The 113,603-nt window shown below is 62.6% G+C and carries 103 protein-coding genes (2 of these 103 only partly in view); 51 read left to right on the top strand and 52 right to left on the bottom strand.

What is annotated here, in order from left to right; all coding sequences use genetic code 11:
• A protein-coding gene (locus HS968_RS21185; RefSeq protein WP_182368565.1) for an aminotransferase-like domain-containing protein crosses the window boundary here: on the top strand, window positions 1-1,174 show its 3' portion. 167 nt of this gene lie to the left of the window's left edge; only the last 1,174 of its 1,341 coding nucleotides appear in the window; its start codon lies beyond the left edge, outside the window; it ends in the stop codon at window positions 1,172-1,174.
• Window positions 1,175-1,376: 202 nt separating this feature from the next.
• On the opposite strand, the gene HS968_RS21180 is transcribed toward HS968_RS21185, so the two are convergent.
• Complete coding sequence (locus tag HS968_RS21180; RefSeq protein ID WP_182368563.1) at window positions 1,377-1,823, bottom strand: acetyltransferase; 447 nt, start codon at window positions 1,821-1,823, stop codon at window positions 1,377-1,379.
• A gap of 59 nt (window positions 1,824-1,882) precedes the next feature.
• Window positions 1,883-2,914 carry an NADPH-dependent aldehyde reductase Ahr gene (gene ahr, locus HS968_RS21175; RefSeq protein WP_179622548.1) on the bottom strand — a complete coding sequence of 344 codons (1,032 nt, stop codon included), beginning with the start codon at window positions 2,912-2,914 and terminating at the stop codon, window positions 1,883-1,885.
• 174 nt (window positions 2,915-3,088) lie between these two features.
• Here ahr and HS968_RS21170 point away from each other — a divergent pair, with 174 nt between their 5' ends.
• Entirely contained in the window at window positions 3,089-3,658 is a 570-nt protein-coding gene (locus tag HS968_RS21170; protein WP_182371667.1) for a pseudouridine synthase, read from the top strand.
• A gap of 218 nt (window positions 3,659-3,876) precedes the next feature.
• Here the strand turns inward: HS968_RS21170 and HS968_RS21165 are convergent, their stop codons facing one another.
• The 5 genes from HS968_RS21165 to HS968_RS21145 form a co-directional block, all read right to left on the bottom strand.
• Window positions 3,877-4,269: a globin domain-containing protein gene (locus HS968_RS21165; RefSeq protein WP_182368562.1), complete on the bottom strand. Its 393-nt coding sequence runs from the start codon at window positions 4,267-4,269 to the stop codon at window positions 3,877-3,879.
• 79 nt (window positions 4,270-4,348) lie between these two features.
• Complete coding sequence (locus tag HS968_RS21160) at window positions 4,349-4,567, bottom strand: DUF2788 domain-containing protein (RefSeq protein ID WP_003240295.1); 219 nt, start codon at window positions 4,565-4,567, stop codon at window positions 4,349-4,351.
• Between the two features lie 90 nt (window positions 4,568-4,657).
• Window positions 4,658-5,137: an Lrp/AsnC family transcriptional regulator gene (locus HS968_RS21155; RefSeq protein WP_004424680.1), complete on the bottom strand. Its 480-nt coding sequence runs from the start codon at window positions 5,135-5,137 to the stop codon at window positions 4,658-4,660.
• A gap of 374 nt (window positions 5,138-5,511) precedes the next feature.
• Window positions 5,512-6,393, bottom strand: a complete 882-nt coding sequence (locus tag HS968_RS21150; RefSeq protein ID WP_182368561.1) for a cation diffusion facilitator family transporter — start codon at window positions 6,391-6,393, stop codon at window positions 5,512-5,514.
• A 4-nt stretch (window positions 6,394-6,397) separates the two neighbouring features.
• A complete protein-coding gene (locus HS968_RS21145; protein WP_182368560.1) occupies window positions 6,398-6,817 on the bottom strand; it encodes a polyribonucleotide nucleotidyltransferase in 420 nt (139 codons plus the stop codon).
• Between the two features lie 148 nt (window positions 6,818-6,965).
• Here HS968_RS21145 and hrpB point away from each other — a divergent pair, with 148 nt between their 5' ends.
• Both hrpB and HS968_RS21135 read left to right on the top strand, forming a co-directional pair.
• The gene (gene hrpB, locus HS968_RS21140) at window positions 6,966-9,500 is read left to right on the top strand and encodes an ATP-dependent helicase HrpB (RefSeq protein WP_182368558.1); all 2,535 of its coding nucleotides are present in this window, start codon (window positions 6,966-6,968) and stop codon (window positions 9,498-9,500) included.
• Window positions 9,501-9,507: 7 nt separating this feature from the next.
• On the top strand, window positions 9,508-10,314 hold the full coding sequence (locus HS968_RS21135) for a TlpA family protein disulfide reductase (protein WP_182368557.1): 807 nt from the start codon (window positions 9,508-9,510) through the stop codon (window positions 10,312-10,314).
• A 4-nt stretch (window positions 10,315-10,318) separates the two neighbouring features.
• Here the strand turns inward: HS968_RS21135 and HS968_RS21130 are convergent, their stop codons facing one another.
• Both HS968_RS21130 and HS968_RS21125 read right to left on the bottom strand, forming a co-directional pair.
• On the bottom strand, window positions 10,319-11,053 hold the full coding sequence (locus tag HS968_RS21130; RefSeq protein ID WP_182368556.1) for a substrate-binding periplasmic protein: 735 nt from the start codon (window positions 11,051-11,053) through the stop codon (window positions 10,319-10,321).
• A 93-nt stretch (window positions 11,054-11,146) separates the two neighbouring features.
• A complete protein-coding gene (locus HS968_RS21125; RefSeq protein WP_119694555.1) occupies window positions 11,147-12,238 on the bottom strand; it encodes an endonuclease/exonuclease/phosphatase family protein in 1,092 nt (363 codons plus the stop codon).
• Between the two features lie 203 nt (window positions 12,239-12,441).
• Between HS968_RS21125 and HS968_RS21120 the strand changes: the two genes are divergently transcribed.
• Window positions 12,442-13,185: a substrate-binding periplasmic protein gene (locus tag HS968_RS21120; protein ID WP_182368555.1), complete on the top strand. Its 744-nt coding sequence runs from the start codon at window positions 12,442-12,444 to the stop codon at window positions 13,183-13,185.
• 7 nt (window positions 13,186-13,192) lie between these two features.
• On the opposite strand, the gene HS968_RS21115 is transcribed toward HS968_RS21120, so the two are convergent.
• From HS968_RS21115 to HS968_RS21105, 3 genes are all read right to left on the bottom strand, one after another.
• Window positions 13,193-13,630 (bottom strand): VOC family protein, encoded by a 438-nt coding sequence (locus HS968_RS21115; RefSeq protein WP_182368554.1) that lies wholly within the window; start codon window positions 13,628-13,630, stop codon window positions 13,193-13,195.
• 58 nt (window positions 13,631-13,688) lie between these two features.
• Complete coding sequence (locus HS968_RS21110; protein WP_182368552.1) at window positions 13,689-14,354, bottom strand: YciC family protein; 666 nt, start codon at window positions 14,352-14,354, stop codon at window positions 13,689-13,691.
• A gap of 63 nt (window positions 14,355-14,417) precedes the next feature.
• Window positions 14,418-14,903 carry a YbaK/EbsC family protein gene (locus HS968_RS21105; RefSeq protein WP_182368551.1) on the bottom strand — a complete coding sequence of 162 codons (486 nt, stop codon included), beginning with the start codon at window positions 14,901-14,903 and terminating at the stop codon, window positions 14,418-14,420.
• A 103-nt stretch (window positions 14,904-15,006) separates the two neighbouring features.
• Here HS968_RS21105 and HS968_RS21100 point away from each other — a divergent pair, with 103 nt between their 5' ends.
• Together HS968_RS21100 and HS968_RS21095 are read left to right on the top strand one after the other, a co-directional pair.
• Window positions 15,007-15,486: a LabA-like NYN domain-containing protein gene (locus HS968_RS21100; protein ID WP_179622523.1), complete on the top strand. Its 480-nt coding sequence runs from the start codon at window positions 15,007-15,009 to the stop codon at window positions 15,484-15,486.
• A 7-nt stretch (window positions 15,487-15,493) separates the two neighbouring features.
• Window positions 15,494-16,090, top strand: coding sequence for a 3'-5' exonuclease (locus HS968_RS21095; RefSeq protein ID WP_182368550.1), 597 nt, complete (start codon window positions 15,494-15,496; stop codon window positions 16,088-16,090).
• Between the two features lie 301 nt (window positions 16,091-16,391).
• Here the strand turns inward: HS968_RS21095 and HS968_RS21090 are convergent, their stop codons facing one another.
• Both HS968_RS21090 and HS968_RS21085 read right to left on the bottom strand, forming a co-directional pair.
• Window positions 16,392-16,709: a hypothetical protein gene (locus HS968_RS21090; protein WP_182368549.1), complete on the bottom strand. Its 318-nt coding sequence runs from the start codon at window positions 16,707-16,709 to the stop codon at window positions 16,392-16,394.
• A 146-nt stretch (window positions 16,710-16,855) separates the two neighbouring features.
• Entirely contained in the window at window positions 16,856-18,439 is a 1,584-nt protein-coding gene (locus HS968_RS21085) for a peptide chain release factor 3 (RefSeq protein WP_106737077.1), read from the bottom strand.
• A 245-nt stretch (window positions 18,440-18,684) separates the two neighbouring features.
• Between HS968_RS21085 and HS968_RS21080 the strand changes: the two genes are divergently transcribed.
• The 5 genes from HS968_RS21080 to HS968_RS21060 all read left to right on the top strand — a co-directional run bounded on the left by HS968_RS21080 (window position 18,685) and on the right by HS968_RS21060 (window position 27,580).
• A complete protein-coding gene (locus tag HS968_RS21080) occupies window positions 18,685-21,216 on the top strand; it encodes a PepSY domain-containing protein (RefSeq protein WP_182368548.1) in 2,532 nt (843 codons plus the stop codon).
• Between the two features lie 418 nt (window positions 21,217-21,634).
• Entirely contained in the window at window positions 21,635-22,798 is a 1,164-nt protein-coding gene (locus tag HS968_RS21075; RefSeq protein ID WP_106737075.1) for a type III PLP-dependent enzyme, read from the top strand.
• A gap of 331 nt (window positions 22,799-23,129) precedes the next feature.
• Window positions 23,130-25,433 (top strand): TonB-dependent receptor, encoded by a 2,304-nt coding sequence (locus HS968_RS21070; RefSeq protein ID WP_182368547.1) that lies wholly within the window; start codon window positions 23,130-23,132, stop codon window positions 25,431-25,433.
• 286 nt (window positions 25,434-25,719) lie between these two features.
• Window positions 25,720-26,388, top strand: coding sequence for a Fe2+-dependent dioxygenase (locus tag HS968_RS21065; RefSeq protein WP_182368545.1), 669 nt, complete (start codon window positions 25,720-25,722; stop codon window positions 26,386-26,388).
• Window positions 26,389-26,467: 79 nt separating this feature from the next.
• Window positions 26,468-27,580, top strand: coding sequence for an alpha-hydroxy acid oxidase (locus HS968_RS21060; protein ID WP_182368544.1), 1,113 nt, complete (start codon window positions 26,468-26,470; stop codon window positions 27,578-27,580).
• A 175-nt stretch (window positions 27,581-27,755) separates the two neighbouring features.
• Here HS968_RS21060 and HS968_RS21055 read toward each other — a convergent pair whose 3' ends face one another.
• Window positions 27,756-29,987, bottom strand: coding sequence for a TonB-dependent receptor domain-containing protein (locus HS968_RS21055; protein WP_182368543.1), 2,232 nt, complete (start codon window positions 29,985-29,987; stop codon window positions 27,756-27,758).
• A gap of 228 nt (window positions 29,988-30,215) precedes the next feature.
• Between HS968_RS21055 and HS968_RS21050 the strand changes: the two genes are divergently transcribed.
• A complete protein-coding gene (locus HS968_RS21050; protein WP_182368542.1) occupies window positions 30,216-30,959 on the top strand; it encodes a 5-oxoprolinase subunit PxpA in 744 nt (247 codons plus the stop codon).
• Between the two features lie 4 nt (window positions 30,960-30,963).
• On the opposite strand, the gene HS968_RS21045 is transcribed toward HS968_RS21050, so the two are convergent.
• The gene (locus HS968_RS21045) at window positions 30,964-31,254 is read right to left on the bottom strand and encodes a DUF2218 domain-containing protein (RefSeq protein ID WP_182368541.1); all 291 of its coding nucleotides are present in this window, start codon (window positions 31,252-31,254) and stop codon (window positions 30,964-30,966) included.
• A gap of 59 nt (window positions 31,255-31,313) precedes the next feature.
• On the bottom strand, window positions 31,314-31,955 hold the full coding sequence (locus tag HS968_RS21040) for an NAD(P)-dependent oxidoreductase (RefSeq protein ID WP_182368540.1): 642 nt from the start codon (window positions 31,953-31,955) through the stop codon (window positions 31,314-31,316).
• A 99-nt stretch (window positions 31,956-32,054) separates the two neighbouring features.
• On the opposite strand from HS968_RS21040, the gene HS968_RS21035 reads away from it, so the two are divergent.
• Both HS968_RS21035 and HS968_RS21030 read left to right on the top strand, forming a co-directional pair.
• Window positions 32,055-32,942, top strand: coding sequence for a LysR family transcriptional regulator (locus HS968_RS21035; protein WP_182368539.1), 888 nt, complete (start codon window positions 32,055-32,057; stop codon window positions 32,940-32,942).
• Between the two features lie 86 nt (window positions 32,943-33,028).
• Window positions 33,029-33,916 (top strand): PA4780 family RIO1-like protein kinase, encoded by an 888-nt coding sequence (locus HS968_RS21030; protein ID WP_182368538.1) that lies wholly within the window; start codon window positions 33,029-33,031, stop codon window positions 33,914-33,916.
• A gap of 99 nt (window positions 33,917-34,015) precedes the next feature.
• Here HS968_RS21030 and cueR read toward each other — a convergent pair whose 3' ends face one another.
• Entirely contained in the window at window positions 34,016-34,453 is a 438-nt protein-coding gene (gene cueR / locus HS968_RS21025) for a Cu(I)-responsive transcriptional regulator (protein ID WP_182371666.1), read from the bottom strand.
• Between the two features lie 516 nt (window positions 34,454-34,969).
• Here cueR and HS968_RS21020 point away from each other — a divergent pair.
• From HS968_RS21020 to HS968_RS21000, 5 genes are read left to right on the top strand one after another with little or no spacing between them, the layout of a single operon-like run.
• A complete protein-coding gene (locus HS968_RS21020; RefSeq protein ID WP_182368537.1) occupies window positions 34,970-35,788 on the top strand; it encodes a DUF4123 domain-containing protein in 819 nt (272 codons plus the stop codon).
• A 52-nt stretch (window positions 35,789-35,840) separates the two neighbouring features.
• Complete coding sequence (locus HS968_RS21015; RefSeq protein ID WP_182368536.1) at window positions 35,841-36,143, top strand: YceK/YidQ family lipoprotein; 303 nt, start codon at window positions 35,841-35,843, stop codon at window positions 36,141-36,143.
• A 33-nt stretch (window positions 36,144-36,176) separates the two neighbouring features.
• Window positions 36,177-36,968, top strand: coding sequence for a hypothetical protein (locus HS968_RS21010; protein WP_182368535.1), 792 nt, complete (start codon window positions 36,177-36,179; stop codon window positions 36,966-36,968).
• 12 nt (window positions 36,969-36,980) lie between these two features.
• A complete protein-coding gene (locus HS968_RS21005; protein WP_238338869.1) occupies window positions 36,981-37,847 on the top strand; it encodes a hypothetical protein in 867 nt (288 codons plus the stop codon).
• A gap of 11 nt (window positions 37,848-37,858) precedes the next feature.
• Entirely contained in the window at window positions 37,859-40,063 is a 2,205-nt protein-coding gene (locus HS968_RS21000) for a lipase family protein (protein WP_238338868.1), read from the top strand.
• Between the two features lie 258 nt (window positions 40,064-40,321).
• Here HS968_RS21000 and HS968_RS20995 read toward each other — a convergent pair whose 3' ends face one another.
• The 3 genes from HS968_RS20995 to HS968_RS20985 all read right to left on the bottom strand — a co-directional run bounded on the left by HS968_RS20995 (window position 40,322) and on the right by HS968_RS20985 (window position 45,308).
• Entirely contained in the window at window positions 40,322-42,391 is a 2,070-nt protein-coding gene (locus tag HS968_RS20995) for a type VI secretion system Vgr family protein (protein WP_182368533.1), read from the bottom strand.
• Window positions 42,392-42,499: 108 nt separating this feature from the next.
• Entirely contained in the window at window positions 42,500-44,869 is a 2,370-nt protein-coding gene (locus HS968_RS20990; protein ID WP_182368532.1) for a heavy metal translocating P-type ATPase, read from the bottom strand.
• Window positions 44,870-44,933: 64 nt separating this feature from the next.
• Entirely contained in the window at window positions 44,934-45,308 is a 375-nt protein-coding gene (locus HS968_RS20985) for a hypothetical protein (RefSeq protein ID WP_106742759.1), read from the bottom strand.
• Window positions 45,309-45,440: 132 nt separating this feature from the next.
• On the opposite strand from HS968_RS20985, the gene HS968_RS20980 reads away from it, so the two are divergent.
• A complete protein-coding gene (locus HS968_RS20980) occupies window positions 45,441-45,638 on the top strand; it encodes a heavy-metal-associated domain-containing protein (protein WP_179622500.1) in 198 nt (65 codons plus the stop codon).
• A gap of 39 nt (window positions 45,639-45,677) precedes the next feature.
• Here HS968_RS20980 and HS968_RS20975 read toward each other — a convergent pair whose 3' ends face one another.
• Entirely contained in the window at window positions 45,678-46,298 is a 621-nt protein-coding gene (locus tag HS968_RS20975) for a TetR family transcriptional regulator (protein ID WP_106737054.1), read from the bottom strand.
• A 124-nt stretch (window positions 46,299-46,422) separates the two neighbouring features.
• Here HS968_RS20975 and HS968_RS20970 point away from each other — a divergent pair, with 124 nt between their 5' ends.
• The 3 genes from HS968_RS20970 (at window position 46,423) to HS968_RS20960 (ending at window position 52,044) form a co-directional block, all read left to right on the top strand.
• Complete coding sequence (locus HS968_RS20970; protein ID WP_182368531.1) at window positions 46,423-47,577, top strand: efflux RND transporter periplasmic adaptor subunit; 1,155 nt, start codon at window positions 46,423-46,425, stop codon at window positions 47,575-47,577.
• Between the two features lie 5 nt (window positions 47,578-47,582).
• The gene (locus tag HS968_RS20965; RefSeq protein WP_182368530.1) at window positions 47,583-50,729 is read left to right on the top strand and encodes an efflux RND transporter permease subunit; all 3,147 of its coding nucleotides are present in this window, start codon (window positions 47,583-47,585) and stop codon (window positions 50,727-50,729) included.
• 145 nt (window positions 50,730-50,874) lie between these two features.
• Entirely contained in the window at window positions 50,875-52,044 is a 1,170-nt protein-coding gene (locus HS968_RS20960) for a Bcr/CflA family multidrug efflux MFS transporter (RefSeq protein WP_182368529.1), read from the top strand.
• Between the two features lie 2 nt (window positions 52,045-52,046).
• Here HS968_RS20960 and HS968_RS20955 read toward each other — a convergent pair whose 3' ends face one another.
• Both HS968_RS20955 and HS968_RS20950 read right to left on the bottom strand, forming a co-directional pair.
• Entirely contained in the window at window positions 52,047-53,141 is a 1,095-nt protein-coding gene (locus HS968_RS20955; protein WP_182368527.1) for an alpha/beta hydrolase family protein, read from the bottom strand.
• A 55-nt stretch (window positions 53,142-53,196) separates the two neighbouring features.
• Entirely contained in the window at window positions 53,197-54,153 is a 957-nt protein-coding gene (locus HS968_RS20950; protein WP_182368526.1) for an SDR family oxidoreductase, read from the bottom strand.
• 106 nt (window positions 54,154-54,259) lie between these two features.
• On the opposite strand from HS968_RS20950, the gene HS968_RS20945 reads away from it, so the two are divergent.
• A complete protein-coding gene (locus tag HS968_RS20945; RefSeq protein ID WP_182368525.1) occupies window positions 54,260-54,871 on the top strand; it encodes a TetR/AcrR family transcriptional regulator in 612 nt (203 codons plus the stop codon).
• A 96-nt stretch (window positions 54,872-54,967) separates the two neighbouring features.
• On the opposite strand, the gene adeC is transcribed toward HS968_RS20945, so the two are convergent.
• Genes adeC through HS968_RS20930 form a run of 3 tightly spaced genes read right to left on the bottom strand, consistent with a single transcriptional unit; the run spans window position 54,968 to window position 60,704 of the window.
• Window positions 54,968-56,401: an AdeC/AdeK/OprM family multidrug efflux complex outer membrane factor gene (gene adeC / locus HS968_RS20940; RefSeq protein WP_182368524.1), complete on the bottom strand. Its 1,434-nt coding sequence runs from the start codon at window positions 56,399-56,401 to the stop codon at window positions 54,968-54,970.
• On the bottom strand, window positions 56,398-59,541 hold the full coding sequence (locus HS968_RS20935; protein ID WP_182368523.1) for an efflux RND transporter permease subunit: 3,144 nt from the start codon (window positions 59,539-59,541) through the stop codon (window positions 56,398-56,400). Before HS968_RS20935 ends, adeC begins: the two co-directional genes overlap by 4 nt.
• A 14-nt stretch (window positions 59,542-59,555) precedes the next feature.
• Window positions 59,556-60,704 (bottom strand): efflux RND transporter periplasmic adaptor subunit, encoded by a 1,149-nt coding sequence (locus HS968_RS20930; protein WP_119694586.1) that lies wholly within the window; start codon window positions 60,702-60,704, stop codon window positions 59,556-59,558.
• A 180-nt stretch (window positions 60,705-60,884) separates the two neighbouring features.
• On the opposite strand from HS968_RS20930, the gene HS968_RS20925 reads away from it, so the two are divergent.
• Window positions 60,885-61,523 (top strand): TetR family transcriptional regulator, encoded by a 639-nt coding sequence (locus tag HS968_RS20925; protein ID WP_119694587.1) that lies wholly within the window; start codon window positions 60,885-60,887, stop codon window positions 61,521-61,523.
• Window positions 61,524-61,594: 71 nt separating this feature from the next.
• Here HS968_RS20925 and HS968_RS20920 read toward each other — a convergent pair whose 3' ends face one another.
• The 3 genes from HS968_RS20920 to HS968_RS20910 all read right to left on the bottom strand — a co-directional run bounded on the left by HS968_RS20920 (window position 61,595) and on the right by HS968_RS20910 (window position 63,308).
• Window positions 61,595-61,777: a hypothetical protein gene (locus HS968_RS20920; RefSeq protein ID WP_182368522.1), complete on the bottom strand. Its 183-nt coding sequence runs from the start codon at window positions 61,775-61,777 to the stop codon at window positions 61,595-61,597.
• A gap of 198 nt (window positions 61,778-61,975) precedes the next feature.
• A complete protein-coding gene (locus HS968_RS20915) occupies window positions 61,976-62,992 on the bottom strand; it encodes a zinc-binding alcohol dehydrogenase family protein (RefSeq protein WP_182368521.1) in 1,017 nt (338 codons plus the stop codon).
• Window positions 62,993-63,014: 22 nt separating this feature from the next.
• Window positions 63,015-63,308 (bottom strand): putative quinol monooxygenase, encoded by a 294-nt coding sequence (locus HS968_RS20910; protein WP_182368520.1) that lies wholly within the window; start codon window positions 63,306-63,308, stop codon window positions 63,015-63,017.
• 105 nt (window positions 63,309-63,413) lie between these two features.
• Here HS968_RS20910 and HS968_RS20905 point away from each other — a divergent pair, with 105 nt between their 5' ends.
• The 9 genes from HS968_RS20905 to HS968_RS20865 all read left to right on the top strand — a co-directional run bounded on the left by HS968_RS20905 (window position 63,414) and on the right by HS968_RS20865 (window position 72,463).
• Complete coding sequence (locus tag HS968_RS20905; RefSeq protein WP_182368519.1) at window positions 63,414-64,328, top strand: LysR family transcriptional regulator; 915 nt, start codon at window positions 63,414-63,416, stop codon at window positions 64,326-64,328.
• 105 nt (window positions 64,329-64,433) lie between these two features.
• The gene (locus HS968_RS20900; protein WP_119694592.1) at window positions 64,434-64,820 is read left to right on the top strand and encodes a DUF2946 domain-containing protein; all 387 of its coding nucleotides are present in this window, start codon (window positions 64,434-64,436) and stop codon (window positions 64,818-64,820) included.
• A 79-nt stretch (window positions 64,821-64,899) separates the two neighbouring features.
• A complete protein-coding gene (locus HS968_RS20895; RefSeq protein WP_179622486.1) occupies window positions 64,900-66,309 on the top strand; it encodes a PepSY-associated TM helix domain-containing protein in 1,410 nt (469 codons plus the stop codon).
• 93 nt (window positions 66,310-66,402) lie between these two features.
• Window positions 66,403-68,436, top strand: coding sequence for a TonB-dependent receptor (locus tag HS968_RS20890; RefSeq protein ID WP_182368517.1), 2,034 nt, complete (start codon window positions 66,403-66,405; stop codon window positions 68,434-68,436).
• Window positions 68,437-68,468: 32 nt separating this feature from the next.
• Window positions 68,469-68,963 carry a copper chaperone PCu(A)C gene (locus HS968_RS20885; protein ID WP_182368516.1) on the top strand — a complete coding sequence of 165 codons (495 nt, stop codon included), beginning with the start codon at window positions 68,469-68,471 and terminating at the stop codon, window positions 68,961-68,963.
• Window positions 68,963-69,337, top strand: a complete 375-nt coding sequence (locus tag HS968_RS20880) for a DUF2946 domain-containing protein (RefSeq protein WP_182368515.1) — start codon at window positions 68,963-68,965, stop codon at window positions 69,335-69,337. The genes HS968_RS20885 and HS968_RS20880 overlap by 1 nt, the downstream gene beginning before the upstream one ends.
• A gap of 62 nt (window positions 69,338-69,399) precedes the next feature.
• Window positions 69,400-71,490 carry a TonB-dependent copper receptor gene (locus tag HS968_RS20875; RefSeq protein WP_182368514.1) on the top strand — a complete coding sequence of 697 codons (2,091 nt, stop codon included), beginning with the start codon at window positions 69,400-69,402 and terminating at the stop codon, window positions 71,488-71,490.
• Between the two features lie 170 nt (window positions 71,491-71,660).
• Window positions 71,661-71,927 (top strand): PepSY domain-containing protein, encoded by a 267-nt coding sequence (locus HS968_RS20870; RefSeq protein ID WP_119694598.1) that lies wholly within the window; start codon window positions 71,661-71,663, stop codon window positions 71,925-71,927.
• On the top strand, window positions 71,927-72,463 hold the full coding sequence (locus HS968_RS20865) for a cytochrome b/b6 domain-containing protein (protein WP_182368512.1): 537 nt from the start codon (window positions 71,927-71,929) through the stop codon (window positions 72,461-72,463). Before HS968_RS20870 ends, HS968_RS20865 begins: the two co-directional genes overlap by 1 nt.
• Window positions 72,464-72,536: 73 nt before the next feature.
• Here HS968_RS20865 and HS968_RS20860 read toward each other — a convergent pair whose 3' ends face one another.
• The 5 genes from HS968_RS20860 to HS968_RS20840 all read right to left on the bottom strand — a co-directional run bounded on the left by HS968_RS20860 (window position 72,537) and on the right by HS968_RS20840 (window position 79,143).
• Window positions 72,537-73,484, bottom strand: a complete 948-nt coding sequence (locus HS968_RS20860) for an adenosine deaminase (RefSeq protein ID WP_182368511.1) — start codon at window positions 73,482-73,484, stop codon at window positions 72,537-72,539.
• Between the two features lie 191 nt (window positions 73,485-73,675).
• Window positions 73,676-74,857, bottom strand: coding sequence for an acetyl-CoA C-acetyltransferase (locus HS968_RS20855; protein ID WP_182368510.1), 1,182 nt, complete (start codon window positions 74,855-74,857; stop codon window positions 73,676-73,678).
• Window positions 74,858-75,109: 252 nt separating this feature from the next.
• Window positions 75,110-75,973, bottom strand: coding sequence for an oxygenase MpaB family protein (locus HS968_RS20850; protein WP_119694601.1), 864 nt, complete (start codon window positions 75,971-75,973; stop codon window positions 75,110-75,112).
• A gap of 70 nt (window positions 75,974-76,043) precedes the next feature.
• Window positions 76,044-77,981, bottom strand: a complete 1,938-nt coding sequence (acs, locus tag HS968_RS20845; RefSeq protein ID WP_182368509.1) for an acetate--CoA ligase — start codon at window positions 77,979-77,981, stop codon at window positions 76,044-76,046.
• 64 nt (window positions 77,982-78,045) lie between these two features.
• Window positions 78,046-79,143: a DJ-1/PfpI family protein gene (locus HS968_RS20840; RefSeq protein ID WP_182368507.1), complete on the bottom strand. Its 1,098-nt coding sequence runs from the start codon at window positions 79,141-79,143 to the stop codon at window positions 78,046-78,048.
• A gap of 105 nt (window positions 79,144-79,248) precedes the next feature.
• On the opposite strand from HS968_RS20840, the gene HS968_RS20835 reads away from it, so the two are divergent.
• Entirely contained in the window at window positions 79,249-80,217 is a 969-nt protein-coding gene (locus HS968_RS20835; protein WP_182368506.1) for a GlxA family transcriptional regulator, read from the top strand.
• 33 nt (window positions 80,218-80,250) lie between these two features.
• On the opposite strand, the gene pgi is transcribed toward HS968_RS20835, so the two are convergent.
• The 10 genes from pgi to dksA form a co-directional block, all read right to left on the bottom strand.
• Complete coding sequence (gene pgi, locus HS968_RS20830; RefSeq protein WP_182368505.1) at window positions 80,251-81,915, bottom strand: glucose-6-phosphate isomerase; 1,665 nt, start codon at window positions 81,913-81,915, stop codon at window positions 80,251-80,253.
• A gap of 79 nt (window positions 81,916-81,994) precedes the next feature.
• Window positions 81,995-82,852 (bottom strand): pantoate--beta-alanine ligase, encoded by an 858-nt coding sequence (gene panC / locus HS968_RS20825; protein WP_119694606.1) that lies wholly within the window; start codon window positions 82,850-82,852, stop codon window positions 81,995-81,997.
• Window positions 82,849-83,649 (bottom strand): 3-methyl-2-oxobutanoate hydroxymethyltransferase, encoded by an 801-nt coding sequence (gene panB / locus HS968_RS20820; protein ID WP_182368504.1) that lies wholly within the window; start codon window positions 83,647-83,649, stop codon window positions 82,849-82,851. Before panB ends, panC begins: the two co-directional genes overlap by 4 nt.
• Before the next feature lie 282 nt (window positions 83,650-83,931).
• On the bottom strand, window positions 83,932-84,420 hold the full coding sequence (folK, locus tag HS968_RS20815; RefSeq protein WP_119694608.1) for a 2-amino-4-hydroxy-6-hydroxymethyldihydropteridine diphosphokinase: 489 nt from the start codon (window positions 84,418-84,420) through the stop codon (window positions 83,932-83,934).
• Window positions 84,417-85,814 carry a polynucleotide adenylyltransferase PcnB gene (locus HS968_RS20810; protein ID WP_182368502.1) on the bottom strand — a complete coding sequence of 466 codons (1,398 nt, stop codon included), beginning with the start codon at window positions 85,812-85,814 and terminating at the stop codon, window positions 84,417-84,419. Before HS968_RS20810 ends, folK begins: the two co-directional genes overlap by 4 nt.
• 770 nt (window positions 85,815-86,584) lie before the next feature.
• On the bottom strand, window positions 86,585-88,018 hold the full coding sequence (locus HS968_RS20805) for a sigma-54-dependent transcriptional regulator (RefSeq protein WP_182368501.1): 1,434 nt from the start codon (window positions 88,016-88,018) through the stop codon (window positions 86,585-86,587).
• 53 nt (window positions 88,019-88,071) lie between these two features.
• On the bottom strand, window positions 88,072-91,026 hold the full coding sequence (locus HS968_RS20800; RefSeq protein ID WP_119694611.1) for a sensor histidine kinase: 2,955 nt from the start codon (window positions 91,024-91,026) through the stop codon (window positions 88,072-88,074).
• Window positions 91,010-91,186: a hypothetical protein gene (locus HS968_RS20795; protein WP_106742752.1), complete on the bottom strand. Its 177-nt coding sequence runs from the start codon at window positions 91,184-91,186 to the stop codon at window positions 91,010-91,012. The genes HS968_RS20800 and HS968_RS20795 overlap by 17 nt, the downstream gene beginning before the upstream one ends.
• 142 nt (window positions 91,187-91,328) lie before the next feature.
• Window positions 91,329-92,213, bottom strand: coding sequence for a tRNA glutamyl-Q(34) synthetase GluQRS (gluQRS, locus tag HS968_RS20790; RefSeq protein ID WP_119694612.1), 885 nt, complete (start codon window positions 92,211-92,213; stop codon window positions 91,329-91,331).
• Window positions 92,214-92,263: 50 nt separating this feature from the next.
• Entirely contained in the window at window positions 92,264-92,710 is a 447-nt protein-coding gene (gene dksA / locus HS968_RS20785) for an RNA polymerase-binding protein DksA (RefSeq protein WP_013716970.1), read from the bottom strand.
• A gap of 258 nt (window positions 92,711-92,968) precedes the next feature.
• Here dksA and HS968_RS20780 point away from each other — a divergent pair, with 258 nt between their 5' ends.
• Together HS968_RS20780 and sfsA are read left to right on the top strand one after the other, a co-directional pair.
• Window positions 92,969-94,150 carry a pyridoxal phosphate-dependent aminotransferase gene (locus HS968_RS20780; RefSeq protein ID WP_182368500.1) on the top strand — a complete coding sequence of 394 codons (1,182 nt, stop codon included), beginning with the start codon at window positions 92,969-92,971 and terminating at the stop codon, window positions 94,148-94,150.
• Entirely contained in the window at window positions 94,140-94,847 is a 708-nt protein-coding gene (gene sfsA / locus HS968_RS20775) for a DNA/RNA nuclease SfsA (RefSeq protein WP_182368499.1), read from the top strand. The genes HS968_RS20780 and sfsA overlap by 11 nt, the downstream gene beginning before the upstream one ends.
• 54 nt (window positions 94,848-94,901) lie before the next feature.
• Here sfsA and HS968_RS20770 read toward each other — a convergent pair whose 3' ends face one another.
• On the bottom strand, window positions 94,902-95,219 hold the full coding sequence (locus tag HS968_RS20770) for a Rieske (2Fe-2S) protein (protein WP_119694615.1): 318 nt from the start codon (window positions 95,217-95,219) through the stop codon (window positions 94,902-94,904).
• Between the two features lie 374 nt (window positions 95,220-95,593).
• Here HS968_RS20770 and HS968_RS20765 point away from each other — a divergent pair, with 374 nt between their 5' ends.
• Genes HS968_RS20765 through HS968_RS20750 form a run of 4 tightly spaced genes read left to right on the top strand, consistent with a single transcriptional unit; the run spans window position 95,594 to window position 99,197 of the window.
• Window positions 95,594-96,493: a heme/hemin ABC transporter substrate-binding protein gene (locus HS968_RS20765; RefSeq protein WP_182368497.1), complete on the top strand. Its 900-nt coding sequence runs from the start codon at window positions 95,594-95,596 to the stop codon at window positions 96,491-96,493.
• A 50-nt stretch (window positions 96,494-96,543) separates the two neighbouring features.
• Entirely contained in the window at window positions 96,544-97,530 is a 987-nt protein-coding gene (locus HS968_RS20760; protein WP_182371663.1) for a FecCD family ABC transporter permease, read from the top strand.
• A complete protein-coding gene (locus tag HS968_RS20755; RefSeq protein WP_182368496.1) occupies window positions 97,530-98,297 on the top strand; it encodes a heme ABC transporter ATP-binding protein in 768 nt (255 codons plus the stop codon). Before HS968_RS20760 ends, HS968_RS20755 begins: the two co-directional genes overlap by 1 nt.
• 15 nt (window positions 98,298-98,312) lie before the next feature.
• Window positions 98,313-99,197 carry a ChaN family lipoprotein gene (locus HS968_RS20750; RefSeq protein WP_182368495.1) on the top strand — a complete coding sequence of 295 codons (885 nt, stop codon included), beginning with the start codon at window positions 98,313-98,315 and terminating at the stop codon, window positions 99,195-99,197.
• A gap of 338 nt (window positions 99,198-99,535) precedes the next feature.
• On the opposite strand, the gene HS968_RS20745 is transcribed toward HS968_RS20750, so the two are convergent.
• The 4 genes from HS968_RS20745 to HS968_RS20730 form a co-directional block, all read right to left on the bottom strand.
• The gene (locus tag HS968_RS20745) at window positions 99,536-100,333 is read right to left on the bottom strand and encodes a cyclic nucleotide-binding domain-containing protein (RefSeq protein WP_119694620.1); all 798 of its coding nucleotides are present in this window, start codon (window positions 100,331-100,333) and stop codon (window positions 99,536-99,538) included.
• Window positions 100,334-100,438: 105 nt separating this feature from the next.
• On the bottom strand, window positions 100,439-100,711 hold the full coding sequence (locus tag HS968_RS20740; RefSeq protein WP_106737012.1) for a TfoX/Sxy family protein: 273 nt from the start codon (window positions 100,709-100,711) through the stop codon (window positions 100,439-100,441).
• A 99-nt stretch (window positions 100,712-100,810) separates the two neighbouring features.
• Window positions 100,811-101,155, bottom strand: a complete 345-nt coding sequence (locus HS968_RS20735) for a pentapeptide repeat-containing protein (RefSeq protein ID WP_182368493.1) — start codon at window positions 101,153-101,155, stop codon at window positions 100,811-100,813.
• An 84-nt stretch (window positions 101,156-101,239) separates the two neighbouring features.
• Entirely contained in the window at window positions 101,240-102,802 is a 1,563-nt protein-coding gene (locus HS968_RS20730; protein WP_182368492.1) for a bifunctional aminoglycoside phosphotransferase/ATP-binding protein, read from the bottom strand.
• Window positions 102,803-102,916: 114 nt separating this feature from the next.
• Between HS968_RS20730 and mrcB the strand changes: the two genes are divergently transcribed.
• The 3 genes from mrcB (at window position 102,917) to HS968_RS20715 (ending at window position 106,312) form a co-directional block, all read left to right on the top strand.
• Complete coding sequence (mrcB, locus tag HS968_RS20725) at window positions 102,917-105,235, top strand: penicillin-binding protein 1B (RefSeq protein ID WP_179622466.1); 2,319 nt, start codon at window positions 102,917-102,919, stop codon at window positions 105,233-105,235.
• A 67-nt stretch (window positions 105,236-105,302) separates the two neighbouring features.
• Window positions 105,303-105,983, top strand: a complete 681-nt coding sequence (locus tag HS968_RS20720; RefSeq protein ID WP_182371662.1) for a tetratricopeptide repeat protein — start codon at window positions 105,303-105,305, stop codon at window positions 105,981-105,983.
• Window positions 105,983-106,312 carry a YqcC family protein gene (locus tag HS968_RS20715; RefSeq protein ID WP_179622465.1) on the top strand — a complete coding sequence of 110 codons (330 nt, stop codon included), beginning with the start codon at window positions 105,983-105,985 and terminating at the stop codon, window positions 106,310-106,312. The genes HS968_RS20720 and HS968_RS20715 overlap by 1 nt, the downstream gene beginning before the upstream one ends.
• A gap of 18 nt (window positions 106,313-106,330) precedes the next feature.
• Here the strand turns inward: HS968_RS20715 and HS968_RS20710 are convergent, their stop codons facing one another.
• Window positions 106,331-106,765 (bottom strand): DUF4124 domain-containing protein, encoded by a 435-nt coding sequence (locus HS968_RS20710; protein WP_179622464.1) that lies wholly within the window; start codon window positions 106,763-106,765, stop codon window positions 106,331-106,333.
• A 402-nt stretch (window positions 106,766-107,167) separates the two neighbouring features.
• Between HS968_RS20710 and HS968_RS20705 the strand changes: the two genes are divergently transcribed.
• Together HS968_RS20705 and ilvN are read left to right on the top strand one after the other, a co-directional pair.
• Window positions 107,168-108,892, top strand: a complete 1,725-nt coding sequence (locus HS968_RS20705; protein ID WP_119694638.1) for an acetolactate synthase 3 large subunit — start codon at window positions 107,168-107,170, stop codon at window positions 108,890-108,892.
• A 2-nt stretch (window positions 108,893-108,894) separates the two neighbouring features.
• On the top strand, window positions 108,895-109,386 hold the full coding sequence (ilvN, locus tag HS968_RS20700) for an acetolactate synthase small subunit (RefSeq protein ID WP_037001488.1): 492 nt from the start codon (window positions 108,895-108,897) through the stop codon (window positions 109,384-109,386).
• A 53-nt stretch (window positions 109,387-109,439) separates the two neighbouring features.
• Here ilvN and ilvY read toward each other — a convergent pair whose 3' ends face one another.
• Complete coding sequence (ilvY, locus tag HS968_RS20695) at window positions 109,440-110,321, bottom strand: HTH-type transcriptional activator IlvY (RefSeq protein WP_119694626.1); 882 nt, start codon at window positions 110,319-110,321, stop codon at window positions 109,440-109,442.
• 125 nt (window positions 110,322-110,446) lie between these two features.
• Between ilvY and ilvC the strand changes: the two genes are divergently transcribed.
• From ilvC to msrQ, 4 genes are all read left to right on the top strand, one after another.
• Complete coding sequence (gene ilvC / locus HS968_RS20690) at window positions 110,447-111,463, top strand: ketol-acid reductoisomerase (RefSeq protein WP_106737003.1); 1,017 nt, start codon at window positions 110,447-110,449, stop codon at window positions 111,461-111,463.
• Between the two features lie 147 nt (window positions 111,464-111,610).
• A complete protein-coding gene (pssA, locus tag HS968_RS20685) occupies window positions 111,611-112,426 on the top strand; it encodes a CDP-diacylglycerol--serine O-phosphatidyltransferase (RefSeq protein WP_106742747.1) in 816 nt (271 codons plus the stop codon).
• 66 nt (window positions 112,427-112,492) lie between these two features.
• Complete coding sequence (gene msrP / locus HS968_RS20680) at window positions 112,493-113,503, top strand: protein-methionine-sulfoxide reductase catalytic subunit MsrP (RefSeq protein ID WP_182368491.1); 1,011 nt, start codon at window positions 112,493-112,495, stop codon at window positions 113,501-113,503.
• Window positions 113,503-113,603 carry the beginning of a protein-methionine-sulfoxide reductase heme-binding subunit MsrQ gene (gene msrQ / locus HS968_RS20675; protein ID WP_182368490.1) on the top strand. It continues 526 nt past the right edge of the window, so the window shows 101 of its 627 coding nt (coding positions 1-101); its start codon is at window positions 113,503-113,505; its stop codon lies off the right edge, out of view. The genes msrP and msrQ overlap by 1 nt, the downstream gene beginning before the upstream one ends.

Below are 113,603 nucleotides of genomic sequence, written 5' to 3'. Positions count from 1 at the left end.
CTACCGTGAGGCCGCGCGTCGGCACCTGGTCTCTGGCGAGGTTGGGCGCGGCACCTACGTGCTGGCCGGCAGCCGCGAAGCGAGCCTGTTCCGGCTCAAGCAACCGACCGCGCAGGGCGATTTGATCGACCTGTCGACCAACGTGCCAGTGCATGATCCGGACAACCGTGACCTGTCCGCCAGCCTCGCTGCGCTGGCTGCACGTGGCGAGCTGGACGCGTTGCAGGCCTACCCGTCAGCGGCACTGGTCGAGCGTGCGCACTTGGCCGGCGTGACCTGGCTGCGTCGACGCGGCCTGGAACTGGCGCCGGGCGGCCTGCTGCTCTGCGCCGGTGCCCAGCAGGGTGTGTCGGCCGCGCTGCTGGCGCTGTGCGAAGCGGGCGAGCCGATCCTGGTGGAGCGCTACACCGCGCCGGGTATCAAGGCGGCCGCGCGCCAGTTGCGCCTGCCGCTGCACGGCGTGGCGATGGACGAGCACGGCATCCTGCCCGATGACCTCGACCGCCTGGCCCGTGCCACCGGGGCGCGTGTGGCGGTGTTCACGCCCTGTCTGCAGAACCCCACCGGCGCCAGTCTGGACGCCGAACGGCGCGCGGCCATCGCCGAGGTGGCGCGGCGCCGTGGCTTGTGGATCATCGAGGATGATGTCTACGGCGTGCTCGGCAGCGAGGCGCCACTGGCGGTGCAGCTTCCCGAGCGTTGCCTGTTGATCAGCAGCCTGTCCAAGAGCGTCGCGCCCGGATTGCGCCTGGGCTTTATCGCAGGCGCGCCGGAGCTGCTCGAACGCATCGATCCCGAGGCCCAGGCCACGCGCTGGGCCGTGACGCCGCTGAGTCTGGCACTGGGCTGCGAATGGATCGAAAGCGGCATTGCCGAACAGCGCCTGGCCTGGCAGATCGACGAGTTGCAACAACGCTGGCGTCTAGCCGCGCGCGTGCTCGGGCCGCGCATGCCGCAGGGTAGGGCGGTGGCACCACACCTGTGGCTGGACGCTGACGCGCCGGCAGGCCTGGCTGAGGCTTGTCGGCAGAACGGTGTGGAGGTGGTGCCGGCCGAGGTGTTCGCGGTGGAGGCCAATCCAGGAAATGCCGTGCGCATCAGCCTCGCGGCGGCAGCCAGTCGGGTCGAACTCAAGCGGGCATTGGAAGGGATCGTGGCGGCTTGGCCTGTTTAGCGCTGTAGGGCGTACCGGGACGCCGGCCGCTCGGAAGCAGTACGCCGTCGTGTTGGTGGAGCTGGAGTTGGCAATGAGTCGCCGAGAGCGTTTTGGGCTCGTGTGCGGTGCCTGCGTTTGCATGGGGCGGCGGGCTGTTCGCTGGCGCTCCTGAGCCCGCCCTACATGTTGGCGCCATGAGCGGTTGGCGTCTCGTGCCGCCCTACGGGGTTGTGAGTTGCATATGCAGGATCGGGAAGGGGCGGCCGCCACCGTCCAGGCGTGAGCGGTCGGTCACGACGAAACCCAGATGCTGGTAGAAACCCACAGCCTGCGGGTTCTGCTCGTTGACATCGACCCGGGTGGCGCCCAGCGTGTCGATGGCATGGCGCATCAGCCGTTTGCCCACGCCTTGGCCGTGGCAGGCCGGGTCGACGAAGAGCATTTCCACCATGTCTTCGCTGGTACCGAGAAAACCCAGTATTCGCCCCGACCCATCGCGCGCACAGGTCAGATGCACGGCTGGGAAATACTGCTCGCGCAGCAAGGGCTTGATCACCTGCAGGTCGCTTTCCGGCAGGAAGTGATGGGTGGCGCGCACGGCGGCCTCCCAGATTTCCACCAGGGTGGGCAGTTCGGTGTCGGTGGGTGTGTCGAGAGTCAGCGGCATGTCAGTAAGCATCGAAGATCAAACAGGGCGCAGAGCATGCCAGCTCTGCGCCCGTACTGTCATTTGCTGGCGTCCAGCACCACGCGATAGCGCGCCTTGCCGCTGCGCAGGTGGTCGATGGCCGCGTTCACCTGGCTCATGGGGAAGTGTTCGACCTGCGGCAGGATCTGGTGTCGTGCGCAGAACTCGAGCATGGTCGCCATACTCGATGGCGAGCCTACCGGCGAGCCGGACAGGCTCTTCTGCTGTGGGATCAGGTTGAACACATGCACCGGGATGGCGCTGGGCACGATACCGACGAAGTGCAGGCGGCCCTTGCCGCGCAGGGTGCCGAGCAGGGCAATCCAGTCGAGGTCCGCGCTGGCGGTGACCAGGAGGAAATCCAGGCTGCCGGCAATCGCCTTCATCGCCGCGCTGTCGGTGGAGGCCACCACCTTGTGTGCACCCAGGCGTTTGGCTTCGTCCTGCTTGCTCAGCGACGAGGTGAAGGCCGTCACCTCGCAGCCCCAGGCGTTGAGAAAGCGCAGCGCCAGGTGGCCGAGGCCGCCGATGCCGACCACGCCGACGCGGTCGGTCGGTTTGATGTCGAATTCCAGCAGCGGGCTGAATACCGTGGAGCCGGCGCAGAACAGCGGGCCGACCAGTGCCGGGTCGAGGCCTTCGGGCAGCGGCATGGCCCAGGCCCAGTGCGAACGCAAGCGATCGGCGAAACCGCCGTGACTGCCAACGATGGTTGGCTTCACCGAGCGGCACAACTGGTGCGAACCCTCCATGCACGAGCCGCAATGCATGCAACTGCCCTTGTACCAGCCGATGCCGACGCGCTGGCCCAGCTTGAGGCCGCGTGCCTGCTCGCCGAGACGGACGATGGTGCCGACCACCTCATGTCCGGGGATGAAGGGGTAGCGCGCATTGCCCCATTCGTTATCGATCATCGACTGGTCGGAGTGGCAGATGCCGCAATATTCCACCGCCACTTCCACCTCTTCGGCGCCGAGCGGGCCGGGGTCGTAGCTCAGGCGCTCCAGTGGCGCCTTGGGCGCCGTGGCGGCCCAGCCAGTGAAGGTGGCGAGTTCGTCGTTGTTGCTCATTGGTGGCACCTGATCGCAGGGGGTGAACCAGCAGCTTAGCCGCTCTGGCAGGACGTGGAAGCACCATCAGTGCCGCTTATCGTGGGTTACACTGCGCAGCTCATTTTCATCGAAGCCCGTTGCATGTCACGCCCTCGTCTTCCCGCCAATCGCCGTCCTGCCGCCCCACGCCGCGTGGCCAAGGCGCCGCCCGCGCAGCCGCGCCTGCTGATCCTGAACAAGCCGTTCGACGTGCTTACTCAGTTCAACGATGAGCAGGGGCGCGCCACCCTCAAGGATTTCGTCGAGGTGCCTGGCGTCTACCCGGCCGGGCGTCTGGATCGTGACAGCGAAGGCTTGCTGCTGCTGACCAACGATGGTCGTCTGCAGGCGCGTATCGCCGACCCAAAACACAAGTTGCCGAAGACCTATTGGGTGCAGGTGGAAGGCGAACCGAGCGAGGCGCAATTGCAGCAGTTGCGTGAGGGGGTGACGCTCAATGACGGCCCAACCCTGCCGGCCGAGGCGCGGCGGCTGGACGAGCCCGAGCTGTGGGAACGCAACCCGCCGGTACGCTTTCGCAAGAGCGTGCCGACGGCCTGGCTGGAGTTGGTGATCCGTGAGGGGCGCAACCGTCAGGTACGGCGCATGACTGCCGCTGTCGGCTTGCCAACCTTGCGCCTGGTGCGCGTGGCCATCGGCCCCTGGCGGCTGGACGGCTTGCAGCCCGGGCAATGGCGTGAGGTTCCGGCGTTATTGCCATAGGGCGCGTCATTGCAGGCGCAGTTGGTGCGCACGGCGCACCCTACGGCCGGCGGTGTCCCTGTAGGGCGCGCCGCGCGCACCAGGGGCATGCCGATTGTTCCCGTGTCGTCGCTGGGCGGGTATAGGTGGAGAACGGCGGCGGCCGCAGTGATCAGTAAGGTGCACCGCGCAGCGGACGTTTTGTCGCAGCACCGAGGCGCTGGCGAACATGACCTGGATCAATAACCGGCCTTGATCACGGCGATACCTTTGTTCAGCACTTCACGCCAGGCCTGGCGCACATCGGCATCACATTCCTTGTCGTGTTCGCCGATGGTCAGCAGCAGCGCGTCGAGCCACAGGTCGTACAGCTCGGGACGAATGTCCAGGTGATGACGCGAGTGTGATTCGCCAAGGGCGCGCAGCTTGGTGTCGGGCATGCCGCGGGCGTGCATCACCAGGTTGAGGATGCCCTGACGCAGCAGCTGCTTCTGCGCGCTCATGTCGGTGTCGACGAACTTCTCGCGAATCAGCGGCGAGCTGGCGAGGAAGTGGCGGTAGAAACTGTCGAAGAAATCCGGGCTGGCGCAGCAGCGTCCATAGCTCTGCATCACCAGATTGGCGGCGCTCATGTGTCACTCCTTGAGTGGGCTGCAGGCCGCGTTTGCGGCGGCCTGGTATCGATCGGAGGTATCGCGTCGGCTGGTCGGATCAGCCGTGAATGCCGCGCGCGGTCTCGATGATGTAGGTGATGATCGGCTTGGCGAGGAAGGCGAACAGGCACAGGCCCAGGCCAAGGAACAGGATGGCGGTGCCAAGGCGGCCAGCCTTGGACTTCTTCGCAAGATCCCAGATGATGAAGAACATGAACAGCATCAGGCCGCCCACCAGGACGTACATCATCAGGGCTTCAAATTGTTCGGTTTCCATGCTGCCTCGTGATTCGGACGGAAAACGCAAGGCTGGAATTATACGCGCCCTGACTTAGAGCGCGGCATGATCCACTTCACCCTGCGACTTTCAGTCGCGCAGGTGCTGCAACGGTAACTGCGTACTGGAGAGAATCTGCTGCAGCACGAAGCTCGAACGTACGCTGGAAACGCCGTCGATACGGGTCAGCGTGCCCAGCAGCAGCTTCTGGTAATGATCCATGTCCGGCACCACCACCTTGAGCTGGTAGTCGGCGTCCATCCCGGTGACCAGGCAGCATTCCAGCACTTCCGGGCATTTGCGAATCTCGTCCTGAAAGTGCTCGAAGCGTTCCGGTGTGTGGCGATCCATACCGATCAGCACGTAGGCGGTCAGGCTCAGACCAAGCTTCTTGCGGTCGAGCAGCGCCACCTGGCCGGTGATGTAGCCGTCGTCTTCCAACTGCTTGACCCGGCGCGAGCAAGGTGAAGGCGACAGGCCGATGCGTTCGGCAAGCTCCTGGTTGGACAGGGCAGCGTTGCGCTGCAATTCGGCGAGAATGTTCAGGTCATAACGGTCGAGTTTGTCCATTTTTTAACTGGCTCATCATTTGATTGCGATAAATAGTGCTCCTTTGGCGGTAAATTGCGCAATTGGTAATTTTGTAAGCAATATTAGCAATCTTATTTCGGTGTGGCAGGCGTAAGCTTTCTCTCAGTTTCACGGCCCGGACGACAAGTCCTACCGGCTTCGCCCAACCAGGTGAGTCGGCGCCGACGATCCTACCGGATCGCACCGGCACCCGGGTCCGCACTGCCCAACCAGGCGGGCGACGAAAGCGGCGACAACACCGCCAGCACCGGACAGATTTCCCGAGGGGGCCGCAAGGCCCCTTTTTTCATGCCTGAAATTTGTGCGCGCAACGGGCGGGTGCGACTTTCGGAGAGGGAGGCCTAGCCTTGGCGTCAGTGCTGAACAATTTCCTGCGGGTCGGCGTGCACCAGCACTTCGGCTCGCGGGTAGTGTTCATGAATCGCTTTCTCCACCGCCACGCAGTGGTTGTGCGCCTCTGACAGGCTCATCTCGCCGGGTAGCTCCAGGTGCAGCTGGACGAACCAGCGTGTGCCGGAAATGCGCGTGCGCAGGTCGTGGGAGCCGAGCACGCCGGGTACGGCGTTGGCCAGGTCGTACATGTGCTGCGAGGTTTCGCTGGGCAGTTCCTCGTCCATCAGTACGGCGATTGAGCCGCGCACGATGCTGATGGCGCTCCAGAAGATGTAGAAGGCGATGCCGATGGCGAAGATCGCGTCCATCTGCTGCCAACCGAAGCGCGTCAGCAACAGGGCGAGAAGGATGCTGCTGTTGAGCAGGATGTCGGAGCGGTAATGCAGCGAGTCCGCGTGGATGGCGGTAGAGCCGGTTTCGCGCACCACCTTGCGTTGAAAGGCCAGCAGCACGATGGTCAGCGCCAGCGACAACAGCATGACCGCGATACCGACGCCTTCGGCCTCCAGCGGCTGCGGCGACTGCAGGCGTTCGATGCCCTGCAGGCCGATGAGAATGGCGCTGACGCCGATGAACAGCGCCTGGCCCAGCCCGGCCAGGGCTTCGGCCTTGCCGTGGCCGTAACGGTGATCTTCGTCCGCAGGCCGCAGGGCGAAATGCACGGCGATCAGGTTGATCAGCGAGGCTGCACTATCGAGCAACGAGTCGGTGAGGCCGGCCAGCAAACTGACCGAGCCGCTCAACCACCAGGCAATGGCCTTGGCCAGCACCAGGGTCAGAGCGACTGCCAACGCTGCCCGGGTAGCCAGGCGCATCAGCCTGGCGTGCTGCGGGTTGTGCATCGGCTCAGGCTGCCGGACGCAGGCCGTAGGCGGCCAGTTGCTCGGCGTTGCCGCTGTGCTGGATCAGGCGCGGATCGTTCAGCGGCAACTGGTGGCCGGTGCTGGTTTCGATCAGGGTCTTGAGCGCGTATTGGTCGACCTTGCCGTCTTCGCCGATCAGCTTCTGCAGCTGTTGTGGGTCGACCTGAGCGGTCTGGCCTTCGGGCAGATAGATGGCGCCAGTGGCGAAGTCCACGGCGAAGGCGATCAGGCCTGGAATCACGTAGAACAGGATACCGATGGCGTTGGCCCCGGCGATCACAGGGTCGATTCGGCCCTCGATCTGGCCACGGCGATCCGGGTAGAAGATCGAGCCACACGCGGTGAGTTGAGCAAGCAGGGCAGCGGCGACAACGCCGGCGATGACACGGGATTTCGTGCGCATGAGCACCTCCTGAAAGAGTGGCGCAACTATAGCAGTTCGCCATTGCAAAGCCGCTAGTGGACGGCGGTTGTCAATAAGACCGGCGGCGGCGCTGGCGGTTCGCCGCATTGCGGCTGCTCTATAATCGCCGGCTTGCTGTGGAGAAATGATGAACACCCTGCCGATCGATTCGCTTCTGCCTGATTTGCGCGATGCCCTGAGCGCCCGCCACGAAGTGGTGCTGGAGGCGCCGCCAGGCGCTGGCAAGACCACCCGCGTACCGCTGGCGCTGCTCGATGCGCCGTGGCTGGCGGGGCAAACCATCCTCATGCTCGAGCCGCGCCGCCTGGCGGCCCGTGCCGCGGCCGAACGCCTGGCTAGCGAGCTGGGCGAGCGGGTGGGAGAGACGGTCGGCTATCGCATTCGCCTGGACAGCAAGGTCGGGCCGAATACGCGCATCGAGGTGGTTACCGAAGGCATCCTGGCCCGCCGCCTGCAGGACGACCCGGCGCTGGATGGTGTTGGCCTGGTGATCTTCGACGAATTCCACGAGCGCAGCCTGGATGCCGACCTGGCCCTGGCGCTGACGCTCAATGGCCGCGCCATGTTCCGTGCGGCGGACAGTGGTGAAACGCCGCTCAAGGTGCTGCTGATGTCGGCCACCCTGGAGGGCGAGCGCCTATCAGCACTGCTTGGCGAGGCGCCGGTGCTGCGCAGCGAAGGGCGCATGTACCCCGTGGATATCCGCTGGGGCGCACCGTTTCAGCCGGGCGAATGGATCGAGCCGCGCGTGGTGCAGACGGTGCAACAGGCGTTGGCCGACGAGCCCGGCAGCCTGCTGGTGTTCCTGCCGGGCCAGGCCGAGATTCGCCGCGTGGCCGAGCAACTGGGCGAGGTGCTGGTCGGTCGCGACGACATCTTGCTCTGCCCGCTGCATGGTGAGCTGGAACTGTCCGCCCAGCGCGCCGCCATCGAGCCAGCCCCGGCAGGCAAGCGCAAGGTGGTGCTGGCCACCAATATCGCCGAGACCAGCCTGACCATCGACGGTGTGCGTGTGGTGGTCGATGCCGGCCTGGCGCGGGTGCCGCGCTTCGACCCGGCCAGCGGCATGACGCGACTCGACACGCAGCGCATTTCCCGCGCTTCGGCCACCCAGCGTGCTGGGCGTGCTGGTCGCCTGGAGCCGGGCGCCTGCTACCGCTTGTGGTCGCAAGCGCAGCACGAGCAGCTCAGTGCCTATTCCAGCGCGGAAATCCTTCAGGCCGACCTGTCTGGGCTGGCCCTGCAACTGCTGCGTTGGGGCGTGACGCCGCAGGAACTGAGCTGGCTCGATGTGCCACCACCGGCAGCCTATGCCCAGGCGCTGGATCTGCTCGGTCGCCTCGGTGCGCTGGACGAGCGCGGCGCGCTCAATGCCCATGGCCAGGCCATGGCCGAGCTGCCGAGCCACCCGCGCATCGCCCATCTGCTGCTGCGCGGTCAGGCGCTGGGCCTGGGGGCGCTGGCGTGCGACCTGGCGGCGCTGCTGTCGGAGCGCGACATAATGCGCGGTGGTGGCGCTGACCTGCACAGTCGCCTGGCGTTGCTTGGCGGCGAAAGCCGTGTCGGCCGCAACGCGATGGGCGGCGTACAGCGTGCGCGGCAACTGGCCAAGCAATTCCAGGGGTTACTTAGGGGGCGGGCGGTGAGTGAGATGGTGAATGACCCCGAACATCCACGTTGGCTTGGTTGCCTGCTGGCCTTCGCCTACCCGGATCGCATCGCCCAGCAGCGTCGCGCTGGTGGTGCCGACTACCGCCTGGCTAATGGTCGCGCCGCGCAGTTCGGCGAGGCCGATGCCCTGATGAAGCATGAATGGCTGGTGGTGGCCGACCTGGGCAGCCGCCAGGGCCAGCGTGAAGAGCGTATCTATCTGGCTGCCGATCTCGATCCGGCGCTATTCGCAGGCGAGCTGGCCGAGCAGGTGCAGACGCTGGAGGTGCTCGACTGGGACGAGCGTGAGGGCGTGCTGCGCGCCGAGCGCCAGCGCAAGGTCGGCGAACTGGTGCTGGAGCGTCAGGCATTGGCCACACTGGACGAGCAGGCACGTTGCCGCGCCCTGGTCGGGCTGGTGCGGCGCAAGGGACTGGAGCTGCTGCCCTGGACGCCCGAGTTGCGCCAATGGCAGGCGCGCGTGGCGCTGTTGCGTGGACTGGACATGCAGCAACAGGGGCAGAGCGACTGGCCGGACTTGTCGGATGCCGCGCTGCTGGCCAGCCTCGATCAGTGGTTGACGCCATATCTGGGTAAGGTCAATCGCCTCAGCCATTTCGCAGGCCTCGATCTGCCGTCGATCCTGCAGACGCTGCTGCCCTGGCCTTTGCCGCAACGTCTCGACGAGCTGGCGCCGCGCGCACTGAGCGTGCCGTCCGGCTCACGCATTGCCATCGACTACACGGAAAACCCGCCGGTGCTCGCCGTGCGCCTGCAGGAGCTGTTCGGCCTGGCCGCCACGCCGCGCATCGCCGGTGGCCGCCTCGGCCTCAAGCTGCACCTGCTGTCACCCGCGCGCAGGCCGGTGCAGGTTACGCAGGATCTGGCCAGCTTCTGGGCCAATACCTACCTGGAGGTGAAGAAGGATCTCAAGGGGCGCTACCCGAAGCACTATTGGCCGGATGACCCGTTGATCGCCGAGCCCACTGCGCGGGCCAAACCGAGGAAATGAACGGACGATGCTGACTCTGGATATTGGCCCCCTGGCCCTTGGCGTTTCCCATGTGCTGCTGTTCGGCAGCCTGCTGCTGGCCACACTGGTTGGCTGGTTGATCGGCCGCCGGCATGGCTGCAATCCGGAGCGGCAGCTGTTTCGCATGTTGCTGCTGGCGCTGGTGGTCGCGCGGCTGGCGTTCGTGCTGGTGTATGCCGAGTACTACCGTGACGAGCCGTGGCGGGTGGTGGATATACGCGATGGCGGCTTCATCGCCTGGCCAGGCGTTCTCGCCGGATTGATGCTGGGTGCCTGGTACATCTGGCGCCAGATACCGCTGCGTCGACCCCTGGGCATTGCGATGAGCGTCGGTCTGGCGCTGTGGTTGGGCGGTAGCTTGCTGCTGCAGGTGTTGGAGCAGGGCACGCGGCTTCCCGACCTGCAGGTTCAGGACGCCCAGGGGCGCACGGTGAACCTGCGCGATTACGCTGGCCAGCCACTGGTGGTGAACCTCTGGGCCACCTGGTGTCCGCCGTGCCGGCGCGAGATGCCGGTGCTGATGCAGGCTCAGCAGCGTGAGGCAGGTGTGACCTTCCTGTTCATCAATCAGGGCGAGAGTGCGGAGTGGGTAGCCGACTTCCTGGCCAAGCAGAACCTGGCGTTGGACAACCTGCTGCTCGATGGTTCGGTGCAACTGGGGCAGATGGTCGGCTCGCGGGCCTTGCCTACCACGCTGTTCTACGACGCCGAAGGGCGTCAGGTCGGCAGCCACCTGGGCGAGTTGTCACACGCCAGCCTGGAGCGTGCGCTGGCGGCGTTACGGCCGGAGTGAGGCGTCAATACAGCCACAGATCCTCGCCGGCGTCCTTGAGCTGTTGATAGACGCGATCCAGGTCGTCACGCAGGCGTTCGGCGTTGGGGGCGTGGCGGGAGAAGATCAGCCGCAGTGGCAGGCGCTGCACTTCGACGAACGGCAGATCGCCCATGGCCAAGGCTCGTTTGGCCTGTTCGACAGGCGCTTGATAGTCCAGCAGGTAGTCACCGCGTCGACGCTCCAGCATCTCCAGCGCCGAGGTATGGCTAGAGGTGCGATGACGGGTGATCTGGCGGGCCGGGTCTTCCAGCCACTGATTGACGTCCTGCCAATAGCTGTAACCGGTGATCAGGATCACTCCACGCCCGTGCAGATCGTCCGGCAGGCGCGGTGGTGGAGTGTCGGGGCGGAAGTACAGGTTGAGGGTGATTTCGCCCAGCAGGTGGCGGCCTTCCAGGGTGTGCTCGGCCAGCTCAGTCTTGCCGGGGGCGCCGGGCCATATCTGCACGCTGCCATCCTGCAGGCCGCTGTACAGGCGGGCACCGGGGTAGGAGCGAAACTCGACCTGGTAGCCGGCCTGTTCCAGCAGGCGCGCCGTCAGCTCCAGACCAGAACCGCTGGGTTGGCCCTGGGCGTCCGTATAGGAATAGGGGGGGAATTCGTAATAGCCGACATGAATGCGCTGCCTGGCCTCGGTCGTGTGAGCAACGGGCAGCCATAGCAGGGTGATGAGTATCAGGCAGAAGCGTTTTGGCATCCGGGTATCGCGGCTCTTCGCCGTCTTGTCGTTATTGGGTCGTGCCCTTCGAGCATGGACAAGTCCTGGCGGGCTTGTCCAGTTCGTCTGCGCTTATTCGTGGCTGGGCAGGAAGAAGCGGCCGATGACCGGCAGGTGGTCGGAAATGCCCTGCGTGTCGTGCTGGCGCACCTGGCTGGCGAGCGGGGTGAGGCGCGGGCTGTAGAAGAGGTAGTCGAGAGTGCGATCCGGGCCTTTGGCGGCGGGGTCGTTGGGGTAGTGGGTGTACCAGTCTGCCTGTCGCGCGCCGCTCGATTGCTGCAGGCTGGGAATCATCGGATAGCGCCGGGCCAGATCCTGCAGCTCGCTGTCGGAGGCATACCAGCCACGCTGATCCTCGGGCAGGTGCTGGAACTGACCGGGCGGCAGCAGGTTGAGGTCGCCGCCCAGTACCCACGGTGTTCCTGCGCTCTGCAATTGCTGCAGCAGGCCGTCGGTCATGGCCACCTGGCGCTGCATGGTGTCATCGCCCTGGGCGAAGGCATCGAAGTGGGTATTGATCATGACCAGTTCGCCGCTGCCACGGATCGGCAGGTAACTGATCAGCAAGGCGCGTTTGAGCTGAAACTGGCGGCTCAGCGGGTCGCTGCCGGGAGTCGGCAACTGCACCCGCTCGGCGCGGGCGATCTGGAAGCGGCTGAGGGTGCCCAGCTTCATGCCAACGCTGCCGAGAATGCGTGGGTGTGGCACGAAACCGGCTTTCCAGTAGAAGGCCTGGCTGGCGCAGGGGTAAAGGTCGGCCAGGCGTTCCTGCAGCAGCGCCAGTTGATCCTGGTAGTCGCTGGCCCTGGCGCCGTCATGCAGTTCCTGCAGCAGTACCACGTCGGGCTGCTCGTCACGCAGGACGCGCACCACTTCATCGAGCGTGGTCGCCAGGTCTTCGCGGCTGGGGCGTTCGTCCGGGCCATCGCCGCCAGGTAAGTCGTACCAGAACACGTAGCGCTTGCCTGCCAGGTACTGCACGTTCCAGGTCATCACTTTCAAGGCCTGGCCCGGTTGCAGCTTGGCGGTCTGGGCGTTGCAGCTCAGCGCTGCGTCCTCACGCGCGGCCGGGCGCCAGGTCAGCGTGTAGAGCAGGATGAGAAGAATGCCGAACAGCACCGCGAGGGTGAGCAGGAACAGGCGCAGCGGACGGGGCAGGGACATGGCGACGCGGGCGACTATGCTGGGAGGAGGCGAGGATACCCCAGTGCGTTGCATCGGCCCAGGCATGTTGAGCGCCAGTTCCCAGAGGTTCGCGGCGCCTGGGGACAGTCCCGAAGTGCTGAAGTACCATGCCGCAATACGCGAAAAGCAAGGTGTTCCTGTCGTGTGGTGGCTCGGTAAACCATGAGGTTCTGGAGAGTCTGATGCGTGTCTGGCTGTTGATCCTACTGGTGCTTGCGCCATTGTGCCGGGCCGGCGAAAGCGAGCCGCTGAAGGTGATGACGGATCTGTGGCCGCCGTTTCGCATGGCGGACGAGGGCGACCAGCTGCGCGGGCTGGATATCGATCTGTTGAATGAGTTGTCGCGTCGTACCGGCATCCATTTCGATGTGCAGCGTGCGCCCTGGGCGCGTGGTTTGGCGGCGTTGGATCAGGGCACGGCCGATTTGATGACCGGCCTGGCGAAAACGCCGGATCGCGAGCGTTACATCCATTACCTGGACATGCCGTATTACGCGTGCTCGCCACGTTTCTACGCCAGCCCTGCGGTGGCGGTGCGCTTGAATGACTACTCGACATTGCGCGGGCTGCGCATCGGCTATGTGCTGGAGTCGGTTTACTTCCAGCCGTTCGATGGCGATGAGCAACTGGACAAGGTCGGCGTGAGCAACGAAAGCCAGTTGCTGGAAATGTTGGCGCGCGGCCGTATCGATGCCCTGGTGGGAACCGATTGCCAGGTCGACTATGCCTTGCTCGATCCCGAACTGGCGGGGCACATCGTCAAGGCCGCCTATCAGCCGGATGCCCGCACCGAGCTCTATATCGGTTTCTCGCGCAAGCGCCTGGCGCGCATGCCGCAGCTGGCTGCTGCCATCGAGAATCTGCGGCGCGAGGGCTGGATTGCTCGCGCAGCCCTGCGCTACCAGGCGGTGGTGGCGGGTCAGTAGTGACGCGCTACGAGTGATTGTGTGGTTCGCTGTACAGCGCTTGTGCCAGCGCCATATCCCAGTAAGTGGCCTCGACCTTGTGGCCATCCAGATCACGCACGAAGCAGCCGTAATAGGGCTCGCCATAGTCCAGGCGTGGGCCGGGTTGGCCTTCGTCGCTCGCCCCAGCTTCGAGAGCAGCCTGATGGAAGGCGTGTACCGAGGCCTTGTCCGGTGCGACGAAGCCAAAGTGGCTGCCATTGCCCAGGGTCGCGGGCTGGCCGTTGATCGGGGTTTGTACCCAGAACTCCGGGTATTCGCGGCCGAACGCCACAGCGCCGGGGTAACGTATGATTTCCTTGCAGCCCAGCGTTGCCAAGACCTTGGCATAGAAGGCGCTGGCCTCCTCGAAACGATTGGTACCGATGGACACGTGAGACAGGATGCTCGGGTTGTAGTCGCTCATTGCACTCATTCCTCGTTTGCCGAAGAGGCAAGCCTAGCAGTTGCTTTCCAGTGGCCTGTCAGTCGTCACCACGATTGTGCGCTGCCTGTGGCGCAAGCAGCATGAACAGGCGAAACAGCACCACGATGGCAAACAGCTGGATGAAACCATTGCCGGCCTGATGCAGCACCCAGAGCAGGGTGTCGCTCTGTTTTGGCAGCGTCCACCAGTCCAGCAGCCAGAGTGGCAGCAGTACGTTGATCAGGCAGGTGAACACCGGCCAGAAACGCCCTTTGGTCAGTGCGAAGCTGCTCTGCAGTGCGCGCAGGGGTGGTTCCTGCTGCAGCACCAGGATCAGCTCCGAGAACGCCAGGCGAATCATGATCCAGATCCCCGGCACGATCAGCAGTGACAGCCCGAGCATGATCGCCAGCGTGCTCAGGCCGACCATCAGGGCGAAGGCAGGCCACAGTTGCAGGCCGGCTGCGAACAGCTGGCCGTTGCCAGGCGTCTGCCCATTGCTGCGCGCATGCAGGAAGAGAATCAGCGGCGCGGCGTACAGGGGATAGAACAGCACGCCGAGCAATATGGCGTAGGCCGGGTTGGCGCCCTCGCCGAGCTGCGCCGCCAGCAATGCCTGGCAGATGGCTTCGAGCAGCAATAGCGGCAGGCACAGGCGGGCGATTGCAGGCAGGTTGTGACTGAAGAAAAACCAGGCGTCGCGCAGGACGGACAAAGGACTCATCGGCAGGCTACCAGGTATCGAGGCGTGGGCTCTGATGGCCGCCCGCCAGGGTGATTGAAAGGTTCAAGGGTACTCCAGCTGCGGGTTGGGCAGGGCCGCGAGCAGGCGTGGCAAATGAGCGCCCGCGACCTCCAGCGTCAACTGCGGTGGGCCGGGCGAGTAGAGCAGGAAATCGCAGGCGAGCACGGCGCGGTCTATCAGCAGGCTGATTCGCGTGTCATGACCGAATGGGCAGGCGCACATCGGTACGCAGCCGGTGAGTTCGGTCAGCTCTTCGTCACTGGCGATGCGTGGGCGGCTGCCGAGCAGCTGTTTGAGGCGTGCCCAGTCGGCACGGGCACCTTCGACGCTGACCAGCATGGCGTAGCGTTGCTCGCCGATACGCAGGAACAGGCTCTTGCTCTCCACGCCACGCAGGGCGAAGCGCTGGCGCACGGCATGTGCGGTCGGGTAGTCCAGTACCGGCTCGTGCTCGACCAGGCGATGGGCGATGTCCAGGCTCTGGAGCAGATCGAGATTGCGCTGGCAGAGGCGCTCTAGAGGTGTCATGGCGGCAAGGATAGGGGCTGTGAATCAGCCGTGCCAGCCCCGGCGAGCACGCAGGCAGCTGGCTCTGGCATACTGGCGCGCTCAAAGCCCACGAGGACTCCCGGTGAAGAAGATCGCCGTATTCGCCGATGTGCAGAACCTCTATTACACGGTGCGCCAGGTCTATGGCTGCCACTTCGACTACAGCGTGCTGTGGGCCGAGGTCAGCCGCCGTGGCGTGATCGTCGAGGCCTACGCCTACGCGATCGATCGAGGGGATGCCAAGCAGCAGCAGTTCCAGCAGATCCTGCGCAAATTGGGTTTCACCGTGAAGCTCAAACCCTACATCCAGCGCAGCGACGGCTCGGCCAAGGGCGATTGGGACGTGGGCATCACCATCGATGTGCTCGATGCCGCGGCGCGGGTCGACGAGGTCGTGCTTGCGTCCGGCGATGGCGATTTCGATCTGCTGCTCGAGCGGGTGCGCAGCCAGGGTATCGAGGCGATTGCCTTCGGCGTGCCAGGGCTGACGGCGCAGTCGCTGATTCGCGCTGCCAGTTTGTACGTGCCCATCGAGGGCGATCTTCTGCTCCGTAATCATTGAGGCCCGCGTGGAATCCATCGCCGTCATCGACTTCGAAACCACAGGCGTCTCGCCGGATCAGGCCCGCGCGACCGAGATTGGCGTGGCGATCATCGAGGACGGTCGCATCGTCGACCGTTACCAGAGCCTGATGAACAGTGGCGCCTGGGTGCCGCCTTTCATCGAGCAACTCACCGGTATCAGCAATGCCATGCTGCGCAGTGCGCCGCCTTCGGATCAGGTAATGAACGAGGTGGCCGACTTCATCGGCGAGCGCCCAATGCTGGCGCACAACGCTGCGTTTGATCAGAAATTCTGGGATGCCGAACTGGCACGTATCCGCCGTCGTCGTTCACAGCCGTTCGCCTGTTCGCTGCTGCTGTCGCGCCGCCTGCTACCCGAGGCACCGAGCCACAAGCTGGGCGACCTCAACGCCTGGGCCGGCCTACCGGATACCGGTCGCGCTCACCGCGCCCTGGCCGATGCCGAGATGGCCGCCAACCTGACCCTGCACCTGCAGCGCCTGCTGCTCGAACGCCACGCCATCCGCGCCGGCCATGAATACCTGTGCGGCTTGCAGAAACTCTCGGCCGCCAAGGTGCGCGCGTTGCTGCGTGCCGTGTAGGGTGCGCTGCGCGCACCGCTTGGCCAAGATTAGGGCAACGTTGTAGCTGAGGGGTTATCCCTGGTGCGCACGGCGCACCCTACATATGGGGCGTGCGATTGAGTGCTCGTCCAGTCTGAGAGCGTGTTCAAAGTCTGCTGCGCGTCGGCCATGCAGCGTTGAAATCAAGCTGGAACGCCAGCCCGGTCAGAATGCTCATTTACAGCTCGTAAAGTCGAACGCGACTCCGAGCGTTCTTCGCTCGACTTCGCCTTGCCTTGCCTGGCTCTAGCTCGCGAGACTTTGAACAGGCTCTGAGGCGTCAGCAAGGACGAGCGTTTTTCTCGATGGTGCTGTTAGCGGCCGGCTGCACGCATACCGGCTCGTTGATCTGCTGAATCTGCGGATTCTTGTCACGAATGCTGCTGGTGAAGCTCTCGACGAAGCGTGAGGCCTGCTCCATGTCGTTGAAGCGTCGCGCGCCGCTCAGGCTGCCAGTGTAGGAGCCGTTGCTGGATGCATAGCACTGCGTGTAACCATCGCACTGCAGGGCGACCACCCAAACCGGTGAATTGACCAGTACACCTGCGTGAGCGATGCCGGCGGTGAGCAGCATGGACATAAGGAGGGTGATGCGCATATCGATAACTGCCTGCCGGGTAGGGTGCGCTGCGCGCACCGCGCATCGGAATGGGTTCGAGGCTCGTAGTGTAATTGCTGCTTTCTGGTGCGCACGGCGCACCCTACAACAGCTTGACCGCCCCGGTTGGCCGGGGCGTTACTGCATCAATGGTGCTCGCGGGTAGCGCGGAATTTGATATCCGGCCAGCGCTCTTCCATCAGGCTGAGGTTGACGCGGGTTGGGGCCAGGTAGGTGAGGTGGCCACCGCCGTCGACGGCGAGGTTCTCGTAGGCCTTGTCCTTGAACTCCTTGAGCTTCTTCTCGTCGCTGCATTCGATCCAGCGCGCCGACCAGACGTTGATCGCCTCGTAGGCGCATTCCACCTTGTATTCCTCCTTCAGGCGGCTGGCGACCACATCGAACTGCAGCACGCCGACTGCGCCGAGAATGATGTCGTTGTTGCGCTCGGGGAAGAACACCTGGGTCGCGCCTTCCTCGGCCAGCTCCTGTAGGCCCTGGCGCAGTTGCTTGGATTTCAACGGGTCTTTCAGGCGTACGCGGCGGAACAGCTCCGGCGCGAAGTGCGGGATACCGGTGAAGCCCAGCACTTCACCTTCGGTGAAGGTGTCGCCGATCTGGATGGTGCCGTGGTTGTGCAGGCCGATGATGTCGCCGGCGAAGGCTTCGTCCAGGTGCTCGCGCTCGCTGGAGAAGAAGGTCAGCGCGTCGGCGATCTTCAGATCCTTCTTGATGCGCACATGGCGCATCTTCATGCCTTTCTCGTAACGCCCGGAGCAGATGCGCATGAAGGCGATACGGTCGCGGTGCTTGGGATCCATGTTCGCCTGGATCTTGAACACGAAGCCGGAGAACTTCTCCTCGGTCGGTTCGACGTTACGCTCGTGCGCGGCGCGCGGCAGCGGACGCGGCGCCCAGTCGACCACGGCGTCGAGCACCTGATCGACGCCGAAGTTGCCCAGCGCGGTGCCGAAGAACACCGGAGTCATCTCGCCCTTGAGGAAGGCCTCGGCGTCGAATTCATGGCAGGCGCCTTGCACCAGTTCGAGCTGGTCGACGAAGTTGTCGTAGAGGTCGCCCAGGTGTGCGCGGGCTTCGTCCGAGTCGAGCTTGTCGATGATCTTAGCTTCGGTGCGCTCGTGGCCGTGACCCGGCGTGTAGACGATGATCTTGTCCTGCGACAGGTGGTACACACCCTTGAAGTCGCGGTAGCAGCCGATCGGCCAGGTGATGGGGGCGGCCTTGATGTTGAGTACTGCCTCGATCTCGTCGAGCAACTCGATGGGGTCGCGGATATCGCGGTCGAGCTTGTTGATGAAGCTGACGATGGGCGTATCACGCAGGCGGCAGACGTCCATCAGGGCGATGGTGCGTGGTTCGACACCCTTACCGCCGTCGAGCACCATCAGCGCACTGTCCACCGCGGTCAGGGTGCGGTAGGTGTCTTCGGAGAAGTCTTCGTGGCCGGGGGTGTCGAGCAGGTTGATCATGTGCTCGCGATAGGGGAACTGCATCACCGAGGTGGTGATGGAGATGCCGCGCTGTTTCTCCATTTCCATCCAGTCGGAAGTGGCATGGCGGTCGGATTTACGCGATTTCACCGTACCGGCGACCTCGATGGCCTTGCCCATCAGCAGCAGCTTTTCAGTGATGGTGGTCTTACCGGCGTCCGGGTGGGAAATGATGGCGAAGGTACGGCGCTTGGCGACTTCGGCGGCCTGGGTGGTCATGAATGCGTGCCTGGATTGAATCGTTGAGGGCACCTTGGTACCCGGAAAACTGCCGATTATACCGATAACTGCATACTCTGGCCGAGGGGCGCTGATCGGCTTTGGGGCTGTCGCGGGGCCTGCTCGAGGTTGGCGCGCAGACGATTTGCAGATGCGTAAAAAACGCGTAAATGAATGGTTATGAAAATTATTCCCATATAGAGTAGCCGCCCGTCGCAGAGGGTCAGGGTAAGGGTGGCTCCGTCGTGTTCAAGAAAATCATCTTCCAGTTGCACTGGTTCTTCGGCATCAGCGCCGGGCTGGTGTTGGCCATCATGGGTATCACCGGCGCCCTTTATAGCTTCGAGGGTGAGATAACCCGTGCGTTGAACGCCGAGCGCTGGCAGATCCAGCCCAGCGCACAGGGGCACCTTACGCCGGGTGAACTGGCCTCGCGAATCGAGACTGCAACGGCTGATCGCGTTACCGGGTTGTGGGTCGATGGCCGGCATGACGGCCCCGGCATGGCCGTTCTCGCCCCGCCACCTGGCGAACGACGTGGGCCGCGTGTCGTGTTCGATCCCTACACCGGTGAAGTGCTGGCCGAACCGATTGGTCAGGACTTCTTCCACCTGATGCTGATGCTGCACCGCTTCCTGTCCATGGGCGAGGTCGGCAAGCAGATCACGGCTGCCAGCACCGTGGCGCTGCTGTTCTTCTGCCTGTCCGGTATCTACCTGCGCTGGCCGCGCAAGGCATTGAGCTGGCGCACCTGGTTGACCCTGGACTGGAAGAAGAAGGGCCGCAGCTTCAATTGGGATCTGCATGCCGTCGCCGGCACCTGGGCGTTGCTGTTCTATCTCTGCGCTGGGCTCACCGGATTGTATTGGTCGTACGACTGGTACCGCGAAGGCCTGACGCGCCTGCTGTCCGACACACCACCCGAGCAACGCGGGGAAGGGCGTGGCCAGGGTGGCCGCCAGGCACCCAGCGGTTCAGCGCCGGAGGTCGACTACGACGCCGTATGGCAAGGCATCCAGCAGGCTGCCGGGCCCAAGCTGATTGCCTGGAACCTGCGCCTGCCGCCCGTGGCCGGGCAGCCGGCGACAGTCTTCTACATGCTCGACGACGCCGACCATGTACGCGCGTTCAACCAGTTCCAGATCGATCCGAAGAGCGGCGAAGTCAGCCGTCATGAGCGCTACGCCGAGAAGAGCTTCAAGGCGCAGTTGCTGACCAGCGTCTACGCGCTGCATGTCGGCGAGTACTTCGGTATGCCGGGGCGCATCCTGATGATGCTGGCCACCGGGGTCATGCCGCTGTTCTTCATCACCGGCTGGCTGCTGTATCTGGATCGCCGTCGCAAGAAACGCGCGGTTCTGGCGGCTCGCGGGGCGCTCAAGGGGGACGATTCGGGCGAGGGCTGGCTGGTCGGTTTCGCCAGTCAGAGCGGCTTCGCCGAGCAACTGGCCTGGCAGAGTGCCGGGCAGTTGCAGGCTGCCGGTATCCCGGTTCGAGTCGAGCCGCTGGCGCGCCTCGATGCCGACAGCCTGAGCCGCACGCAGAAGGCGCTGTTCGTGGTCAGCACCTTTGGTGATGGCGAGGCGCCTGACACCGCGCAAGGCTTCGAGCGCAAGGTGCTCGCTGGTTCCGTGCCGCTCTCGCAACTGAACTACGCCGTGCTGGCGCTGGGCGATCGGCAGTACGAGCATTTCTGTGGCTTCGCCCGTCGCATCAACGACTGGCTGGGGTTGCAGGGGGCGCATCGCCTGTTCGACAGCGTCGAGGTCGATGGTGACGACCAGGCCGCGCTGCAACGCTGGCAACAGAATCTCAGCGAACTGACCGGTGCCGCGCCGATTCGCTTCGAGGAAGCGCCGTGGCAGAACTGGACGCTGACCGAGCGGCGCCTGCTCAACCCTGGCAGTCAGGGCGCTGCGGTGTTCTTCATCGGCCTGACTCCGCCTGCGCAGAGCACCTGGCAGGCTGGCGATATCCTGGAGATTCGTCCGCGCCATGCACCGGCGCGAGTGCAGGCCTGGTTGCAGCACTCCGGGTTCACGGGCAACGAGGCGGTGACATTGGACGGGCAGGCGAGCAATTTGCTGGAGGCGTTGGCCGAACGGCAGTTGCCGGACAGTTTCGCTCACCTGGTTGGCCTGCACGCCCAGGCGCTGGTCGATGCACTGGTGCCGTCGGGTTCACGCGAATATTCCATCGCCTCGGTCGCGGCCGACGGTGTGCTGCAACTGATCGTGCGTCAGGCCGTGCAGGCCAATGGCAGCCTGGGCCTGGGTTCCGGCTGGCTGACCGAGCACCTGCCCGAAGGCGGCCAACTGCTGGCACGTGTGCGGCGCAACAGTGGTTTCCACCTGCCGGATGACGATCGTCCGTTGATCCTGATCGGCAATGGCACAGGCCTGGCTGGCCTGCGTTCACTGTTGCGGGCGCGCACGCTGGCGGGGCAGAGGCGCAACTGGCTGCTGTTCGGCGAGCGCAACCGCGCCCAGGACTTCTTCTGTGGTGATGAGTTGCAAGCGGCGCTGAGTGCGGGCGATCTGCAGCACCTGGATCTGGCTTTCTCCCGCGACCAGGCCGAGAAGCGCTACGTGCAGGATCTGCTGCGCGAACAGCGTGAACGGTTGCATGCCTGGCTGGCCGATGGCGCCGCCATCTACGTCTGCGGCAGCTTGCAGGGCATGGCTGGTGGCGTCGATGCGGTGCTGCGCGAACTGCTTGGCGATGAGGTGGTACAGGAGCTGGTCGAGGAAGGACGTTACCGCCGCGACGTGTATTGATCGAGCGTGGTATTCGATGCGCTGCAACGGCGCTGAAACATGCCCGCGGCAAACTGCCTGAAAGCCCCGGCTGTTCAGCATTTCAGGACGTTTTGTGTGATATCCGGAACGAGATGAAATTAGGACTAATTTCCGGTTGATCTGAGGGGCGCATGGTCTTAAAGTCCGCGCCCGAACGTCCATGCTGGAAACGATCCATCCGGCTCAAGTACTGACGACGAGAGGTTGCCGGCCGGCTGATGGTCGGTACCGGTGATGCTCGGCGACATGCCTTGGGAAGTAGGCGAACCAAAGTGGGGAAACTGTCAGACGTTCAGGTCAGCGCGTGGCGCTGCCAGCCCCGACACGTGGCGGAACCTGTAAGCGGTTCTGCTGCCCGAATCAATGTGTTCCCGGTTTTGCCATTGGAGTCCCCAGCATGTCGATCAAGGTCGAAGACTACTACGCACCCGCCACTTTCCAACGCATGAAGGCATTTGCCGACCAGCACGAAACCCCGTTCGTGGTGATCGATCGGCAGATCATTGCCGATGCCTATGACCAACTGGGCAACTGCTTCCCGTTTGCCAAGATCTATTACGCGGTCAAGGCCAACCCGGCCACTGAGATCATCGAGCTGCTGCGTGACAAGGGCTCGAGCTTCGACATTGCCTCGATCTACGAGCTGGACAAGGTGATGGCCACCGGTGTCGGCCCGGAGCGCATCAGCTACGGCAACACCATCAAGAAATCCCGTGATATTCGTTACTTCTTCGAGAAGGGCGTGCGCCTGTTCGCCACCGACTCCGAGGCTGACCTGCGCAACATCGCCAAGGCGGCGCCGGGCTCGAAGATCTATGTGCGTATCCTCACCGAGGGTTCCACCAGCGCCGACTGGCCGCTGTCGCGCAAGTTCGGCTGCCAGCCGGACATGGCTCTGGATCTGCTGATCCTGGCCAAGCAACTGGGCCTGGTGCCTTACGGCATTTCTTTCCATGTTGGTTCGCAGCAGCGCGACATCGACGTGTGGGACGCGGCCATCGCCAAGGTCAAGGTGATCTTCGAGCGCCTGAAGGAAGAAGACGGCATCACCCTGAAGATGATCAACATGGGTGGCGGCTTCCCGGCCAACTACATCCAGCGTACCAATGACCTGGAAACCTACGCCGAGGAAATCACCCGCTTCCTCAAGGAAGACTTCGGTGACGAGCTGCCGGAAATCATCCTCGAGCCGGGTCGTTCGCTGATCGCCAACGCCGGTGTGCTGGTATCGGAAGTGGTACTGGTGGCGCGCAAGTCGCGTACCGCCGTCGAGCGCTGGGTGTATGCCGATGTGGGCAAGTTCAGCGGCCTGATCGAAACCATGGACGAAGCCATCAAGTTCCCGATCTGGACCGAGAAGAAGGGCGAGATGGAAGAGGTGGTGATCGCTGGCCCGACCTGCGACAGCGCCGACATCATGTACGAGAACTACAAGTACGGCCTGCCACTGAACCTGGCCAGCGGTGACCGCCTGTACTGGCTGTCCACCGGTGCCTACACCACCAGTTACAGTGCTGTGGAGTTCAATGGCTTCCCGCCGCTGAAGTCCTACTACCTGTAAGGCAGCCACAACCTGGGAGCTGTCGTGTGTAGGGTGCGCCGTGCGCACCGCCCGATAGCTGCCCCGTGGCCCTCTTTGAGCGTTGCGGGCTCGTCCCCCGGATGTTGCATGAAGAACGCCCACCTTGTGTGGGCGTTTTCATTTCTGGCGCCCGATTTCTATACGCCCTCCATAGTGATGGCCGAGTTGCCGCTCTAGAGCGCTTCGCTGGTTGCCAGGAGAGAGCGCTGACATTTTTGTTACAAAGAAGTTCATGTAAATCATTCGTAAAGATTGATTAAGACTAAGTCTCATTTACTATCGCGCGCAGTCTCAATCAGGAGTGATTCTCGTGAGCAAAAACGATAACAAGCGTGCCGCCCTCCCACCGCGTCGTCTGTTGGCTTCGGCTGTCAGTCTGGCCCTGTTGTCCGGCTTCGCCGTGGCCCAGGAGTCGTCAGTCGAACTGGATGACATCACCGTCCAGGGGCAACAGGACAAAGGCTTCAAGGTCGACAAGGCGTCCTCGCCGAAGCAGACCGCCGCCCTGCTCGATACGCCGCAGACGGTCAACATCATTCCAGAGACCCTGTTCCGTCAGCAGAACGCCCGGACATTGACCGATGTGCTGAAGAACACCCCCGGTATCAGCTTCGAGGCCGGGGAAAACGGTTTTGCTACCGGCACCAACAACTTCAGCCTGCGCGGTTTCAACACCAGTGGCAGCCTGTTCATCGACGGCGCCCGTGACAACGGCAGCTATACCCGTGATGTGTTCAACGTCGAACAGGTCGAGGTATTCAAGGGCCCGGCAGCCGACAATGGCCGCGGCGGTGCGGGTGGTTACGTCAATCAGGTGACCAAGACCCCGACTCTGGAAAGCTTCATTGCTGGTGGTGCCAGCTTCGGTTTCGACCAGTACGATTCCGAGCCGCGTCGGCGCGCCACCGTCGATACCAATCAGTTGATCAACGATCACGCGGCCTTTCGCCTCAACCTGCTAGTCGAGGACAGCGGTGTCGCAGGCCGTGAACATGCCGAGAAGAACAGCTGGGGCATCGCGCCGTCGGTCGCCTTCGGCCTGGGTACCGATACGCGTACCATCTTCGCCTACGAACACGTCGAGATGAACGACCGCCCGGATCTGGGCGTAGCCGGTGTGACCCTGCGTGACAAGCTCAAGGGCGCCAATACGCCGTTCGATCCGTCGGTGTGGTCGGCAGATCGCGACAAGTACTTCGGCCTCAAGTCCGACTTCGATGACACCACCAGCGATGCGCTGATGTTCCGTATCGAGCATGACCTAGCTTCGGGGGCGACGATCAGCAACCAGACCCGCTGGGCGCGTGTCGACCGCCAGGCGCGTTACACCCATGTGCTGGATGACGACAACAACGCCAATGCCGCGTTGGTCAACGTGCAGCGTCAGCAGTACGACCGCGTCAACACCTCGCTGAGCAACCTCACCAATTTTTCCACCCAGTTCAGCACCGGAGGTCTGCGTCATAACCTCTCGGCGGGCCTGGAGCTGAGCCGCGAGAAGTCCGAGTCGCTGGGCTTCGCGTCGCAGACGTTGCCGGGTCTGGTCGACGTGTTCGACCCGGACTGGGAGCGCAGCGTGCCGGCAGCACTGGCACCGCGTGATCGCACCAAAGTGGATGTGGATACAGCCGCGCTCTACGTCTACGACACCATCGAGATCAACCCGCAGTGGCAGCTGACCGGTGGTCTGCGCCTGGAGCAGTACGAGGCGAGCATCAGCAACAAACGCCTGGCCGGCGGTGCCGCACCGGGTGACGACTTCGACGACACCGAGCTGAGCCTCGGCGGCAAGCTGGGCGTGGTGTACAAGCCGCTGCCCAACGGCAGCGTCTACGCGGCCTACGGTGTATCCACTCAACCGCCGGGCTCGTACCTGTCCAACTCGGATATCTCGCGTACCGACCAGGGCCTGCCGGCGCTGATCAAGGGCGCCGATCCGGTGCGTGCGCACAACTACGAGATCGGCACCAAGTGGGACTTCTTCGACAGCCGCCTGTCCACCACAGCTGCGCTGTTCTACACGGTGAAGAAGAAGGTGGCGATCACCGGGCTGGACGTCGGCCAAACCGGCCCGGCCACGCTCAAGGGCTACGGCGAGCAGGTGGTCAAAGGCCTGGAGCTGGGGGCCAGCGGCAAGATCACCGAGAACTGGGATGTCTTCGCCGGCATCGTCTTCATGGACAGCGAGCGCAAGCACAGCGCCTACCTGGATGACGTCCGTCGTCGTGCCAATGGCGGCGACTACGGTACCGAACTGCGCACCGATGGCGATGAGCTGGCCTTCACACCCAAGGTATCCGGCAACCTGTGGACGACCTACCGTCTGCCGGTCGGCCTGACCCTCGGGCTGGGCGCGCAACATGTTGGCTCGTCCTACCTGGGGCGTCCGGATGACGTCGAGCGTATCGTTGCCAATGGTCGCTACGGTCGTGTGCCGAGCTACACCACCTTCGCTGCCATGGCCAGCTACGAGGTCAATGCCAATGTGGATGTCAGCCTGAACGTCGACAACCTCACCAACGAGGAGTACGTCAGTTCGGCCAACTGGCAGGGCCGTCGTGCACTGCTGGGTGACCCGCGTACCTTCACGCTGAGCACCAACTTCCGCTTCTAAGTGGAATCGAGTGCACAAGCGCCCCGGCTGTAAGGCAGCCGGGGCGTTTTCATTCACCTGTTGCCTGGCTCGCCCGAAGCGTTCGAGGCATTGTCGGGTGGGCTTTAACCATCGACCGCCTGGGTTTAATCGAAACACGAAACTGCCGACCCGGCTTGGCTTTGTGTGTAACGTCCGTTATTCGGTGTTGCGTTGTTGGCAGTGAGTGCATCTCGGGCTTCTGTCCGAGCGCCACGGCCCTTTAGAATCATTCGCAACGGCGACTGGCCCTGGAGAACCCCTGAATATGATGCTGAGCATTCCCGACGTGCTGAGCGCCGAACAACTGCAGCAGTGCCGCACGGCGCTGGAGAGCGGCAACTGGCAGGATGGCCGGCTAACGGCCGGACATCAGGCAGTGAACGTCAAGGCTAATCAGCAACTGGCTCAGGATGATCCTCTGACCCAGCAACTGGGGGATTTCATTCTTGCGCGCTTGGCCCAGCACCCGCGTTTCATGGCCGCAGCGTTACCCCTGAAAGTAGTGCCGCCGCGCTTCAACCGTTACACCGGGGGCGGCACTTACGGTGACCATATCGACAACGCCGTATTCAGCGTGCCAGGCACGCCGCATCGGATTCGTGCTGATCTCTCGGCCACCTTGTTCTTCAGCGAGCCGGATGAGTACGAAGGTGGCGAACTGGTGGTGCAGGACACACGCATCAAATTGCCCGCCGGGCACCTGATCCTTTATTCCAGCGGCAGTCTGCATCGGGTCGAACCGGTGACCCGCGGTGCACGTCTGGCTTCGTTTTTCTGGGTGCAGAGCCTGGTGCGCCAGGATGACCAGCGTGGCGTGTTGCTGGAACTCGATGACAGCATCCAGGCGCTGCGTCAGCAGGTGCCGGATAGTCCTGAGCTGGTACGCCTGACCGGGATCTACCACAACCTGCTGCGGCAATGGTCGCAGACCTGAGTGCTTGCCTTGTGGCCCTGTACGAGCCGGGGCATGAATTCAACGATACCTCCCACGCACCAACGCGCCGAGAAATGCCATGCCCTTGCCCACGCTGCAGCAGATTCCGTCGACCATCGCTGCCGTCGCCGACTACGAGCCTTATGCCCGTGAGCGTATGAGCGAGCAGGCCTGGGCCTACCTCGCCGGTGGCGCTGCCGATGAGCTGACCCTGGCGGACAACCGGGCGGCATTCGAGCGTCTGCGTCTGCGCGGCCGGGTGCTGCAGGATCTCAGTGGTGGCAACACGCGCCTGCGCCTGTTCGGTCAGGACTTCGCTCATCCGATCTTTCTCGCCCCTGTGGCCTATCAGCAGCTCGCCCATCCCGAGGGCGAACTGGCCAGCGTCCTGGCCGCCTCTGCGCTGGGGGCCGGGATGGTGGTCAGCACCCAGGCCAGCGTCGAGTTGGAGGCCATCGCCGCGCAGGCCCAGTCGACGTTGTGGTTCCAGCTGTATATCCAGCCTGATCGTGATTTCACGGTCGAGCTGATCCGTCGCGCGGAGCGTGCGGGCTATCAGGCACTTGTGCTGACGGTGGACGCGCCGGTCAACGGCGTGCGCAACCGCGAGCAACGCGCGGGCTTTGCCCTGCCTGCGGGTATCGAGGCGGTCAACTTGCGGGGCATGCGGCCGTTGCAGGCCCAGGCTGACCCACAGAGCCGCAGCCTGCTGCTGGGTGGCCCGCTATTGGCCGCAGCGCCGACCTGGGCCGACCTGGCTTGGCTGCGTGCACAGACGCGCTTGCCGATCCTGCTCAAGGGCATCATGAGTGGCGTTGACGCCGAGCAAGCTCTGGCAGCGGGGATGGATGGCGTGATCGTTTCCAACCATGGCGGTCGCACCCTGGATGGCATGCCGGCAACCATCGATGTGCTGCCAGAAGTGGCCGCGGCAGTGCAGGGGAGGGTGCCGTTGTTACTCGATGGCGGCATTCGTCGGGGCAGCGACATTCTCAAGGCGCTGGCTTTGGGCGCGGATGCGGTGTTGGTCGGTAGGCCCTATGTGTTTGCTCTGGCTGCTGCGGGAGCCGTCGGTGTCGCGCATGTACTGCAACTGCTGCGCGCCGAACTGGAAGTGGCCATGGCCCTGACCGGATGCGCCGATCTGGCCAGCATCGGCCCGGATGTGATCTGGCGGCCTGTGGTTCGCTAGAGAGCCGTTATCTCGCATGGCCAATATCCGCGCTTTGTCGAGTCGGCTATGGCTGACGATGCGATGACCTGTCGCTTATGCGTGCAGTGACGCGGAGTCCCACCTGCAAGGTCGGCAGGCGCTAGAAAGCAGAACGCCAGCCCGAAGGCTGGCGTTTTGTATTAGCTACGTCGGATCAGAATTCGATGACCGTGGATAGCCAGAGACGGCGACCTTCCTCGATGGTACCGGTGGTCGACTGCCCGATCTGTGTGTAGTCGGAAGCCCAGCCAGTGGTGCCTGTGTTGGTGGTGTAGTAGCTGCCGCTGGTGAAGTCCTTGTCGAACAGGTTGTAGATCGTGGCGCTGAGCGTCACGTTCTTCGAGGCCTTGAACGAGCCACCAAGGTGGAAGACTTCATAGGCTTTCAGATCGCCGGCTGCGTCATACAAGGCCCTGTTGGCAGCCGTCAGATTCTCATAGCGGTCGGTGAAGCGGGAACGCTCACCGCGGTACTCACCCTTGAACCACAGCGTGAGGCGATCGTTGGCAGCCCAACTCAGGCGTGCATGGGCCATGTGCTCCGGGGTATTGGTCAGTGGGGCACCCTTGTTGATACCGCTCTTCTGCTCGCTGTCGGTATATGTGTAGTTGAGAGCCAGTGCCCAGGCCGGAGCGAATTCCCAGCGCCCTGCGACTTCCACACCCTTGGTGACGGCTTCGCCGATGTTCACGCTTTGGGCAAAGTTCTCCTGAGTGAAGCCCGAGCCATAGCTGACGCAGCCCGGCTGGTTCGGATTCGCTGTGTAGAAACAGTTGGCCAGCGGCGTGCCGTCGTCGATCTTGTCCTTGAACTTGTTATGGAACAGGGTGACGTTGGCATTGAAGTCTGTGAGGTTGTCGTAATACGCGCCAATCTCGGTATTAGTGGTGATTTCCGGATCGAGATCCGGGCTGCCGATGGTGATGGTCGCGCCTTGGCCAGTCACGCCATTGATGCCATCGTGCAGCTGGTTGAGCGTCGGGGTCTTGTAGCCGCGGCTCACACCGCCCTTGAGTGTCCAGGTGTCGGTGGTGTTCCAGACCAGGTAGGCACGTGGGCTTACATGTCCGCCGAAGGCTTCATGATCCTCGTAGCGAGCGCCCAGCGTCAGTGCCAGGTCGTCACGCAGACGCCACTCGTCTTCTGCGAAAAGCGCCCAAGAGGTTTGTTGGAAGTCTTCATCGGCGATGCCATCGGTAACCTTGGCGTCCCACCACTGAGCACCGACGGTCGCGATGTGCGACTCACCCAGCGGAGCGATGAATTTGGTGTCGACGATCAGATCGGTGGACTTCAGCTTGCGATCATCGCCAATCACGATAGAGGGGAAACCGGTATAGGCATTGCCGATTGGCGTACCTGGAATGGTACGGCCGAAGGTTTCCGTGGTGTTGTGAGTGATGCTGCTTTCCAGGGTGCCCAGGCTGAAACGCCCGGTGTGGCTGAGAGCGAATTGATCGCGTTCGAAGCGCAGCTCGTCCTTGTAGCCATTGGCCCGCAGCGGCGCGTTGGTGGTACAGCCATCGGTGGCACTGCCGCCATTCTTGCCATCGAGGTTGCCGAGTTGGCAGTCGTCGTTGTTATAGACCTGGCGGCCGCGCTCGAAGTCCAGCGCAAAATCATGATCTTCGTTCGGCGTCAGGGTCAGACGGGTGCCGAAGGTGGTATTGCGTCCTTCGACCGGCGATGCACCGCGCTTGCTGACAGTGCTGTCGTTGTCGAACTGCAGATCCGATTCACCCCGGTCATACAGGCTGCCGCGCACCGCCAGTCCCAGCAAGCCTTCGATCAGTGGGCCGCTGGCGTAGAGGCTGGTGCTGCTGGCTTCGCCGTAGTCGCGGTCCTCCTGGAAGGTGTGATCCAGGCTCAGGCTCGCCCCCCATTCCTTGGCTACCTTGCGGGTGATGATGTTGACTACGCCGCCCATGGCATCAGAACCATACAGGGTCGACATCGGACCGCGGATCACCTCGATCCGTTCGATGGCCGACATGGGGGGCATGAAGCTGGTCGCGGTCTCGTTGAAGCCGTTGGGGGTCACGTTACCCGCAGTATTCTGGCGGCGACCGTCGATCAGGATCAGGGTGTAGTCGCTGGGCAACCCCCGGATGCTGATATTCAGGCCACCGGTCTTACCGGTGCCCTGGCGTACATCGATACCTTCCACGTCTTCCAGTGCTTGGCCCAGGTTGCTGTAGCGCTTCTGCTGCAGTTCCTCACGGCTGATTACGCTGATGCTAGCGGGGGCTTCGGTGATCTTCTGCTCGAAGCCGGAGGCACTGACAACCACGTCGCCGAGGGCGATGGGCTCGTTGGCCTGGGCGCCAAAACTGGCGGCCAAGGCAATGGCGCTAGCCAAGGCGGTGCGGGAATTGAGGGCGGACATCGATCTACTCCTGGCGGTAAGAGGGTGCAGTCGGAACGGTTGCGAACGGCCGGGATGATAGTGATTTGCATATAAGGTTCAATTGCGGATGATATTGAAACCTGTGCCATATGGCTGGAGAGCCCGCAGTGACTGGGCTGCAGGTAGGTGTAAATTTTGTAAATGCGATTAATTCTCGAATGTGAGTAGAGCTTTGCGGATGCTTGCCGGGCGCTCTAAGCTGCCGGCATGAACCGTATTCTTCTCAACTGCGACATGGGCGAAGGCTTTGGTGCCTGGCGCATGGGCGATGATGAACTGGCCATGCCGCTGATCGATCAGGCCAACCTGGCCTGTGGTTTCCATGCGGGTGACCCGCTGATCATGGCGCGTAGCGTCGAGCTGGCCGTAGCGCACGGCGTGAGCGTGGGCGCGCATCCCTCCTATCCCGATTTGCAAGGTTTCGGCAGGCGCCATCTGCAGTGTTCGCCGGAGGAGGTTCGCGCTCTGGTGCTGTACCAGATAGGCGCTCTGGATGCCTTCTGTCGTTCAGCCGGCTGCCAACTGGCATACGTCAAACCGCACGGTGCGCTGTATAACGATCTGGTGCGTGACGATGCGCTACTGCGAGCGGTGCTCGATGCTTGTGCGAGTTACCGCAAGGGGCTGCCGCTGATGGTGTTGGCGCTTGCTGACAATGATCGGGAACTGCGCCTGGCCGATGAGGCCGATGTTCCGCTGATGTTCGAGGCCTTCGCGGATCGGGCCTATCTGGCCGATGGGCAACTGGCTCCGCGCCGGCTCAGTGCCGCAGTGCACCAGGATCCTGAGCGTATCCTGAGTCAGGCGTTGGCCATCGCCAGTGGCGAAGCCTTCGATGATATCGATGGCAAGCCACTGCTCCTGCGAGCTGACAGCCTTTGCGTGCATGGCGACAACCCCGAGTCGTTAGCGGTGTTGCGCCGTTTGCGTGCCCGCCTGGATGCGCTCTGAACGCCTAATCAGGCTGCCAGTCCAGGGTCAGTTCTTCCTGCCAGGCGAAGCGTTCGAAGTGGCTGCCGACAACGCCCTGCAGACGTTGCAGGTCATCGCTGCTTGCACTTTCCACCTGCAGACGCAGTCCCTGACTTTCTGCCTTCAAGGTGGCCAGGCCAGAGGTGAACTCGATACGCCCCTGCTGTTCGTCGAAGCTGACCGGAATCTTGTGCGCGAAGTGCTTGCACAGTCGGCTGATGTAGCGAGCCGGGGTATCGGTAGCGACGAAGGCGCTGCTGCTGAATGTACGCATGGGAGTTCCTTTTTCGTGTGATTCACGCCAAGCCCTACCGCAGTAGGGCGCGGCAAGGCTCAGTAAGCCAGGGTGAAGCGTTGACGGATATGTTGTGGCTGCTCTGCTTCGTCGATCAGCGCCACGGCCAGGTCGGCAACCGAGATACTGCCGGGCTCATCGCCATTCATCAGCAACTCGTCCTGGCCGAGGCGAAACTTGCCGGTGCGTGGGCCCGGAACCAGCAGGGCCGCTGGCGAGAGAAAAGTCCATTCCAGCTCTTGCTCGCCGCGCAGGATTTCCAGCGCCTGGCGCGCGCCTTCGGCGCCTTCCTTGTACTCGGCTGGAAAGTCCGGCGTATCGATCAATTGCACGCCGGGGGCAACGTACAGACTGCCGGCGCCACCGACCACCAGCAGGCGCTTGACGCCGGCCAGCTTGCTGGCGGCAATGATCGCCCGGCTGCCGGCGATGAACTGCTCGCGAATATCCGCAATACCCCAGCCAGGGTTGAAGGCGCTAATAACCACGTCATGTCCACGTAGCTGTTCGGCCAGCGCTACGCTGTCGTGCACGTCTGCCTGCACGGCAGTCAACTGAGGGTGTGCGATCAGTTTTTGCGGGTGGCGTACCAGTGCCGTGACCTGATGGCCGCGGTTCAGTGCTTCCTGCAGCAATGGCGCGCCGACATAGCCAGTGGCGCCGATCAGAGCGATCTTCATGGGGAAACCTCTAATAGTGACGGTGTACACATCATTGCTGCTGGATAAACACGAGAAAAAGTGGCCTTATGCACTTGAATAATTAAGTAGAGCTTCATAATGGAACAGCTCAAGCGCATGGCGCTGTTCGCCACGGTGGTTGCAAAGGGGTCGATGGTCGGTGCTGCCGAAGCGCTGGACATGACGGCTTCCGCCGTCAGCCAGCAGATCCGTCGACTGGAGGAGGCCACGGGCGTCACGTTGCTGCACCGCACGACGCGCAAGCTGACCCTGACCGAGGCGGGGGCGACTTTTTACGAGAGCTGCCGACAGATCGTCGAGTTGGCGCAGCAGGCCGAGCAGCGTCTGGCCGAGCAGCGCGATGCACCGGTGGGGGAGTTGCGTGTCGCCGCGCCGGTCGGATTTTCCGGGCCACTGCTGTGCGAGGCGTTGGCGCCGCTGCTCAGCGCTCATCCAGGGCTGAGTCTGAGCCTGTTCTTTCAGGATGAGCAGATCGATCTGATCGAATCACGCATCGACCTCGCCATTCGCGTCGGCCGTCAGGAGGACTCCGGCCTGGTCGCCCGTTACGTGGCGGATTGGCGGATGTTGTTATGCGCTGCTCCGGCCTATCTGGCACGTGCCGGCTGGCCCAGCGAGCCGCAGCAACTGCTGAAACTGGACTGGATCGGCCTGCACCTCGAGCGCAGCCAGCATCTGACGCTGCATGGCCCTGCCGGGGCGCAGCAACGCCTGCGTCTGGAGACGCGCATCAGCTGCAACAACATTCTTGCGGCGCGCCAGTTCACTCTGGCGGGTATGGGCGTGTCGTTGCAGCCTGAGCCGGAAGTCCGTGATCTGTTGGCCAGCGGTGAGCTGCTGCCGTTGCTGCCGGACTGGCAACTGGAACCGATCGGCCTGCATATCGTGACGCCGCGGCGCGATGCGCAACCGGCAAAGGTGCGCTACGCCATCGAGGCGCTCAGGCGTCATCTGGTCAGTGCATGACGATCAACAGTCGGCATCCGCCTCAGGCTGTGCGACGATGGGCCGCAATTATTCTCTCGGCCAGAAAGGACCCGTGATCCACACCGATGAAGACGCCCAAACGTATTGAACCCCTGGTCGAGGACGGCCTGGTGGACGAGGTGCTGCGGCCGCTGATGAGCGGCAAGGAAGCAGCGGTCTATGTGGTGCGCTGCGGCGACGAGCTGCGTTGCGCCAAGGTCTACAAGGAGGCCAACAAACGTAGTTTCCGCCAGGCGTCCGAGTATCAGGAAGGGCGCAAGGTGCGCGGTAGCCGTCAGGCTCGCGCCATGGCCAAGGGCAGCAAGTACGGCCGCAAGGAACAGGAGCAGGCCTGGCAGAATGCCGAAGTCGCCGCACTGTTCCGCTTGGCGAGCGCTGGCGTGCGAGTGCCCAAACCCTATGACTTTCTCGATGGCGTATTGCTGATGGAACTGGTGGGTGACGGTGAGGGTGACGTTGCGCCACGGCTCAATGACGTCGACCTGCACCCGGATGACGCGCGTGAGTTCCACGCCTTCATGATCCAGGAAATCGTCAAGATGCTCTGCGCCGGCCTGGTGCATGGTGACCTGTCCGAGTTCAACGTGCTGCTCGGCCCTGAAGGCCCAGTGATCATCGATCTGCCACAAGCCGTGGATGCGGCTGCCAACAACCACGCATTCAGCATGCTCGAGCGGGATGTGCGCAACATGGCCGAGTACTTCGGTCAATTTGCACCCGAATTGAGGTTCACCAAATACGCCAAGGAAATGTGGGCGCTCTACGAGGCCGGCAAACTGCTGCCGGATACGCAGTTGACCGGTGAGTTCGCCGAGCCTGAAGACGCCGCCGATATCGACGCGGTGATGCGCGAGATCAAGGCCGCGCTGGCCGAGGAAGCGAAGAAGCAGGCCCTGCTCAACGCCGAAGACGAACCCAAGGACGCCGAACCGATCCCGCCCTGGATGCGCTGATCAGGTATTTGCCGAGGGCTCCGATCCGTAGGGTGCACTGTGCGCACCTGTGAACGGTGAAATCCGGGGATGCGTTTGCATCCCCGGATTGCATCCGGGCTACGGGGTGTCTTTACTGCGATGCGAACACATCGGCTCGCCGCAGCCTACACCCTGTTCAAGCCCTTTCAGGATCGGACAGTCCGGCCGGTTGTCACCCTGACAACTGGCCGCCAGCTCCACCAACGTATCGCGCAGCGCACTCATCTCGGCGATCTTGCGTTCTAACTCGGCGATATGCCCCTCGGCCAGCGCCTTCACATCGGCACTGGCGCGCTGCTTGTCCTGCCACAAGGCCAGCAGCTTGCCGACCTCTTCCAGAGAAAACCCCAGATCCCGCGCCCGCTTGATAAAGGCCAGGCGGTGCAGATCGCCCGCGCTGTACTGCCGATAGCCACTCTCCGAGCGTCCAGCATGGGGCAGCAGGTTGATGGACTCATAGTAGCGAATCATCTTGGCGCTAAGGCCGGTGTGTTTGGCGGCTTGGCCGATGTTCATGGTGACGGTCTCGGTCATCAGAAAGCGGCATTAGCATAGCGCAGGCTTTATCGAGAAAAGAGGAGTGGCGCCATCTAACCAGCAGTTAATGGTTGAGGAGTAAGAATGCTCAGCGGTATGAGGAGAGTGAGCTCTGGTAGGTAATGTGACAGCGGCCCGTAAAAATTTTAGAAATTCCGCCAATATCAACATTCTTGGACGAGCTGAGATCGGTTGGCCTCAATACTACTTCAGATAGTTCGGTTACAAGGTAGATGAGCTGGGTTTGACATATTTTGTGATGATTGGCTTGGGGCTGCTTGGAGGCTGCGACAAACATGACGTGTAAGCGAAGTGCGCAATATTTTGCTCACGCAGGTGTAGGGTAGACTCTCAGGTTTGCGAGTTATATGGCTGGGCTGATATCGCAGAGGCTTTGGCACGAAAGCCCAGGTTCTGTTGCATGGAACGCTGTATGAAAATACGGTAAAGATAGGGAGATCACACTTGGTGGATGTTAGCATTGCTCGACAATGGATGTATGAGCAGTTGGATTTAGGGCGCCAACTCTACTTGTTTCTTGATTGTGATGCCCTGAGTGAGGCACGCCAGGCTTTGCTCAGATCAGTGCATAGTCATCAGTATGTCCCTCTTTATATAGATACCCCTGTAGCCGAATTGGCAGATGTCGGGCCTGCTATTTTCCAGCTCAATTCCTCCAATGACCCCGCGGTTGATTCCCTGATCGATTCGCCGGAGAGTAATTGGGGATGGCTTGCTAGTACTGAAACAAGTGCGCTGGACGGACTGGTAAAGCATTGGCGTGATCGATTGGTTGTCGGGCAGCGGCCGCAGCAAGCGCTATATCGCTTTCATGACAACCGCATTCTTGCCAGGGCACTCAGCCATCTGCAGGCCAATGAGCTTCCCGGTTATCTGGGGCCAATTGCCAGCCTCTGCTGCTGGCAAGGCTCGCAGTGGATGGTGCAGGGCAACCCCGCCCCAGGTGACCACCCTGTCCCTGCCGAACCCGCCTGGTTGAATCTGCCGGATAACGAAACCAATGCATTGATATTGCAGGACAACCTGCACCGTTATCTGGTGGCTGAACATACGGAAGCGTATAGCCAGTTGGCCCTGGCCTATGAGCCGAGTAACTGGTTGAAAGAGCAACTATCACAGGCTCGAACATGGGGTTGGAATGCACCTGAACAGTTGCATTTGTTGATCACCCAGAGCTTGTATGCGCCGGATAACAGGCTGCCGGAAAAATGGCAGCCCAACATCGGAGAAACCTCGCAAGCCCATTTCGAGCGCCTTCGCGATGAGCTGAAATTTTGGCGTGGAGATGCGTAGAGCTGAGTTATCTGTAGGCTTCGCTCAAATAAATGTGCACAAGGATCGGTGAATGAAGAAATTATTAACGCTGGCTTTTGTCTTGATACTGCTCCCGATCTTGAACGGATGCGGAACATTGTTCGCCAGATCGTCTGAGGCAACTAGCGGCGAACGCTATGTGGATTATTACAAGGGCACGCACGGCGATCTGATGTTGCTGGGCTTCAGCAGCGCTGGTAGTGGCAGTGGAAATCCTCATGCGGTGATCTGTTGGTTCACGATAGTTTGCCCCGTCTTGACTGTTGTGTCGTTGCCAGCAGATATCGTGATTGATACGGCGCTGTTGCCAGTGGATGCACTGGTTAACCAATAGCTGGGGTGTAGATGGATGGTGTATCGAAGGGCGATGCAGGATCAGTATGAAGTCTCGCCGCGATTAAGTGGCGCGGCTCTTTGTGCCGGTCTGCTGGCCCTGGGTGGTTGCTTGGCGTTGCCGGGTGAACGCTTCACTCTGCAGGCCGATCTGCCCGCCAACTTCAAATTCAGCGGCGATGCTTATTACGCACCGGCCCAAGGACAGAACTGCGCCTCACCGGGGGCGGGCAGCTCGCTGGCGTCGGATCGCAAGTATTTCGATACGGACTATCAGCCGGAGGCGCATCGTGTTGAGTTCCAGGTGCCGCTCACGGCACGTGCCGGCGGCTGTGCGCTGGTGTTGAGTAGTATGCGGATCGATCTGGAGGGAAAATGGGGGGAGCGACGCCTAGATATTGGCGGTGACTACGCCAGTCTGTCCTTCCGTGATGGGCTTCCGGCGGACTCCTCTAGCATGCCGACGAGCGGCGAAAAGGTGTTTCCGGGTCAATGTACATGGTTGTTTCGTACTGCTGGCTCTCAGCGTTATATCGTGAAAGTTCTCCAGTGCCGTGGTTTGGATGATCAGGGACAGGTGCTCAAGCGTTTGCCGGGAGGGGCCTTGCAGCGTGAGCAGCTGGCAGGCCAGACGGTCAGGCTGGTAATCGGGCTGGCGCAGGAGGAAAGACCATATTTCGGCCGATCATGGTTGAAAACGAGTTCTGGCTGGAAACCTTGCCTTGAAACTAAGGAGTCGTTTCGTTGCCAAGCACCGCCTACCTTCACTGACTTCAAGATGCCGGACGGGAGAACGTGCACCGTCTATCCCAACTGCACCGAATAAGGAAATCAGGTCATGAAGTCTTATATAACCAAGGAGGAAGTGGGACAAATGTTTCGTAGTGATCATCAGCGTAACTCCTCAATCTCGGGAACATCACGTTTCTTCGCACTGTTGGCTGGCCTACTTGTGATCAGTGGTTGCTCGGTCTTGCAAAGTGAGCACTTCACTTTGCAAGCCGATCTGCCGGCAAACTTCAAGTTTAGCGGCGATGCCTACTATGCACCGGCGGCGGGGCAGGACTGCACGGTGCCTGGTACAGGTAGCCCGCGAGCTCCGGATCGCAAGTATTTCGAGACGGACTACCGGCCTGAGGCTCATCGGGTGGAGTTCCAGGTGCCGCTCACAGCCCGTGTCGGCGGCTGTGCGTTGGTGCTGAACAGTATGCGGATCGATCTGCGTGGCAAGTGGCGTGAGGATCGCCCCAACCAGGTGAACTCCCATTCGGACTTTGCCAGCCTGTCCTTCCGGGATGAGTTGCCAGCGGGCTACTCTGGCATGCCTGCAAGCGGCGAAAAGGTTTTGCGTGGGCAGTGTACGTGGTTGTTTCGTACCGTCGGCCCCCAACGTTATATCGCAAAGATCCTTCAATGCCGTGGCCTGGACGAACAGGGACAGGTGCTCAAGCGTTTGCCGGGCGGGGCGTTGCAACGTGATCAGTTGGCTGGCCAGACGGTTAGGTTGGTGATTGGGTTGGCGGCAGAGGAAAAACCGGCGGTCGATGATAACTGGGTCAAATTTCCCAATGGCTGGAAACGTTGCATGGGGGATGGACTAGATGATCAGTACGGATTCTGTCGTGGTAATACCACCGACTTTAAATCTTTCAGAATGACCGGCGGTCGTGAGTGCACCATCTATCCAGGTTGTACTGAAGAATAAGGAGATCAGGCATGACGCCACATAAAACCATGGATGAACAGGAACAACCTTTTTTCAGTGGCCGTATGCAGGCTTGCCCCTTGCAAGGGCATTGGGTCAGCTTTCAACTAGTCGATGAGTTCGGTGATGGTCAGCCATATGCAGGGCTAGCTTATGAAGTAACCGATAGTGCAGGGCAGATCTATGAGGGGGTTCTGAATACCGAAGGTTTTGCCAAAATAGAAAACTGTTCTCGTGGCTCCGTGATACTTACTTTGAGAGGAGGTTATTCTGGGAATGATAAATCATATCGTTGGTTAATGTCGCGGCCCAGTTACAAGCTCCCCATTACCGATCTACAAGTCCGTGCCGAGCAAACCCTGTTTTTCCATAAGGACGGCTACCGCCGCGAGCATAACCCCGCACAATCTCGTGCCGATGTGTTCATCCAGGTAGAGGTGCGCGACTTGGTCGAACATGCTGCCCATCTTCCGCCGGTGGTCAAGCGCTTCTACCCGCCTAGCCCTGGGCTTGCAAAGATCACTGGCGAGCCTGGGAAAACACCGCTCAAAGGGGTTGGTTTGCTGCCGAACAAGCACCATGTGCTGGAAGTTCGCCCGCTACGCGCCCTGCGACCCATATTGTCCCGTGACAATCGCTTCAGTGCTCTGAATCTCTATCAGCTCGCGCTGATGGCCACCATGAGCTACAACGACTTCGGCCAGGTGCCAGAGAGCCGTCCAGTGGACAGTGTGAGCTTTCCGCTATCGCCGAGCTTCGGCAACCTGTTCGGTGAGGCGCTGGCCAATGCAGAGGAAGGCTGGAGAGTCGACAAGGGGCAGAGCAAGCGTTACTTCCCTCTCTACGAGAACGTTGCGTACTCGAAACGCTTCGAAATCCTGCCTTTCGACCCGACGCTGTACGAGCAGAACAGCCCTGACTTGGGTGAGGAGCAGGAGCACCCCGGTAATCGGCATTTCTTCAACTTTGGACGCGGTAATACCGATACCCAGGCTTTTATCAGTCATCATGATGAAGTGATCCTGATCGCTGTACGGGGCACTGGTAACGTAAGCCTCTGGGAAACCCTGTTCGATGGTTGGCGCGATGCGGATGCGTTGCAGGTGCCCTTCGAGGGAGGGGGCAAGGCGCATCGGGGATTTTACGAGGGGTATCTGGCGATCAAGGGTTTCATTCAGGATTATCTTGATCAGTTTCATACCGGACAGAAGGTGATTATCTGTGGCCATAGTCTGGGAGGGGCTATCGCCTTCCTGCTGGCCGAGGCATTACGTCGTAATAAAGAGCGTGAGTACGACATCCTGCTCTACACCTACGGTGCCCCGCGTGCTGGTGACGCGGCCTTGATCGAGGGGGCAAGTGCCCTGGCTCACCATCGCATGGTCAACAATAACGATCCTGTGCCCAGCGTGCCGGCGCCCTGGATGAATGTGCGGCGCAGCGTCTTCTTTACCGGCGCGATCAAGGTTTTCAGCAATCCGGTACTTGGCCTGCTGGCGATTGTCATTGGCCTGGTGCGAGTGGGCGGCAAGCCCTATCAGCATCATGGTGAGCTACAGCACTTTATGCCGGCGTCCTTCGAGGGAAGGGAGCTGTCGTCGATTCTTTGGGCTCCTGGGTGCCAGTCCATCGAAGAGGCGGCCTGCACCCGTATGGTGGACAAGAACGGCGATATGCCCAGCCGGGCTTCGTTCCTGCGGCAGATCGGTCAGGCTGGCGATCATTCCATGGTCGGTGCCTATATCCCCAATGCCTGGGCGACCCTGCGCCGTTGGCAGCAGACCGAAGAAACCGGACAGACGTTGATCACCGAGCGTGAGTTCAGCTGGATCGATAATGCTTTGGTGGATATGAAGCAGAGGTTGGCTGAAGCGAGCAGGGGGCGTGGGTATAACCCTACCAGTCGTCATGCAGAACAGATCAAGGAGGAGAACGAGGCATTGCGGCGTGCCCTCTCTGCCGAATTGCAACGTCTGGATACCACGCGGCAAAGGCTGGCAACCTTGCGTGACAGGAGACTGACTCTGGCAGATGTATACGGTAGTGCAGCTAGTGCGGAAACATTACAGGCGAGCCTGGAACGTTGGATGAGTCACCCTGAAAATACAGAGTTGGTGCAGATAGCCATGATTCCGCAGCTGGTAGGGGATAGCCGTCTCATGGCATCGAATGTGAGTAAGCCGCGCGGCACTCTTGATGTCACCCCCCATTCCTGACAGAAAACTGAGGGGCTACTAGCGCAGAGTGGTCTGCTCCGGTAAGGCATCTGACAGTTGTGAAGTAGGTTGTAAAATGCGCTGATTGATGCCCCTGGACGCCTGGTTGTTGAACCCAGGTTCCAGGGGTATTTACGAGTATGCTGTGCCCAGCATTCCTTGAGTAAGGTATTGCTTAGCCCAGATCCAACAAACTATACGGGCTGATGTTCGCTCAGGTTATTTTCCCTGGCCGCGTTCATTGTTTGACTGCTGCCTTCATATAGGGGGCGGCAGTGCGCATGCTCCCGCACGGCATGCCTCGCAAATTGGGCAAAAGGTGGCCGCTACTTCACGAGCCTTGCGAGCAATCAATAGTTGAGTACTTGCCAGTGCGAGTTGAGTTTTCTGCCCGGCCTTATCCGCATCCGCCGGTTTGATTTCGCCAGGCAATATCGGTTTGGCTCCCGCTCCACTTCCCGGCGCGCCCCCCGAGTTCATCTTGATATTCGCCCCACTGAGCGTGACACCACTCGGGTCGAGCTTGAGGAAGCTGCCGCCGCCTGCGGCAGTGAGTTCCATGCCTGCGTCGATTACTACCTTGCTGCCGGCGTTGTAGTGGATTTCGTTGCCAGCTTCGATGAACAGGCCGGTACCGACTTTCACGTGCTGAGTAGTACCAACGGTGAGGTGGTCGTTGCTGCGCAGTTCCACCTTGCGGTCGAGGTCGGTGGTGCGGTGTTCCTCGGCGCGCAGTTCGGTGTGGGTGGTGGCTTCGACGGTGTCGTGGCGCTCGTTGCCGACGCGGATCTTCTGGTTGTTCTCGATGTTCTCGTCCCAGTCACGCTGGGCGTGGATGTAGATCTGTTCGGCGCCCTTGCGGTCTTCGATACGGAACTCGTTGTAGCCGCCACCACCGGGGCTGCTCAGGGTCTTGAACAGGCTGCGGGTCTTGTTCGCCGGCAGGTCGTAGGGCACCACATGCTCGGCGTGGTAGAGGCAGCCGGTGATCAGGGGCTGGTCGGGGTCGCCTTCGAGGAAGGTGACCAGCACTTCCATACCCACCCGTGGGATGGCCACACCGCCATAGGCATCGCCGGCCCAGTTGGAGGCTACGCGCAGCCAGCAACTGGTGGTGTCGTTGCCCAGGCCTTCGCGATCCCAGTGGAACTGCACTTTCACCCGGCCGTACTGGTCGCAGTGGATTTCCTCGCCGGCCGGGCCCGTGACGACGGCGGTCTGGCTACCGAGTACCTTGGGCTTGGGGTGTTCGAGAGCAGGGCGGTAGGGAATGTCCCAAGGCGTAGCGGTGAAGCGGTTGCGGTAACCTTGCTGGAAGCCGTCGCTGGCTTTGGCATTGCTGGTCACCGACTCTTCCAGCACCTGTGGCTGCTTGCCTTCGTGGATGACTTCACCCAGTAGCCAGAGGTCATTCCACTGCTTTCGCGGGTGCCCGGCCAGGGCGAGGAAGTGGCCGCAGATCAGGTAGGCGTCGCTCTGGCCTTTGGCCAGTTCGTAGTCACTGCGCAGTCGCTCCAGGCTGCGCTTGGCCAGGTGCTTGCCGCGCGTGCGGTCGGTGAAGCGGCCGGGGTAGTCATACACCTCCAATGCCGGGGTGAATTCGCTGCGGTAGTCCGCCTCCATCTGCAGCTTGGGCTGCTCGAAGTCATAGTCGCGCCAGGTGGCCTGGGTGCTGCGGGTTTCCAGGCGCACGCCGAAGGCGCGTACCACTTCGTTGTCAGCGGAAAGGCCGCTGTCTTGCTGGTAATTCAGCGGATCGAGCTTGGGGAAGACGCTGGCGTCGTCGCCAAACACCAGGCGATGGCTGTCTTCGCTGTGCTGGAAGTGGAAGCTGATGCCTTCTTCCTCGCACAGGCGCTGAATGAAGTGCAGGTCGCTTTCGTCGTACTGCACGCAGTAGTCGCGCTCGGGGTAGATGTAACCGAGCTGGAATTGATAGGCGTCGCTCTGGATGCCGTGGTCTTCGAGGATCTGCCCGATGATCTGCGGCACCGTCAGGTGCTGGAAGATGCGCTGGTTGTAGCGATGGGCCAGGTAGGCGAGTTGTGGGCGCAGGCTGATGCGGTAGCGCGTCAGGCGCTTGCCCGAGTCGCCTTGCTCGATGGCGTAGACCACACCGTGCACACCTTTGCCGGAGGGGCCGAAGGCCAGGTAGGCGGTCTGGTTGATCAGAGCGTCAAGATCGAGTTCGGCGCTCTGGCTGACCAGTTCGATTTCGAAGCGGTAGGGCTTGTTGAGCGTTTCGCGCCCCTCGAAGCTCAGAACCTGCAGGTCGTTCTCGACCGCAGGAATGGCGAGGGTGATATGCGCCTGATTGGCATCCAGCATGCCTTGGCCTCCATCCATGAGTTGGGCGAAGCCTGAAGGGTGCCGGACACCGGGCGCAGGTTCAATGATGGCATTCCCATACCATGCGCCGGTTCAAGAAAATGCCGGCTACGATCCTTTCGGTCGCCAGCGGTTGAGCAGCAGCGCGTTGCTCACCACGCTGACGCTGGACAGGGCCATGGCAGCCCCCGCGAACATCGGGTTGAGCAGCCCGGCGGCAGCCAGCGGGATGCCGATCAGGTTATAGATGAAGGCCCAGAACAGGTTCTGGCGAATCTTGGCGTAGGTGCGGCTGCTGATCTCCAGTGCGGCCGATACCAGACGCGGGTCGCCGCGCATCAAGGTGATGCCGGCCGCGTGCATGGCGGCATCGGTGCCGCCGCCCATGGCTATGCCGACGTCCGCAGCCGCCAGGGCCGGCGCATCGTTGATGCCGTCGCCGACCATGGCCACGGTGCCATGCTGGCGCAGTTCGCCAACCAGGCGTGCCTTGTCCGCCGGCAGCACCTGGGCGTGCGGTTCGTCGATGCCCAGCACGCTGGCCACGGCAGCGACACTGCCCTGATTGTCGCCACTGATCAGGTGGCTGGTGATGCCCTGTTCACGCAATTCGGCGATGGCGTCGGCGGCGCCGTCCTTGAGTTGGTCGCCGAACGCCAGCAGGCCGAGCAGGCGAGGGACGCTGCCGGTTTCGATCAGCCAGGACAGCGTGCGGCCCTCGGCTTCCCAGGTACGTGCGGACTCGGCCAGCGCGCCGGCCTGTAGCTGGTTTTCTTCCAGCAGGCGGCTACTGCCCAGTTGCAGGATGTGGCCTTCGACGCTACCAGCGATGCCGCGCCCGGCCAGGGCATGGCTGTCGCTCAGCGTTGGCAGGGGGATGTGCTGTTCGGCGCAGCGCTGCAGCACGGCCTTGGCCAGTGGATGCTCGCTGCCCTGTTGCAGGCCACCGGCCAGTCTCAGCAGCTCTGCTTCGCTGGCGTCGACCAGACCGATGTGGACGATGCGCGGCTTGCCTTCGGTGAGGGTGCCGGTCTTGTCGAAGGCGATGTGCTGGATCGCATGCGCCACCTCCAGTGCCTCGGCGTCCTTGATCAGGATGCCATGGCGCGCAGCCACGCCGGTGCCCGCCATGATCGCGGTCGGCGTGGCCAGGCCGAGGGCGCAGGGGCAGGCGATCACCAGCACGGCCACGGCGTTGAGCAGGGCGTTCTCCAGCGGCGCGCCGAATGCCAGCCAGCCCAGCAGCGTGGCCAGGGCGATCAGTAGCACGGCTGGGACGAACACCTGGCTGACCTTGTCCACCAGCTTCTGGATCGGCGCCTTCGCCGCCTGGGCGTCTTCGACCAGGCGGATGATGCGGGACAGCACGGTCTCCGCACCGAGGGCGGTGGTTTCCACCAGCAAGCGTCCCTCGCCGTTGATGGCCCCGGCCGTGACCTTGTCGCCGGGCTGCTTGGCCACTGGCAGGCTTTCACCACTGATCAGCGCCTCGTCGGCGTGGCTGTTGCCTTCCAGCACCTGGCCGTCGACCGGGAAGCGTTCGCCCGGCTTGACCAGAATGCGATCGCCCAGCACCAGGGCCTCCAGGCCGACGCGTTCCTCGCGCCCCTCCACCAGGCGTACCGCGTGATCCGGGCGCAGCGCCTGCAGGGCGCGGATAGCACTGGCGGTCTGGCGTTTGGCACGGCTTTCCAGGTACTTGCCGAGCAGGATCAGGCTGACGATCACCGCCGAGGCCTCGAAATACAGGTGCGGCATCTGCCCGGCAGGCGTCACCGCCCACTGGTACAGGCTCAGGCCGTAGCCGGCACTGGTGCCGATGGCGACCAGTTGATCCATATTGCCGGCACCGGCCTTCAGGGCGCGCCAGGCCGCACGGTAGAAGCGGGCGCCGAAGATGAATTGCACCGGCGTGGCGAGCAGGAACTGCGCCCAGGCCGGCAGCATCCAGTGCAGGCCGAAGGGTTCGGCCAGCATCGGCACAACCAGTGGCAGGGTCAGGACGATGGCCGCCAACAACGTCAGTCGCTCACGACGCAGGCGGTTGTCGGCATCATCCGTGGCAGGGCGACCATCGAGCAGGCAGGCCTTGTAGCCGGCAGTGGATACGGCTTTCAGCGCCTGCTGTGGATCAAAACTGGCGAGCACCTGCAGGCGCGCCTTCTCGTCGGCCAGGTTAACGGCCACCTGGCTGACGCCTGGCAGCTTGTTCAGCGCGCGTTCGATACGGCCGACGCAGCTGGCGCAGGTCATGCCCTCGATGTTCAACTCCAGCGGCTGGTTGGGGACGCTGTAGCCGGCGCCCTCAATGGCGCTGATCAGTTGCGGCAGGCTGCCGGCGGTTGCCTCGACGCGCGCCTGCTCGCTGGCCAGGTTGACGCTGGCGCTGGATACCTCTGGCAACTTGTTCAGCGCGCGTTCGACACGGCCGGCACAACTGGCGCATGTCATGCCCTCAATGGGTAGGTCGAAGATCATGGTGCAGCTCCCTGTAGCATCGTGGCTACAGGATCAACCTTGACCCCATGGCAAGGTCAAGCCTTCAGTTCAACGCAGGCGCGGCATGCAGTCGCAGGCCATCGCTGCCCATGGCGATACGGTAGCGACGCACTTCGCCAGCCTGCAGCTCCAGCGATTGCCCCGCGAGCTGGTTGATGCCGTCCTGACACGGGCCAGTACCGGTCAGACCGAGGCGCAGAGAAACCGGGCCCGGTGGCAGGTTGAAGGACACCGACTGGCCCTGATGCAGGCGTGCGGCCATCTGGTCATGCAGATACAGCGCGACTTCGCAGGTGGTGGCCACCTCCAGGCGCTCGCGCGAGACGATCAGCACCGCGTAGCCCTCGCCTTGCGTAGTCGCTGGCAGAGGGGCGAGTGGTTGGGCAAGGGCTTGGGATGCCAGCAGCGGGAAGAGCATCAGATGGAACAGGCGCATGGTGGCGACCCTCATGCTGAAAACGAAGCGGATGACATGACGCAAGGGCTTGACCTTGCCATTGTGGCAAGGTCGAGACTACACCCATCGACCAGCGGTTCAAGGAGTCAACAGATGCAGCAGTTCAAGGTTAGCGGAATGTCCTGCGGCCATTGCGTGCGGGCCATCACCCAGGCGATCCAGATGCTGGATCAGGCGGCCAAGGTCGAGGTCGACCTCGCCGCCGGGCTGGTCCGTGTAGAAAGTAGTTTGAACGCTGAGCAGGTACAGACGGCGATTCGCGAAGAGGGCTACCAGGCCGAACTCCCCTAGGGTGCGCCGCGCGTCCCGGCAGGGTGGCCCCGATTCATTCTAGGGCCACTGGCGCAGCAAGCCGCGAAAACAGCTGTCGATCATGGCCGGGGTATCGGTCTGGGCATCGAACAGATTGGGATCGCGCAACCAGTCACTGAACAGGCCGACGATCAGCGCGTGCAGCGTGCGTGAGGCCAGGCGCGGCGTGATGCCAGGCTGCAGGTAAGGCTGTACTGCTGGCAGGGCGAACTGTTGTTCGCACAAATCGATGAACTGATTGACGAAGGCTTCGTGACGCTCCTCGGCTTCGCGCAAATCCTCGGTGAATTCGCAGCGGCGCAGTAGCACGGTGAGGATGCGTCGGCGTTGCTCATCCAGCACCAGGTTGGCCATGGCCTCTATGCACAGGTCGCGCAACAACTGCAGCGATGACAAGCCGTCGACCTCGGCCAGTTGCTGGGCCAGCGGCTCCAGCGGCAAACGCACCTGGTTGAGCATCTCGTGGAACAGGTGCGCCTTGTTCTGGAAGTGCCAATAGACCGCACCGCGCGTTACCCCAGCATGCCGGGCGATATGCTCCAGACTGGTGTGGGCGACCCCGCGCTCGAGGAATAGTTGTTCAGCAGCGGCGAGGATGGCGCAGCGGGTTTTCTCCGCGTCTTCTTTGGTTCTACGCATGGCGATCCGGTTAATTGAAGCTAGGCTCTGGTTGTGCCGAGTGTACCGATTATCCCTGCCTGTCGGGGGCACGCTTCGTTGCGCCGCCCCTGCGATGCGTTTCGCCCAAGGAGAGGAATGCCTCATGTCGCTCGTTCGCCTGATTCGTTTCTGCCTGTTCGCAAGTCTTGCCCTGGCGCTCGGTGCGCAGGCCGCCGATGCGCCGCCAACGGCGGTGACAGTCGAGCGGATCAAGGCGGGTGAGCTACCCGTGGTACTGGAGTACCCGGCCCGTACGACGGGCTATCGCGAGGTGCAGGTGCGGGCGCAGGTCGGCGGTATCCTGCAGGAGCGCACCTATCAGGAAGGCAGCAGGGTACAGAAGGATCAGGTGCTGTTTCGCATCGACGCGCGCCCATATGAAGCCGCCCTGGCGCGTGCCAAGGGGGCGTTGGCGCAGGAGCAGGCGCGTTTTCGGCAGACCGATCGTGACCTCAAGCGCATCCGCGAATTGCAGAAGAAGGGCTTTGCCAGCGAGAGCGAACTGGATAATGCCATCTCCAACTTCGAGCAGAGCAAGGCCAATATCGAGGCGGCTCAGGCTGAGGTGCAGTCGCGCCAGATCGACCTCGACTACACCACGGTGAAGGCGCCGATCACCGGGATGACCAGCAAGGAGAGCGTCTCCGAAGGCAGCCTGATCGTCGCCGGCGATCCCAGTGCCAGCCTGCTGACGCAGATCACCCAGCTCGATCCGATCTTCGCCAACTTCGCCTACCCGGATGCCGAGGCCGAACGCCTGCGTCGGGAGTTGTCCGAAGGCACTCTGGTACCGCCGAGCGGCGGCAAACTGAGCGTCGAGGTGTACTTTGGCGATGGCTCGGCCTATCCGACGGCAGGCGAGGTGGACTTCACCGACAGCCTGATCGACCGAGGCACCGGTACCGTCAGCGCGCGTGGCGTGGTGCCCAACCCTGAGCAAAAGCTGCTGCCGGGCCAGTTCGTACGGGTGAAGGTCAAGGGGCTGACGCGTCCGCGGGCGATCACCGTACCGGAGCGCGCCGTCGCTCAGGGGCCGCGCGGTACGTTCGTCTACGTGGTGGATGAGCAGAGCATCGCGCGTATGCGCCAGGTTTCGACGGGGGATACGGCCGACGGGCGCTGGTTGATTCTCTCCGGCGTCAGTGATGGCGAGCGGGTGATCGTCGATGGTCTGGCCAAGGTGCGGCCTGACAGTCCGGTCAAGGTCGAGGAGGCGAAGGCGAAGGCAGCCACGCCTGCAAGCCCGGCGCAGGAGTAACGCTCATGATCTCGCGCTTCTTTATCGATCGTCCGGTGTTTGCCACCGTCATTTCCATCGTCATCGTGCTCGCCGGCCTGGCTGCGATGCGCTCGTTGCCCATCGCCCAGTACCCGGAAATCCTGCCGCCGCAGGTGTCGGTCAGTGCCGCTTATCCGGGCGCCAGTTCGCAGGTGATCGCTGAAACCGTGGCGGCGCCGCTGGAGCAGGAGATCAATGGCGTCGAGAACATGATCTACCAGCTGTCCAATTCCTCCAGCAGCGGAGCGATGAGTCTGACGGTGTACTTCGAGGTCGGCACCGACCCGGATCAGGCCACCATCAACGTCAACAACAAGGTGCAGGCCGCGCTGGCCAAGCTGCCGGAAGAGGTGCGCCGACAAGGCGTGAAGGTGGAGAAGAAGTCCTCGGACATTCTGCAGGTGATCACCCTTTATTCGCCGGATGGTTCGCGTGACCCGATCTTCATCAGCAACTACGCGCTGATCAACGTCATCGATGAGCTGAAACGCCTCAAGGGCGTTGGCGATGCGAGCCAGTTCGGCTCCAAGGACTACTCCATGCGCATCTGGCTGCGCCCGGACAAGCTGGCGCAGTACGACCTGACACCGACCGATGTGGTCAACGCCATTCGCGAACAGAATTCGCAGTTCGCCGCCGGCAGCTTCGGCCAGCAGCCGCTCAAGGAGCCGCAGGACTTCACCTACACCGTCACCACTCAGGGGCGCTTCACCGATCCGAAGGAGTTCGAGAGCGTCATCCTGCGTACCGATGCCACCGGCGCCAGCCTGCTGCTCAAGGACGTCGCCCGGGTCGAACTGGGCGCACAGGACTACTCGCTGGTCACCACCCTCAATGGCCAGCAGAACGCCGCCTTCGGCATCTACCTGCAGCCCGGCGCCAACGCTCTGGAGACTGCCGAAGCGGTCGAACGTACCATGCAGCGCCTGAGCAAGCGCTTCCCCGAAGGCATCGCCTACAAGATCCCCTACGACACCACCAAGTTCGTGCAGGTCTCCATCGACGAGGTGATCAAGACCTTCTTCGAAGCGCTGGTGCTGGTGGTGCTGGTGGTTTTCGTGTTCCTGCAGAACTGGCGTGCCACGCTGATTCCGGTGCTGGCGATTCCGGTGTCGCTGGTCGGCACCTTCGCCGGCATGTACCTGCTGGGTTTTTCCATCAACCTGCTGACGCTGTTCGGCATGGTGCTGGCCATCGGCATCGTGGTGGACGACGCCATCGTGGTGATCGAGAACGTCGAGCGGGTGATGCGTACCCAGGGCCTGAGTGCGCGCGACGCTTCGATCAAGGCGATGGAGGAGGTCACCGGGCCGATCATCGCCATCGTGCTGGTGCTCTGCGCGGTATTCGTTCCGGTGGGGTTTCTCGGCGGTTTGGCGGGGCAGATGTACAAGCAGTTCGCGATCACCATCGCGGTGTCGGTGGTGATTTCCGGCATCGTCGCGTTGACCCTGTCACCCGCGCTGTGCGCCTTGTTACTCAAGCCCGGCCATCATGAGCCGGCCGCGCCATTTCGCGTGTTCAACTGCTTCTTCGACAAGGCCACCGCCGGCTATGGCGCGGGTGTGCGTTTCTTCCTAAAACGTTCGCTGGTCGGTCTGTTGCTGTTCGGCGGGATGATCGCGCTGATCATGCTGCTGTTCGCGCGGGTGCCCGGTTCGCTGGTGCCTGATGAGGATCAGGGCTACGTGATCAATGCCTATTACCTGCCGCCCGCGGCCTCGCTCAATCGCACCGAGGCCTTGAGTGGTGCGGTGAGCGAGCAACTGATGGCGCACCCGGCGGTACAGGACGTGGTGACCTTCGCCGGCTTCGACGTGCTCACCTTCGGTGTGCGCAGCAATGCCGGGGTGTCCTTCGTACCGCTCAAGGACTGGAGCGAGCGCACCACGGCCGAACTCGATGCGCGCAACCTGACCCACGAGTTCATGGGTATGGGGGCCGCGCAGAAGGATGGTCTGGTGCTGTCGTTCAATCCGCCGCCGATCACCGGCATGAGCACCACCGGTGGCTTCGAGTCCTTCATTCAGGATCGTTCCGGGGGCAGTGTCGAGCAGCTTGGCGAGAAGGTGCAGGCCTTTGTCGCGGCTGCCAGCAAGCGGCCGGAGCTGGCCGGCGTGCAGAGCACCTTCAGCGCCAACGTGCCGCAGTACTACATCGACCTGGATCGCACCAAGACCCGCGCTCTGGGCGTCAGTGTCAGCGATGTGTTCACCGCGATGCAGGCGACCTTCGGCAGTTACTACGTCAACGACTTCACCCTCTACGGGCGCACCTGGCAGGTCAGCCTGCAATCGGAGTCGGAGTTCCGCCGCAAGCCGGAGGATCTCGGCCAGGTCTACGTGCGCTCCAGCAGCGGCGATCTGGTGCCGCTGTCGACCCTGCTGCGCGTGCGGCGCATCCTCGGGCCGGATTCCTACGACCGTTTCAACGTATACCCCTCGGCCAAGGTGCTGGGCGGCCCGGCCCCTGGCTACAGCTCGGGACAGGCATTGGCGGCGATGCAGGAGGTGGCCGACGAGGTGCTCGGCGAGGACTACAGCCTGGGGTGGATCGGCTCGGCCTATCAGGAGCTGGCCACGCAAGGTTCCGGCGCGCAGGCCTTCGTCTTCGGCCTGATTCTGGTATTCCTGATCCTTGCCGCGCAGTACGAGCGCTGGACGCTGCCGCTGGCGGTGGTCACGGCCGTGCCCTTCGCGGTGTTCGGGGCGATTCTTGCGGTATGGCTGCGTGGCATCCAGAACGACGTGTACTTCCAGGTGGGCCTGGTCACGCTGATCGGTCTGGCGGCTAAGAACGCCATCCTGATCGTCGAGTTCGCGGTGTTGCTGCGCGCCGAGGGCAAGGGCATCTTCGATTCCGCGCTGGAGGCGGCCAAGCTGCGTTTTCGCCCCATCGTGATGACTTCGCTGGCTTTCATTCTCGGCTGCGTGCCGTTGGCTATCAGCTCCGGTGCCGGTTCAGCCAGTCGCCATTCGATCGGCACCGGGGTGATCGGCGGCATGCTCGCGGCCACGCTGCTGGCCACCTTCCTGATTCCAATGTTCTACCTGCTGGTGGAGTTGGCGGCGCAGCGTTTCAGCCGCCGCAAGGATGAAGCAGAGGCACAAGAGCCCGGACAAGGCACCTGATGTTGTCTGTCACCTAGCCCGGATGGAGTCCGGGTCGAAATCGAGGCTGCGCCGAATACGCCAGGTGGTTTCCGGTTGCCCGGCTCTTTCGTCGACGGCGTCAAGGGTGAGACGATTAGCAGGCTAAGAAAAATTCGGACTGCCCATGCCTCTGCGTATTCTGCTGATCCTCGGCGCCCTCAGCGCCTTCGGCCCGCTTGCCATCGATTTCTACCTGCCCAGCTTCCCGGCGCTGGCACGTCAGTTCGCCACCGATGTGGAGCACGTGCAGCTGTCGCTGGCAGCCTATTTCGTCGGTATCGCCCTCGGCCAGCTGTTCTACGGGCCGCTGGCTGATCGCTTCGGCCGACGTGTGCCGCTGCTGGTCGGGGTGACCCTGTTCGCCGTCGCGTCGCTGGCCTGTGCGCTGGCACCGAGCCTGGAATGGCTGATCGGTGCGCGCTTCGTGCAGGCCCTTGGTGGCTGTGCCGGCATGGTCATCACCCGTGCGGTGGTGCGCGACCTGTGCGATCCGCTGGCTTCGGCCAAGGTCTTCTCGCAACTGGTGCTGGTGATGGGGCTGGCGCCGATTCTCGCCCCGCTGGGTGGCGGCCTGCTGCTCAATACGCTGGGCTGGCCGTGGATTTTCCATAGCCTGGCGCTGTTCGCCGGCCTTTGCCTGCTGGCCGTGCTGCTGTGGTTGCCGGAGACGCGTCCGCAGCATCTGCAGCCGGCTCCACTCCGCGGCGCCTTCGGCCAGTACCGTTCGTTGTTGGGCAATGCGCCTTTCATGGGCTACAGCCTGGCAGGCGGTGTGGCCATGGCCGGGATGTTCGCCTATATCGCAGGTTCGCCCTTCGTGTTCATCGAACTCTACGGGGTACCGGTCGAACACTACGGTTGGTTGTTCGGTAGCAATGCGGCGGGTTTCGTGATCATGGCGCAGGTCAATGCGCGGTTGGTGCGGGTAGGTGGGCCGGCCTTGTGGTTGCGGCGCATGGTGCTGGTGTATCTGGCCAGCGGGCTGTGCCTGCTGGCGCTGGCGGCGTGGCAGCCGGCGAGCCTCTGGCCGCTGATGATTCCACTGTTCATCTGCGTAGCCAGTCTCGGCTGCGTATTGCCCAATGCCACCGCCTGCGCCATGGCAGGGCAGGGGCAGCATGCCGGTAGCGCCTCAGGCCTGCTCGGCAGCCTGCAGTTCACTGTAGCGGCCGGTGCCTCGGCACTGGTGGCGTCTCTGCACGACGGCTCGGCGCTGCCCATGGCGCTGGTGATCGCGCTGTGCGGAGCGGCAGCGAGTGCCTTTGCCTGGTGGAGTCGACGTTTCACGGTCTGAGCTCAATGGCTGCGGTGTGGTTGGGCGATGCTCAGCGATGCCGAGCCGATGCCGGGGGCCTGAGCCAGGATCGGTTGCCAGTTCGTGCGCCATTGCGTCAAGGCGGCTTCATCGCCTTCGAACACCAGGTCGAGGAAGGCCAGGGTCAGATCGGCCGTCGCTGCCTTGGTCTGGGCATTGAGCGATAGGCCGCCGGTGAACGAACGGTCGGTGAAGATGCTGTGGGAGCCGTCGCGAAACACCGCCAGCAGCTTTTGTGGATTGGCCAGCGCATCGTAGATGGCCAGGCGATCATCCGCGCCTGAGCGGTAGCCGGGAATCTGGATCACGTCATCGGTGGCGGTCACGTGCAGCGTAGGCACCGAGACGTTGCCCAGCACCGCCGGCAAATTGCTTTCACCGTAGAACGGTGGCGCCGAGATGATCACTGCCGCGGAGAAACGTTCGTCCTGATAATCGATGGTCTTACCGTCGCGGATCACCTGTGCACCCGCTGTGAGCAAGGCCGTATTGGCGCCGTAGGAGTGACCGGCGACGATGACGCGCTGGCGATCCACCGCTGCACCTCTCTGGCCCGTCGCGCCCGAGAGCATCTGGTCGAGGGCGAAGCTCACGTCGCTCGCACGAGCCATGGCCTCGCTCTCCTGTGCGGCATTGTGCAGGCGGGCGACCACGTTGAACGGGTTGCCCCGCCATAGCGCTGAGTCGCTGCCGACATGCTGTACATGCAGACTGGCGACGCCATGGCTCGACCAGTGCTTGCCGAGGTAGCTGTAGCCTTTGCGCGAGCCGCCGATGCCATGGGAGAACACCACCAGAGGCACCGAGCTGCCCGGCTGTACGTTGGCTGGCCAGTACAGGCGCACGGGCACCGGGCGCGAACGGGACTGGTCGACCCAATCGAAATCGACGATTTCGTAGGCCGGAGCCTCTGCTTCGTCCTCAGTAGCCTGAGTTGGGGTGGAGACTGCCAAGCTGGCCAGCAACGCCGTTGCCAGCATTTTCCAGCCTTTGCTCTGTGCTTTTGGCAACAGGGTGTCGACTTCGGAGGCGACACTCTCGCCGGTTGCTGTTGTGTATTTCAGAGTCGTATTCATCGCTGGACAGGTTCCTGGCGGCGGAGATTTCTGGTGATTGAGCGCATCGATCCGGTCATTGAAAAAGCTGGTAGGGCTTTTGCGCCCGTAGCGGCGGAAGGGGAAAGGCCATGCCCGTGAGGCGCTCGGATTCATTCCAGAGGCGTCTGGCCATGCCTTGATCCAGCGCTTGCAGCGGGGTCTTGGCCAGCGTTGGCTGACCACGGGTTTCGCCGAGCTGGTCGGGACCGTAATAGGCGCCGCCTTCTGCTCGCGGCGAGGTGGCGGCGAACAGCGTCGGCAACGCCCCCTGTGCGACGGGCTGGAACAGGAACCAGAGAAAACGCCGCGCACTGCCAGCTGCACTCCATTTACCGGCGCCATTGGGCAGCAGTTCGGTGCGTGAAATACCCGGATGCGCTGCGATGCTCTGAATCCCCCAGCCAGCCGCATGGCTGCGCCGGTGCAGTTCCAGGGCGAACATCAGGCAGGCCAGTTTGGATTGGCTGTAGGCAACCATCGGCTTGTAGTTGCGCACCGATTGCAGGTCGGTCAGGTCGATGGCGCCCTGCCTGGCGGCGATGCTCGAGACGCTGACGACGCGAGGCTGGTCGCCCTTGCGCAGCAGTGGCAACAGTTGTGCGGTCAGGGCGAAGTGGCCGAGATGGTTGGTGCCGAACTGCAGCTCGAAACCATCCGCGGTCTCCTGGCGTTGCGGCGGTGTCATCACCCCGGCGTTATTGATCAACAGGTCGAGACGGCTGTGTGAGTCGCCGAGCCGTCTGGCGAAAGTCCGGATAGAGTCGAGGCTGGCGAGATCCAGTTCGGCAAAGCTGACATCGGCTCCTGCAGCGCTTTGGCGGATGCGCTCGACGGCGGCAGCTCCCCTGGAGGGATTGCGCCCCGCGATGATCACCGTTGCGCCTGCATGAGCCAGGGCCAGGGCATCCTCGAAACCGAGGCCGCCGGTGCCAGTGATGACGGCCGTGCGGCCGTGTTGGGAGGGAATGTCGGAAGCTGTCCAGTTGGCCATGATCATTGCCTTGCCTCAGAATGGGGCGTTAATCTGAGTGCATTAATAATTGCACTGAGTGCAAACATTAGTGCACTGAGTGCAATTTCTGCAATAGGCTATTGGAATGTCCGAACCTCTCCCTCCCCAGGGCAGCACACCCGTCGAAGGCCTGCGAGAGCGCAAGCGCCGGGAGACTCGCCAGCGTATCGCTGAAGTGGGGCAGCGCCTGTTTCTCACAAATGGTTACGAAACCACCACGCTCGATGCGATCGCCGCTGAGGCAGGTATCTCACGGCGTACCTTCTTTTCCTATTTCAAGTCGAAGGACGACGTCATCCTGTCCTGGCAGGAGGCCGGTTGGGCCGGCATCCACGCCGAGCTGCTGCAGGTATCGCCCGATACCTCGCCGCTGGACGCCGTGCGTGATGTGCTGGTGAGCCATATTTCTCGCTACACCACCGAGGAGATGGCGGCAATCGACCGGCTGATGCGTTCCAGCGAGTCGTTGCTGGCGCGTAAGCAGGCGTATTACGCGGAGCAGGAGAAACTGCTGTTCGCCACGCTCTGCGAGGTCTGGCGTCAACCCGAGCGGCGCATGACCCTGCGCGTGGTGGCCATGGCATCGCTGGGTGCGATGCGCCTGGCGATCCTTGCCTGGCAGGAGCAGACGGGCCAGCCCAAACCGGTGGCCAGTTTTCTCGAAGAGGCGTTCGAGATTCTCAAGTCGTCGCTCTGACCGTCCTCCATTTGCTAAGCCAGAAAAAAACGCCCCCGCAAAGACTGCGGGGGCGGCGCGTTGGGTAAGGTCGTCCTTGAAGCGGGTTACGCGCAATCAACCTCGTGGAGAGGTGTTCTCCGTATTCGTCCAGCCACCACCCAGTGCCTTGTACAGCTCCACTTCGCTGCTGAGCTGGGCCAGGCGGTCGATGATCACTTGCTGGCGCACGCTGAACAGCTGGCGTTGGGCATCGAGCAGGGTCAGGTAGCTGTCCACGCCGGTGCGGTAGCGGCGTTCAGCCAGGTTGTAGTAGGTCTCGGTGGTTTCCAGCAGGGCGCGTTGCGCGTCCAGTTGCTGGCGGTAGGTGGTGCGTGCGGCCAGGCGGTCGGCGACTTCCTGGAAGGCCACTTGAATGGCCTTCTCGTATTGCGCGACCTGAATGTCGTTCTGCAGCTCGGCGTAGTCGAGGTTGGCACGCAGGCGGCCGGCGTTGAAGATCGGCAGGCTGATCTGCGGCTGGAACAGCCAGGTGCCCGAGCCACTGTCGAACAGGCCGGACAGCTGGCTGCTGGCGGTGCCGGCATTGGCAGTCAGGCTGATGCTGGGGAAGAACGCCGCGCGCGCCGCGCCGATATTGGCGTTGGCGGCCTTGAGCTGGTACTCGGCCTGCAGCAGGTCGGGGCGACGTTGCAGCAGGTCGGCGGGCAACCCGGCGGGAACCTGTTCCAGCAGTTCGGCATTCAGCGCCAGGCCCTGTGGCAGATCGGCGGGCAGGCTGGTGCCGAGCAGTTGGGTCAGGGCGTTACGATCCTGAGCGACCTGGCGCTGGTACTGCGCCAGGCTGACCCGCGCACTGTCCACGGAGCTGCGCGCCTGGCTCAGGGCCAGAGCATCGGCGACACCGACGTCGAAGCTGCGTTGGGTCAGTTGGTAGCTTTCCTCGAAGGTCTTCAGGGTGTCCTGCGTCAGTTGCAGCAGCGCCTGATCCGTCTGCCACTGCAGATACGCATTGGCGACGCTGGCCACCAGGCTGATCTGCGTGCTGCGTGCCGCCTGTTCAGTGGCCAGGTATTGCTGCAGCGCCTGCTCGCTGAGGCTGCGGATACGGCCGAAGAAGTCCAGCTCCCAGGCGTTGACGCCCAGGGTTGCGCTGTACTGGCCGCTGGTGCGGGCTTCGCCGGTCTGACTCAGGTCGGCCGGCAGGCGTTGGCGGGTACCTGTGCCATCGGCGGAGACCGAAGGCAGCAGGTCGGCACGCTGGATGCGGTACAGCGCGCGATAGGCCTCCACGTTCAGCGCAGCGACGCGCAGGTCGCGGTTGTTCTCCAGCGCCACCTGCACCAGTTGCTGTAGCGCCGGATCACGGAAGAACTCGCGCCACTGCAGGTCGGCCGCAGCGCGGCTGCCCTCGTTGGCGGCGCTGCCATAGGCCTGGCCTTGCGGCCAGTCGGCTGCTACCGGCGCCTCCGGGCGCTCGTAATCGGGAATCAGGCTGCAGCCGCTGAGCAGAGCGGTGGCCACGGCCAGGGACAACAGGGACTGCCTCATTGCAGTACCTCCTTCTCTTTTTCACTGGCCTGCTCGGGGCGCTTTTTCTCGAACAGCGAGCAGACCACCACGTAGAACAACGGAATCCAGAAGATCGCCAGGATCATCGCACTGAGCATGCCGCCGATCACCCCGGTGCCGATGGCGTGCTTGCTGCCAGCGCCAGCGCCACTGGCGATGGCCAGCGGCAGACAGCCGAGAATGAACGCCAGCGAGGTCATGATGATCGGGCGCAAACGCATGCGGCAGGCTTCGATGGCAGCCTCGGCGAAGGTCATGCCCTGTTCGTACTGCGCCTTGGCGAACTCGACGATGAGGATCGCGTTACGCGCCGAGAGGCCGATGGTGGTGAGCAGGCCGACCTTGAAGAACACGTCGTTGGACAGCCCGCGCAGCTCGGTGAACAGCAAGGCACCGATGATCCCCAGCGGCACGACCAGCATGACCGAGAAGGGGATCGACCAGCTCTCGTACAACGCTGCCAGGCACAGGAACACGACGATTGCCGAGATCACGAACAGTGCAGTGGTTTGCGAACCGGCCAGGCGTTCCTCGTAGGAAAGTCCGGTCCAGGAGTAGCCAACGCCCTGGGGCAACTGCGAGGCGATGTCCTCGACGGCAGCCATGGCATCGCCGGTGCTGTAGCCAGGGGCCGGGGCACCGAGGATTTCCACTGCCGAGACGCCGTTGTAGCGCGCCAGCTTCGGCGCGCCATAAGTCCACTCGCCACTGGCGAAGGCACTGAACGGCACCATCTGACCCTGGTCGTTGCGCACGTACCACTTGTTCAGGTCTTCCGGGCTCATGCGCGCTTCGGATGCGCCTTGCAGGTAGACCTTCTTCACCCGGCCACGGTCGATGAAGTCGTTGACGTAGCTGGCGCCCCAGGCAATCGACAGGGTGCTGTTGATATCCGCCAGCGACAGACCCAGTGCACGGGCGCGCTCGTCATCGATCAGCAACTGGTACTGCGCCTCGTCACGCAGGCCGTTGGCGCGCACGCTGTCGAGTACAGGGTGCTCGTTGGCCAGTTTGAGGAACTTGTCACGTGCCTCGTTCATCACCTCGTGGCCAACACCCGCCTGATCCTGCAGGAAGAAGTTGAAGCCGGTGGCGTTACCCATCTCCATCACGGCCGGCGGGGCGAAGGCGAAGACCATCGCGTCGCGGAAGCTGAAGAAGTGCATCTGCGCACGTTGCGCCAGCGCGGCGACGCCGTTCTCGGCGCCAGGGCGTTCACCCCAGGGCTTGAGCATGATGAAGGCCATACCGGAGCTCTGACCACGGCCGGCGAAGTTGAAGCCGGTGACGGTGAAGACCGATTTGACCGTGCTCGTTTCGTCTTCCAGTAGGTATTGGCGCATCTCGTCGACCACCACCTGGGTACGCTCGGCGCTGGATCCGGACGGCGTCTGCACCTGGGCGAAGAGCACACCCTGGTCTTCCTCGGGGAGGAAGGCGGTGGGGATGCGGGTGAACATGAAGACCATGATGCCGACGATCACCAGATACAGCAGTAGGTAAGGCGTCTTGCGCTTGAGCATGCCGGCGACACCGCGCTGATAGGCGTTGCTGCTGCGCTCGAAGGTTCGGTTGAACCAGCCGAAGAAGCCGCGCTTGGCTTCGTGGTGGTCGCCATCGATAGGCTTGAGCAGAGTGGCGCACAGCGCTGGGGTGAAGATCAGCGCGACCAGCACCGACAGGGCCATGGCCGAGACGATGGTGATGGAGAACTGCCGGTAGATCACCCCCGTGGAGCCGCCGAAGAAAGCCATCGGCAGGAACACCGCGGACAACACCAGGGCAATACCGACCAGCGCGCCCTGGATCTGGCCCATGGACTTGCGCGTCGCTTCCTTCGGTGACAATCCCTCTTCGCGCATCACCCGCTCGACGTTCTCCACCACCACGATGGCATCGTCCACCAGCAGGCCGATGGCCAGCACCATGGCGAACATGGTCAGGGTGTTGATGGAGAAGCCGAACGCCGCGAGTACGCCGAAGGTGCCGAGCAGCACCACCGGCACCGCCATGGTCGGGATGATGGTGGCGCGCAGGTTCTGCAGGAACAGGAACATCACCAGGAACACCAGCACGATCGCTTCGAAGAGGGTCTGTACCACCCCTTCGATGGAGGCCGAGATCACTGGCGTGGTGTCGTAGGGGAAGACCACTTCCATGCCGGCTGGGAAGAACGGTTCCAGGTTGGAAATGGTCTCACGTACCGCCTTGGCGGTGTCCAGGGCGTTGGCACCGGTGGCCAGGCGAATCGCCAGACCGGAAGCCGGGAGGCCGTTGAACTGCGCGTTGATGGCGTAGTTCTCACCGCCTAGCTCGACCTTGGCGATATCACCCAGGCGTACCTGGGAGCCGTCGGCCTGAACCTTGAGCAGGATCTTGCGGAACTCTTCCGGGGTCTGCAGACGCGTCTTGCCGATGATGGTGGCGTTGAGCTGGTTGCCCGGCGCCGCAGGCAGGCCGCCGAACTGGCCGGAGGAAATCTGCACGTTCTGCGCCTGGATGGCGCTGCGCACATCCACAGGCGTCAGCTGGAAGCTGTTGAGCTTGGCCGGGTCGAGCCAGATACGCATGGCGTACTGCGCGCCGAATACCTGGAAGTCACCGACGCCCTTAGTACGCGAGATCGGATCCTGCAGGTTGGAGACGATGTAGTCCGACAGGTCTTCACGGGTCATGCTGCCGTCTTTCGACACCACGCCGATGACCATGAGGAAGTTACGCACCGACTTGGTCACGCGGATGCCCTGTTGCTGGACTTCCTGCGGTAGCAGCGGTGTCGCCAGTTGCAGCTTGTTCTGCACCTGAACCTGGGCGATATCCGGGTTCACCCCCTGTTCGAAGGTAACGATGATCTCCATGCTGCCGTCGGAGTTACTCGACGAGCTGACATAGCGCAGGCCGTCGATACCGTTGAGCTGCTGCTCGATCACCTGAACCACGGTGTCCTGTACCGTCTGCGCCGAGGCGCCCGGGTAGGAAACCTGGATGGAAACGGCGGGCGGCGCGATGCTTGGGTACTGGTTGATCGGCAGCTTGAGGATGGACAGGCCGCCGGCCAGCATGATCACCAAGGCGATCACCCAGGCGAAGATCGGCCGGTCGATAAAGAATCTGGACATTCAGTACTTCTCCGTTAGTCCTGGCCGTTGGCGGGGGCGGCGTCTTGAGCAGGCTGCTCGGTCTTGACGTTGCTGGCCGGCACGGCCTTGACCTCGGCGCCAGGCTGCACGAACTGCAGGCCCTCGGTGATCAGGCGGTCGCCTTCGTTCAGGCCGTCTTCCACCAGCCAGGCACTGCCAGCGGTGCGATCAGCCTTGAGTACGCGCAGCTCGACCTTGTTCTCGGCATTGACCACCATTGCTGTGGGTTCGCCGCGCTGGTTGCGGGTCACACCCTGCTGCGGGGCGAGAATGGCGTTCTGCTTGACCCCGGAGAGCAGCTCGGCATGCACGAACATGCCCGGCAACAGCAGGTGATCCGGGTTGGGGAACACGGCGCGCAGGGTTACCGAGCCGGTGCCTTCGTCCACGGCTACTTCGGAGAATTCCAGGGTGCCTTCGTGGGCGTAACGGCTGCCGTCTTCCAGTTTCAGGGCGACCTTGGCGGCGCTGTCGCCAGCTTTCTGCAGTCGGCCGTCGGCCAGGTCGCGGCGCAGGCGCAGCAGCTCCTTGCTCGACTGGGTGACGTCGACGTAGATCGGGTCGAGCTGCTGGATGATGGCCATGGCGCTGGCCTGGCCGTTGCTGACCAGCGCACCCTCGGTCACGGCGGAGCGGCCGATGCGACCGCTAATCGGTGCCAGCACCTTGGTGTAGCGCAGATCGATGCGTGCCTGCTCCAGCGCGGCATCGGCCTGCAGGCCGGCGGCGCGGGCTTCGTCGTAGGCCTGCTGACTGACAGCCTTGTCGGCGACCAGCAGCTTGTAGCGGTCGGCCAGGGCCTTGGCCGAGATCTGCGTGGCCTGGGCGCTCTTGAAGGTGGCTTCATAGGTCGCCGGGTCGATCTGATACAGCTGCTGACCGGCCTTGACCTCGCTGCCCTCGGTGAACAGGCGTTTCTGGATGATGCCGTTGACCTGTGGGCGAACCTCGGCGATGCGGTAGGCGCTGGTGCGGCCTGGTACTTCACTGGTCAGGGTAAAGGGCTTGGCCTCGAGAGTGACCACTCCGACTTGCGGTGTTTGCTGGGTCTGTGGGGCGCTGGATTCCTGGCAGCCGGTGAGACTGATCAGCGCCACGGCGACGGCAGAAACCAAGGCGGCGAAGGCTGGCTTCGAATGCATCTGAGAACCTCGTTTTATCGAATCTGAGCCCGACGGGCGAAGGGTGCTAAGGCAGGGGGAAAAAATGATGGCCGAATATACTTACGTACGTGAATGTTTGTAAATGCCTAAAACTGCCCTCATACTCTCGCCCCGTCTCCCTTACGGGAGGGTTACAGGCAACGCGCATACGGGGGCCATATGGCCAGACGAACCAAAGAGGAAGCCCAGGCGACACGAGTGCAGATACTCGATGCAGCCGAGCAGGTGTTTCATTCCCAGGGTGTTTCCCGCGCCTCTCTGGCAGAGGTGGCCAAGGAGGCCGGCGTTAGCCGTGGTGCCATTTACTGGCACTTCGAGAACAAGATAGACCTGTTTCAGGCGATGCTCGATCGCCTGCGCCTGCCGCTGGAGGAACTGGCGCGTGCCAGCGAGAGCGAGGATGAGCCGGATCCACTCGGCTGCATGCGCGAATTGCTGGTCAAGGCGCTGACCCGCCTGGCGCAGGATTCGCAGAGTCGGCGTATTCACGACATCCTGCGTTACAAATGTGAATACACCGGCGAGCTGCTGGGCCTGCGTGAACGCATGCAGGAACTTAGCCTCGACTGCGACCTGCGCATCGCCAAGGCGCTGGGCAATGCAGTCAGCAAGGGGCAGCTACCGAGTGACCTCGACTGCCCCCGTGCCGCTGTCTGCCTGCATGCCTATATGGAAGGCATCGAGACCAACTGGCTGCTGGTGCCCAACTTCGATCTGGCCGCCCAGGCGCCAGCCTTGGTCGATGCCGTGCTGGACATGCTGCGCAGCAGCACGGCATTGCGCCAGGCTAGGGAGTAGGGTGCGCAGTGCGCACCAGGGGCTTTCGGTGAGCGTCGCGCACCCAGCGACGTGGCTGTAAAGGCTGGGCCTCAGCTCGCGCGTCGTTGTTCCGTTCGCTCCGGCAGGCGATGCGGTGCTCGCAGTCGTGCTTCCAGTGTGGCGACGAATTGCCGGGCTTCTTCTTCACTGCGGAAACTGACGCAATGCTGATCCAGGCGTACTTGCCATAGGTTTTCGCCACCTTGCTTTTGCGGTTGGACGACAATCTTCATGCTGACCACCTCCTTGAGCTGCGACGAATTGTCGGCGCTGGTTGGGAAGGTCAGGATAGTCCGCTTGCATGATCTTTTTCTGACGTGGGTCAAACGGCTGGCCAGCGTTAAGAACGCTTTGCGATAAGCGCTACCGAGAGAGGTCGGTCGTAGGGTGGGCTTCAGCCCACCCCATTCGGTTCCGACCACCATCGCGCCTCAAAAACCTTCGAGGACGATCTTGCCTTTCGCCTTGCCACTTTCCAGCAGCGCGTGGGCGCGGCGCAGGTTGGCGGCATCGATACGGCCGAAATGCTCGCCCAGGGTCGTCTTCAGTACGCCGCTGTCGACCAGCCCCGATACCCGATCCAGCAGGCGGTGCTGCTCGATCATGTCCGCGGTCTGGTACAGCGAGCGGGTGAACATCAGCTCCCAGTGTAGCGACAGGCTCTTGCGCTTGAGTTGCATGATATCCAGCGGTTGTTCCGGGTCGTCGATCAGTGCCAGGCGCCCCTGCGGTTGCAGCGCCTCGACCAGTTGCGTGAAGTGCTGGTCGGTCTGCGTCAGGCTGGCGACATGGGTGACCTGGCCGATACCGATACGCGCCAGCTCCTCGCTGAGCGGCTGGTTGTGATCGATCACATGATGCGCACCCAGTTCACGAACCCAGGCCTGGGTTTCCGGGCGCGACGCGGTACCGATCACCGTCAGTCCGGTCAGGCGGCGTGCCAACTGAGTCAGGATCGAGCCAACGCCGCCGGCAGCGCCAACGATCAGCAGGCTCTGGCTCTGGTCATGCGAGCCTTCGGCAACCTGCAGGCGTTCGAACAGCAGCTCCCAGGCAGTGATGGCGGTCAATGGCAGTGCAGCGGCCTCGGCGAATGACAGGCTCTTCGGCATATGGCCGACGATGCGTTCATCGACCAGATGCAGTTCGCTGTTGGCACCAGCGCGGTCGATGGCGCCGGCGTAGAAAACCTTGTCGCCCGGCTTGAACAGGCTGACGTCACTGCCTACCGCCTTGACGATGCCGGCTGCATCCCAGCCGAGTACCTTGGCGGCGCCGTTCTCCGGGGTCACGCCACGACGGATCTTGGTGTCGACCGGGTTCACCGAAACAGCTCGTACCATGACCAGCAGATCGTGCGGCCCCGGTGTCGGGTCGGCCAGTTGTACATCCTGCAGGGCTTCGGCGTGGTCGGCCGGCAGGGATTGGTAATAGGCGATGGCTTTCATTGTGCGGCTCCTGGTAAGTCGGTCAGGCGATGCGTTGCAGCGGGAGCAGTTCGATCCCGGTCACGCGTTCACCGAAAGCATGGGTGAAGTGCTGGAAATGCGAGGTGTTGCGGTGTTCGTTCAATGCCTGGGCATCGCGCCATTGCTCGATCATCACGAACTGTTCGGGACGCGCCTGGTGTTGGTGCAAGTCGTATTGCAGGCAGCCGGGTTCGGCGCGGCTGGCAGTGACCAGGCGGCGCAGGCCTTCGGACACGGCAGCGCTCTGGCCGGGCAGGGCGGTAATGGTGGCGATCAGGGTCAGTGGCTGGCTCATGGCGGGCTCCTGCATGGGGTGAATCCATGCTCGTTTATTTGCATGGCAAGAAAAAGAAGCTGGATATAGAGTCTCTTTCACTATTTTTTTGAAAGTTAGTTCGCCATGCTGCGTTTCGATGACCTGCAGCTCTTCGTTCGTACCGCTGAAACCGGCAGTCTTTCCGCCGCTGCCCGGATGCTGGATGTGTCACCGGCCGTGGCCAGCGCTGCACTCAAGCGCCTGGAACAGCAACTGCAAGTGCGCTTGCTGGCGCGTTCGACGCGCAGCCTGCGCCTGACGCCAGAGGGCGAGTTGTATCTGGTGCACGCGCGCCTGGCGCTGCAGAGCCTGGAGGAGGGACGTCAGCAGTTGGTTGGCAGCCAGGAAGGCATTCGCGGTGCCTTGCAGCTATCGGCACCTTCGGATTTTGGTCGCAACACGCTGTTGGCCTGGCTCGACGAATTCCAGAGTGAGCATCCGCAACTGCAGCTGCGCCTGCTGCTGGCCGACCGCGTGGCCGACCTGTTTCGCGATCCGGTGGACATCGCCCTGCGCTACGGCGCTCCGGAGGACTCCAGCCTGGTGGCCCTGCCGGTGGCGCAGAGCAATCGACGGGTGCTCTGTGCCTCGCCTGCTTACCTCGCGCGGCATGGGGCGCCGCAGACCGTGGACGATCTCACCCGCCACAATTGCCTGCTCTACATGTTGCATGGTCGTGTGCACGACCGCTGGCGCTTTCACGATGGCAAGCGCGAAATTGCCTTGAGCGTCCGGGGGGATCGGATCTGTGATGATGCCGATGTCACGCGTCGCTGGGCGGTGGCCGGGCAGGGCGTGGTGTACAAGTCCTGGCTGGATGTCGCCGACGATGTCTGCGAGGGGCGACTTCAGGTACTGCTGCCCGACTGGTCGGGTGAGCCGACGCCGCTGTATCTGGTGTGCGCCCACCGTGCCCAATTGAGCAAGGCGGTGCACCTGCTGCGTGAGTTCGTGCAACAGCGTTGCCAGCGCCTGCTGGATGCCGCGCCATGGCATTAGTCGCCATGCGCTAAAGCCCTGAGCCTCTGCTAGACTTCTGCATCGAACGACTGCGGCAACGTACCGCAGTGTCGCGCTGCCATCCTCTGTTTAGAGTCGCGTCCCATGAAACTGGCCCGCCAAGACCGCTCGCTGACTGCCTGGTTGCTGTACTTCAGCATCCTGTTCAGTGCGTTCGTCTGCGCGATCAGCCACGGGCAGATGGCCGGCATGCAACTCAGCGGTCTGGATGGCCAGTACTGTTCCTTCGAGGGCAACTTCGGCGCAGGTGCTGACCTCGACGGTTCCGGCATCGTTGCGCCGAACCCGGCTACTGGCTCCAACTGCGCCCTGGCCAGTTTGTTCAGCGCGATCATCCTGGCTGCGTTCTTCGGCCTTCTCGGTCTGCTCGCTGCTGAGCGTGTACGCCCGCTGTTCACGCTGTACATCCCGCGGCTGGCCCGCGACCACTGGCCCCCGGCCAACCCGCGCGCTTCTCCTCTGCTCGCCTGATCCGTGCGCCCATTCCGGGCGTTTCCATCACGCGAGTGCCTCGCCGCGTCATTGACTGCGGCAGGCTGGAGAAAGCTTCATGGCGTCTTATTCCGACTCCGCCGCCCCTGCCCGTGGGCGTGCGACCCCGTCGTTCTACAACCTGGCCTGGCGCTGGCATTTCTATGCCGGGCTGTTCGTGATCCCGTTCATGATCCTGCTGTCGATCACCGGGATCATCTACCTGTTCAAGCCGCAGCTCGATGCATGGATGTACGCCGACCTGATGCAGGTGCCAGTCGCCGAGCAACGACTCAGTGCCGACCAGCAGATGGCCATCGTCCGCGAAGCCTATCCGCAGGCAGTGGTCAGCAAGTACCTGCCACCCGCCGCGCAGGATCGCAGTGCACAGTTCGTGGTCAACCAGGACGGCCAGGAGTTGAACCTGTTCGTCGATCCCTACAGCGGTAGCATTCTCGGCACTCAGGATGCGCTGTGGAACCTGCAGGCCGTGGCGCGCAAGCTGCACGGTGATCTGCTGATCGGCACTGTCGGTGACCGGTTGATCGAGCTGGCCGCTGGCTGGGGCATCGTCTTGGTGGTGTCCGGCCTGTATCTGTGGTGGCCGCGTGGCAGCAGCGGGGCGGGTGTGCTGTGGCCGCGCCTGAACGCACGGGGGCGCCTGTGGTGGCGCGACCTGCATGCGGTGACCGGTTTCTGGGGCAGCGCACTGCTGCTGTTCATGCTGCTCACCGGCATGACCTGGACGGGCTACTGGGGCGCGCAGTTCGCCGGTGCCTGGAATCACTTTCCCGCCGCGATGTGGGATGACGTGCCCAAGTCCGGCCAACTGACCGGCAGCCTCAACAGCAGCAGCCAGCAAACGGTGGCCTGGGCGGTGGAAGTCACGCCGCTGCCGGCTTCCGATCCGCATGCCGCGCATCAAGGGCATGCCGGGCATCAGGCCGCAACTGCCCCTGTCAGCCTGCTACAGCATGTGGTCGACACGGCCACCGAACGGGGTGTCGAGCCCGGTTACAGCATTAGCCTGCCGCGAGGCGAGCAGGGCGTGTACACCGTTGCGTTGTTCGCCAGTGATCCGCGCAACGACGCCACCCTGCACTTCGACCAATACAGCGGTGCGGTACTTGCCGATGTGCGCTGGAAGGATTACGGCCTGGTGGCCAAAGCCGTGGAAAGCGGCGTGATGATCCACGAGGGCCGCATGTTCGGCCTGGTCAACCAGCTGCTGATGGCTGCGGTGTGCCTGTTGATCCTCTTCAGCTCCGTCAGCGGCCTGGTGTTGTGGTGGAAACGCCGACCGGCAGGGGGCTTCGGCGTGCCTCCACTGCGCCACGACCTGCCGCGCTGGAAGACCGCCATCGGCGTGATGGTCGTACTCGGCGTGATCTTCCCACTGGTCGGTGCCTCGCTGCTGCTGGTCTGGGCGCTGGATTGGCTGCTCGGCCTGTGGCGCCGCCAGTCGGCAGCCAGCGCACCTTCGGCCTGACCTCCTCATGTGGCCAAGTGCGACTCGGATACCTGGCCGTGACCGATTTTGGCGGCGCCTGCCGAAGCGGGCAGCCGCACTGGAATTGAACACATGCAAGTGACGCAAAAAACGCTTAAACACTCTATTCACCTTGCTGCACTGGCCCTCGGTCTGCAGGCCATTCCCGCTCTGGCCGACAGCACCCTGGCACTGGGCACCGTCACTGTCACCGGTGAGGAAAAAGGGCCGCTGTCGAGCTACAACGTACTCAGCTCGGTGGATTACGTCGGCAGTGACGTGCTGGAAAAACAACCCGTGCAGTACAGCTGGGAGCTGTTCAACCGCGTGCCGGGGGTGATGCTGACCCAGTTCAACCAGGGCACCACCTCCGGCAAGTTGTCGTTTCGTGGCTTCAACGGCGAGGGCGAGGTCAACGCGGTGAAGCTGTTGATCGATGGCATCCCGAGCAATACCAATGACGGCAACATGCCGTTCATCGACATGGTGTTCCCGCTGGATATCGAAGACATCGAAGTGGTGCGCGGCACCAACGACCCGCGCTACGGCCTGCACAACATCGCCGGCAATGCCAGCATCAACACCCGCATCGGCGGCGACGAAGGCAAGCTGCGCCTGCGCAGTGGCAGCTTCGATACCCAGGAGCTGCAACTGGTAAAAGGCATCGAGACAGGCAACTGGTCACAGAACTACTTCGTCGCCTACCAGAAGAGTGGCGGCTACCGCGATCACGCCGATGCCGAACGCCAGAGCTTCGCCGGCAAGTGGTTCTACACCGCCGATGCCGGCTGGCGCGCCGGGCTGATCGCCCGCCACTACGAAGGCGAGGCGCTGGAGTCCGGCTACCTGAGTCATGCCGATGCTCATGGTCATCCGCGCCAGTCCTATGCCAGCAACGCCACCGACAAGGGTGAGCGCAGCATGGATCAGCTCAGTCTGCATCTGGATACGGATGTCGCCGAGAATCTGGCCTGGTCGAGCAAGGCCTACTACAACCACTTCAAGGATCGTCGTTGGGTACGTTACTGGCGCACTGTCGGTCAGCAGGAGCGCTTCAACGACGAGGATCAATACGGTGCCATCAGCAGCCTGACTTGGCGCCCGGTGGTCAGTGGCCTGCATGACTTTGCCTTGGAAGGCGGTGCCGATATCCAGCGCCAGGAGGTGGTCAGCGAGCGCTATGCGACGGTTAGCCGTGTGCGCACTGCGCAGACTCGCGATCAGGTGTTCGATCTGACCACCACCGGTGTTTACGTGCAGGCAGTGATCGAGCCCTGGGAAAGCCTCAAGCTGATCCCGGCCTATCGTGTCGACCGCATCGAGGGTGACTATCGCAACGAACTGACCGGCGAGCGCGCCAGCGCCAACGACTACGGCAGCATCCGCCAGCCCAAATTCAGCCTGGTTTACTCGCCCTGGAAGGAAGCCAGCTTCTACGCCAACTGGGGGCGCACCTTCCAGGTCGGCGTCGGCTCCGGCGCCTACAAGCTGGCGGGCCAGGCCGATGACCTCAAGCCATCGATCAACGAAGGCTGGGAAACCGGCATCAAGTTCAGCCCGGTGGCCTGGCTCGATGGCCGCGTGGCCTACTGGGAGCAGCACGCCACCGACGAGGTGCAGCGCAAGCTCAACGATGCCGTCGGTGATTCGGAGAACGTCGGCGAGACCCTACGCCGTGGTTACGACGTGCAGCTCAACCTGTACCCGAGCGACCTGGCGCGCATCTGGTTGTCCTACTCGCGGCAGTTCTCCGAGATACTCGAACCGAGCCCCAATCTGCCGGCGAGCAAGGGCAAGGAAATGGATCACGTACCGCATCATCTCTACGCCCTGGGCGCCGATTATCAGGCCAGCGCCAAGCTCAAGCTCAGCGCCTGGGTCAACGGCCAGAGCGACTACTACCTGGAACGCACCAACACCACGGGCGAGTATGGTCGCTACACCTTGCTCAACCTCGGTGCCGAATACCGTGTCAGCGAGACGGTCAGCGTCGATGTGCAGATGAAGAACGTCACCAACCGCTACTACGAATACGTGTGGTACGACAGCACTGCGGGCGTTGCCCAATCCCTGCATGCACCGGGCGACGGCCGCGCGCTGTACGCCGGTTTGACCCTGGATTTCTGATGTTTTCGTTTTCCCCCAAGGAGGTAATACCCATGACCCTGAAGAAAACCCTGCTCGGCCTGACCCTGCTGCTGCCTGCGCTGCTGGCCCAGGCGCATGAATACGAAGTTGGCCAACTGCATATCGACCATCCCTGGTCGCGCGAGATGCCGCCGGTGGCGCCGACTGCCGCTGCTTACTTCGTGGTGCACAACAAGGGCAGCGAGGCTGATCGCCTGCTCAGCGTCAGCACGCCGGTGGCCGGCAAAGCCGAGCTGCACGAGCACGTGCATGCCGATGGCGTGATGAAGATGCAGCAGGTGCAGGATGTGGCCATCCCCGCCGGTGGCGAGGTGAAGTTCGAGCCCATGGGCTATCACGTCATGCTGTTCAACCTGAAGCAGCAGGCCAAGGATGGTGAGCGCTTCCCGCTGACCCTCACCTTCGAGAAAGCCGGTGCTGTCGAGGTCGAGGTCGCCGTGCAGAAAGATGTGCCGGAGGGGCACGATCATGCCGCCGGTCATGACGCAGGCAAGCACCAGCACTGATGATGTTCACGGCACGCAGACGAACCTTCGCTGCCCAGCTGGGGCTGCTGGCGTTCGTCCTCATCGTTCTGGCGCCTCTGGCGTCGCAACTGCGTGCCGAGCCGGCTGACTGGCGCTGGCTGAGCGAACTCAGCTGTCATGACGGGGCCGCTAGTGTGCCGGCCCCAGCGGGCAACTCCAGCCCAGTGTTGCAGGTGGATGCCTGCGGCTACTGTTCGCTGCTCTCGCATTGCCCTGTGCTGGCCGACACCTGCTCGATGGCCGCGAGCCGCCTGGAGTCGTCTCGTGACGTCGCCCTGGCGTTACCGGCGCAGCCGCTGCCAGGTGCCCACTTTCCTCATGCGCTGTCACGCGCACCGCCCATGCGCGCCTGAACTCAGCATTTCCATGAGGCCGTTATCTGGCCTCTTCGCAAATCGACTTTTCAGGTATCCGCATGTCCGTTTCCTTCGTTTCGGGCGCCGCTTCCGTGCGCTCGCGTTTTCCCTTGTCCGCCCTGGCCGTCGCCTGCGGCCTGTGTTCCATGACTGCACTGCAGGCTGCCGAGGAGCATGTGCACGAACTGCCGCCCAGCGTGATCACGGCGATCCAGCAAAGCTCACCGCTGACCGTGGTGGCTGATCCCAAGGATGCACGCCAGCCCGTGCCGGCCAGTGATGCAGCCGACTACCTCAAGACCATTCCCGGTTTCTCCGCGATTCGCAGCGGCGGCAGCAACAGCGATCCGGTGCTGCGTGGCCTGTTCGGTTCGCGCCTGCTACTGCTCACCGATGGTGGGCAGATGATCGGCGCCTGCCCTGGGCGGATGGACGCACCCAGTTCCTACATCTCCCCGGAAACCTTCGACTTGCTGACCGTGACCAAGGGCCCGCAAACCGTGATTTGGGGACCAGGCGCTTCGGCGGGCGTGGTGCGTTTCGAGCGTGAGCCGGAGCGTTTCGGCGAGCTGGGCGCGCGTCTGCATGCCAGTGTGCTGGCGGGCTCCAACGGCCGTTTCGATCAAGTGCTGGATGGCGCCGTCGGCGGCGAGCAGGGCTACCTGCGGGTAATGGGCAACCGCTCGCACTCGGACGATTACGACAACGGTGACGGCGACACCATCGCCTCGCGCTGGGACAAGTGGAACGGCGACGTGGCCCTGGGCTGGACGCCGGATGCCGATACCCTGATCGAACTCAGTGCCGGCCGTGGCGATGGTGAAGCGCGCTACGGTGGCCGAGGCATGGACGGCACCCAGTTCAAGCGCGAAAGCCTCGGCCTACGCATCGAGCGCAGCAACCTTGGCGGTGTGCTGGATAAGGTCGAAGCCAAGGTCTACTACAACTACGCCGACCACATCATGGACAACTTCCGCCTGCGCGTGCCTGACCCGACCAGCATGATGGCCGGGCCGATGGCGGCGCAGGTCGACCGCCGCACCCTGGGTGCACGCCTGGCCGCGACCTGGAAGTGGGAAGACGTCGAGCTGATCACCGGTGTCGATGCGCAGCGCAGCGAGCACCGCCAGCGCAGTTCCAGCGGCGGCATGATGGGCATGCCCTATGTCGATGCTGATCGCTTCCCCTGGGACAAGGACGCGCTGATGCACAATTACGGTGTATTCGCCGAAGCCACCTGGAGCCTGGCCGAACGTGATCGGCTGATCTCCGGTGCACGCCTGGATCGGGCCTCGGCCAAGGACTATCGGCAGAACTTCAGCAACATGATGGGCATGTCGACGCCCAACCCGACGGCGGGCGAAACCCGCGCCGATACCCTGCCCAGCGGTTTCGTGCGCTACGAGCACGACCTGTCCGGCTCGCCGACCACCGTCTATGCCGGTATTGGCCATGTGCAGCGTTTCCCCGACTACTGGGAGCTGTTCTCCGCTGGCCTCAATGGCCCGACTGGCGCGGACAACGCGTTCGACGGCATCAAGCCGGAGAAGACCACCCAACTCGATATCGGTATCCAGTATCAGGACGACAAGCTGCAGGCCTGGGCCTCTGCCTATGCCGGGCAGATCCGCGACTACATTCTGTTCGACTACCGTGGCATGAGCACGCAGGCCGACAACGTCGATGCGCGCATCATGGGAGGCGAGCTGGGCGTGGCCTACGCCTTCGATTCCAACTGGAAGGCCGACGCCACACTGGCCTACGCCTGGGGTAAGAACAGCAGTGACGGAGAGGCGCTGCCGCAGATGCCGCCGCTGGAGGCGCGCCTGGGCCTGACTTACCAGCGTGATGACTGGAGCGTCGGCGCTCTGTGGCGTGTGGTCGATGGCCAGGGCCGCATCGCCGAAGGGCGTGGCAACGTGGTAGGGCAGGACTTTGCCGACAGCGCCGGCTTCGGTGTGCTCTCGCTCAACGGTGCTTATCGCGTCAGCCAGCAGGTCAAGCTCAGCGCTGGGGTGGATAACCTGCTCGATAAGAACTACACCGAGCACCTCAACCTGGCGGGTGACGCGGGCTTCGGCTTCCCGGCCGAGACCCGCATCGACGAGCCGGGGCGTACCTTCTGGGCCAAGGTCGATTTCGACTTCTAAAGCTTCAGTGCTTTTGCGCCCCTCTCCCATTCATGGGAGAGGGGCAGCCCTAACCCTCTCTCCACAGGTGCGAGGGCGCTACGACTTTGCGCGCGCTAATAGAACCTTAAGCTTCAGGCGCGAGAGTAGTCCCCGCAGACACACTTCCCTGCACCGAAGAGGATTCGATCATGCGCAAACTGCTTCTGCTGTCCCTGGTTCTGGCCAGCCCGCTGACTTTCGCCGCGACTCAATGCACCACCGCCGACAAGTCGCAGTGGCAGGATCAGGACAAGTTCCAGGCCGATCTCAAGGCTCAGGGTTACGAGATCAAGAAGTTCAAGGTCACCGGCGGCAACTGCTACGAAATCTACGGTTTCAACAAGGACGGCAAAAAGGTCGAGATCTACTTCGACCCGGTCAGTGGTGATGCCGTCAAGAGCAACGTGGAAAGCTGATGAACGCCCCGACCATACGCCTGTGGGATCCAGTGGTGCGCCTGTTCCACTGGTCCCTGGCCGGCGCTTTCCTGGCCAACTACTTCTTTACCGAAGAGGGCGAGAACTGGCACCGCTGGTTCGGTTACTACGCCGTGGCCTGGCTGGTGGTTCGCCTGGTGTGGGGCTTCGTCGGTACCCCGGCAGCGCGCTGGGCGGATTTCTGGCCAAGCCGTGCGCGTTTGAGCGAGCACTTGCGTGCGCTGATTTCCGGGCAGCCATATCACCGCCTCGGGCATTCGCCGTTGGGCGCGCTGGTGATGATCCTGATGATGGCGCTGATGCTCGGCCTGGGTGTGACCGGCTTTCTCATGGAGGAGGTCGATTACTTCTGGGGCGCAGATCTGCCGCTGCAAATCCACGAGCTCTGTGCCAACGGCCTGATGGCGCTGGTGGGCCTGCATATCGCCGCCGCCTTGTTCGAGAGCTATCGGCTGCGCGAGAACCTGCCGTTGTCGATGGTCACCGGTAGGCGGCGCAAGCTCTCGGAGCATTGAGAGACGTCGCGGCCAAAGCCCCTCCCACGGAGCGTGAGTATTGTGGGAGGCGCTTCAGCGGCGACGCTCTTGCTCAGGCTAGGCGCGCGTCCAGGCTGTTCTGTGCCAGGCGCTTGGCCTGTACCTCGGTCATGCCCAGGTGCTCGTGCAGGGTTGCGAAGTTCTCGCCGACGTAGCCGCCGAAGTAGGCCGGATCATCCGAGTTCACCGTCACCTTCACGCCGCGCTCGAGCATCTCGAGGATGTTGTGCTGGCCCATGTGCTCGAACACGCACAGCTTGATGTTGGACAGCGGGCAAACGGTCAGCGGAATCTGCTCGTCGATGATGCGCTGCATCAGGCGTTCATCTTCGATGGCGCGTACGCCGTGGTCGATGCGCTTGATCTTGAGCAGATCCAGCGCCTCCCAGATGTATTCGGGCGGGCCTTCCTCGCCGGCGTGGGCGACCGCATGCAGGCCTTCGCTGCGCGCCTTGGCAAACACGCGTTCGAACAGCCGTGGCGGAAAACCTTTCTCCGAACTGTCGAGACCAACGCCGATGAAGGCATCGCGGAACGGCATGGCCTGCTCCAGGGTCTTGAACGCTTCTTCCTCTGGCAGGTGACGCAGGAAACTGAGGATCAGGCCATGGCTGATGCCCAGCTGCTTCTCGCCATCGACTAGCGCCTGCTGGATGCCGCGCAGCACCACTTCGAAGGGAATGCCCCGGTCGGTATGGGTCTGCGGGTCGAAGAAGGGTTCGACATGGATGACGTTCTGCGCCTTGCAACGCTGCAGGTAGGCCCAGGTCAGGTCGTAGAAATCCTGCTCGGTGCGCAGCACGTTGGCGCCGGCGTAATACAGGTCGAGAAATTCCTGCAGGTTGTTGAAGGCGTAGGCAGAGCGCAGGGTTTCGACATCGGCCCAGGGCAGGGCGATCTGGTTGCGTTCGGCCAGGGCAAACAACAATTCGGGCTCCAGCGAGCCCTCCAGGTGCAGGTGCAGTTCAGCCTTGGGCAAGGCGTTGAGCCATTCGGGCATGGTGATCTCTCGTTATCAGACTTTGGTTGAGGCAAAGTCTAACCGTTGAGACAGGAATCTGCTGTTTCGTCAGCCTGAAACGTCCGCGCAGAAACGCTTTTTTCACCATCGAATATCTTCGTGGCGTCACATCCACCGTAGGGCGGGTGCCTGTGGTGGCTGGTTGCACCCGCCCTACGTTTTCTTGCGCCTTACTCGCGCTCGATGGCCAGCGCCACGCCTTGACCACCACCAATGCACAGGGTGGCCAGGCCCTTCTTGGCATCGCGGCGGATCATCTCGTGCAGCAGGCTGACCAGCACGCGGCAGCCCGAGGCGCCGATGGGGTGGCCGAGGGCGATGGCGCCGCCATTGACGTTGACCTTGTCGGCGTCCCAGCCCAGTTCCTGGCCGACCGACAGCGCCTGGGCGGCGAAGGCTTCGTTGGCTTCGATCAGGTCGAGATCAGCCAGGCTCCAGCCGGCTTTGTCCAGGCAGCGACGGGTGGCCGACACCGGGCCGATGCCCATGATCGCCGGGTCGACGCCGGCATTGGCGTAACCAGCGATCTTCGCCAGCACCGGGAGGCCCAGCGCCTGCGCCTTGGCTGCGCTCATCAGCAGCACGGCAGCGGCGCCGTCGTTGAGGCTGGAAGCGTTGCCGGCGGTGACGCTGCCGTCTTTCTTGAAGGCTGGTTTGAGCTTGGCCAGAGATTCGGCCGTGGTGCCGGCACGCGGCTGCTCGTCACGGGCAAACGCAATCGGGTCGCCCTTGCGCTGTGGGATCAGCACCGGGGTGATCTCGGCATCGAAACGCCCGGCCTCGATGGCGGCCACGGCCTTCTGCTGCGAGGCGGCGGCGAAGGCGTCCTGGGCTTCACGGCTGATGCCGTACTTCTCCACCAGGTTCTCGGCGGTGATGCCCATGTGATAGTCGTTGAAGGCGTCCCACAAGCCGTCGACGATCATGCTGTCGAGCATCTGTGCGTGGCCCATGCGCAGGCCGGTGCGGGCTTTTGGCAGCACGTAGGGCGACAGGCTCATGTTTTCCATACCGCCGGCGATGATCACCTCGGCATCGCCGCAGCGAATGGCCTGGGCAGCCAGATGCAGCGCCTTGAGGCCCGAGCCGCAGACCTTGTTCAGGGTCATGGCGGGTACTACGTGGGGCAGGCCGGCGCGGATCACGGCCTGGCGTGCGGGGTTCTGACCACTGCCTGCGGTGAGTACCTGGCCGAGGATCACTTCATCGACCTGGGCGCCGTCGAGGCCGGTCTGCTCCAGCAGGCGCTTGATCACGATGGCGCCGAGTTCCGGTGCGGGAATCTCGGCCAGGCTGCCCTGGAAGCTGCCGATGGCGGTGCGGGTGGCGGCAACGATGACGACGTCTTGCATGTGCATGTCCTCGACTCGGTTCAGAGAGTGACCGGAAAGGCCCCGATGGTCGCATAGCCTGCAGTGACCGGCCAGCCACGTGCTCGGCGAACATTGTGGAGGGCGTTGCCTCTTGCCTGAGGTTGTTGTGGCTGGCCATACCTTATTGGCGGGCTACACCCGCCCTACGGCTCAAGCCATGTAACGATCAGGCCGATGACTCAGACCGTGAGGCTATCTCGCGTAGGGCGGGTGCAACCCGCCACATACTGCCTAAGCCAGTCGACGGCGAGCCCGTTGCGCGGCGCTGTTGCGGATTGCCCAACGCAGTAGGCTGGCGGTGCGCTGCACGCTGCTGCGAATCAGTGGGCGGCGCCAGGCGGCCTGGTGCTCGCCGAGCAGATCGCTGGCCCAGTCCGGCAGTAGGTCGACACCCGCCTGCATCACCAGGCTGCCAAAGGGTTTGGCCAGAATGCTCGGCATGGGCGCGGCGTAGAGTAGCCGCACCACCTCACGGGTTCGCTCGTCACAAAGCAACTGCGAGCGCATGCGCTCAAGATATGCCTCGATTGCCTGGCGCGATTTGGGCACGTCCTGCGCGCCCAGGCGTTCGGCGATCAACGCGACTTCGCGGTAGTAGCGATCCTGCTCGCTGACCGGCAGGTGCGGGTCGACGTAACGCAGGTAGCCGGCGAGAAACTGGCTGACCTCGGAAACGTGCACCCAGGTCAGCAATTCAGGATCGCTGGCGGCATAAGGTCGGCCATCCGGGGCATGGCCGACCACCTGCAGGTGAATGGTGCGCACCTTCTCGATCAACTGCTCGGCGTCATGTGCGCCGCCATAGGTGGTGCCGGCGATGAACAGGCTGGTGCGGCGCAGGCGGCCAAGCATGTCCTGGCGGAAGGTGGAGTGATCCCACACGCCAGCCAGTGCCAACGGATGGAGCATCTGTAGGAGCAGGGCAGAAACGCCGCCGACCATCATCGAGGTGAAGTCGGCGTGCACTTCCCACACCATCGAGTCAGGGCCGAACAGGCCGGCGTCGCCACGGGGCTGGTCGAGGTCGAGCACACCCAGTGAGGCACCGGTGAGGCTGTGAACCTGCTTTTCAATCTGCTTGCGTAAGGATTCCATGGCGCGCAGTTTCGGCGCTTGGCTGGCGCAAGACAAGATGAACCCGGCCCTTTCGGGCCGGGCGCGAGGGTCAACGGTTGAGGCGCTGGTCGATCAGGCTGTCGACCACGCTGGGATCAGCCAGGGTGGAGGTGTCGCCCATGTTCTCCAGCTCGTTGCAGGCGATCTTGCGCAGGATGCGCCGCATGATCTTGCCCGAGCGGGTTTTCGGCAGGCCAGGTGCCCACTGCACCAGCTCCGGCTTGGCGAAGCTGCCGATTTCCTTGCCGACCAGGGTCAGCAATTCCTTCTTCAGCTCGTCCGAGGGTTCCTGGCCTTTCATCAGGGTGACGTAGGCATAGATGCCCTGGCCCTTGAGATCGTGTGGATAACCGACCACCGCGGCCTCAGCGACAGCGTCGTGCAGCACCAGCGCGCTCTCCACCTCGGCGGTGCCGATGCGGTGGCCGGAGACGTTGATCACGTCGTCGACGCGGCCGGTGATCCACCAGTAGCCGTCCTCGTCGCGGCGTGCGCCGTCACCGGTGAAGTAGTAACCGGGGTAGGGCTTGAAGTAGGTTTCGATCATGCGCTGGTGATCGCCGTAGACACTGCGGATCTGGCTTGGCCAGCTGGCCTTGACCGCCAGTACGCCAGCGCCGGGGCCTTCGATCTCCTTGCCCTGTTCATCCAGCAGCACTGGCTGCACGCCGAAGAACGGGCGGGTGGCCGAGCCAGGCTTGAGGTCGGTGGCGCCGGGCAGCGGGGTGATCAGGATGGAGCCGGTTTCGGTCTGCCACCAGGTATCGACGATCGGGCAACGGCATTCGCCGACCACGTTGAAGTACCACTCCCAGGCTTCCGGGTTGATCGGCTCGCCCACCGAACCGAGCAGGCGCAGGCTGCTGCGTGAGGTGGCCTTGACCGGGCCTTCGCCTTCGCGCATCAGCGCGCGCAGGGCGGTCGGCGCGGTGTAGAAGATGTTCACCTGGTGCTTGTCGATCACCTGCCAGAAGCGCGAGGCGTCCGGGTAGTTGGGCACGCCTTCGAACATCAGGGTGATGGCGCCATTGGCCAGCGGGCCGTAGACGATGTAGCTATGCCCGGTCACCCAGCCGACATCGGCGGTGCACCAGTAGACGTCACCCTCGTGGTAGTCGAACACGTACTTGTGGGTCATCGCGGCGCCGAGCAGGTAGCCGCCGGTGGTGTGCAGCACGCCCTTGGGTTTGCCGGTGGAGCCAGAGGTGTAGAGGATGAACAGGGGATCTTCGGCATCCATCGGCTCGGCCGGGCAGTCCGCGCTGACTTCCTTGAGCGCCTGGTGATACCAGAGGTCGCGACCTTCGACCCAGGCGACATCGCCTTGCGTGCGCTCGACCACCACCACGGTGGAGACGTTCGGGCAGCTCTGCAGCGCCTTGTCGACGTTGTTCTTCAGCGGGATGTACTTGCCGCCGCGCACGCCTTCGTCAGCGGTGATCACGGTGCGGCAATCGGCATCGAGGATGCGGTCGCGCAGGGCGTCCGGGGAGAAGCCGCCGAACACCACCGAGTGCACGGCGCCGATGCGTGTGCAGGCGAGCATGGCGTAGGCCGCTTCGGGAATCATCGGCATGTAGATGCACACACGGTCGCCTTTCTTCACGCCACGGCTTTTCAGCACGTTGGCCAGGCGGCTGACGTTGTGGTGCAGCTTGTTGTAGGTGATGTGCGCGGATTCGGCGGGATTGTCGCCTTCCCAGATGATCGCGATCTGTTCGCCGCGTTTTTCCAGGTGACGGTCGATGCAGTTGTAGGTGACGTTGAGCTGACCGCCCTTGAACCATTCGGCACGACCCTGTTTCAGGTCGCTGCTGTGCACCTGATCCCAGGGCTTGAACCAGTCCAGAAAGGTCTTGGCTTGCTCGCCCCAGAAGGTTTCGGGCTGCTCGATGGACTGCTGGTAGAGGCGCTGGTACGCGTCGTTATCCAGGTGCGCGCGCTGGCGCACCGCGTCTGGCACGGGGTGGCGAGTGATCTCGAACATGGCGGGGTCCTTGTAATTGTTTGTCCGCAACGGCCACAAGGGTGCACCCAAGCAGGTGCTTGGTTCAAGGCTTATGCGTGTCGAGATGCTGCCGATCCTGCTCGTCGTGGCGATATTCCAGTTGCGCTGCGACCAGGCTCCGGGTCGAGGCACCGTAGCGTGTAGCGATTTCGGCGAGTGCCTCGTCGAGGGCCTGCCCGACGGGCATCATGCCTCCCGGGAGTTTTGGTAACCCGAAGGCGTCTGCCCGTTGCGCTATGAACTCCAGCCCGCTGGCGCTGAATACGGGTTGATTCGCCACGCCCTGTACCTCCGTGCGAAAGGTACGCGCCCAGGCATCTACACGCAGGGCCAGGCTGACTTCGTCCATGCCGGGGAGCAAGGTGACGGCGAAGGTTTCGTGCCTCCAGCGCGCCAGGTAGTTGCCTGCCGCGGTCAGGTAGCCTTGGCTGCCAAGGGAAAACGCCTCGCTGTCATGGTGGGTTGACCAGTCGCTGACACCGAGTTGCTGGGCCAGTGCGCTTGCCTTGGCCGTGCCGGCTATGGCTTCGACCAGCGCCAGTGATGCTGGCAGCGCTGCACTGACACCCGAGGTGGTCATCAACTGGCCGTCTACCACGTAGCGCCGATTTTCCTGCCACTGGGTGTCGGGAAAGTCGCTCAGGCGCTGCTCGCGTGAGTACCAGTGACCTGTCGCACGGCGGTCATGCAGCAGGCCGGCATGAGCCAGTGGCAGCACGCCGTCGCAGATGCCGATGACAGTGGCGCCCAGTGCTGCCTGCTGTCTGATGAAGTCCAGCCAGCGCGCGTCCTGGCTGTCGTGCACGGCGGGCACGATCAGGTAGTCGGCGCCCTGGGGGAAATCGCGCTGAAACCCGGCGATGCTGGCATCGGCCCGCACACTGAGCGCTGGCATCAGTTGCACCACGCCCGGGTCGGTCGCCACCGCCAGCACCCTGGCCACGGCGCTGCGGCGCAGAACGCCCAGCGGCACCACGAAATCCGTCAGCTCCGTCATCTGGTTCTGCGCGAGCACGACCACCACAGGCTGTTCGCGCTCGAAACGAGGCTGGTAGGTGGACAGTCGTTCGTCAGCGGCGTGTACGCAAGCGGCGAAATACAGCAGGCCCAGCAACCCGGTCATTGGCCATTTTCTGCGCATGCTGTCGTTCCTTTGCGTGAGAGAGGCGAGCAGTTTGTCGTGTGCGGGCGTGGCACATATGTCATAAAGGAGTGAAAAACTGCCATTGATGACGGTAAGGAAGCGATGACGCACAGAGTCCTGCTGTTGGTGTTTCCCGCGTTTCAGTTGCTCGATGCCACCGGGCCGGCCGACGTGTTCGCCGCAGTGGATGAGCATTTGTCGGCCGCTGGTCGACCGGCCTATCGGTTAGAGGCGATATCGCCTGAGGGCGGTCTGGTCGCGTCCAGCAGCGGGCTGTCGATCGCGACCCAGCCGTTGCCCGAGCCGCAGGAACTGGCTGGCTGTACGTTGCTGGTGGCTGGCGGATATGGCGTCCAACGTGCCATGCATCAGGGGCAGGTCGCGAGCTGGTTGGCGCAGGCCGGGCCGCTGGCGGCGCGCTGTGCGTCGGTGTGTACAGGTGCCTTTCTGCTGGCTCAGGCGGGCTTGATGACGGGCCGCAAGGTGGTCACCCACTGGCGTTATGCCGAGCTGCTACAGCGGCTTTATCCCGGTCTGGAGGTGTTGCATGACAGCCTGTTCGTGCATGACGGTGCGTTCTACAGTTCCGCCGGGGTAACGGCTGGCATGGATCTTTGCCTGAGCCTGGTGGAGGACGACCATGGTCGTGATGTTTCGCTGCAAGTTGCCAAGGGCCTGGTGATGTACCTGCGGCGGCCTGGGGGGCAGCGGCAGTTCAGCGCGGAGTTGCTGGCCCAGCAGGCGCCCACCGACGGGGTGATGCAGCCTCTGTTGAATGAGTTACGGACGTCGCTGGCACGCGTCTGGGACGTCGAGAGCATGGCCGCCAGCCTCGCGATGTCGACACGTACGCTGCATCGGCATTGCCAGGCCGAACTCGGGGTGACACCGGCTCGGTTGCTGCTGCACCTGCGGCTGGAAAGCGCCTGTCAATTGCTGGAGGCGGGTGAGGCGTCGCTCAAGCGCGTGGCGCAGCGCAGTGGCTTCGTCAATGCGTACAACCTCAGGCAGGCCTTTGCGCGAGCGCTGGGTGTGACGCCTGGAGAGTATCGCCAGCGTTTCTGTCGTTGAGGTGCGTCATTGGACGCACCTCACTCAGATCCATCAGCCGCGATGGTGTGCGCGGAAGTGCTCGATCAGCCCCTGCGTCGAGGCATCAGCAGCGCTGCTGTCGAGCTGGCCGGTCAGGCGCTGGTAAACTTCCTTGCCCATTTCCTTGCCCAGCTCCACACCCCACTGGTCGAAGGCGTTGATACCCCAGATGGCGCTCTGCACGAACACCTTGTGCTCGTACAGCGCCACTAGCGCGCCGAGGGTGAAGGGGGCGATACGGTTCATCACCAGGATGTTGCTCGGGCGGTTGCCAGGGATGACCTTGTGCGGCGCCAGGCGCTGCACTTCGGCTTCCGGCAGGCCTTTGGCACGCAACTCGGCTTCGGCTTCCTCGCGGCTCTTGCCCTGCATCAGCGCCTGGGCTTGCGACAGGCAGTTGGCGAACAGCCATTGGTGATGATCGGAGAGCGGGTTGTAGCTGTTGACCGGAACGATGAAGTCCGCCGGTACCAGCAGACGGCCCTGGTGCAGCAACTGGTGGTAGGCGTGCTGGCCGTTGCAGCCGACGCCGCCCCAGATCACTGGGCCGGTGGCGATGTCCAGCGAGCTGCCGTCCTGGCGCACGCTCTTGCCGTTGGACTCCATGTCCAGCTGTTGCAGGTGTTTTGTGAAGTTACGCAGGTAATGGTCGTAAGGCAGGATCGCGTGGCTCTGCGAATCCCAGAAATTGGTGTACCAGATGCCCAGCAGAGCCATCAGTACCGGCATGTTCTGGGCCAGGGGAGCCTGGGTGAAGTGCTGATCCATGGCGTAGGCGCCGGCCAGCAGTTCCTTGAAGTTGGATACCCCGATGGCCAGGGCGATGGGCAGGCCGATGGCAGACCACAACGAGTAACGGCCGCCGACCCAGTCCCACATCGGGAAGATGTTCTCTTCGCGGATACCGAATTCGATGGCTGCCTTGCGGTTACTGGTCACGGCGATGAAGTGGCGATGCAGCTCTTCTTCCGGGCCGCCCATGGCCAGGTACCAGTCGCGTGCGGCCAGGGTGTTCTTCAGGGTTTCCAGGGTGCCGAAGGACTTGCTGGAGACGATGAACAGAGTGGTTTCCGGATCCAGTCGCGCAGTCAGCTCACGGAATTCGCTGCCGTCGATATTGGCCAGGTAGTGACAGCGCACGCCGCGTTGAGTGAACGGACGCAGCGCTTCGGACACCAGTTGCGGGCCGAGGAAGGAGCCACCGATGCCGATGTTGACCACTTCCTTGATCGGCTTTTCGCTGTAGCCACGCCAGAGGCCGCTGTGCACGCGGCTGACCAGCTCGGTCAGTTGATGCAGCACGCGGTGCACTTCGGGAATGATGTCGGTGCCATCGACCACCAGGCGGCGGCCGATCGGGCTGCGCAGGGCCGTGTGCAGGGCGGCGCGCTGCTCCGAGGCGTTGACCTGCTCACCCTGATACAACGCACGAATGGACTGCGGCAGACCGGCTTGCTCGGCCAGCTGGATCAGCAACGCCAGGCTGTCTTCGTTGATCAGGTTCTTCGAGTAGTCCAGCAGCAGGCCGCAGCTGTTCAGGGAGAAGCTTTGGAAGCGGGTGGCGTCCTCGGCGAAAGCCTCGCGCATGCTGAATCCGGCCATCGCTTGGCGATGTTGGCGCAGGGCCTGCCAGGCGGGCAGGGTGGTGACGTCGTGAGGCTGCTGGTAGTAGGCCATCGGAGCTCCTGATCCGCGAAAGCAAAAGGCCCGGGGGTGACCCGGGCCTGAGAGTGTAACCGTCCGTGTTTGGACGCTGCTACTGGCCAGGCAGTTCAACGACCAGATTGTCGATCAGGCGGGTTTTCCCCAGCTGTGCTGCGGTCAGCACCACCAGGTGGCGATCGTCGATGGCGGCCGGACGCAGGCTGATGGCATTGCGGATTTCCAGGTAGTCGGGGACGAAGCCGGCTTCGCGTTGCTGCGCCTGGGCGTTCTCGATCAGCCTAGTGTAATCGCGCGCGCCGCGTTTCAGTTCGTCAGCGATACCCTGCAAGCCGCGGTAGAGCACGGGCGCGGTGGCGCGCTGCTCGGCGCTGAGGTAACCGTTGCGCGAAGACAGCGCCAGGCCGTCCTCGGCGCGCTGGGTGGGCGCGCCGATGATCTGGATCGGCATGTTCAGGTCGCGCACCAGTGTGCGAATCACCGCCAGTTGCTGGTAGTCCTTCTCGCCGAACACGGCCAGATCCGGCTGCACCATATGAAACAGCTTGGTGACGACGGTGGCCACGCCCTCGAAATGGCCAGGGCGGCTGGCGCCGCACAGCCCTTCGGACACGCCCTGTACGGTGACGCGCGTCTGGCTGTCCATGCCATGCGGATACATTTCCGTGACGTCCGGATGGAACAGCAGGTGGCAACCTGCGGCGAAGAGTTTCTCCTGGTCGGCAACCAGGGTGCGCGGATAGTTGTCGAGATCTTCACCGGCGCCGAACTGCAGCGGGTTGACGAAGATGCTGGCAACCACGAAATCGGCACGCTGTGAGGCGATCTCCACCAGGGAAACGTGGCCGGCGTGCAGGTTACCCATGGTCGGTACGAAACCGACCTGCTTGCCCTCGGCGCGTGCCTGGGCCACCGCGGCGCGCAGCTCGCGCAGGGTCTTGACCGTATTCATGCCGAGAAACCGTGTTCGGCTGCGGGGAAGCTGCCATCTTTGACCGCTTTCACGTAAGCACTCAGGGCGCCCTGGATGCTGTCCTGGCCTTCCATGAAGTTGCGTACGAACTTGGCGACACGGCCCGAGAGCGACAGGCCGAGCATGTCGTGCAGTACCAGCACCTGGCCGTCGGTGCTTGGGCCGGCGCCAATACCGATAACCGGAATCTTCACCGCCTGGGTGATCTCGGCCGCCAATTCGCTGGGTACGCATTCGAGCAGCAGCATGGCCGCACCGGCTTGCTCCAGTGCCATGGCATCGGCGCGCATCTGGCGTGCCTGCGCCTCCTGGCGGCCCTGCACCTTGTAGCCGCCAAGGATGTTCACCGCTTGTGGCGTGAGCCCGAGGTGGGCACAGACTGGCACACCGCGCTCGGCCAGCAGGCGGATCGGTTCGGCCAGCCAGCCGGCGCCTTCCAGCTTGACCATGTGCGCGCCGGCCTGCATCAGCTTGGCGCTGTTGAGCAGGGTCTGTTCGGTAGTGGCATAGGCCATGAACGGCAGATCGCTGATGATCAGCGCGCCCTGGTTACCGCGTTTGACGCTGGCGGTGTGGTAGGCCATCTCATCGACGCTGACCGGCAAGGTACTGTCGTGGCCCTGTAGCACCATGCCCAGGGAGTCGCCGACCAGTAGCACCTCGGCACCGGCCTGGCAGCAGGCTTGGGCGAAGGTGGCGTCATAAGCGGTCAGCATGGCGATCTTTTCACCGTTCTGCTTCAGGCTTTGCAGGGTGGTCAGGGTAACGTCAGGCATTTCAAGGATCCTCGCTCAGGCTCGGTGTACGGCTTCTATCTGGCTGCAATCCGGCCTGGATTGGCATAAAGGTGCGCCCGGCGCTGGGCGACGGGACGCCTATAGTCCTGATGGGGGGGCTTGAAGTCAATTGCGGGTGTTACCGCTCTGTTACTGGCGTTACCGCCAATGTGGGCGGCCAGGCTTCAGGCTAGAGCGGCTGCGCGATGGCGACAGACGTTAGACCGGGTGCTGTGCGCTGCCCGGAAGCCGAAGTGGAGTGGGCCACGCAACAGCGCAGTGTCACTCGGGCAGGCGTTCCAGCCCGGTGAACGGGCAGGCAGCCAGTAGTTCGCGCAGGTGGCGTCCATCTGGCAACTCCAGCTCGGGGTCGAGTTCGGCCAGTGGGTAGAGCACGAAGGGGCGGGCGTGCATATGGTAGTGCGGTACGGTCAGGCGCTCATCTGAAATCACCCGATTGCCGAACAGGAGAATGTCCAGATCCAGGGTGCGTGGCCCCCAGCGTTCGGCCTTGCGTACGCGGCCCTGCTCCTGCTCGATGCGTTGCAGGGCATCGAGCAACTGCCAGGGCTCCAGTTCGGTATCCAGCGCTGCCACGGCGTTGACGTAACGCGGTTGATCCGCTGGGCCTAGCGGGTCACTGGCGTATAACGAGGAACGGCCTGCCAACTGGCTATGCGGCAGACGGGCAAGAGCGCCTAGGGCTTCCTGCAACTGCTGACGGGGCGTTTCCAGGTTACTGCCCAGTCCGATATAAACCCGTTCCATCATTCTGCGGCGGCGCTGCCGTCGTCACTGCGTTTGCGCCGGTTGTTGTTGCGCCGGCGTTTGCGTGGGGCGTTGCCCGCGGCCTCGGGTTTACCGGCCAAGTCGCGGATCATCTGCCGGCGCTGGCTGTCGTTGGCATCCTGGTACTCGGTCCACCACTCGCCCAGGCCACCGGTATCTTCGCCGGCCAGTTCGCGCAGCAGAAGGAAGTCGTAACCGGCGCGGAAGCGTGGGTTCTCCAGCAGCAGGTCGGCGCGTTTGCCACTGCGTCTTGGCAGGCGCTCCTGCATATCCCAGATTTCGCGGATAGGAATGGTGAAACGCTTGGGCACGGCGATGCGCTGGCACTGCTCGGTAATCAGCTCGTGAGCGGCTTCCTGCATGGCGGGGATCGGTGGCATGCCCTTGCCCTGCAAGTACAGCACACGGGCTGGAAGGGCTGGCCAGAGCATGGCTGCGAAGAGGAAGGCGGGGGTGACCGACTTGCCCTCATGGACGCGATCATCGGTGTTGATCAGCGCCTGACGGATCAGCTTCTCGGTGTACTCGGGGTTGCGCTTGAGCGCTTCTCCGCTGGCCGGGAACAGTTGAGCGAACAGGTCGTGTTCGAGCAGCAGATCGAAGGTGTACTCGGCGTAACCGGCGAGAAACAGCTTGAGCACTTCGTCGAACAGACGCGCCGAGGGGATATCGCGCAGCATCGGTGCCAGGCGGCGTATCGGTTCGGCGCTGTGCTTCTCGATATCGAAATCGAGCTTGGCGGCGAAACGTACTGCCCGGAGCATGCGCACCGGATCTTCCAGGTAACGCTGCTCGGGGTCACCGATCAGCCGCACCAGATGGTTGCGCACGTCGTGCATGCCGCGGGCGTAATCGAGGATGTGTTCCTGGGTCGGGTCGTAGTACAGCGCATTGATGGTGAAGTCACGGCGCTGGGCGTCGTCTTCCAGAGTGCCGTAGACGTTATCGCGCAGGATACGACCGCTCTCGTTGCGCGCGGCCTGGTTGCTGTTTTCCTCTTCCTCACCCTGCGGATGATTGGCGCGGAAGGTGGCGACTTCGATGATCTCGCGACCGAAGTGCACGTGAACCAGCTTGAAGCGGCGACCGATCACCCGTGCGTTACGGAACTCGGCGCGCACTTGCTCGGGCGTGGCACTGGTGGCGACATCGAAATCCTTCGGATCGATATCCAGCAGCAGGTCGCGCACGCAGCCGCCGACCAGATAGGCCTGATAACCGGCTTTCTGCAGGCGTTCGACCACGCTGATGGCGTGGCGACTGATCTCGTTGCGATTGAGCGGATGTTGTCGACTGCCCAGCACTTCAGGGGTGCTGCGTGGACGAGCGGCGCGGCGCAGAGGTGAGCGGAAAGACTTGAACAGCTTTTTCAGCATGGGATGCACTGTTTGGAGTAGTGGTCGGCCAGCCCCGCATACTGTTGAAAAACTGCCGGCACGGGCGTCGCAGCGCTAAGAGCGGCTTGCCTTGGCAACGACTTTTTCAACGGCATGCGAAACGATGACCGCATGATTGCTGCGGATTCTAGCATCGTGTAGGGAGAAGGTGTGTAGAGAGGCGGCAGGCGGGGATCCGGGAACCGGAAGCTACTGGGGGAGCCGAAGCTCCCCCCCAAGTTGGTGCGTGCTTTGTTTTTATTGTTATTGAGGGCCTGTTGTTTTTGTTGTTTGGCCCTTCCCGGCTTGCCGTGGCTTACCGGGTGCTCCCTAGAGAGGGGAGCCAATAGCAAACGGATTTCTTTGGACGCTGATGCTGCCATGTTCCAACCAGTTCCGGCGCTGCCTTGGGGCAGTTTTATTGTTCTCAGCCTGGTCGTAAGGGGCGAACCCCTGAGGCAACTCCTCTCCAAAAGAATCAGTTAGCTGCGCCTCCGTCCTTATTGTTTTTGTTGTTCTGGAGTCGTTTCGTCTTGTTCTTATTGTGTAGGGCATTGCTTGTTATTGTTGTTGTGCCAGAGATAAAGCAGTTGCCGTGCCAGTTTTTACGATTCCTTGTAAATCAAGGGTTTGCGCGTTTTGTTGGGTGATGTGAGTCGGGGGGAGGGCCGGGTTTTCGTTACCGATAGACCCGACCTTTGTTACGGAATATTGAATCGGTAACAACCTGTGGAACCTGTGCGCAGGTCGGTTGTCACCGGGGCGAAAGGTCAAGAACCGCTGGTCACACCGGACTTGCGGCGCGGGATGCCCAGGCGCTGACGGCGTTCCCACAGGCATTTGCGACTGATGCCGAGCTTGCGGGCCAGCTCGGTCTCGGTCATGTGATCCTGATGCTCGAGCACGAAGTGCTGGAAGTAGTCCTCCAGGGATAGATCCTCGGTCGGCTCATGACTGCTGTTACCCGGCTGATTGGGGAGGCCGGGCAGGCCGAAGATTTCGTCGTCCAGATCGTCCAGCTCGATATCGATACCCAGCAGGTCGGCGGAAATCTCCGTGCCCTCGCACAGGATCACCGCACGCTCGATGGCGTTCTCCAACTCACGAACGTTACCGGGCCAGGAGTAGTGACGGATGGCCTGTTCCGCATCGTGGGCGAAGTGCAGCGGCTCGCGGCCCATGCGGGTGTATTGGCGCACCAGAAACGCCTGGGCGATTTCGCTCACGTCGGCGCCGCGCTCACGTAGTGCCGGGAGTTTGAGGGCGATCACGTGCAGGCGGTAATAGAGGTCTTCACGGAATTGGCCGGTCTTGGCCAGGGTCTTGAGGTCGCGGTGGGTCGCGGCGATCAAGCGCACATCGACCTTTTGCGACTGTACCGAGCCGACCCGGCGGATCTCGCCTTCCTGCAGTACGCGCAGCAGGCGCGCCTGGGCTTCCAGTGGCAGCTCGCCGATCTCGTCGAGAAACAACGTGCCGCCGTCGGCCGCTTCCACCAGGCCGGCGCGACCAGCGCTGGCGCCGGTGAATGCGCCTTTCTCGTGGCCGAACAGTTCGGACTCGATCAGGGTTTCCGGAATCGCCGCGCAGTTCACCGAAATCAGTGGCGCCTTGGCGCGGCGCGAGAGGTTGTGTAGGGCTCGCGCGACCAGTTCCTTGCCGGTGCCGGACTCGCCTTGTACCAGTACATTGGAGTCGGTGGGGGCAACCTTGCGAATCTTGCTGTAGAGCTCCTGCATGGCGGCGCAGGAGCCGATGATGCCGATTTCGCCATTGGCGTTATCGGCGGCCTTTTCGCTGCTAGCACTGCGCGTGGCGCTGGGGCTTGCGCTGGCCGGGGCGCTCTTGGCTTCCTGACGGTCGCGCAGGATACGGGCGACGGCCTGCAGCATCTCATCGTGATCGAAGGGTTTGGCGATGTAGTCGACCGCGCCCATCTTCATCGAGTCCACTGCCGAGCGCAGGCTGGCGTAGCTGGTCATGATCAGCACCGGCGTGCCTTCGGCCAGCTTGATCAGTTCGGTACCGGGCGCGCCGGGCAGGCGCAGGTCACTGACGATCAGGTCGAAGGTCGGAATGCTGTAGCGCTCCTGGGCTTCCTGTACCGAGCCAGCCTCGCTGACCTGGTACTGGTTACGTTCGAGCAGGCGGCGCAAGGCAGAGCGGATAATGGTTTCGTCTTCGACGATAAGAATATGTGGCATCAATTCGGTCTCTCGACGGTCACGGAGGTGCCATGGGCAGCCTCTCTCGCTGTTTACATCGCTACGGACGTCGCCTCGACATGCCTCGGTAGGGTGACCCGAATTCGAGTGCCCAATTGGCGCTCGGGGTCAGCCGGGCTGTCGATTGTTATCTGTCCATAATGCTCTTCCACGATCGAATAGACCAGCGCAAGGCCCAGACCGGTACCTTCGCCTGGATCCTTGGTGGTGAAGAAGGGTTCGAACAGGCGGTCGATGATCGCCTTAGGAATGCCACTGCCTTCGTCTTCCACGATCAGATCGACGGTATGCTCGCTGGCCTCGCTGCGGACACGGATGGCGCCGCCGGGCGGTGAGGCGTCGCGCGCATTGGACAGCAGGTTGATCAGTACCTGCGCCAGGCGTTGTGGGTCGCCACAGGCCCAGTGCTGCGGATCGCAGAGGTTGTAGAAGTGGATGTCGAAGTTGCGCTTGTTCAGTGACAGCAGGCCGATGGCGTCCTGCGCCACGTCGGCCAGGCATACCGGTTCATCGCTGCGCTGGTGGCTGCCTGAGTGGGCGAAGCTCATCAGGGACTGGACGATGCGCGACACGCGCTTGGTCTGCTCGAGAATCTGTCCGCTGATTTCGGTCAGTTCACCGTCGTGCTCGCGCTCTTCGCGCATGTTCTGTGCCAGACAGGCGATGCCGGTGATCGGGTTGCCGATCTCGTGCGCCACGCCGGCGGCCAGGCGGCCGATGGAGGCCAGGCGTTCGGAGTGCACCAGCTTGTCTTCGAGCATCTGCGTATCGGTCTGATCCTCGACCAGCAGCACCAGGCCGCTGTTACCCGGCGCCAGGGGTTCGTTGATGGCGGCCTTGTGCAGGTTCAGCCAGCGGGTCTGTCCATCCAGCGCCAGGTGCTGTTTATGCAGGTGCTCGTCAGGCAGTTCGATGAAGTTCTGCAGTAGGCTCTGCCAGGGTTCGGCCAGGGCCGACAGACGTGAGCCGACGATGCGCTGCGCGGGAATCTCGGTGAGCTCCTCCATGGCGCGGTTCCACATCAGGATCTCCTGATCCTTGGCCAGCGAACACACGCCCATTGGCAGTTCCTGCAAGGTCTGGCGGTGGTAACGACGCAACGCATCGAGTTCGGCGGCCAGGCCGGTCAGGCGCGACTGGTAGTCCTCCAGGCGGCTCTCGATGAAGTGGATGTCCTCGGTGACGTAGCCTTCACTGCCGGATTTATAGGGCAGGAAGGTTTCCACGATGTCCTGCGCCACGCTCGGCCCCATCAGGCCGGAAAGGTTGGCTTCGATACGGTCGCGCAGGCGACGCAGGGCATAAGGGCGGCCTTCGTCGAACGGCAGGTGTAGATCCCGCAGGGCCTGTTCCACTTCGCGCTGCGCGGTCTTGGCACCGAGCGGTTTGGCCAGTTGCGCGGCGAAGTCCTGCGGCGAGATGGCCACCAGTTCGCGTCGTTGCGGGCGACGCACGTTGTCTACCGCGCAGGCCTCGGCGGCGCTCTTCTCTTCGGGGCTGGCCTCGGTGAACAGTGACACCAGGGTGAATACCAGCACGTTGGCGGCCAGCGAGGCGATGGCTGCCAGGTGCCAGCTGGCATCGTCGAGCACATAGATGACGTTGAACAGCGGCAGGTATAGACCTTCCAGGTTGCCCAGCAGCGGCAGCAGCATGGTCAGCGCCCAGACGCTGATCCCCGCCAGCAACCCGGCGAGGAAACCGCGGCGGTTGGCCGTCTGCCAATACAGCACCGACAGCACGCCGGGTAGGAACTGCAGCGTGGCGACGAAGGCGACGATGCCCAGGTTGGCCAGATCCTGCTGTGCGCCGAGCAGCAGATAGAAGCCGTAACCCGCCATGATGATGAAGGCGATCAGCGCGCGGCGTGTCCACTTCAGCCAGCGGTAGATGTTGCCCTCGGCCGGCGGCTGATACAGCGGCAGCACCAGGTGGTTGAGTGCCATCCCCGAGAGTGCCAGGGTCGAGACGATGATCAGGCCGCTGGAGGCCGAAAGCCCTCCGATATAGGCAAGCAGCGCCAGCGTTTCGCTGTTCACCGCGATGCCCAGGCCGAGCGTGAAGTATTCAGGGTTGGTGGTGGCGCCGAGCTTGAGGCCGGCCCAGAGGATCAGTGGTACGGCCAGGCTCATCAGCAGCAGGAACAGCGGCAGGCCCCAGCTGGCGCTGACCATGGCGCGTGGGTTGAGATTCTCGGTGAAGGTCATGTGGTACATGTGCGGCATGACGATGGCCGAGGCGAAGAACACCAGCAGCAGGGTGCGCCACGGGCCTTCCTGCAACGGTGTATGCAGCGTCGACAGCGCCGCCTGGTTCTGTACCAGCCACAGCTCCAGCTCGCGCGGGCCGCCGAATACACCGTACAGCGCATAGAGGCCGATGGCGCCGAGGGCGATCAGTTTGACCAACGATTCGAAGGCAATGGCGAATACTAGGCCTTCGTGTTTCTCGCGGGTGGCGATATGGCGTGCACCGAACAGGATGGTGAAGAGGATGATCAGGCCGCAGTAACTCAGCGCCACTTTCTCCTGTAGCGGCTCGCGGCTGAGGATGCCGATGGAGTCGGCTACCGCCTGGATCTGCAGGGCCAGCAGCGGTAGCACGCCGATCAGCATGAACAGCGTGGTCAGTGCGCCAGCCCAGGTGCTGCGGAAGCGGAAGGCGAACAGATCGGCAAGCGATGACAGCTGATAGGTGCGGGTGATGCGCAGGATCGGATAGAGCAGCACCGGCGCCAGCAGGAACGCGCCGGAAACCCCCAGGTAACTGGCGAGGAAGCCATAACCGTACTGGTAGGCCAGGCCCACCGTGCCATAGAAGGCCCAGGCGCTGGCGTAGACGCCCAGCGATAGGGTGTAGGTCAGCGGGTGGCGAATGATCCGCCGTGGGATCAAGCCATGTTCACTGAGCCAGGCAACGCCGAACAGAACCAGAAGGTAGCCGGCGCTGATCAGGATCAGCTCGCTCAGGCTAAAGCTCGTCAGCATCGCGTTGGCTCTGAAGAATGAAGGTCACGACGATGAGGATCAGCCACAGCAAGTAGGGCCGGTACCAGGCACCATTGTGATCGATCCACCAGTCCATGATGGCGGGGGAGAACAGGTAGATCCCCACTACCAGGATCAAAACCAGTCGGTAGATATACATGTGACATCTCGTCGATAGATGCCGCGATGGTAAAGGATGCCGCGCATCCCAAGCCACAAACTTGAGGCTTGCATGTAGGGTGCGCCGTGCGCACCGAGACCGGAATAGCGGGCTTGGCGCTCATCGATGCGCGTGGCGCACCCTACCTCAATTGCGCTTCGGCCAGGGTGCGGCTGCGTGGAATGCGTGTGGCATCCCAGTTGGCGATGCCCCAGGCCAACAACTCGGCGGGGGCGGCACCTTGCAGCTCGGCTGGCGGTTGCTGACCCAGCGCACGCAGGGCGCGCAGCAGCAGTGGCCCGGCCTGGTCGGAAGGGAGCGGTGGCGAACGGTAGCTTTTGCCCAGCTTGTGGCCGTCCGGCTGGATGATCAGCGGCACGTGCAGGTAACGCGGCTGCGGCAACCCGAGCAATTCCTGCAGGTAGAGCTGGCGCGGCGTGGAGTCGAGCAGGTCGGCGCCGCGTACCACATCGGTAACACCTTGCCAGGCATCATCGAGCACCACCGCGAGCTGGTAGGCGAACAGGCCGTCGCGACGGCGAATCACGAAATCGCCCACCTCGCGGCCCAGGTGCTGGCGGAACTCGCCCTGCACGCGGTCGACGAAGTGATAGTCCAGTTCCGGTACGCGCAGGCGGATGGCTGCGTCATGATCAGGGTGGCAGGCGTTACGGCAGAAACCGGGATAGATACCGGCGTAACCTTCGAGCTGCTTGCGCGAGCAGATGCAGGCATAGGCCAGTCCCTGGCTGAACAGCCGGGCTATCACGGCGGCATATTCTGCGTGTCGCTCGCTCTGGCGTACCATTTCCCCATCCCATTCGAAACCGTAGGCTTCCAGGGTCTTCAGGATCGCATCCTGAGCGCCGGGTACTTCCCGTGGTGGGTCGAGATCCTCCATGCGCAGCAGCCAGCGGCCGCCAACGGCGCGGGCATCGAGGTAGGAGGCGAGTGCAGCGACCAGCGAGCCGAAATGCAGGTAGCCGCTGGGCGTGGGGGCGAAGCGCCCTATATAGGCTGCGTTCATGGAGCTAAGGCCAGAAACAGAGCGGGGCGCCTAAGCGCCCCGTCGTCAGATCAGGAACCGATCTGCTTTTCCTTGATTTCCGCCAGCGTCTTGCAATCGATGCACAGCGTGGCGGTCGGGCGGGCTTCGAGGCGGCGAATGCCGATCTCCACGCCGCAGGAGTCGCACCAGCCGTAATCGTTGTCTTCGATCAGCTGCAGGGTCTCGTCGATTTTCTTGATCAGCTTGCGCTCGCGGTCACGGGCACGCAGTTCCAGGCTGAATTCTTCTTCCTGGCTGGCGCGGTCGGCCGGATCCGGGAAGTTGGCCGCTTCGTCCTGCATGTGGTGCACGGTACGGTCGACTTCCTGCATCAACTCCAGCTTCCACTTATTGAGGATGCTGGTGAAGTGAGCGCGCATCGGCTCGCTCATGTATTCCTCGCCCTTCTTCTCTGGATAAGGCTCGAAACCACGAATCAGCTGGCTGGTGCTTTTGGCTTTTTCTTTTGTGGGCATGGATGACGCCTCTCACTCTTTCAAATCCATCGCGCAGGGTATTCCATTGCCAGGCATTTGTCCTGGCCCTGCGGCTGCAAGCGGGCGAACTTACCAGATCGAATCGGGGCGCGCTACTCCCGGTTGTCTCCAGCTTGTCCGGGGTGTGAACGAAATCTGCATGGGACTGGGCGTCAAGCGCGGCGGCGCTTCCTGTCCTTGCCGCGGCCTGAAGCAGCCCTGCTAGAATCCGCGCCTCGCAACCGTGAAGATAGACCCATGGCTCAGCTCTACAGCGGGCGCAGTCGCGCCATCGAACCCTTTCATGTGATGGCCCTGTTGGCGCGTGCCAACGAGCTGCAGGCCGCCGGCCACGACGTCATCCACCTGGAGATCGGCGAGCCGGATTTCACCACCGCTGATCCGATCATTCGTGCCGGTCAGGCCGCATTGGCCGCGGGGCATACCCGTTACACCGCTGCGCGGGGGCTGCCGCAACTGAGGGAGGCCATCGCGGGGTTCTACGCCGAGCGGTACCGGCTGAATATCGATCCCCAGCGCATCCTTATTACGCCGGGTGGCTCGGGCGCGCTGTTGCTGGCCGCCAGCCTGCTGGTCGACCCAGGCAAGCACTGGCTGCTGGCCGACCCTGGCTATCCGTGCAACCGCCACTTCCTACGCCTGGTGGAAGGCGCCGCTCAATTGGTGCCGGTCGGCCCGGACGTGCGTTACCAACTGACGCCGCAACTGGTCGAGCGGCACTGGGATGGCGACAGCGTCGGTGCGCTGGTTGCCTCGCCAGCCAACCCGACCGGCACGCTGCTGCACAAGGACGAGCTGGGTGCCTTGGCCGACTGCATCAAACAACGCGGCGGTCATCTGGTGGTGGACGAGATCTACCACGGCCTGACCTACGGCTGTGATGCGGCCAGCGTGCTGGAGGTGGATGACGACGCCTTCGTCCTCAACAGTTTCTCCAAATATTTCGGCATGACCGGCTGGCGCCTCGGTTGGCTGGTCGCACCCGACAATGCCGTGCCTGAATTGGAAAAGCTGGCGCAGAACCTCTACATCAGTGCACCGAGCATGGCCCAGCATGCTGCGCTGGCTTGCTTCGAGCCGGCGACGCTGGCGATCCTCGAGGAGCGCCGTCACGAATTCCAGCGTCGTCGCGACTACCTGCTGCCAGCGCTGCGCGAGCTGGGCTTCGGCATCGCCGTGGAGCCCGAAGGGGCCTTCTATCTATATGCCGATATCAGTGCCTTCGGTGGCGATGCCTTCGCCTTCTGTCGCCACTTCATCGAGACCGAGCATGTGGCGTTCACTCCGGGCCTGGACTTCGGTCGCTACCAGGCGGGGCACCATGTGCGCTTTGCCTACACGCAGAATGTCGAGCGTCTGGAGCAGGCGGTCGAACGTATCGCGCGTGGCTTGAAGAGCTGGAACCCCGATGCGCTTTGATCCGCCGTTGGAAGAGGGGCGTCTGCTGCGCCGCTACAAGCGCTTTCTTGCCGATATCGAGACTGCCAGCGGCGAGCAGATGACCATTCACTGCGCCAACACGGGCTCGATGCTCAACTGCATGAGCGAGGGCTGCCGCGTCTGGTTCAGCCGCAGCAACGATCCCAAGCGCAAACTGCCGGGTAGCTGGGAGATCAGCGAGACCCCTCAGGGGCGCCTGGCTTGCATCAATACCGCGCGGGCCAATGCGCTGGTGGAGGAAGCGCTGCGTGCCGGGTTGATCAGTGAGCTGGTCGGCTTCACCGCGCTCAGGCGCGAGGTGGCTTACGGCGTGGAGAATAGCCGTGCGGACTTTCGCCTGGACTACCCGGATGGGCCAGTCTACGTCGAGGTCAAGAGTGTCACCCTGGGCTTCGACGGCAGTGACGTCGCGGCCTTTCCCGATGCCGTGACCCTGCGTGGCGCCAAGCATCTGCGTGAACTGGCTGCGCTGGCGCGTGACGGTGTGCGTACCGTGCAGCTGTATTGCGTCAACCTGTCCGGCATCCGCGCTGTACGTGCGGCCGAGGAAATCGACCCGACTTACGCTGCCGGTCTGCGCGAAGCCAAGTCTGCGGGTGTAGAGGTGCTGGCCTACGGCGCCGAGATCAGCCCTGAAGGGATCGCCCTGGTTCGCCGCCTGGAAGTCCTGGCGTAGGGGGCGCCGTGCGCACCGGCTTCTGCTTTGGGAGCGCGGTGCGCACAGCGCGACCTACGGTACGATCCAGATCCCATTCGCGTCCTCCAGGCACTCCAGCATCTGCAATGCCTGTCCCTCGCAGGGGCCTGCGACGCATTCGCCGCTATCGATGAGAAACAGTGCGCCATGCCTCGCGCAGCGGATCAGGCTGCCACTGTCGTCGAGAAAATCGTCTTTCACCCATTCCAGCGCGATGCCGCGATGCGGGCAGCGGTTGAGGTAGGCATGTACCTGGCCGTGCCTGCGTACGGCGAGCAGGTTCAATTGGTCGATCAGGAAGCCCCGGCTCTGGCCTTCGGTCAGTTCGTCTGGGGCGCACAGGCGGATCATCGCGGTCTCCGTTTCAGATGGCGCGATTATCCCGCAGGAAGGAGGAGGGCGCATCCATGCGCCAAGTGGAACTTGCAACTGTCAGGGCATAGATGCCGGGAAGCTGGGGCCAGACTCGCGGTAGACACGAGCGGGGTAGAGGCGCGTAGCGCGTTGTTCGGCAGTGGAATGGGTGTGATGTTGTCGAGACTATTTATCTGCTGCAAATAATTATCAGGTGAATTATGTTCTCTCAATCGCATCGCTGTGTCGGTACGCGTGCGCGCGACGAATGCTGTGCACTGGCCGAAGCGCTGCCTGTTCTGGCCTGAAACACGAGCGCCGACCATTCGAAGTCCTGAGTCGGCCTATCTCACGTTCGAGGAGTCGAGACCATGCGTCTTGCACATATTCTGGGCGGCCTGACCGCCGTCCTGCTCTTTCCCAACCTGGTTCTGGCTCAGGAGTCGTTGCCGCAGCGCTGGGTCAGTTCCGGTGGTGCGCTCAGCGAGTGGGTCGTGCAGCTCGGTGGTGAAGACAAGCTGGTGGGCGTCGATACCACCAGCCGCCATCCGGTAGCGCTGAGCAAACTGCCCAGTATTGGCTATCAACGGCAACTGGCTGCCGAAGGCATTCTTGCGTTGCAGCCGGATCTGTTGCTCGGCAGCGAAGAAATGGGGCCGCCTCCGGTGCTCGAGCAACTGGCGGCTGCCGGCGTGCGTATCGAGCGCCTGAGTGCACAGGCCGAATTGGACAGCCTGCAGGCCAACCTGCAACGCCTGGGGCAGTTGCTCGGTGATGAGGCGGCAGCGCAGCGCGCCTACGCTGACTACCTGGCGCGCTTGCAGGCGCAACGGCAATGGGTCGAGCGGGCGCAGCACGACCAGGCGGCGCCAGGCGTTTTACTGCTGATCGGGCATGCCGGCGGCAGTCCGTTGGTCGGTGGTGTCGATACGGCAGCGGATTGGTTGATCAGCCATGCCGGAGGCCGCAATCTGGCCACTCACAGTGGCTACAAGGCACTGTCCAGTGAAGCGTTGCTGGCACTCGATCCGCAGGTCGTGGTGGTTGCCGATCGCGCGCTGGAGGGGGAGGCGGCCAGGCAGGCATTGCTGCAACAGAACCCGGCGTTGGCGGGAACCCGTGCCGCGCGTGACGGGCGCCTGTTGGCGCTCGATCCAACGCTGCTGGTAGGGGGGCTTGGGCCTCGCGTTCCGGATGGGCTGGCGATGCTGGCCGCAGGCTTTTATCCTGCCAGCCAATCCCGAGCCGCCGAAGTCCTGCGCCAGCCATGATTCCTCCTCTTCAGGCACGCCCACTGTTCATCGCATTGGGCCTGTTGCTCATGTTCGTGTTGTGGCTCTCGCTGGCGCTGGGGCCTGTCAGCCTGCCATTGGGCGATACCCTGCGTGCGGCATTGCGCTTGCTCGGTGTGCCGCTGGCAGCCGATGCCGCGGTGCAACAGGCAGAGCTGATCCTGGCGCAGATCCGCGTGCCTCGTACTTTGCTCGGGTTGGCTGTGGGCATGGTGTTGGCACTCTGCGGTGTGGCGATGCAGGGCTTGTTTCGCAACCCGCTGGCCGACCCGGGTTTGGTCGGGGTTTCCAGTGGCGCTGCGCTCGGCGCGGCAGTGGCCATCGTCGGTGGTGCCGCCTTCGGCGGTTTGCACGAGGCGTTCGCGCCCTATCTGTTATCGGCTTTTGCTTTCATCGGTGGTTTGCTGGTGACGGCTCTGGTCTATCGCCTGGGGCGGCGCGACGGGCAGACCAACGTGGCGACCATGTTGCTGGCCGGTATCGCACTCACGGCGCTCGCCGGCGCCGCCATCGGTCTGTTCACCTACCTGGCTGACGATGCGACCCTGCGCACCCTGACCTTCTGGAACCTGGGCAGCCTCAACGGTGCCAGCTATGCCCGGCTCTGGCCACTGCTGCTGGCCACACTGGCTGTCGCACTGTGGCTGCCGCGGCGTGCACGGGCGTTGAATGCCTTGCTACTGGGCGAATCGGAAGCACGGCACCTGGGCTTCGAGGTAGAACGGCTCAAGCGTGAGCTGGTGTTCTGCACGGCGCTGGGAGTGGGCGCTGCGGTGGCGGCTGCCGGCCTTATCGGATTCATCGGACTGGTGGTACCGCACCTGATGCGCTTGCTGGTGGGGCCTGATCATCGTCTGCTGCTGCCGGCCTCGGCACTGGCTGGAGCGAGCCTGCTGTTGCTGGCCGACCTTGTTGCGCGGTTGGCACTGGCACCCGCCGAATTGCCGATCGGGATCGTCACGGCGCTTATCGGTGCCCCGTTCTTTCTGTACCTGCTGGTGCGGGGGAGAAGCTGATGCTGCAGGTCGAACAGCTGGAAATTCGCCGCGGTCAGCGCGTCGTGCTCAGTGGTATCGATCTGCAGCTGCGCCCAGGAGAGTTGCTGGGTGTGCTGGGGCCGAACGGTGCGGGCAAGAGCACCTTGCTCGCGGCCATGACCGGCGAGCTGCCCGCCAGTGCCGGACAGGTAACACTGGATCGGCGTGCGCTTGATGACTGGTCTGGGCCGGAGCGTGCCCGGCGTCTGGCAGTGTTACCGCAGAGTTCTAGCCTCAATTTCGCCTTTCGCGTGGAAGAGGTAGTCGCCATGGGGCGTTTGCCCCATGACAGCGGTCGTGTGCGTGACGCGCAGATCGTGCAGGAGGCGCTGCAAGCAGCAGATGCTGCGCACCTGGCGGGCCGCAGCTATCTCGCGCTGTCTGGTGGAGAGCGCCAGCGCGTGCACTTGGCGCGAGTGCTGGCGCAATTATGGCCAGGTGGTGAGGAGCAGATTCTGCTGCTCGACGAGCCGACGTCGATGCTCGATCCGCTGCACCAGCACACCTGCTTGCAGGCGGTCAGGCGCCTGGCTGAAGCTGGCGCGGCAGTGCTGGTGATTCTCCACGACCTCAACCTGGCCGCGCGCTATTGTGATCGACTGCTATTACTGGAGCAGGGCAGGATGCATGCTCTGGGTACGCCGGCTGAGGTGCTGCGAGCCGAACCGCTACAGGCAGTGTTTGGCCTGGAAGTGCTGGTGCAAACTCATCCCGAGCGTGGTCATCCGCTAATTGTCGCACGCTGATCGCTGGAGCCTGTCATGCGAGTCGTTCTGCTGAGCTGTCTGATCTTGCTCGCTGCCTGCCAGAGCCAGCATGTGTTACCGCCGCCTGCGCCCATCGCGCCGTTGGGGCGCGAGCATGCCGACCTTGGCCGCATCGTCGATCTGAACAGTGGGCAAACGATCAGTCCGCAGCAGCTCGTATCGCGTTTGGCGGAGGCCGAGCGGGTGCTGGTCGGCGAGCAGCATGACAACCCCGATCATCATGCCCTGCAGCTGTGGCTGTCGCGTGAGTTGTCGAAGCGGCGAGCGCAGGGCAGCGTGTTGATGGAAATGCTCAACCGCGATCAGCAAGAGAAGGTCGCTCAGGCTCAGGCGGTTATCCGTGAAGGCCAGGCGATGGCCGATCCATTCGACGCACTGGCCTGGCAGCCAGGGTGGGACTGGTCGCTCTATGGGCCATTGGTGTTGCATCAACTGCGTCAGCCTTATCCCTTGCTCGCCGCCAATCTGGATCGTGCCGAGATCATGCAGATCTACCGTCAACGGCCACTGCTGCAAGGCGAGCGTTCCAGTGCGGCGAACGTTCAGGAAAGGCTGCTGAGCGACATCCGCGACTCGCACTGCGGCCTGCTGCCGGTGAGCCAGTTACCGGCGATGCTCGCCGTACAACAGCAGCGTGACCGGCGCATGGCTGAGGCCTTGTTGGCGGCTCCGCAACCGAGTCTGCTATTTGCCGGCGCCTTCCATGTGCGCAAGGATCTTGGCGTACCGCTGCACCTGATCGACCTCGGGGTGCGGAACACCACTGCCGTGCTGATTCTTGCCGAAGTCGGCCGTTCGGTGGACGCGTCCATGGCCGACTACGTCTGGTACACAGCGGCCCAGCCTGAGCAGGATCACTGCGCCAAACTGCGACCCTAGCCGCTTCTTGCGATGGGCTGATCAGCCGTGTCACCTTGCTTTCAACCTGTCGGACTGGCTGGCGCAGGTCGAGGATTGAGACAGGCTGTCGAGCGGGCAAAAAAAGACCCGGCAAGAGCCGGGTCAATAACCGTGATTAGCCTGATGAGGAGATAATCTGAAGAGTCCGACTGAATGGTCTCTTTAGCTTATCGGCTGATCTCGCGACCAGTTGAGATAATAATAACAATTCTCATTTCATAGTCAACGCCCTTTTGAGAATTTTTCTCAGAAAGTTTCCCAGGGCTCAGAAATGCAAAACCCCGGCCTCTGCCGGGGTTCGTCGAGTCTTTCCTGTTTCAGGAAATGGTCGGTACGCGCAGTTGAGTGACTTCCTTGTTCAGCAGGTCGATGCGCCGCGCCATGCTCTCGATCAGGCTATGGGCGATGCGCGGGTTGCTTTGCATCAGGCTGAGGAATTGCTCCTTGGGGATCACCATGACGGTGCAGGGCTCGCTGGCGACTACCGTGGCGCTGCGCTTCTCGCGGGTGAATACCGCCATGGCACCGAAGATCTCGTCTTTCTGCACGTCACCGACTTTCTGCCCGTCGACCAACGCTTCGGCGTGCCCCTCTATGATGATGAACACGTGGTCGGCGTCGTCACCCTGGTGGATCAGTTCCTCGCCGGCGGCGAAGTGCTGGAAACCGGTAGCTGGACGGATCTCCGGTTGTTTCAGGCGTGCGAGTGCGTCGGAGAGCAGGGCGGTATGGCCGATCAGGTAGTGAATGAACTGTTCCTGACGCTGCTCGCTGGCATAGATGTGCTGGAACACTTCACTGCGTGAATAGGGGAGCAGGCTGATGGGTTCTTCGCTGCTGTAGCGGCAACTGGGCAGGTCGATGCCCTGGCGCAGGCCGACCAAGTCGCCTTCCTGCAGGTAGAACAGCGGACGTTCGTCGACCACTGCATGCAGCAAGCCATTCTCGATGATGAACAACTGGTTGCCCGGCAGTACCTGGGCCAGATCATCGACTCGCTCCAGACGCAGTGGTTCGCCAGCGGGTTGCAGTCCTTCCAGCAACTGAGTGGGGATGCTCTGCAGGCGATTGATCAACTGATCGGCGTAGGCCGGTTGCTCCCCGAGTAAATACATAACCGTAATTCCTTGAACTGGCTGGGCTGACTGACCGCACGAACGTCCCTGAAACAATAGGCTGCGGCGCGTCCTGAGTAAATCTCTACGCACTGGTGTTGTGAGCTAGCTCTTGTTGTAACCCTGCACTTCGCCCAGTTTGCCGTTCAGTTCTGCCTTGTGCGCCTCCGGCAGTTCACTCCAATGTACGTCGAGCAGTGCACCCTCTATCGCATAGAGCAGAACCTTGGAAGCACGAAAACCGCGGGCGCGTACGGCGCGGTAGGCCCCTACAGCGCCATAGCGGCGCAGGTCGTTGGCGCTGTGAATGCCTACGGCATGCAGCCACTGGGCTGAGGTTTTTCCGAGGTTCTTCAGATGTTGCAGTTCGTCGTTCATCGGGCCTCCATGCGTGCGAGAGAGTGTTTCGCGTTGGCGTGCCTGTCAGGAAGTGTAGCGGTCAATGAGGCGAGCGCCGTGTCGACTCCGCTCGCAGGTTTACTTGGTGCGATAACGCAGGCGAGTGCCGAAATTAACCGACATGAGAATTTCGTCGGCGGTCAGTTCGACCGGAAAGTAGGCGCCGGAGATCTGCGCGTGGGCCAGACTGGCCCCTTCGATCTTGGCATTACGGAAATCCAGGCCACGCAAGTCGGCACCGCGGAAATAGGCATCGGTGAAGTTGACGGCTTCGGTGTCCATGTTGCGCAGGTCGAGCCCGCGGAAATCGCCGCCGGAAAGGTCGACCTCGACGCCTTGGGGCTTTTGCGCATTGAAGCCCTTCACATCGTCGTTATGCAGCAGGTGATAGAGCGGATGATCAAGCTGGCGTGGCTGGCTCATGGCAGATACCGGTAGTGGTCTCACCGGCAGTATAGAAGCCCTGCCAGGCTTTGCCCGGCAGGGTGCGCCAACGCGTGATTCGGCTCAGATTCCCGGCAGGCGCTGGCGGATGCGCTCGACCAGGCTATCCAGGCTGGCGCTGTCATGGGTATCGACGCGCTTGCTGTGGATCACTTCTTCATCGTCGAGTGGTTCGCGAGCAGCTTGCTGCGCCTGGATCACCTCAAGCGTCGCATCGGAAGGATCTTTGCCGTCTTGCTGGCGTTGCGCCAACCAGCTGGCGATCACGGCCTCCGGTGCGTGACAGTCGAGGATCAGGAAGGGAGCCCCGGTCTGCTCGGCGACCTCGCTTGCGGCCTGACGTTGCTCGGCTTTGAGATAGGTGGCGTCGATGATTACCGGGAAACCAGCCAGCAACGTCTCGCGTGCAAGCTGGTGCAGACGATCGTAGGTCGCCTGACTGGCTTCGGCGCTGTAGATGCCTTTGGCAAGCTGATCCTTGGAGGCGTCGGTCTGCTCACCGAACAGGCGCTTGCGCTCGATGTCGGAGCGCAGGCGGATGGTGCCGAGGGCTTCGACCAGGCGCATGGCGACATGGCTCTTGCCCACGGCAGATACGCCGTGAGTGATGGCCAGGAAGGGGGAGGGAATGGCGCTGTAGCTCTCGGCCAGTGCGGCATAGCCGCGGTACTGACGCAGGATCACGGCGCGCTGCACCGGATCCTGTTCCTGGCCCAGGCGGAACAGGGCCACCTTGCCGCGCACCATCGCACGGTAGGCCTTGTAGAAATTCAGCAATTGCAGCGCAGCATAGTCACCGGTGTGCTCCAGCCAGGCGCTGATGAAGCGTCGTGCCAGGCACTTGAGGCCGCGGTCTTCGAGATCCATGGCGAGGAAAGCGATGTCGGCGGTGATGTCGGTCAGGCGGAAGGGTTCGTTGAACTCGATGCAGTCGAACAGCACCACACGGCCATCGATCTGCGCGGCGTTACCCAGGTGAATGTCGCCGTGGCATTCGCGAATGAAACCCTGTTTCTTACGCTCGCTCAGCAATGGATACAGGCGCTCATAGCTGGACTGGGCCCAGGCTTCGAGGGCTTCGAGTTGCAACAGATCGGCCTTGTCGCTGAGCATCGGGCGAATCTGGTCGAAGTTCTGTTGCACCGGCGTCATCACCGCTTCAGCGGTGCCCAGTGGATGCTCCTGTGGCACTCGCGGAGCGCTCAGATGAAAGGCTGCGATTTGCTCGGCCAGTGCATCGATATGCGTATTGCCCAGTTCGCCACGCGCCTGCACGGCACTGAGCAACTGCTCCTGGGGGAACTGGCGCATTTTCAGAGCGTACTCGATGGCGGGTGTGCTGCCGTCGAGGTTCGGAGCGTCTTCACTGCCGCCGATCGGCAACACTTCCAGATACAAATCCTGGGTCAAACGCTGGTTGAGGCGCAGCTCTTCAGCGCAAAAATGTCGACGTGCGTCGAGTTCGGTGAAATCGAGAAAGCCGAAATTGACTGGTTTTTTGATCTTGTAGGCATAGGGGCCAGTGAGCAAAACCCAGGAAATGTGGGTCTCAATGACCTGAAACCCATCCACAGGATGCGGATACAGGGCCGGGTTCTGCAATGCGGCAATCAGGGCTTGGCTCACGTTCGATCCTTGTTCTAGACGCTGTTCGAGCTCGGCATTATGGCCGCTGTGAGCGGCTCTGCAAACCATCCGAGCGGCCTGCTGGCCCCTATGTAAAGTGCGTATAATCCCGCCATGACTCGAAAACGCTCCCCCCGCTCAAACAAGAAACCCCGCTCGTCCGGTATGCGTCCCTGGCTTGGCTGGGGGCTCAAGCTCGGTCTTGTCGGCCTGGTGATCCTTGCCGTTTTTGCCGTTTACCTCGATGCCGTGGTGCAGGAGAAATTCTCCGGCAAGCGCTGGACAGTGCCGGCCAAGGTCTATGCCAGACCGCTGGAACTGTTCGTCGGCCAGAAGCTGGCCAAGGACGACTTCCTGCGCGAGCTCGATGCGCTGGGCTATCGCCGTGAGAGCACGGTTCATGGGCCGGGTGCGGTATCGGTGGCCGGTAACAATATCGAGCTGCACAGCCGTGGTTTCCAGTTCTATGAGGGCGCCGAGCCTTCGCAGAAGGTGCGCGTGCGTTTCTCCGGCGATTATGTGGCCGGGCTGACGCAGGCTGACGGCGCTAACCTGGCAGTGGCGCGACTGGAGCCGCTGTTGATCGGCGGGCTTTATCCGGCGCATCAGGAAGATCGCATCCTGATCAAGCTGGATCAGGTGCCGGCCTACCTGATCGATGCGCTGGTGGCGGTCGAGGATCGCGATTACTTCGATCATTTCGGCGTGTCGCCCAAGGGCATCGCCCGCGCGCTCTGGATCAACGCCTCGTCCGGGCGTCTGGTTCAAGGCGGCAGTACCCTGACCCAGCAGTTGGTGAAGAATTTCTACCTGACCAACGAACGCACCCTGCTGCGCAAGGCCACCGAGGCCATGATGGCGGTGCTGCTCGAACTGCACTACGACAAGCGCGAGATTCTCGAGGCTTACATGAACGAGGTATTCCTCGGTCAGGATGGTCAGCGCGCAGTGCACGGCTTTGGTCTGGCCAGTCAGTACTTCTTCAGCCAGCCGGTTTCCGAGCTCAAGTTGGAGCAGGTGGCTCTGCTGGTCGGCATGGTCAAGGGGCCCACCTATTTCAACCCACGACGTAATCCCGAGCGCGCGCTAGCCCGTCGTAACCTGGTGCTCGACCTGCTGGCCGAGCAGGGCTCGATCACTGCCGAAGAGGCTGCTACGGCCAAGCAGAAGCCGCTGGGCGTCACTTCTCGCGGGAGCATGGCCGACAGCTCCTTCCCGGCTTTCCTCGATCTGGTCAAGCGCCAGTTGCGTGAAGACTACCGCGAGCAGGATCTGACCGAAGAGGGTTTGCGTATCTTCACCAGTTTCGATCCGGTGCTGCAGCTCAAGGCCGAAGAGGCCCTGGCCGAGACGCTCAAACGTCTGGCCGGCCGCAAAGGTGTGGATGAGGTGCAGGCGGGGATGGTCGTGACCAACCCGGAAACGGGTGAGATTCAGGCGCTGATAGGCAGTCGCCAACCGCGTTTCGCCGGCTTCAACCGGGCGCTGGATGCGGTGCGACCGATTGGCTCGCTGATCAAACCGGCGATTTACCTGTCGGCGCTGGAACGCCCGAGCCAGTACACCCTGACCAGTTGGCTGGAGGATGAGCCCTTCTCCATCAAGGGGCAGGATGGTCAGGTCTGGACACCGCAGAACTACGATCGCAAGGCCCACGGCACCATCTATCTCTATCAGGGGCTGGCGCAATCCTACAACCTGTCCACGGCCAAGCTCGGTCTGGAAATCGGTGTGCCCAACGTGCTCAAGACCCTCGAGCGACTGGGCGTAGAGCGCAAGTGGCCGGCCTATCCGTCGATGCTGCTGGGGGCCGGCGCACTGACGCCGATGGAAGTGGCAGGCATGTACCAGACCCTGGCCAATGGCGGTTTCAACACACCGCTACGCGGGATTCGCAGCGTGCTCACTGCCGAAGGCGAGCCGCTCGGGCGTTATCCATTCCAGATCCAGCAGCGCTTTGATCCGGGTGCCATCTATCTGGTGCAGAACGCCATGCAGCGCACCATGCGCGAAGGCACAGGTCGCTCGGTTTACAGCCAACTGCCCAGTTCGTTGAACCTGGCTGGCAAGACCGGTACCAGTAATGACTCGCGTGACAGCTGGTTTGCCGGTTTCAGTCAGGATCTGTTGTCGGTGGTCTGGCTCGGTCGCGACGACAATGGCCCGACTCCGTTGACGGGGGCGACTGGCGCTCTGCAGGTGTGGACCGGTTTCATGCGCAAGGCTGACCCGCTACCTCTGGATATGCCGATGCCGGACAACATCACCCAGGCATGGGTGGATCGCCAGACCGGTCTCGGCTCGGCGTCGGGCTGCCCGAACGCGGTACAGATGCCTTATATTCGCGGCAGTGAACCTGCCCCGGGCTCCGCTTGCGGTATCCAGGCACCGGTCGAATCGGTGATGGACTGGGTGCGTGGCTGGTTGGATTGACGGCCGAGCCGAACGGCTCGGTGTTACCTGAAGAGGATTGGATGTGAACAAGAAGTGGCTTGCCACGATGCTGGCGACGGTAGTTCTGGGTGGTTGCAGTACGGTGCCGCAGGGTTCGATTCCGGTGATCGATGCCGGTTCTCCGCTCTCGTCCGGTGGCTCTGGCCCCGTGAATGCGCCGAGTCCGGCCGCCACGCCGCAGCGCATCGAAGAGGATTCCGGTGTGGTGGTGATGGTGCCGCAAGGCGCCGTTTCAACCCCATTGCAGACCAACTCGCAGCCAATCACCTCCAGTGGTGGCCTGACGTTCGATCCGCCCGTGAGCAGCCAGCCCTCTGCGCCGATTCAAGGTGGTTTCAGCTCCTCGGCTCCGAGCATGCCCAGTGGCATTCCCAGCGGCGGCGGTCTGGCTGCCGACGAACAGCTGGACGGGCCGGTGCTGGCGCTGCTGACTACCGCTCAGCAACAGCAGGGCGGTGGCGATCTCAATGGTGCGGCATCCAGCCTCGAACGTGCTCAGCGCATCGCCCCACGTGAGCCGCAAGTGCTCTATCGCCTGGCTGAAGTGCGTCTGGCTCAGGGCGATGCGGCCCAGGCCGAGCAGTTCGCCCGTCGCGGTCTGACTTACGCATCCGGGCGTCCAGCGCTACAGGCCAGCCTGTGGGATTTGATCGCCCAGGCGCGTGAACGTCAGGGTGATCCGGCCGGTGCCGCTCAGGCGCGTGAGCGTGCCAGGGTTAATCTGTGATGGAAAGCCGGGTTGCTCTGCTGGCTGAGCAGTTGCTACTGATCGAGCGCGAATTGCGCGTACTCGGTTGGTGGCAGGACGAGGCGCCAAGCGCCGAGGCGTTGGCCAGTCAGGAGCCGTTCTGCGTCGATACGCTGACCTTCGAACAATGGCTGCAGTGGATTTTTCTGCCGCGGATGAAGCAGCTGTTGGAGGCCGGGGCAGCATTGCCGTCGGTGTCAGGAATCCAGGCGATGGCAGAGATGGTCTATCAGCAGCAGGCGGGCGTTGCGCGCCGCTTGCAGGAATTGCTTGGCGAGTTCGATCAACTGATCACGCGCACGTCCTGACGGAGTGCGCGCTCTGCATCACTTGCAGTTTTCCGCGATGGATTTCTTCAGCTCGGTGATGCGTTCCTGGCGTTCGTTCTCGTCGATACGGCGCACTTCGCCAGCATCTTCGATGCGCAGGCGTGGGTTGTTTTCCAGCTGAGCCAGGTTGGTGCGGGCGTTCTCGCAGTACTGCTTGCGTTCGGCTTCTTGCTTCGCCACATCCTCCTTGACCTTCTTGTCGATGGCCGCCTGCTCGGGGTCGAGCTGCTCCTCTACCGTCGGTGCCGGCTCGCTGCTGGCCGGGCGGGGAGGAGGGGCGGAAGGATTGATCGTCGTTGCCTGCTGACCCTGTGGCGGCTGTGCGCCGAAGTGAGTGACGCCCTGTTCGTCCACCCACTTGTAAATCTGGCTGGCCATGGCGGTCGTGCTCAGGGCGAGCATCAAGGTGCCAGTAAGGATCATGTGGCGCATGCTGTTTCCTTTGTCGAGAGCTGCGGTGCTGCTGGTTACTATAACCAAAAGCCAACAATCTTCATCCTGCGCTACGTCACAGCAGAAGATCGAATAATAGGTTACACATCTCTTGACTTGCCCCTGCCGAACCCGAACAATCCAGCCTTCCCCCGTAGTGGAGTCCGCCGCAAGCGTCCTTCAGCTCGGGGAAAAGAGGCGCTACCCGCGCCGAACCGTGACACCCGCAACGCGTTACCTCGCGCTGGGAGGGCCAGCCCCGCAAGACCATGGGCTGCTCCGTTACTCGTCAAGCTGATGTTCTGAATCCACGATCACCGTCGTGCATGTCCGCTGACAGTAAGAACCTACTTAGGGCTACCCGTTCGTGGGTGGCATACTGGCGTTCAAGAGGTGAACAACGTGGAGCTTTTATCTGGCGCTGAAATGGTCGTCCGCTTCCTGCGTGACGAAGGCGTTAAGTACATCTATGGGTACCCTGGTGGTGCTCTCCTGCATATCTACGATGCCCTGTTCAAAGAACCGGAAGTGACCCACATTCTGGTGCGTCACGAACAGGCAGCGACTCATATGGCTGACGGCTATGCCCGCGCCACCGGTAAAGCCGGTGTGGTGCTGGTCACCTCTGGCCCAGGCGCGACCAATGCCATCACTGGCATCGCCACCGCCTACATGGACTCCATTCCGATGGTGGTGATTTCTGGTCAGGTGCCGAGCAACATGGTCGGTACCGATGCTTTCCAGGAAACCGACATGGTCGGTATTTCCCGCCCGATCGTGAAGCACAGCTTCATCATCAAGCACCCAGCAGAAATCCCTGAGGTGCTGAAAAAGGCTTTCTACCTCGCCGAATCTGGTCGTCCCGGCCCGGTCGTGGTCGACATCCCGAAAGACATGGGTGACCCGACCCAGAAGTTCGAATACGTCTACCCGAAGAAGGTCAAGCTGCGCTCCTACAGCCCGGCGGTGCGTGGTCACTCCGGCCAGATCCGCAAGGCTGCCGAGATGCTCCTGGCCGCCAAGCGTCCGGTCATGTATTCCGGCGGTGGCGTAATCATGGGCAATGCTTCTGCGCCGCTGACCGAGCTGGCGCAGATGCTCAACCTGCCGGTCACCAACACCCTGATGGGCCTCGGTGGCTATCCGGGTACCGACCGCCAGTTCATCGGCATGCTTGGCATGCACGGCAGCTACACCGCCAACCTGACCATGCATCACGCCGATGTGATCCTGGCCGTCGGCGCGCGCTTCGATGACCGCGTGATCAACGGTGCGGCAAAATTCTGCCCGAACGCCAAGATCATCCACATCGACATCGATCCGGCTTCGATCTCCAAGACCATCAAGGCCGACATTCCGATCGTCGGTCCGGTGGACAGCGTGTTGACCGAAATGGTCGCCATCCTCAAGGAAATCGGTGAAACCCCGAACAAGGACACCGTTGCCAGCTGGTGGAAGCAGATCGACGAGTGGCGCGGTGGTGGCCGTCTGTTCCCCTACAACGAGGGCGACGGTTCCATCATCAAGCCGCAGGCCGTGATCGAAACCTTGTGCGAAGTGACCAAAGGCGATGCCTTCATCACTTCCGACGTGGGCCAGCACCAGATGTTCGCGGCGCAGTACTACCGCTTCAACAAGCCCAATCGCTGGATCAACTCCGGCGGCCTGGGCACTATGGGCTTCGGTTTCCCAGCGGCGATGGGCGTCAAGATGAACTTCCCGGATGCCGACGTGGCTTGCGTGACCGGCGAAGGCAGCATCCAGATGAACATCCAGGAGCTGTCGACCTGCCTGCAGTACGACCTGCCGGTGAAGATCGTCAACCTGAACAACGGTGCGCTGGGCATGGTTCGCCAGTGGCAGGACATGCAGTACAGCAGCCGTTACTCGCACTCCTACATGGAATCGCTGCCTGACTTCGTCAAGCTGGCCGAGGCCTATGGTCATGTGGGCATGCGTATCACTGCGCTGAAAGACCTCAAGCCCGGACTTGAAGAAGCCTTCGCATTGAAAAATCGACTGGTGTTCCTCGACATCGCCGTGGATACCAGCGAGCACGTCTACCCGATGCAGATCAGGGACGGCGCTATGCGTGACATGTGGTTGAGCAAGACGGAGCGGACCTGAGCATGCGACACATCATTTCCCTGCTGCTGGAAAACGAGCCGGGCGCACTGTCCCGCGTGGTCGGTCTGTTCTCCCAGCGTAACTACAACATCGAAAGCCTCACCGTAGCGCCGACCGAGGATCCGACGCTGTCGCGCCTGACTCTCACCACCGTTGGCCAGGATGAAGTGATCGAGCAGATCACCAAGAACCTCAACAAGCTGGTCGAGGTGGTCAAGCTGGTCAACCTGTCGGAGAGCGCTCACATCGAGCGCGAGCTGATGCTGGTGAAGATCAAGGCCACTGGCGCCCAGCGCGCCGAGGTCAAGCGCACCACCGATATCTTCCGCGGCCAGATCGTGGATGTGACCAGCAGCGTCTATACCGTGCAACTGACCGGTACCAGCGACAAGCTGGATAGCTTCATCCAGGCCATCGGCACGGCGTCGATCCTGGAAACCGTGCGCAGTGGCGTTACCGGTATCGCGCGTGGCGACAAGGTACTGAGTATCTGATCGCAACGCTCAAATGAAGCCCCGCCAAGTGCGGGGCTTTTTTTCGCCGACGGTTATTGCTGGCGGTTCCAGAAGGCTGCGATCAACGGGTCTTTCAGGCGTTTTTCCAGCGCGAACAGGCCGATATCGTAGGCGGTCAACGGTGGTTGAATGTCGTAGATGCGAATGCGCGCGGTCAGAGGGCTGTTGTCGAGAACGATCTGCGGTACTACGCCGATGCCGAAGCCCAGGCTCACCATGCTGACGATGGCTTCGTTACCGCTCACCTGGGCATAGATGCGTGGTTTGATGCTATGGCTTTTCAGCCAGCGGTCGGTGCGAACCCTTGCTAGGCCCTCTTCCGAGAGAATCATTGGCACGTCTTTCCAGCTCTCCGCTGACGGGTGCTTGAGCTGCTCTTCGGTAAGAAGTTGAGGTGACTGCGGCCCGATGAAGCGTAGTTCCGAACGTGTGATCGACTGAAAATCGATGCCTGCTGGCAGATGGTCGGGGCGGGCGCCGATGGCCAGGTCTTCCAGTCCCTGTTGCACGCGCTCGACGGCCTTGGCCGGATCACCAGTGTGCAGCTTCATTTCGATGCGCGGGTAGTCCTGTCGGAAGCTGCTGAGGATGTCGTAGAGAAAGCTGTAGCTCGCCGTTACCGAGCAGTACAGGGAAAGCTCGCCATGCAGGACGGACTGATCCTCCATGAACGTCTGGCGAATGGCCTGCCAGCCGTTCATGACCTCGCTCGCGTACTCACGGAATTTCTGCCCTTCACGGGTCAGGCGAACCGAGCGATTGTCGCGCACGAAGAGTGGGGCGCCGAGTTCGTCTTCGAGTTGCTTGATGCTGCGACTGAGCGCCGACGGGCTGACATGTTGCTCGCGACTGGTTCTGCCGAAGTGCAGGTTGTCTGCCAGGGAAAGAAAGAGGCGAAGTGCGTGGCTATCCATGGTCGTTTCATATAGCGGCATGTTGTGTTGCAAATATATCATTTTACGCAATGGGACGGATCACTTAAGGTGCCTGTGTCGCGGTGCTAGCACCCCATCCTTTTCGATACATAAGAGCCAAGAACATGAAAGTTTATTACGACAAAGATTGCGACCTCTCCATCATCCAGGGCAAGAAAGTCGCCATCATCGGTTACGGCTCCCAGGGCCATGCCCAGGCCTGCAACCTGAAAGATTCCGGTGTGGATGTCACCGTTGGCCTGCGTAAAGGCTCTGCCACCGTTGCCAAGGCAGAAGCCCATGGCCTGAAAGTGACTGACGTTGCCAGCGCCGTTGCTGCTGCCGACCTGGTGATGATCCTGACCCCGGACGAGTTCCAAGGCCAGCTGTACAAGAACGAGATCGAGCCGAACATCAAGAAGGGCGCTACCCTGGCCTTCTCCCACGGCTTCTCGATCCACTACAACCAGGTCGTTCCGCGTGCCGACCTCGACGTGATCATGATCGCGCCGAAAGCTCCGGGCCACACCGTACGTACCGAATTCGTCAAGGGCGGCGGTATTCCTGATCTGATCGCCGTTTACCAGGACGCTTCCGGCAACGCCAAGAACGTTGCTCTGTCCTACGCTTCGGGCGTTGGCGGCGGTCGTACCGGCATCATCGAAACCACCTTCAAGGACGAGACTGAGACCGACCTGTTCGGTGAGCAGGCTGTTCTGTGTGGCGGTACTGTCGAGCTGGTCAAAGCCGGTTTCGAAACCCTGGTCGAAGCGGGCTACGCGCCGGAAATGGCCTACTTCGAGTGCCTGCACGAGCTGAAGCTGATCGTCGACCTGATGTTCGAAGGCGGCATCGCCAACATGAACTACTCGATCTCCAACAACGCCGAGTACGGTGAGTACGTGACCGGCCCGGAAGTGATCAACGAGCAGTCGCGCCAAGCCATGCGCAATGCGCTGAAGCGCATCCAGGACGGCGAGTACGCCAAGATGTTCATCACCGAAGGCGCTGCCAACTACCCGTCGATGACCGCTTACCGCCGCAACAATGCCGCTCACGGCATCGAAGTGGTTGGCGAGAAACTGCGTGCGATGATGCCGTGGATCTCTGCCAACAAGATCGTCGACAAGACCAAGAACTAAGGTCTGCGATGTGTGAAAAGACGCGGCTCTATGCCGCGTTTTTTCATTCTGGGGCAAGGGTTCTGGTATAAAGCCAGCTCGCTGGCTGGCGAACTGAGCTCAGTCGTCCCGGTCGAAATCTGTCAAACCCGTTGCAAGGTGCTGTTCATGAGTGAAGGTTCCGAAGATCAAAAGCCTGCAGGCGAAAATACCGAAAGCCTGCTGCCGATCGATGAGCATATAGAGGAAGGGCAGGACGCCGAGGGGCGCAAGGTTCGTCACCGTGGCATCTACCTGCTGCCTAACCTGTTCACCACGGCCAACCTGTTCGCCGGTTTCTACTCCATCATCAATGCCATGAACGGCAACTTCTATGTCGCCGCCGCTGCTGTTTTCGTGGCCATGGTGCTCGACAGCCTGGATGGCCGTGTTGCTCGCCTGACCAACACGCAAAGCGCCTTCGGCGCCGAGTACGACTCGCTCTCCGATATGGTCGCATTTGGTGTCGCGCCGGCACTGCTTGCCTTCGAGTGGGCATTGGGCAGCATGGGCAAGGTCGGCTGGATGGTCGCCTTTATTTATGTGGCAGGCGCCGCCTTGCGCCTGGCCCGTTTCAATACGCAGATCGGTAGTGTCGACAAGCGCTACTTCATCGGTCTGGCCAGTCCGGCAGCGGCGGGGGTGGTGGCTGGTGTCGTCTGGGCATTCAGCGATTTCGGTATCAAAGGCTCGAACATGGCCTTTGCCGTGGCGTTGCTGGTTGCCGCCGCAGGCTGCCTGATGGTCAGCAACATCAAATACTACAGTTTCAAGGATCTGGATCTGAAAGGGCGCGTGCCGTTCGTGGCCATCCTGGCTGTGGTGCTGGTCTTCGCGGTGGTGTTCAGTGATCCGCCTCGTATCCTGCTCCTGATTTTCCTGGCTTACGCCGCTTCCGGCCCTGTTCAGTACCTGCTGCAACTGCGTCGTCGTAAATCTGCGTGACCCTGTAATTTCTTTCGCGCTCCGTGGTCTACAGTTCGTTTCTCGAACTGTAGTCGCGGAGTCGCCATGCTCATCCGAGTTCCTCCCCCCTCTCGGGCTCTAGAGTCCGAAGTTACCCCTGAATCCGTTTATCTCTCCCGTCGCAAGCTGATGCAGGCTTCGCTGGCTTTGGCTGCAGTGGGGGCCGTGCCGGGGTGGGCGCGTGCCGATACCCTGGGTACGTATGCTGATGCGGAGCCGGCCAAGGCGCCGGGCTGGTTCGATGAGAAATTATCGGGAACCCGCTGGCAGGCAGTCGTCGCTGAGGGTGAGAGCATTACGCCCTTCAAGGATGCGACGCACTACAACAATTTCTACGAATTCGGTACGGGCAAGGGCGATCCTGCTGCCAACGCTGGCAAGTTGCAGGTCGAGCCTTGGAGCGTCATGGTCGATGGCGAAGTTGCCAAGCCGGGGCGCTATGCCATCGAGGATCTGATCAAGCCGCATGCCTTCGAGGAGCGTATCTACCGGCTGCGTTGTGTCGAGGCCTGGTCGATGGTGATTCCCTGGTTGGGCTTTCCTCTGGCTGATCTGCTCAAGCAGGTTCAGCCAACCTCATCGGCTCGCTATGTACGTTTCGAAACCCTGGTCGATGCCGAACATATGCCGGGACAGCGCTCGGGTTTCTCTTTGATCGATTGGCCGTACGTGGAAGGGCTGCGCCTGGATGAAGCCATGCATCCGCTGGCGTTCATGGCGGTTGGCATGTACGGGCGAGTATTGCCCGCTCAGAACGGTGCGCCGTTGCGTCTGGTCGTGCCTTGGAAATACGGCTTCAAGAGCATCAAGTCCATCGTGCGCATCAGCCTCGTCGACCAGGCGCCGAAAACCACCTGGGAGCGTATCGCGCCGAACGAATACGGCTTCTATGCCAACGTCAATCCTCAGGTCGATCACCCGCGCTGGTCGCAGGCGATGGAGCGGCGGCTGCCTAGCGGGTTGTTCAGTCCGAACGTGATCGATACACGGATGTTCAATGGCTACGAAGAAGTGGCCGGGCTTTATGCGGGTATGGATTTGAGGACGTACTACTGATGCGGTATCGGCTCTGGCGCATTGCGGTCTTCGTGGCTGCGACGGTGCCACCTCTTTATTGGCTGTACTGCGCGGTGTTCGGGATCCTCGGGCCTGATCC

This window comes from Pseudomonas berkeleyensis (assembly GCF_014109765.1).
Taxonomy (GTDB): Bacteria; Pseudomonadota; Gammaproteobacteria; order Pseudomonadales; family Pseudomonadaceae; genus Aquipseudomonas; species Aquipseudomonas berkeleyensis.
This window is presented reverse-complemented; position numbering and strand designations above follow the sequence as displayed.

Coding starts and splice junctions, on each gene's coding strand:
- HS968_RS21180 (WP_182368563.1), bottom strand. CDS start 1,823: ATGCCGCTGACTCTCGACACACCCACCGACACCGAACTGCCCACCCTG.
- ahr (WP_179622548.1), bottom strand. CDS start 2,914: ATGAGCAACAACGACGAACTCGCCACCTTCACTGGCTGGGCCGCCACG.
- HS968_RS21165 (WP_182368562.1), bottom strand. CDS start 4,269: ATGAGCGCCGCCAATCTGGTGATGCAGAGCTATGGACGCTGCTGCGCC.
- HS968_RS21160 (WP_003240295.1), bottom strand. CDS start 4,567: ATGGAAACCGAACAATTTGAAGCCCTGATGATGTACGTCCTGGTGGGC.
- HS968_RS21155 (WP_004424680.1), bottom strand. CDS start 5,137: ATGGACAAACTCGACCGTTATGACCTGAACATTCTCGCCGAATTGCAG.
- HS968_RS21150 (WP_182368561.1), bottom strand. CDS start 6,393: ATGCACAACCCGCAGCACGCCAGGCTGATGCGCCTGGCTACCCGGGCA.
- HS968_RS21145 (WP_182368560.1), bottom strand. CDS start 6,817: ATGCGCACGAAATCCCGTGTCATCGCCGGCGTTGTCGCCGCTGCCCTG.
- hrpB (WP_182368558.1), top strand. CDS start 6,966: ATGAACACCCTGCCGATCGATTCGCTTCTGCCTGATTTGCGCGATGCC.
- HS968_RS21135 (WP_182368557.1), top strand. CDS start 9,508: ATGCTGACTCTGGATATTGGCCCCCTGGCCCTTGGCGTTTCCCATGTG.
- HS968_RS21130 (WP_182368556.1), bottom strand. CDS start 11,053: ATGCCAAAACGCTTCTGCCTGATACTCATCACCCTGCTATGGCTGCCC.
- HS968_RS21125 (WP_119694555.1), bottom strand. CDS start 12,238: ATGTCCCTGCCCCGTCCGCTGCGCCTGTTCCTGCTCACCCTCGCGGTG.
- HS968_RS21120 (WP_182368555.1), top strand. CDS start 12,442: ATGCGTGTCTGGCTGTTGATCCTACTGGTGCTTGCGCCATTGTGCCGG.
- HS968_RS21115 (WP_182368554.1), bottom strand. CDS start 13,630: ATGAGCGACTACAACCCGAGCATCCTGTCTCACGTGTCCATCGGTACC.
- HS968_RS21110 (WP_182368552.1), bottom strand. CDS start 14,354: ATGAGTCCTTTGTCCGTCCTGCGCGACGCCTGGTTTTTCTTCAGTCAC.
- HS968_RS21105 (WP_182368551.1), bottom strand. CDS start 14,903: ATGACACCTCTAGAGCGCCTCTGCCAGCGCAATCTCGATCTGCTCCAG.
- HS968_RS21090 (WP_182368549.1), bottom strand. CDS start 16,709: ATGCGCATCACCCTCCTTATGTCCATGCTGCTCACCGCCGGCATCGCT.
- HS968_RS21085 (WP_106737077.1), bottom strand. CDS start 18,439: ATGACCACCCAGGCCGCCGAAGTCGCCAAGCGCCGTACCTTCGCCATC.
- HS968_RS21075 (WP_106737075.1), top strand. CDS start 21,635: ATGTCGATCAAGGTCGAAGACTACTACGCACCCGCCACTTTCCAACGC.
- HS968_RS21065 (WP_182368545.1), top strand. CDS start 25,720: ATGATGCTGAGCATTCCCGACGTGCTGAGCGCCGAACAACTGCAGCAG.
- HS968_RS21060 (WP_182368544.1), top strand. CDS start 26,468: ATGCCCTTGCCCACGCTGCAGCAGATTCCGTCGACCATCGCTGCCGTC.
- HS968_RS21055 (WP_182368543.1), bottom strand. CDS start 29,987: ATGTCCGCCCTCAATTCCCGCACCGCCTTGGCTAGCGCCATTGCCTTG.
- HS968_RS21050 (WP_182368542.1), top strand. CDS start 30,216: ATGAACCGTATTCTTCTCAACTGCGACATGGGCGAAGGCTTTGGTGCC.
- HS968_RS21045 (WP_182368541.1), bottom strand. CDS start 31,254: ATGCGTACATTCAGCAGCAGCGCCTTCGTCGCTACCGATACCCCGGCT.
- HS968_RS21040 (WP_182368540.1), bottom strand. CDS start 31,955: ATGAAGATCGCTCTGATCGGCGCCACTGGCTATGTCGGCGCGCCATTG.
- HS968_RS21035 (WP_182368539.1), top strand. CDS start 32,055: ATGGAACAGCTCAAGCGCATGGCGCTGTTCGCCACGGTGGTTGCAAAG.
- HS968_RS21030 (WP_182368538.1), top strand. CDS start 33,029: ATGAAGACGCCCAAACGTATTGAACCCCTGGTCGAGGACGGCCTGGTG.
- cueR (WP_182371666.1), bottom strand. CDS start 34,453: ATGAACATCGGCCAAGCCGCCAAACACACCGGCCTTAGCGCCAAGATG.
- HS968_RS21020 (WP_182368537.1), top strand. CDS start 34,970: ATGTATGAGCAGTTGGATTTAGGGCGCCAACTCTACTTGTTTCTTGAT.
- HS968_RS21015 (WP_182368536.1), top strand. CDS start 35,841: ATGAAGAAATTATTAACGCTGGCTTTTGTCTTGATACTGCTCCCGATC.
- HS968_RS21010 (WP_182368535.1), top strand. CDS start 36,177: ATGCAGGATCAGTATGAAGTCTCGCCGCGATTAAGTGGCGCGGCTCTT.
- HS968_RS21005 (WP_238338869.1), top strand. CDS start 36,981: ATGAAGTCTTATATAACCAAGGAGGAAGTGGGACAAATGTTTCGTAGT.
- HS968_RS21000 (WP_238338868.1), top strand. CDS start 37,859: ATGACGCCACATAAAACCATGGATGAACAGGAACAACCTTTTTTCAGT.
- HS968_RS20995 (WP_182368533.1), bottom strand. CDS start 42,391: ATGCTGGATGCCAATCAGGCGCATATCACCCTCGCCATTCCTGCGGTC.
- HS968_RS20990 (WP_182368532.1), bottom strand. CDS start 44,869: ATGATCTTCGACCTACCCATTGAGGGCATGACATGCGCCAGTTGTGCC.
- HS968_RS20985 (WP_106742759.1), bottom strand. CDS start 45,308: ATGCTCTTCCCGCTGCTGGCATCCCAAGCCCTTGCCCAACCACTCGCC.
- HS968_RS20980 (WP_179622500.1), top strand. CDS start 45,441: ATGCAGCAGTTCAAGGTTAGCGGAATGTCCTGCGGCCATTGCGTGCGG.
- HS968_RS20975 (WP_106737054.1), bottom strand. CDS start 46,298: ATGCGTAGAACCAAAGAAGACGCGGAGAAAACCCGCTGCGCCATCCTC.
- HS968_RS20970 (WP_182368531.1), top strand. CDS start 46,423: ATGTCGCTCGTTCGCCTGATTCGTTTCTGCCTGTTCGCAAGTCTTGCC.
- HS968_RS20965 (WP_182368530.1), top strand. CDS start 47,583: ATGATCTCGCGCTTCTTTATCGATCGTCCGGTGTTTGCCACCGTCATT.
- HS968_RS20960 (WP_182368529.1), top strand. CDS start 50,875: ATGCCTCTGCGTATTCTGCTGATCCTCGGCGCCCTCAGCGCCTTCGGC.
- HS968_RS20955 (WP_182368527.1), bottom strand. CDS start 53,141: ATGAATACGACTCTGAAATACACAACAGCAACCGGCGAGAGTGTCGCC.
- HS968_RS20950 (WP_182368526.1), bottom strand. CDS start 54,153: ATGGCCAACTGGACAGCTTCCGACATTCCCTCCCAACACGGCCGCACG.
- HS968_RS20945 (WP_182368525.1), top strand. CDS start 54,260: ATGTCCGAACCTCTCCCTCCCCAGGGCAGCACACCCGTCGAAGGCCTG.
- adeC (WP_182368524.1), bottom strand. CDS start 56,401: ATGAGGCAGTCCCTGTTGTCCCTGGCCGTGGCCACCGCTCTGCTCAGC.
- HS968_RS20935 (WP_182368523.1), bottom strand. CDS start 59,541: ATGTCCAGATTCTTTATCGACCGGCCGATCTTCGCCTGGGTGATCGCC.
- HS968_RS20930 (WP_119694586.1), bottom strand. CDS start 60,704: ATGCATTCGAAGCCAGCCTTCGCCGCCTTGGTTTCTGCCGTCGCCGTG.
- HS968_RS20925 (WP_119694587.1), top strand. CDS start 60,885: ATGGCCAGACGAACCAAAGAGGAAGCCCAGGCGACACGAGTGCAGATA.
- HS968_RS20920 (WP_182368522.1), bottom strand. CDS start 61,777: ATGAAGATTGTCGTCCAACCGCAAAAGCAAGGTGGCGAAAACCTATGG.
- HS968_RS20915 (WP_182368521.1), bottom strand. CDS start 62,992: ATGAAAGCCATCGCCTATTACCAATCCCTGCCGGCCGACCACGCCGAA.
- HS968_RS20910 (WP_182368520.1), bottom strand. CDS start 63,308: ATGAGCCAGCCACTGACCCTGATCGCCACCATTACCGCCCTGCCCGGC.
- HS968_RS20905 (WP_182368519.1), top strand. CDS start 63,414: ATGCTGCGTTTCGATGACCTGCAGCTCTTCGTTCGTACCGCTGAAACC.
- HS968_RS20900 (WP_119694592.1), top strand. CDS start 64,434: ATGAAACTGGCCCGCCAAGACCGCTCGCTGACTGCCTGGTTGCTGTAC.
- HS968_RS20895 (WP_179622486.1), top strand. CDS start 64,900: ATGGCGTCTTATTCCGACTCCGCCGCCCCTGCCCGTGGGCGTGCGACC.
- HS968_RS20890 (WP_182368517.1), top strand. CDS start 66,403: ATGCAAGTGACGCAAAAAACGCTTAAACACTCTATTCACCTTGCTGCA.
- HS968_RS20885 (WP_182368516.1), top strand. CDS start 68,469: ATGACCCTGAAGAAAACCCTGCTCGGCCTGACCCTGCTGCTGCCTGCG.
- HS968_RS20880 (WP_182368515.1), top strand. CDS start 68,963: ATGATGTTCACGGCACGCAGACGAACCTTCGCTGCCCAGCTGGGGCTG.
- HS968_RS20875 (WP_182368514.1), top strand. CDS start 69,400: ATGTCCGTTTCCTTCGTTTCGGGCGCCGCTTCCGTGCGCTCGCGTTTT.
- HS968_RS20870 (WP_119694598.1), top strand. CDS start 71,661: ATGCGCAAACTGCTTCTGCTGTCCCTGGTTCTGGCCAGCCCGCTGACT.
- HS968_RS20865 (WP_182368512.1), top strand. CDS start 71,927: ATGAACGCCCCGACCATACGCCTGTGGGATCCAGTGGTGCGCCTGTTC.
- HS968_RS20860 (WP_182368511.1), bottom strand. CDS start 73,484: ATGCCCGAATGGCTCAACGCCTTGCCCAAGGCTGAACTGCACCTGCAC.
- HS968_RS20855 (WP_182368510.1), bottom strand. CDS start 74,857: ATGCAAGACGTCGTCATCGTTGCCGCCACCCGCACCGCCATCGGCAGC.
- HS968_RS20850 (WP_119694601.1), bottom strand. CDS start 75,973: ATGGAATCCTTACGCAAGCAGATTGAAAAGCAGGTTCACAGCCTCACC.
- acs (WP_182368509.1), bottom strand. CDS start 77,981: ATGTTCGAGATCACTCGCCACCCCGTGCCAGACGCGGTGCGCCAGCGC.
- HS968_RS20840 (WP_182368507.1), bottom strand. CDS start 79,143: ATGCGCAGAAAATGGCCAATGACCGGGTTGCTGGGCCTGCTGTATTTC.
- HS968_RS20835 (WP_182368506.1), top strand. CDS start 79,249: ATGACGCACAGAGTCCTGCTGTTGGTGTTTCCCGCGTTTCAGTTGCTC.
- pgi (WP_182368505.1), bottom strand. CDS start 81,915: ATGGCCTACTACCAGCAGCCTCACGACGTCACCACCCTGCCCGCCTGG.
- panC (WP_119694606.1), bottom strand. CDS start 82,852: ATGAATACGGTCAAGACCCTGCGCGAGCTGCGCGCCGCGGTGGCCCAG.
- panB (WP_182368504.1), bottom strand. CDS start 83,649: ATGCCTGACGTTACCCTGACCACCCTGCAAAGCCTGAAGCAGAACGGT.
- folK (WP_119694608.1), bottom strand. CDS start 84,420: ATGATGGAACGGGTTTATATCGGACTGGGCAGTAACCTGGAAACGCCC.
- HS968_RS20810 (WP_182368502.1), bottom strand. CDS start 85,814: ATGCTGAAAAAGCTGTTCAAGTCTTTCCGCTCACCTCTGCGCCGCGCC.
- HS968_RS20805 (WP_182368501.1), bottom strand. CDS start 88,018: ATGCCACATATTCTTATCGTCGAAGACGAAACCATTATCCGCTCTGCC.
- HS968_RS20800 (WP_119694611.1), bottom strand. CDS start 91,026: ATGCTGACGAGCTTTAGCCTGAGCGAGCTGATCCTGATCAGCGCCGGC.
- HS968_RS20795 (WP_106742752.1), bottom strand. CDS start 91,186: ATGTATATCTACCGACTGGTTTTGATCCTGGTAGTGGGGATCTACCTG.
- gluQRS (WP_119694612.1), bottom strand. CDS start 92,213: ATGAACGCAGCCTATATAGGGCGCTTCGCCCCCACGCCCAGCGGCTAC.
- dksA (WP_013716970.1), bottom strand. CDS start 92,710: ATGCCCACAAAAGAAAAAGCCAAAAGCACCAGCCAGCTGATTCGTGGT.
- HS968_RS20780 (WP_182368500.1), top strand. CDS start 92,969: ATGGCTCAGCTCTACAGCGGGCGCAGTCGCGCCATCGAACCCTTTCAT.
- sfsA (WP_182368499.1), top strand. CDS start 94,140: ATGCGCTTTGATCCGCCGTTGGAAGAGGGGCGTCTGCTGCGCCGCTAC.
- HS968_RS20770 (WP_119694615.1), bottom strand. CDS start 95,219: ATGATCCGCCTGTGCGCCCCAGACGAACTGACCGAAGGCCAGAGCCGG.
- HS968_RS20765 (WP_182368497.1), top strand. CDS start 95,594: ATGCGTCTTGCACATATTCTGGGCGGCCTGACCGCCGTCCTGCTCTTT.
- HS968_RS20760 (WP_182371663.1), top strand. CDS start 96,544: ATGTTCGTGTTGTGGCTCTCGCTGGCGCTGGGGCCTGTCAGCCTGCCA.
- HS968_RS20755 (WP_182368496.1), top strand. CDS start 97,530: ATGCTGCAGGTCGAACAGCTGGAAATTCGCCGCGGTCAGCGCGTCGTG.
- HS968_RS20750 (WP_182368495.1), top strand. CDS start 98,313: ATGCGAGTCGTTCTGCTGAGCTGTCTGATCTTGCTCGCTGCCTGCCAG.
- HS968_RS20745 (WP_119694620.1), bottom strand. CDS start 100,333: ATGTATTTACTCGGGGAGCAACCGGCCTACGCCGATCAGTTGATCAAT.
- HS968_RS20740 (WP_106737012.1), bottom strand. CDS start 100,711: ATGAACGACGAACTGCAACATCTGAAGAACCTCGGAAAAACCTCAGCC.
- HS968_RS20735 (WP_182368493.1), bottom strand. CDS start 101,155: ATGAGCCAGCCACGCCAGCTTGATCATCCGCTCTATCACCTGCTGCAT.
- mrcB (WP_179622466.1), top strand. CDS start 102,917: ATGACTCGAAAACGCTCCCCCCGCTCAAACAAGAAACCCCGCTCGTCC.
- HS968_RS20720 (WP_182371662.1), top strand. CDS start 105,303: ATGCTGGCGACGGTAGTTCTGGGTGGTTGCAGTACGGTGCCGCAGGGT.
- HS968_RS20715 (WP_179622465.1), top strand. CDS start 105,983: ATGGAAAGCCGGGTTGCTCTGCTGGCTGAGCAGTTGCTACTGATCGAG.
- HS968_RS20710 (WP_179622464.1), bottom strand. CDS start 106,765: ATGCGCCACATGATCCTTACTGGCACCTTGATGCTCGCCCTGAGCACG.
- ilvN (WP_037001488.1), top strand. CDS start 108,895: ATGCGACACATCATTTCCCTGCTGCTGGAAAACGAGCCGGGCGCACTG.
- ilvY (WP_119694626.1), bottom strand. CDS start 110,321: ATGGATAGCCACGCACTTCGCCTCTTTCTTTCCCTGGCAGACAACCTG.
- ilvC (WP_106737003.1), top strand. CDS start 110,447: ATGAAAGTTTATTACGACAAAGATTGCGACCTCTCCATCATCCAGGGC.
- pssA (WP_106742747.1), top strand. CDS start 111,611: ATGAGTGAAGGTTCCGAAGATCAAAAGCCTGCAGGCGAAAATACCGAA.
- msrP (WP_182368491.1), top strand. CDS start 112,493: ATGCTCATCCGAGTTCCTCCCCCCTCTCGGGCTCTAGAGTCCGAAGTT.